Here is a 115,190-nt window from a genome sequence, read left to right as displayed (position 1 = left end):
GGTTTAACAGGCCTAAAGAATAATATCCTTTATCAAACATAGTCAGTGAATTATCTGGTGTACGTTCAATTAAACGCTCAGCTAATTTCATCTCGTTGGTTTTATAGTTATCAAACTCGCTACTGAGAAGTTGATGGCTGGTCAATTCCATATGACAGACCATGCGTATTTGAGGAAAGGCTGTATCACCGTATTGGTTGCTACCTGAAGAGAAGGCTTTACGATTATCAGGCGTGTCGGCTGTTCGCCACACAACACCGTCAACAGCTAATAGGTTCAAACCATTCCATGTTTCGAATGACTGTTGCTTATACATTGATTGAGCAGATTTATTGAAAACGTGTTTAACGGAATCATCACCTAACCTTTGTCTCGCCTGTACCATCGCACTTGGAGCAACGAGTTGGTTCTTGCCAGGTAACATGATATCTAGCTTATTAGCGATATTCCAAACTGATTCTTTTCGAAACAATGCCATGCCAATAACTGACCACAAAACGGCTTCAAGCGGTAATCTTCGCTTACGAACGGTTGCAATCCCTGCTTGTTGAAAACCTTGTTCAATGATTTCAGGGTCAAGAATTTCTGATAATTTTTCAAAGGTATGGTATCGGCTGCTTTCTTCAAGTGTTGCTTGCAGTGCTTGTTCTATATTCACAAAAAATCCGTAGTTAGTTTCCTAACTACGGATTTTGCATGATCGTTTGGATCGGTCAACCGGTCATTTTCTTAACTGATCGGCATTAGTCTAATTAGGCTCGTTTTTGTTTTACTGATAACTGACAGCTAAAAACTGATCACTCCTCTCTACTCCGGATCATACCCCAAATTAGGCGATAGCCATCTTTCAGCCTCTTCAAGCGTCATATTGGTTCGTTTAGCGTAATCTTCTACTTGATCCTTTTGCACAGCGGCTACAGCGTAGTACTTAGCTTCGGGGTGTGAAAAGTACCAACCCGAAACAGCAGCACCTGGCCACATGGCGTACGAGCTAGTTAGCTGCATACCAATGCGCTTTTCGGTATCGAGCAACTGCCAAATTTTCTTTTTCTCGGTGTGCTCTGGGCACGCTGGGTAACCTGGCGCAGGGCGAATACCTTGGTAGTTTTCGCGTATTAGCTCATCGTTTGCTAGGTTTTCGTCTGGTGCAAAACCCCAATACTCTTTACGTACTTTTTCGTGCAGGTATTCTGCAAACGCTTCGGCGAGCCTGTCGGCTACGGCTTTAACCATTATTTTGTTGTAATCGTCTTGCTGTGCGTCAAACGCATTTGCTAAGTCGTCTTCTTCTAGGCCGCCCGTTACTGCAAACGCGCCAAAGTAATCAGGCGTGCCTTTTGGTGCTATGTAGTCGGCTAGGCAATAGTTAGCAAAGTCGGTTTTTTCGGTTTGCTGGCGTAAATGGCACGAAGTAGTTAATACTTCTTTGCGTGTTTCATCGGTGTATATTTCTATGTCATCACCCACGCGGTTAGCCGGGAATAAACCAATTACACCAAGTGGTTGCAAACTGCCTGCTTTTTCAAGGTCGTCTAACATATCGTTAGCGTCTTTAAATAAGCTTTGCGCTTGCTCGCCTACTACTTCATCGTCCATTATGCGCGGGTATTTACCGGCAATTGACCACATCATAAAGTATGGCGTCCAATCTATGTATTTACGCAAAGTCGCGATTGATACATTTTTAAACTCGGTCACGCCCAGCTTTTCAGGCACTGGTGGTGTGTAGTTATCCCAATCAAGCTTTGCTGCGTTATCGCGTGCGCGCTGGATTGTAACAGGCTTAGAGCGTGGTTTTTTACGCGCTTGTTGCTCGCGTACTTTTACATATTCAGCTTTAGTTTTAGCTAGAAAGTCAGGTTTAATGTCTTTTGATAATAAGTTTGAAACCACACCAACTGCACGGCTTGCGTTATTTACATACACAACGCCTTTATCATATTGCGGCTCAATTTTTACTGCGGTGTGCGCTTTAGAGGTAGTTGCACCACCAATGAGAAGCGGCAGTTCAAAACCACGGCGTTTCATTTCTTTTGCTACGTGTACCATTTCGTCAAGCGATGGGGTAATTAAGCCCGATAAACCAATAATATCGGCTTTTTCGTCGATGGCGGTTTGCAATATTTTATCGGCAGGTACCATTACGCCTAAATCAATAACTTCGTAGTTATTACACTGTAGTACCACGCCTACAATATTTTTACCTATGTCGTGTACGTCGCCTTTTACGGTCGCCATCACTATTTTACCATTGGTTGAACCTTCTTCTTTTTCGGCTTCAATAAATGGGTCTAGGTAGGCTACGGCTCGTTTCATTACGCGCGCCGATTTAACCACTTGTGGTAAAAACATTTTACCTGCGCCAAATAAATCACCTACCACGTTCATGCCATCCATTAACGGCCCTTCAATTACGTGAATAGGTTTATCGGCAGCAGCGCGGCACTCTTCGGTATCTTCATCTATAAAGGTAGTAATGCCTTTTACAAGCGCGTGCTCAAGGCGTTTTTCTACAGGCCATGTGCGCCATTCTAAATCTTCTACTCGCTCGGCTTGTGCCATACCAGAGTATTTTGGTGCAAGCTCTACTAAACGCTCCCCTGCGCCTGGGTCTGTGTTAAGTATTACGTCTTCAACGGCTTTACGAAGCTCCTCTGGTATGTCGTCGTAAACGGCGAGTTGCCCTGCATTTACAATACCCATATCCATACCCGCTTTTATGGCGTGGTATAAAAATACCGAGTGAATAGCTTCACGTACTGGGTTATTACCTCTAAATGAAAACGATACATTAGACACCCCGCCCGACACTTTACAGTGCGGTAAATTTTGCTTAATGCGGCGTGTGCCTTCAATAAATTCTACTGCGTAGTTATCGTGCTCTTCTATACCGGTGGCTACGGCAAATATATTAGGATCGAATATAATATCTTCTGGTGGAAAACCAATATCTTCTACTAATATTTTGTAGCTGCGGGCACATATTTCATATTTACGGTCTGCTGTATCAGCTTGCCCGTCAGTATCAAACGCCATTACAACGGCAGCTGCACCAAAGCGTTTTATTATTTTAGCTTGGCGAATAAACGGCTCTTCGCCCTCTTTTAGCGATATAGAGTTAACAATGGCCTTACCTTGAATACACTTTAGGCCTGCTTCTATTACTTCCCATTTAGAGGAGTCGACCATAATGGGTACGCGTGAAATATCAGGCTCTGAGGCTATTAAGTTTAAAAACTTAACCATCGCGGCTTTTGAGTCCAACATGGCTTCGTCCATGTTTATATCAATAACCTGTGCGCCATTTTCTACTTGCTCGCGGGCCACTGTTAGCGCGGCTTCAAAGTCTTCTTCCATGATTAAACGTTTAAACATGGCAGAACCGGTTACATTGGTACGTTCGCCGACATTAGTAAATACTGCTATTTGTTGGGTCATGTTGGCTCCTTAATTTAAGTTACAGGCTTCAAGGCCTGATAAACGCATGCGTACTTCAAGCTCTGGTAGCTGGCGTGGTTTAACGCCCGCTAAACCTTTTGCAAAAGCACGAATATGCGCAGGCGTGGTGCCACAACATCCACCTACTATATTAATAAAGCCCGATTTACCCCAATCGATAATTTCGGTTGCCATTTCAGGCGCTTCTAAGTCGTATTCACCAAACTCATTAGGCAAGCCCGCATTAGGGTGTACCGATGTAAAGGTTTCGCACACGCGCGATAACTCTTCTACATATTGGCGCAGTAAATCAGGGCCAAGCGCGCAGTTTAAACCAATCGAAATAGGCTTAATATGGCGAATAGAATTATAAAAGGCTTCGGTTGTTTGCCCAGAAAGCGTACGTCCAGAGGCGTCGGTAATAGTGCCCGAGATCATAACTGGTAATGTGCGCCCTGCTTGCTCAAAGGCTTCTTCTACACCAAACGAGGCGGCTTTTGCATTAAGCGTGTCGAATATAGTTTCGATTAGTATTAAATCGGCGCCGCCTTCCATTAATGCAAGGGTAGACTCTACATACGCAGTAACTAGCTTATCAAAGGTGACATTTCGGTAACCCGGATCGTTTACGTCTGGCGAAATTGAACACGTTTTAGATGTCGGCCCTAAAACACCCGCTACATAGCGCGGTTTTTCTGGCGTTTTAGCCGTAAATTCATCGCAAATTGCGCGTGCTAATTTAGCCGACTCTAGGTTTATTTCACGGCTTAGGTTTGCCATGTCGTAATCTTCCATCGAAATAGTGGTCGAGTTAAACGTGTTGGTTTCGATAATATCGGCGCCCGCTGATAAAAAACCACGATGAATATCAGTGATTAAGTCGGGTTTGGTTAGGCTTAATAAATCGTTATTGCCTTTAATTAATACATGCCAGTCTTTAAAACGCTCTCCGCGATAGTCTTCTTCTTCTAGCTTATGATCTTGGATCATGGTGCCCATAGCGCCATCTAAAATTAAAATGCGTTCTTTTAATGCGGCACTTATTTCGGCTTGTTTATTATTTGTAGGCGCGTTATTCGGCATAGTTGTTAGTCCTCACGTCTTGGCTAACTAAATTAATATCATACGGTGTGGTTTGGTACACGTAGTAATTTAACCAGTTCGAAAAAAGTAAAAAAGCATGGCTTTGCCACGTTTTTGAAGGTTGTTTGGTTGCATCGTCATCCGGAAAGTAATTTTCGGGCTTTGGTGCATTAGGGCTTTTTTTACAATCGCGCTCGTATTCTGCTTTTAGCGAGTCGGCGTCGTACTCTGGGTGGCCGGTTATAAACACTTGGCTACCCGATTTGTTTTTAAGTAAGTAAGCCCCTACTCGCTCAGAACCTGCCAGTACAACGAGCTCTTCACAGGCGTTTATTTTATTTATATCAATATGGCCGTAGCGTGAGTGCGGTACTAAAAAGGTATCGTCGAATCCGCGAGTCAGTGCACCGTGATCAAAATAACACTGGTGAGTAAATACGCCACACAGTTTATCGTCTTTTAAATCGCGCTTTAAATTGTAACGGTGATATAACGCTGCATGCGCTGCCCAACACGAAAACAACGTAGAGGTAACGTGTTGCTCAGCCCAATCAATAATGACCTTTAGCTCATCCCAATACGCTACATCGTCGTATTCTAAATGTGCAAGTGGCGCACCAGTTACTATTAATGCATCGTAATTGTTGTCTTTAACCTCAGAAAAATAACGGTAAAAGGTATCAAGGTGCTCTTCTGAATTGCTGCTACTGCGGTGAGTGTCGAGGCGCAGTAGCTCTACGTTTACTTGCAAAGGCGAATTGGCAAGCAAACGAATAAACTGAACTTCGGTTTCTACTTTATTAGGCATTAAGTTTAAAATAGCCAAACGCATTGGGCGTATTTCTTGCGTTTTTGCACGACTTTTTGGCATTACAAATACGTTTTCTTGACGTAAACGTGCAATTGCCGGCAACTCGTCTTTTACTGTAATTGGCATACTTTACTCCTGCTCATAAAAACCGAAGCTTAATTATGAACTGAAAGTAAAAAATATCAACCTCTAGATGTATAGATGTCCAAATTAAATTTATTCATGATTTTATATTTTACTTACAAGCATGCTTTGGTGCTTTAAAACCCGCCATTCGTTGACTGTTTCACCCGTCAGCCACTACAATACAACATTGAAATTTTTATTATTATTTGAAGGCTTTCCTCCATGGTTTTACCTGATAAATTTATATTCTCGATGAGTCGAGTATCTAAGGTTGTGCCACCTAAGCGCACTATCTTAAAAGATATTTCGTTGCACTTTTTTCCTGGCGCTAAAATTGGTGTGCTTGGTTTAAACGGTTCTGGTAAATCTACGTTACTGCGTATTATGGCCGGTGTTGACCAAGATTTTGAAGGTGATGCACATCCTCAGCCTGGTACTAAAATTGGTTATTTACCGCAAGAACCTATTTTAGACGAAAGTAAAACAGTACGTGAAACTGTTGAAGAAGCTGTTGGCGAAGTTAAGCATGCACTTAAACGTCTTGACGAAGTGTATAACGAATACGCCATGGAAGACGCTGACTTTGACGCACTTGCAAAAGAGCAAGGCGAGCTTGAAGCTGTTATTCAAGCGCACGATGGTCATAACATCGACAACGTTTTAGAACGCGCAGCTGATGCACTTCGCCTGCCAGAGTGGGATGCTAAAATTGAGCACCTTTCAGGTGGTGAGCGTCGTCGTGTTGCTATATGTCGATTATTACTTGAAAAACCAGACATGCTTATTCTTGATGAGCCTACTAACCACTTAGATGCTGAGTCGGTTGCATGGTTAGAGCGCTTCTTACACGATTACGAAGGCACTGTTGTGGCAGTAACGCATGACCGTTACTTCCTTGATAATGTAGCTGGTTGGATATTGGAGCTTGACCGTGGTGAAGGTATTCCATGGGAAGGTAACTACTCTTCTTGGCTTGAACAAAAAGATGCGCGCTTACAGCAAGAACAAAAATCTGAAAAAGCTCGTCAAAAATCAATTGCGCAAGAACTTGAATGGGTTCGTTCAAACCCTAAAGGTCGTCAAGCTAAGTCAAAAGCACGTATGGCTCAGTTTACTGAAATGCAGCAGTCTGATTACCAAAAACGTAACGAAACTAACGAGATGTTTATTCCACCTGGCCCGCGTTTAGGTGACCAAGTACTTGAAGTAACTAATCTTCGTAAGAGTTTTGGCGATCGTGTTTTAATTGATGACTTAAGCTTTAGCATGCCAAAAGGTGCCATTGTGGGCATTATTGGTGCGAATGGCGCGGGTAAATCAACACTGTTTAAAATGATAAGCGGTGAGCAAACGCAAGACAGCGGTAGCATCAGCGTTGGCGAAACAGTACACCTTGCGACTGTTGATCAGTTCCGCGACGGTATGGACGAAAGCAAAACTGTTTTCCAAGAAATATCAGACGGACAAGACGTACTGAAAATTGGTAACTTTGAGTTCCCAAGCCGAGCATATGTAAGTCGCTTTAACTTTAAAGGTAACGATCAGCAAAAGTTTGTTAAAGACCTATCAGGTGGTGAGCGTAACCGTTTACACCTTGCTAAGTTATTAAAAGCTGGCGGCAATGTGTTACTACTCGATGAGCCAACCAATGACTTGGACGTTGAAACACTACGTGCACTGGAGAACGCTATTTTAGAGTTCCCAGGTTGTGTAATGTGTATCTCGCATGACCGTTGGTTCCTTGACCGTATTGCTACACATATTTTAGATTACCGCGATGAAGGTCAAATTAACTTCTTTGATGGTAACTACACTGAATATGAAGAGTGGCTTAAAAAGACCCTAGGCGCTGAGGCAACTCAACCTAAACGTATTAAATACAAAAAAATTGGCTAAAAATATTGGTTAATTTTATGTTTGTATAACTTAAGCCCTGCACTTTGCAGGGCTTTTTTATGCCACCAGCATTACAGGAGCACATCTTGCTAGCATGTAGAGAATTACCCGCTATGCTTAATTTATTATAAAAACAGTAAGGCTAAATTAGGTTATGCAAAATCGTCGACAGTTTTCTCGTGTGCTATTTTCAACTAACGCCCTGTTATGTTTTGATAGCCAACAGTATCCGTGTAAATTACTCGATCTATCGTTACATGGCGCGTTGGTCACTAATTGTGATGCATTTATTGGCAGCCACAATACGCAAGCAATACTGCGTTTTACATTGCCTCAAAGCGATATAGAAATAAAAATGGAAGTAGTGATTTGCCATATTGAAGCCGATCATATTGGTTTAAAATGCCATCACATTGATATAGACAGTATTACTTATTTAAAGCGTTTAATAGAGCTAAACTTAGCCGATGATGAGCTACTGCATCGCGAATTAGCGTCACTTATTAATGACTCACAATAGACTCATTCTCTTAAGTTGATTACCATAGCGCAAACTTTATAAAGCTTGTAAATATGCGCTTAAATCCTCATTTGCCTTTGGTATACCATCCTAACTACTCGTTTAGCTTTGATCCTAAGCATCGCTTTGTAATGAGTAAATTTGCACATTTATATCAACATGTTGCAGAGCTTGGTTTAATCGGCAGTAACCTAGTTGAGCCAATATTAGGCACGCCAGAGCCGCTTGAGCTTGTGCATTGCGATAATTATATCCAAGATTTATGGCACAACCGCTTAGATGAAAAAGCAATGCGTCGCATTGGCCTACCTTGGTCAAAACAGCTTATGGCACGTACATTTACAGCCCCTCAAGGAACGCTACAGACAGCCCGCTTAGCACTTAAACACGGTATAGCGTGTCATCTTGCTGGTGGTACACATCACGCACATAATGACTTTGGATCAGGTTTTTGTATGGTTAACGATTTGGCCTTTACCACGCAAACTTTAATTAAATCGGGTGAGGTAACTAACGTACTTATTTTTGATTTAGACGTGCACCAAGGTGATGGCACAGCCGCAATGTTACAGCATCAACCCTATGCGTATACTTGTTCTATCCATTGCGAAAAAAACTTCCCCTTTAGAAAGTCCGCTAGCGATTTAGACATTGGCCTGGCAAATAATATGAAGGACGACGAATACCTTGCCATAGTTGACGAAACCCTAAGTTATTTACTTAAAGAGCTAAACCCAAGCTTAGTACTTTACGATGCTGGCGTTGATATTTGGCAAGGTGATGGCTTGGGTAAGTTAGATATTAGCTGGGATGGCATAGCTAAACGTGACCATTTAGTATTAAAACGCTGCCTTGAACACAATACACCTGTAGCTACTGTGATAGGTGGAGGCTACGATAGAGATCACCTACGCCTCGCTAAACGCCACGCTATTGTTGTTGAACAAGCTGCTGGCTTTTAGTTTGAAATAAAAATGTTAAATTATCGTTCTTGTTTAATATGTAAAATAAAAAAGAGCATATTATGAAACAGCTATTTATTACCATCACGCTAATTTTATTAAGCTTTACAGCTTACGCACAAGATACAAGCTCAGAAGCAATATATCCCAAATTGCCTACATTAAATTTACAAATGGCTGATGGGTCGCCGCTCAACACTCAAGATTTATTAGGTCAACCTTACGTTTTACACTTTTGGGCAACGTGGTGCCCGTACTGTAAAAAGCTACAGCCAGCACTTCAAAAAATTGATGATATGGGCTTAAAAGTTATTGCCGTGAGCTTTAAAGAAGATAACGATGCTACTCCCGCTAAAGCACTTAGCGAAAGAGGTTATACTTTTAAAACAGCAGTAAAAGCCGATGCAATAGCACAGCAATTAGGTATACGAGGCACACCTACTACATTGTTTGTAAATAAAGAAGGCAATGTAATTTGGCTGACTAATACGTCAAATCCAGAAGATCCAAACCTTCATTTAAATGCACGAACATTGTTGCACTCAATACCTGAATAATAATATAGATCTAAATTTAGCTTAAAAATATAAGTAACATAAACTTTATACTACAATTTAAGCTCATAAATTAATTGAGATTATAATGCGCCTACTACTTACTTTATTACTAGTTACTTTAAGTGGCTTTGCCGCAGCTGAAGAAGAAAAAGCAGAACTTCCACCGGTAGACCCCGCTTACAATGCTGAGCATCCTATGGCTTTGGTTAATCAAGGCTCATCTATTATTGCAATGAATTTATCCACCTATAATTTACCCAATGATGTGCAAGTTGTTTATAAAATAGGAAACCCAGATGTCGCACTCTTAAATTTTGTTAGAAATGCTGAGCTAATCACGGTTAAGCCACAAGCGTTTAATATTCAACATTTAATGCGTGGTGAAGAAATTACGATTATTGCCGATATTTACGAGGGTGATTATCAACAAGGTGGTAGTTTAATTTACTCAAAAAAAGAGCTTGAACTGACTAAGCAACTGTATGCCAGAGAGCTAAAAGATTTAAGTGAATCATCGCAATGGCAAGATTACGACATGATTAATCTGGGCGGGACTGAGCGTATTTATATTCATAAAATTCAACAAGCGCCGAGCTATAACCATCTTATTTTTGTTGATTTAGTTAACGCATGTATGCAAAAGCTTCGTACCTCAAAACGTGTCCCAGCTGAAAATGAGCTTACCTATAAATTTATTAACTGCGGCACGCTTAAACCTCTTTATTACAATGCTGATGATTTTAAAAAATAGTTATTTATATTCAGTGATTAGTTTGAGCCCTTGCTTCATTGCCTCTGCTGATTGTCCTGCAAAGCCTAAACGGACATAACTATATTGCTTAGGCATTAAACTTCTCACTGAATCAGCAAAGTAAAACTCAGATTCTGCATGTAAATACACGCTTTTACTTTGCATTGCTTGTTTTATATTACTCGTATTTTTATTTAAGTTAACCCACATTGCCATACCGCCATCTGGCTTTTTATACTCTATTGGTAAACCCTGTGATTGCAGCAACGCTAACGTGTTGTCCATTGCTTCATAACGTTGTTTATAGTGTTTAGTCATGCGTTTTAAGTGGCGCTCAAATCCACCTTCTTGCATAAAGTGCGCAACGGCTAGCTGCATAACCACATCATTTTTATGATTCATTAACTGCTTCCATGCGGTTAACTGTGCTAATACTTCAGGAGCTGCACAAATGTAGCCAATTCTAGCGCCTGAGAACATGATTTTAGAAAATGTAGATAAGTAAATAATAATCCCAGCGGGATCGTCCCCAGCCATAGGTTGCAATGGCTGACAGCGATAATGAAACTCGTGATCGTAATCATCTTCAACAATCATTACGCCATACTCATAACATAATTGATAAATTTGCATGCGCCGTGTGGGCGAAAGCGTAACGGTAGTTGGGTATTGATGCAGCGGGGTTAAGTACAGCATTTTTATTGGATATCGTTTAAGTTGCGCTTTTAAATCATCAACACATAAACCATATTCATCTTGTTTTATATCTATTAATTGCGCGCCACAAGCAGCAAAGGCTTTGCGTGCTGGTGGGTAGCCTAAAGTCTCAACGGCTACGAAGTCATCTTTACTTATAAATGCCTTTGAAATTAAAAATAAAGCTTCTTGTGAGCCATTACATACAAGTAAGTCTGATGCTTTTAAATTTCTAGTTTTATGTAAGTAATCACTTATCTGAGCTTTTAACTCACTCACTCCACTTATATCACCATAATGAAGTTTACTGGTATCTAAATGATTAAATACATGGCTCATAGAGCGTTTAAATTCTTTATAGGGAAAGCTATTTAAATCAGGAAGTCCACCTGCAAAATTATATACGTAGTCTTTTAAATTCATTGCCGGAATAGGCACGGCTAACTCTGTAGCAAATTTATAAGGTTTTGGTGTTAAAACTGGCGTGTGCTCACAGTTAGCACTGCTTTGAATTGGTAGTGTTTGAGTGACGCTATACCCAGAGCGTTCATGGGATTCTAGCCATCCTTCGGCCACTAATAACTGCAATGCGTTCATTATTGTATGGCGATTTAACTGATACGTTTGCGCCATAACTCGAGCAGAACTGAGTTTTGTACCTGGTGCAATATCTCCCTTTACGATAGAACCACGCAAAGCATCTGCAACTTGTATGTACTTAGCTTTGTTTGAGTCATTAAATTCAATATTAAGCGGTTGCATGTTATCCCTCTATAACTGGTATAGCTAAAAAGCCAATTCTGGTTGTTTTTACCAAACCAAATTAGCGTACATTTGTTGCTCGTAAATAGCAAAGCATAGAGGCAACATGTTTACTCAACAGATACATAAAACAAATAAGGTAATTTTAGAGCCATTAAATTATGAGCATTTAAAAGGCTTATATAAAGCTGGGCAACATCCAAAAATATGGGAATGGGTATTAAGCAACTATACAAAAACACCCGAACAGTTAAAGAAATGGTTTACCACCAGTGCGCAATTTAATAAGAAAGAACAAATTGTATTTGCCATAGTAGACATAGCCAGCAAAGAGGTTGTAGGCACTACACGACTATTCAGATTAGATACGCATAACTTAAGTGCTGAAATTGGTCATACATTTATAAGCCATCACTGGCAGCAAACTTATATTAATACTCACACTAAATATTTACTGCTTAGCTATGCTTTTGACGCGTTGAATTTAGTGCGAATAACGTTTAATACCCACGAAAAAAATCAAAAATCTCGAAATGCAATTACTCGACTAGGCGCCCGATTTGAAGGTATAGCCCATAAAGATAGATTGCTAAGTGATGGAAGTTACAGAAGCACTGCAAAATTTAGCATTATTGACGAGCATTGGCAGAGCATTAAGTTGCAGTTAGAGGAGAAGCTTTAATGTACCCACCCACACATTTTCAAGAACATAATATTGAACGTTTGCAAGCATTGGTTGAGCAATTCCCTCTAGCGAGTATTTTAATGCCCTGCTCGCAAAGTGACTTAAATAATATATGCCAAGTGCCTGTATTATATGAGCCCTCACGTAATGTATTTATTGCACACGTAGCAAAACATAACCCGCTAGCGCAATGTGATAAACAGTCAGTAAAATTACTATTTAGTGGCGATAACTGTTATCTATCTCCCTCGTATAGTAATAATAAAACACTGCCGAGCTGGCTTTATTCATCAGTACAAGTAACTGCAAATGTGAATATTATTGAAAGCGATAATGAGAAAGACAAAATAATGCGGCAACTAACGAGCCATTTTGAGCAAGGCTTTACGCCAATGTGGAAGATTACTGACGTGCCCAAAAGCAATCGCCAAGCAATGTATCAACAATTAAGCTTTATAGAATTTACTCCCACTCATTGGAGTGGAAACTTTAAGTTAAGCCAAAATAAATCACCAGAGGTAAGAGCACGAATAAAACAAAGCCTAGAACTTGCCAATAAGCGCTCTATTGCAAAACTATTTTAGGTATAAAAAAAGGCCCTTTCGAGCCTTTGGATTAACTTTGGAATAGTTAAAAATTTTTAAATTAGGTAAGCGTTAATAGCTGTGGAGCAACGCTATGATAGTCAACAGCCATAGCAATACTTAACGCTGTAATATTAATAATTGAAAATGCGAACACTTTACGTGCCCAGCTACTCATATCAATATTACGACGATAACCGCGCAGCGCCATTAGCAACCACCAAAAGCTGGTAATACAAGCAACAGCCATAAAAGCAGCACCTGTGTAGCCAGTAATTGGCAGTAACATCACCACTAATGCGTATACAGCAATGTAAAGTACGATATGGCGTTTTGCTTTGTCGATACCTTGCGCTACTGGTAATACAGGAATACCTGCCGCTTGGTAATCTTTAAAGCGAAAAATAGCAATAGCGTAAGAGTGCGGCATTTGCCACAAGCTAAACATGACTAGCAGTATTAATGCGCCCATATCGAACTGCCCTGTTACGGCGCAGTAACCTACTACTGGCGGTACAGCGCCAGAAAGGCTGCCTACAAAAGTGCCATATACTGAGTTGCGTTTCATGTAGAGGCTATAAACCCCTACATAAATTACGTAGCCAAAGGCTGCAAAAAATACTGCGGCTTGAGTGGTGTAGGCGATAAGTAAACCAAAGCCCACAACACCCAATAAAATACCGTGACTAAGTGCAGCAAAGGCCGACATTTCGCCTGTTACTGTTACTCGCGTACGAGTACGCGCCATGGCCACATCTATGTCTCTATCTATAACATTGTTGATAGCACAACCTGATGCAACCACTAGCGACAAACCAATTAATGTGGCAATCATTAACCATGGGTCTATATCACCGCGCGAGGCAAGTAAAAACCCGCCCGCTACGCTGATCAAATTGCCCATAATAATACCCGGCTTTGTCACTGATAAATAACGACGAAACATCTTCAACTCCTAGTACATCATCATTGCGTTAGATTCATAAATGATCCAAACAGATAACCCAACAACCATTACGATGATCAGAGCACTGAATAGGAATGAGAAAGTACTTGCACGGCCATCTTCGGTGGTAAAGTTAAGGTGTAAAAAGTATTTTAAATGCACCCAAATTTGTACGATTGCTAAAGTAACAATGCTCCAAAGCGTTGTTGCTTTTGAGAAGTCACCTTCCATTACCATGTAAAACGGTATAGCAGTTAAAATTACCGATAGCACAAAGCCAATTAAGTAAGTTTTAACACTGCCATGAGATTCATCATGATGATCACTTTGCGTTTGCTTTAACGCATGCGTTTCGCTGTGGCTCATTACATTGCTCCCATTAAATAAACAACGGTAAATACACAAATCCAGACAATGTCTAAGAAGTGCCAAAATAGGCTTAAGCAGCTTAAACGCGTTACGGTTGCTTTACCTAAGCCGCGTTTAGCAACTTCAATCATCATTATGGTCATCCAAATTAGACCCGCAGTTACATGTAAACCATGTAAGCCAACTAATGAGAAAAACGATGTTAAAAAGGCACTTTGTTGTGGACCATTGCCATGCACAATTAGGTGATGAAATTCGTATACTTCCATACCAATAAACACAGCACCTAAACAAAACGTAACAAATAACCAAGTCAGTGTTAGTGCCTTTTTTTGCCCTTGAGCGGCAATCATGGCAAAACCAAAAGTAATACTACTAATCAGTAGTGCTGCAGTTTCTACTGCTACAAAGTCGAGTTCAAAAATATCTTTACCCGATACGCCACCAGCTGTGTTCATAAATAACACAGCGTAAGTGGCAAAAAACGAGGCAAACAGTAGGCAATCGGTCATTAGGTATAACCAAAAACCAAATACGGTATCACCCGAAGTATCGTGGTGATCATGCGCGTGGGCATGATCATCGTGTGATACAGAGTCTAAATTTGCAGAAAGTGTACTCACGCTTTTAACTCCTTAACGCCACTTGAATTATATGCAGCTTCGATGCGTGCAATTTCATCAGGTTGTATATAGTAATCTACATCGCTGGTGTAACAACGTTTGATAAATATGGCAATTCCGCCTACTAGTCCAACAACAGCTAACCACCAAATATGCCAAATCATTGCAAAGCAAAATACTGTTAAACTTGCTGCCATTAACACGCCAGCTGATGTGTTTTTAGGCATATGAATAGGGCTGTAGTTTGCTTTATCTTGATATGCTTGACCTTTTTCTTTCATATCGGTCCATGCATCAATATCATCGATATGTGGAATTGTTGCAAAGTTATAAATTTGCGGAGGTGAACTTGTAGCCCACTCAAGTGTGTGGCCGTTCCACGGATCGCCTGTTGTATCGTCAAGCGCTTCACGGTCTCTAAAGCTCACATATAATTGAATAACTTGGCTAATAATACCAAACATAATAATTACAGCACCGCCTGCGGCAATGTATAACCACATGTTCCAATCTGGGTTGTTAGTGTGGTTTAAACGACGTGTCATACCTAAGAAACCAAGTACGTACAGCGGCATAAATGCTACGAAGAAACCAATAATCCAACACCAAAATGATGCTTTGCCCCATTTTTCATTAAGTTTAAAGCCCATTGCTTTAGGGAACCAAAATACAAAACCGGCCAGGTAACCAAACACAGCACCACCAATAATTGTGTTATGGAAATGTGCAATTAAGAATAAGCTGTTATGCAGTACATAATCGGCGCCAGGAATGGCAAGTAATACACCGGTCATACCGCCTACGGTAAAGGTAACCATAAAGCCAAGAGTCCAAAGTACCGGTACACTTATACGTAAACGACCTCGGTAAATAGTAAATAACCAGTTAAACAACTTAACCCCAGTTGGTACGGCAATAACCATGGTCATTACCCCAAAGAACGCGTTAACGTTAGCACTTGAGCCCATAGTAAAGAAGTGATGTAACCAAACAATAAAGCCTAAAATTGAGATTGCACCGCTGGCGTAAACCATCGATTTGTAACCAAACAAACGTTTACCGGCAAAGGTCGAAATAATTTCAGAAAAAATACCAAACGCTGGTAATACTAATATGTATACCTCAGGATGACCCCATGCCCAAAACAGGTTGATGTACATCATGGCGTTACCGCCCAATTCATTGGTAAAGAAGTGGAAGTCGAGATAACGGTCAAGCGTTAGCATTGCAAGTACAGCAGTTAAAATTGGGAATGATGCTGCAATTAAGATGTTTGCCCATGTACATGCCCATGTGAAAATTGGCATTTTCATTAGGGTCATACCTGGTGCACGCATTTTAAACACGGTTGCTAAAAAGTTTACGGCTGTTAGAAGTGTACCGAGCCCGGATATTTGCAAGGCCCAAATATAATAATCGACCCCCACCCCAGGGCTAAAGGTCAGCTCCGAAAGCGGCGGATATGCCACCCAACCTGTTTTTGCAAACTCACCAAACACAAGTGATAAGTTAATTAAAATTGCACCACTGGCTGTAAACCAAAAACTTAAATTATTTAAAAATGGAAAAGCAACATCGCGAGCACCAATTTGAAGTGGTAATACGATGTTCATTAGACCAATCATAAATGGCATTGCCATAAATATGATCATGATTACGCCGTGGGCAGTAAATATTTGGTCGTAGTGTTCTGGTGGTAAATAACCTGGCGCACCACTGGTAGCAAGTGCCAACTGCGCACGCATCATTATTGCATCAGAAAAACCACGAAATAGCATTATTAGTGCTAAAAGAATATACATTACGCCTAAGCGTTTGTGATCAACAGACGTGATCCAGTCGCGCCAAAGCACGCCCCATTTTTTATACTTTGTAATAAGCCCGGCAATAATAAGCCCAGCTATCGCAATAACCGACATCGTGAACACAAGAATTGGCTCATGAAACGGAATTGCGTCGAGTGAAAGATTACCTAATAACGACATTATTATTCCTCGCCTTGGCTGTGAGATGAAGGCATTGAGTGCTCACTCATTTCATGATGCTTTTTACTCATTTGCCCATGTTCGCCCATTGCATGGTGTTTTTTGTTCATATCGCCATGCGCCTGCATATACTTCATAACAATGGTATGAAATAAGCCGTCATCAACTTTTCCGTAATATGCTACTGGGTTATTTTCACTTGCTTTTGCAAGCTCAACATAATTTGCATGAGTCAGGTTATTAGCGCTTGAATTCGCTTTCACATCACTCACCCACTTATCAAAGTCTGCTTGAGTAGGTGTAGCAATGGCATTAAATTTCATGCCAGTGAAACCTGCGCCGCTGTAATTTGCTGAAAAGCCTTTAAACGTACCTGGCTCATTTGCAATTAAGTGAAGCTTGGTTTCCATCCCAGCCATTGAGTATATTTGACTACCCAATTGCGGAATAAAAAATGAATTCATTGTGCTCTCTGAGGTGATTTTATATTCAACAGGTACATTTGCTGGGAACACTAATTCATTAACCGTAGCAATACCTTGCTCAGGATATATAAATAGCCATTTCCAGTTTAGTGAAACCACTTCAACAGTAAGATGTTCACCTTTACCTTCAATGGGTTTATAGGGGTCTAAGTCTTGGGTAGACTGCCAGGTAATAACACCTAAAATGATTACAATAACAATAGGAACAGCCCAAACAACGGCTTCAATTTTATTTGAATGAGCCCATTTTGGAGCATAAATTTCTTGGTTTTGAGTGTCTCTATATTTCCAAGCGAAATACAAAGTCATCACAATAACGGGAACGACTACAAGCAACATAAGCACGGTTGCGATGATGATTAAATTTTTCTCATCAATGCCTATTTGCCCTTTTGGATCGAGTATCCCGCCTTTACAGCCTGACAACGCCAGCACTGTACTAGCTAAAGCAATATTACAAAGGTTACGAATTAACAAGGGAGTATCCTACAAACCTAGAGTTTTAATTTGCTGCTTAAAATAAAAACCAAAGCAACGATTTTTCAATAAAAACCCAAGTTAACTAGAATTAAATTATAAAAATAAGGGGGCTATTCAAAAAAACCTAAAGCTCATGCCATTAATGACCTAGCAACAAACCCAGCTTTCTAAACGCATTTATATAACGTAATAAAAATTAACTTGGGTGAGTGGTGGTTGGCTGAAATGTGTTTAAAAAACACGGAGCTACTTTGTTTTAGCTAACCTTAATTATTTACAGCAAGAACAAATAATTAAAACCAGCAACAAGATGCAGCGTTACAGGCAACCTGTAAAGCTAGGTGGAGCACGACAACCATGTGAAGAGATCACAGGCTGAAGAACTTTAGCCTCGCTAAAAGCAAAGGCTGCTTTACGGAGGATTATGCCAGCACGACGCGCTGGACAAATATGGAACAATAACCAACAAAGGCCAATAAGTAACTGACTTGATATGATCGGATGAGCTAAAAATTGCGCAAGATTAAGTAACAGTGGCTCTACAATAAACCCATCACTTAATAGCGCTTCAAGCTTGAAGGCATCCTCTAATGCACCGCTTAGCAACATTACAGTATTAAACACTAATAAAGTTATAGCTACACACACGCCCTTGCCTGCTTTATTCAAGCGTTCACACGTCTGCGGCTCGCCAGAGGCAAGTTCCGTAGCTGTATGATGCAAAGAAAGTGTGTTCAAAGACATTAACCTACTAAAATGACTATAACAAAATTAGAGTAATACAGTTTGCAATGGAAAAATTTAAAAAACATTGCTGTTGTAAACCCTAAAACCAGGTGCTAAATACAATCAAATCCAGCTAGCACATATTTACCTAGCGAAAATTGATCCGTATCAACCAAACTTTCAAAACTTACTGAAAGTTCGAACGTGAGTATAACAAAGAGAATTTTCTGTTCAACTAAAAATCAATTAATTTGAGTTAAGCTTTCGAAGCTATTTTGTTAATAAAAAATAACACAATAAAAAACATATGGTTAGCTCAAATAAAAAACGATTTAAAGAGAAATATTTAATAGGATTATATGTTTTTAGGAGGGAGTAATAATTGTGTGGCACAAATAAAAACAGCCCAAATTCAGTCACCACCGAACTTGAGCCGCCTTTCACACTGACAACATCTTCACACACAATATAAAGATTCTTGGTTTACACTGCATGGCAATTGTAGGGAATAAAAACAACTCAAGCTAAGTCACCACCGAACTTGAGTTGCCTTTCACACTGACAACATCTTCACACACAATATAAAGATTCTTGGTTTACACTACGTGGCAATTGTAGGAAATAAAAACAACTCAAACTCGTTCTTTATGGAAATGAATCCACCGAACTTGAGTTGCCTTTCACACTGACAACATCTTCACACACAATATAAAGATTTTTGGTTTACATTACGTGGCAATTGTAAGGAATAAAAACAACTCAAACTCGTTCTTTATGGAAGTGAATCCACCGAACTTGAGTTGCCTTTCACACTGACAACATCTTCACACACAATATAAAGATTCTTGGTTTACACTGCGTGGCAATTGAAAGTAAATAAAAACAACCCAAATTCAGTCACCACCGAACTTGAGTTGCCTTTCACACTGACAACATCTTCACACACAATATAAAGATTCTTGGTTTACATTACGTGGCAATTGAAAGGAAATAAAAACAACCCAAATTCAGTCACCACCAAACTTGAGTTGCCTTTCACACTGACAACATCTTCACACACAATATAAAGATTCTTTTAAGCGAGGCTAACTTATGCCTCAAGCTTATGACGAGAGCCTTGCTCTTTGTCTATGGTTAAACTTTAGAGTGTTAGCTCCAATTTGACAAACGAGAAAAATAAACCCAATAGGTGAAAAAAACTAAACTATATACCTTTGTCTAATACATTTAGATTGGATTGCTTTGGAAGCTATGATGCGAAGGCGTTTTACAGGCACAAAAAAAGCGCTATAAAGCGCTTTTTAATATTTAAGACAGACTTAAATAATTTGGTTTTCTTTCCAGGCTTGCTCTTTTGCTAAACGGTTTTTGCGTTTATCACATGGATCATCGCAATCACAGGCTTTATCAATACCAACCGAACCTAAACCACCACAGCTGCTTGCCATAGATTTTTTTTGCACGATCATACCAACGGCCATAGCCGAAACTATCAAAATTAGTAAGCCAAAAGTAAGAAGAAAAAGTGACATTGCTTAGCCCCTATTGATCAGCAATAAATTAAACTCAAATATTTTTGAGCGACTGCTATTATATACCCAAATAACACGGAAATAAACAAGTCAGCACCATACTATAAATAAGGCTTAAATGCTGGGCTTGAGTAGGTAATTAAACCCTCTTTTGATTTACCTATTAAATAAACCGGTAAATCATGTTGTTCAGCATAAGCTTGCGCTTTTTGCATCCCCATTACAGTAAGTGCCGTCGCTAAACCATCTGCCGTCATAGCGCTTGGATGAAGCACAGTTACCGACACTAAGTCGTGCTTAATAGGCATACCTGTTGCTGGATCAATTAAGTGGGTATAGATCTCGCCATCCATTTTATAAAAAATACGGTAATCACCCGATGTCGCTATACCACTTGTACCTGGGGATAAAACACGGTGTACCTTACGCTCTCCAGGTTGCGCATCTGGTTGCTCAATCGCGATTTTCCAATCCTGATTATTTGGCTTTTCACCTGCTATACGCAGCTCACCACCAATCTCAACCATGTAATTAGTAATGTCGTGGTTTTCTAATAACTGGGCAACTTTATCAATACCATAGCCCTTAGCTGTTGCCGAAAAAGAAAGCTCCAGTCCATTAACTGTTTTAGCCAACCCTTGCTCATTTAAGGTAAGTTTATCAATGCCTATTTTTTCAACCATACTTGCAAGCTCTTCATCACTTGGGCGCTTAGTTGGTTTTTTATCAGGCCCAAAGCCCCATAAATCAATTAAAGGTCCCATTGTTACGTCGAGTGTTTTAGTCGATTCACCCAAGCGAATAGACTCGCTTATAACAGCCCTAAAATCTTCGCTAATTGGCATGACTTGATTTGCAGGTAATCTGTTAAATGTATTTATTTCAGAGTCTTCTATGTAAGTAGACATAGATTGGTTCACATCTTTTAAAACAGCGTCTATTTGCAGCTGTAGTTGTGAAGCCGATAGCTGGGCTTGCTCATCATAATATTTAATATGATAAGTGGTACCCATAGTCTTACCTTCTAAAAAGGTTTCTTTTAACTCTGGCTTTTCACCACACCCAGACAATAATAAAGTCAGTGTAATTAGTAAAAAGGCCATTATGCCCTGTGAAGTACTTACTCGATTCATAACAGCTCTACTTAATAGATTGATAAAATTAAAGAATAAAAAAAGCCTCGTAACACAAGTGCTACGAGGCTGGTATTTTAACCAAAACTAAACTGTTTTGGTATTAGTGTTAGCCACCGAAGTCATCTAGTAAGATATTTTCGTCTTCAACACCTAAATCTTTAAGCATAGTAATAACTGCCGCATTCATCATTGGAGGACCACACATGTAGTACTCACAATCTTCAGGCGCTTCGTGATCTTTAAGATAGTTCTCAAATAACACGTTATGGATAAAGCCAGTATAGCCTTCCCAGTTATCTTCAGGCTGTGGATCTGAAAGTGCTGTATGCCATACGAAGTTAGGATTTTCAGCGGCTAGGCCGTCAAAATCTTCTACGTAGAACATTTCACGCTCAGAACGTGCACCATACCAAAAGCTCATCTTACGTTTAGAGTTCAAACGTTTAAGTTGGTCAAAGATATGAGAACGCATTGGCGCCATACCAGCACCACCACCAACAAATACCATTTCTGCGTCAGTGTCTTTAGCAAAGAACTCACCAAATGGACCCGAAATAGTTACCTTGTCGCCTTCTTTAAGTGACCAAATGTACGAAGACATTTTACCACATGGCAAGCTAAGGTTTCTTGGAGGTGGAGCAGCAATACGCACGTTAAGCATAATGATGCCTTCTTCTTCTGGGTAGTTAGCCATTGAGTAAGCACGAATTGTTTCTTCGTCTACTTTTGACTCCAGATCGAAGAAACCAAAATGGTTCCAGTCGCCACGATACTCTTCAGGAACATCGAAATCTGCATATTTAACATGGTGAGGTGGAGCTTCGATTTGGATGTAACCACCCGCACGAAACGGCACTGACTCGCCATCTGGAATTTGCAGCTTAAGTTCTTTGATGAACGTTGCTTTGTTATCATTAGAGATAACTTCACAATCCCACTTCTTAACACCGAAAATTGACTCTTCAAGCTCAATTTCCATGTCATTTTTAACATTTACCTGACACGCTAAACGACAGCCTTCACGGGCTTCACCTTTAGATATGTGATCAAGCTCAGTTGGCAGAATATCACCACCACCTTCTTTAATGTGTACACGACACTGACCACAAGAGCCACCGCCACCACAAGCAGATGATACAAATATACCTGACTCAGATAGTGCGCCTAAAAGCTTACTACCTGCTGATGTTTTAATGGCTTTATCTGGGTCGCCATTAATGCCGATGATAATATCGCCACTTGCAACTAACTGAGATTTAGCACCAATGATGACTAAAACCAGTAGTACAACGATAGCGATAAAAACACCAACGCCTAAGAAAATCTGATAATCCATGATTTATCCTCGCTACCTTTACAGTGAAATACCAGAGAATGACATAAAGCCAAGTCCCATTAAACCAACAGTGATGAAGGTAATACCTAAACCACGTAAGCCGTCAGGTACGTCTGAGTATTTCAGTTTCTCACGGATACCTGCAAGTAATGTAATTGCAAGTGCCCAACCAACACCAGCGCCAATACCATAAACAACAGACTCGCCGAAGTTATAGTTACGCTCAACCATGAATGATACCGCACCAAATATTGCACAGTTAACTGTGATAAGTGGTAAGAAGATACCTAACGCGTTGTATAGTGCAGGGAAAAACTTATCTAATGCCATTTCAAGAATTTGCACAAGTGCTGCAATAACACCAATGAAAGTTAAGAAACGTAAAAAGCTAAGATCTGCATCTGGGTAACCTAACCAAGTTAGTGAACCAGGTGCAAGTACCGCATGATAAACCAAGTTGTTTACAGGTACAGAAATACCCAATACAACTATAACCGCTATGCCTAGGCCAATTGATGTAGTTACTTTTTTAGATACCGCTAAAAAAGTACACATGCCTAAGAAGAATGACAACGCTAAGTTCTCAATAAAAACGGCTTTTACAAATAAACTAATATAATGTTCCACTATTTGCCCCTTACGCTTTAGCTTCTACTTGGTCTTTCTTATAAGTACGCAGTACCCATATGAATAAACCAATGATGAAGAATGCACTCGGTGGTAAGATCAATAGACCCATAGGCTGATACCAACCGCCATCTTGTACTAATGGGATAATATCAACACCGAATAGTGAACCCTTACCAAATAGCTCACGAATGAAACCAACAGTAAGTAGTACTACAGAGTAACCTAAGCCGTTACCAATACCGTCAAGGAATGACATAAGTGGTGGCGACTTCATCGCGTATGCTTCAGCACGACCCATTACGATACAGTTAGTAATGATTAGACCAACGAATACAGAAAGCTCTTTTGCAGTAGCATAAGAAAATGCCTGTAATACTTGGTCAACAACGATTACCAATGATGCGATAATTGTCATTTGTACGATGATACGTACAGATGATGGGATCTGGTTACGAATAAGCGAGATAAAGAAGCTCGAAAACGCAGTTACAAGTGTCAATGCAATTGACATAATTAACGCATTTTTTAAGCTAGACGTTACCGCTAGCGCAGAACAAATACCAAGTACTTGCAGCGCGATTGGGTTGTTAGCTAAAACCGGACCAAATAGGACCGCCTTCATTTCTTTAGTATCAGCCATTATTTCAATGCTCCTTTACGTACTTTCGCAAGGAAAGGGCCAAAGCCATTTTCGCCAGTCCAAAAATCAACTGCATGATCAACACCGTTAGACGTTAATGTAGCACCTGAAAGACCATCGATCTTATGCTCATCATTGCCCGCAGTACCTTTAACAATTTGAATTGGAAGTTCTTTACCTTCCCATGTAGCAGTCCACTGTGGATTTTGGATTTCGCCACCAAGACCTGGGGTTTCATTATGCTTGTAAAAGATAATGCCCTTAACTGTTTCACCATCGCTTTCAAGCGAGATAAAACCGTACATTAAGCCCCATAAGCCGTAGCCTTGGATAGGAAGAATGATTGCATCAACTGAGCCATCTTCTTTTTTAGAGATATAAACCGGTGACTCTTTAGTCACACGTTGAATACCAGCAATATCTTTAACGCCTTTCTCTTGAAGAGAAACACTTAGCGCTGCATCATATTTGCTTTTTTCAAAGTCAAAGATTGTTGGGTCTGTATCTACAAACTCACCTGTAGTCATGTTTACAACGCGCGCTTCGATTTTTGCATCAAATGTTTCAAGAACATTTTCAACTTTGTCGATGCCCGCAGCAGCTAAGATATTGCTTTGAATATCTTTGTTTTTATTAGCTTGCTGTAAAGGACGAAGCTGTACAGAAGCAAACGATACAATGATTGCACACACTAAACATAGTGCTACAACAACTGATAACGTTTTGCCGATTGATTCGTTATTACTAGACATTACGTGCCAACCTCCGCTTAATATTAGCCTGCACTACAAAGTGATCGAACAGTGGAGCGAACAAGTTAGCAAATAAGATTGCTAGCATCATGCCTTCTGGGAAAGCAGGATTCACAACACGTATCATAACCACCATAAAGCCAATTAATAGACCATATGCTAATTTACCTTTGTCAGTAAATGCAGCTGATACAGGGTCAGTAGCCATAAAGAACATACCAAACGCAAAGCCACCAAGTACGAAATGCCAATACCAAGGCATTGCAAATACAGGGTTAGTTTCTGAGCCAACAGCATTTAATAAAAATGCAGTTGCTACCATACCTAGGAATACACCTAGTACGATGCGCCAAGAAGCGATACGAACGTAAATTAAGAACAAACCACCTACTAATAATGCAAGTGTAGATGTTTCACCTACAGAACCTTGAATGAAACCATAAAACGCATTCCACCATAATTCCATGTTTGCAAAGTCAAGTGTGCCAGCAAATGCTTGGCCTAGCATAGTTGCACCAGAGAAAGAATCTACTGCTGTCCATACTGTGTCACCTGAGATTTGAGCTGGGTATGCAAAGAATAAAAATGCACGACCGGCTAAAGCAGGGTTTAAGAAGTTACGGCCAGTACCACCAAAGATTTCTTTAGCGATTACTACACCAAACGTAATACCTAACGCAACTTGCCATAAAGGAATAGTTGCTGGCAAAATAAGTGCAAATAATACAGAAGTAACGAAGAAACCTTCGTTAATTTCATGCTTACGCACTGAAGCAAATATAACTTCCCAGAAACCACCTACTGCAAATGTTACAGCGTAGATAGGTAAGAAGAAACATGCTCCATAGAACATCTTAGCGCCCCAGCCTGCGTCAGCGGTTAACTCGCCACCGAATAACTGGAACAAACCAACTTGCCACGTGTTTGCTAGTTCAAAACCTTGTGCTAAAGCACCAGCGGCCTGATGACCGATATTGAACATACCAAAAAACATAGCTGGGAACGTCGCCATCCACACTAAAATCATCATACGTTTTAGGTCGATGTTATCGCGTACGTGTGTCGCGCCTTTATTTACGTAGCCTGGTGTATAAAAAATAGTTGCAGCTGCTTCATACAGTGCATAAAACTTTTCATATTTACCACCGGCTTCAAAATTCGGCTCGATATCTTCTAGATATTTTTTTAAACCCATCTCTCTAGCCTTCCTTCTCGATCGTAGTTAAGCAATCGCGTAGGATAGAACCATACTCGTATTTGCCTGGACAAACGAAGGTACATAACGCTAAATCTTCTTCATCAAGTTCAAGCGCGCCCAATGAAATTGCACTGTCTAAATCACGTGCAATTAAGTCACGTAATAATAAAGTAGGCAAAATATCTAACGGCATTACGCGCTCGTAGCTACCAATTGGTACCATGGCACGTTTTGAACCACCTGTTGACGTTGTCATTTTAAATAAACGACTTGGTGCAAGGTGAGAAAGGAATGTACGCGTTACAGAGAATTTATCACTACCTGGTGCAATCCAGCCAAACAATTCTTTTTCGCGACCTTCAAGTAAAACAGATACTTGAACGTGGTAACGACCTAAGAATGCATGAACACCGTTTGAAATAGAACCCGATAGAACAGAACCAGAAATAACGCGGTTATCTCCGTCTTCTAACTCACCAGCCACTAAATCATCCAATGAAGCACCTAATTGTGTTTTCACTAAACGTGGGTTTTTAACGCGAGGACCTGCAAGCGAAATAACACGATTTGTGTAAATTTCACCAGTAAGGAATAAGTGACCATACGCAATAACGTCTTGGTAACCAATATGCCAAACTTGTTTGCTAACAGAAACTGCATCAAGATGATGGATATGAGTGCCAACGAGGCCAGCCGGATGCACACCACCAAACTCATGTACTTCTACTTGAGCTATAGATGAGCTAGGAACTTGGCTGCCTGCTTTTTTACACATAAATACTTTGCCATCGGTCAAACGCGAAACAACTGCAAGACCCGCTTCAAATGCTTGCGCATTTTCTGCAATAATTACTGCAGGATCTGCAGCTAATGGGTTTGTGTCGATTGCGGTCACAAAAATAGAACTAGGATTTGCATCCACAGCCGCTACTTTGCTGAATGGGCGAACACGAAGTGCTGTCCACTGACCAGACTGGATAAGTACTTCTTTGGCTTTTTCGCGCTCTAAGCTCGGAAGCTCGTCTGCTTTGAAAGAGTCAAAGGTGATTTGCTCACTGCCTGCTACTTCAATAACAACAGATTGCAGCACACGTTTAGCACCACGATTTATTTCTTTTACTGTACCAGAAGCTGGAGCAGTAAATAGGACGCCTGGGTTCTTTTTATCTTCAAAAAGTACCTGGCCTTTTTTGACTTGGTCATCCACACGAACATGCATGGTTGGACGCATACCGATAAACTCTTCGCCAAGCACAGCTACACGTTTGACAGCAGAACCGTCATGTATAACTTGCTGTGGCGCGCCCTCTAAGGGTAAATCCAGACCTTTTTTTATGTTGATCATACGCACTTGCATTACATTAAAGGAAAGAAACTGAAAAATCGTATCAACCACGTCGCCATTTGAGTTATTCCAAGTTATATCAAGGTACAAAAGAGCAGCTTGCTAGAGATATCAAACAAGCAACGTAGTAAAACTCATCACATATTGTCGAGATTTTAACATCATTTTAGATGACTATGCGAGTGTATTTATGAAAATTATACGACAGAAACACTTATTTAGTTTTGTTAAGTGAATTAAATAAAAATCAAGCTAGACCAAAGTGGTAGCCTAAGCAATTATCATTCCTGATTTCATCGTAAATTCAACAAATCGCATAATACAAAAAAAGCCGCGATAGCGGCTTTTTATAACTAGGGCCTGTTGACCTTTCAGGATTAAAATTTGTTCAATCTAGGGGCTATTTAATCGCGGCGTGAGGTTTGTAACCTAGTGGGCTAAGTAAAAACCGAGCAAAGCTTCCGCGTCCTGCTCACGCCCCTTACCTACATCCATGTAGGCAACAAAGAGTAAATAGCCCCTAGGCAGAACCCTTTGGGCAGCGCATGTTTGGCATTTATTCCACGTTATCGCCCATTTATGGGGAATAACCACACTACATAGGCTCTGCCTTGCCTAAATACCAAACAGACTGCTGCAAATTTAACCTCGAAAGATAAACAGGCCCTAAGTTCTGTTAGTCAATCATATTGGCAATTGGCTTAACTGAATCTACATCTTGATCGTAGTCAACACTATCTATACCAAAACCAAATAAGCGTAAAAACTCATTATGGTAACCAACATAATCTGTTAGCTCATCAATGCTGCTTGTATCTACTTTATCCCAAACAGCTTGCACGCGAGCTTGCACGTCGTCTTCTAGCTCTTTGTAGTTTTGGAATAAATGTCCACCGTCGTCAAAGCGAGGTGATTCACCATACAAGTTTTCACTAAATAAAGCGTGAATTTGCTCAATAGTGCCTTCGTATGTGCCATCTGCTTTCATAACTTTAAATAAAGCAGAGATATATAGCGGCATAATAGGAATAGCAGAACTTGCTTGCGTTACCACAGCATTAAGTGATGAAACATATGCCTCACCATTTAAATCTTTTGTTGATTCTTTAATAGCAGCGGTTGCACGGTCTAGATCTTCTTTAGCCTTACCAATAGTAGCGTGTCCGTATATTGGCCATGTTAGCTCTTTACCAATATAAGTGTACGCAGTCGTTTTAAAGTTATCGGCTAATACATCCGCTTCTTTTAATGCGTCAATCCACATTTCCCAATCTTCACCGCCCATTACTTTAATGGTGTTGTCGATATCGTCTTGGTTTGCAGCTTCAACAGTAATTTCATCAATTTCACGCTTTGATGTATTTAAGTTTTTAGTAGTAACGGCATTTCCAATTGGCTTAAGCGTAGATGAGTACACTTCGCCCGTATTTGGGTCTGTACGACGAGGAGACGCTAAGCTGTAAATAATACAATCTACTTTGCCCAAATCTGCTTTAATAGTGTCGATTGCTTTTTGTTTAATTTCGTTAGAAAACGCATCGCCATTAATATTTTTAGACCAAAGGCCTGCTTCGTCTGCTGCATCTTGAAAAGCAGCGGTATTGTACCAACCAGCAGAACCTGTTTTGCGATCTGTACCTTCTTTTTCAAAGAAAATACCTAATGTTTTAGCACCACCACCAAACGCAGCTGCAATGCGCGAAGCCAAGCCGTAGCCTGTTGATGCGCCAATAACTAATACATTTTTTGGTGCATTTTTTAATGCGCCTTGTTGTTTTACATAGTTAATTTGTTCTTGAACATGCTCTGCACAACCAGCTGGATGTGCGTTTGTGCAGATAAATCCACGAATTTTAGGCTTAATGACCATTGATCATCCTATATCTTTTACAATAAAAATTAGCGCTAGTTTAAAGGCTAATACTAAAAACACTGATCTGATCAGTTAACCACAAGTGTAACAATCAAATCGCTATTAATTATTTAAGCTAATTTAGAGCCGCCCATACAATTAGGTGAATCAGGTGCCTCGCCGCCCTGCTCTGTATACTCATCGGGTGTATATGTATGAATTGCGAGTGCATGAATATGATTTGCTAATTCATCTTTTAGAATTTCATTAATTTCACGATGGCGCTGCAATAAACGTTTACCTGTAAAACCTTCGCTAACCACTATTACTTTAAAGTGTGATTCAGTGCCCGCACTGTGCATATGGCTTTCGTTAATTACGTTTAAATGTTTACACGCAATAGCGTTGCTTATTTTTTCTTGGATCTGTTGCTGCATTGACATAAAAGACCGTTTTAATTAGCTAATTTATACACTTACTATAACAATTTAACGCAGCGCTTGGCTAACTAAATTGCTTTTGTTTAATGTGCTTAATAAATCGGTAAGTTAAACTTATTCGGGGATGTGCAAGCGTTGTTTGCTTAGGTATTGCATGTTGATAATCTCGCTGGCTATGTCCATTCATTATTAAACAGCTGCCACTTTGTAATTTTAAGTCGGTTACTTTATTGCTCGCCTTGTGCTTTAACTTTAGAATCCGATCAGCTCCTAGAGAGACACACACAATTGTTGGTTTATCACCAAGCTCTATTTCATCATCACTGTGCCAGCCCATCGTATCATTACCATCTCGGTAGTAATTAACGAGTAATGAGTTTAGAGGCTGATTTAAGTGCGCCTCTAAACGCCTTCTCATATTAAGTAACAATTCATCCCATGGCTCTACTATTTGCTTACTACTTGAATAGCCGTATTCAATATTTAAATCGCTCATGAAGCATTGTAGCCGTGGAATAGGCCCCGTTTTACCATAAACAGTTACATCGGGTTGCTGCCAACGTAGGTTTTTTTGCAAATAATAAAATAGATCGAGGCTTTTTTGTGCACTAAGTGCCCTACTTTGATAAGAAAAGCCATTTGGTAACTGTTGGGGGTTGGCGTTTTGCCGTTGCATGTTAGAATTTACCTACATTAGATTACTGATCAACGAACCATTATGACGACGCAAGCCCAGCTAGGCGATAAAACCTTTACTCTTGAACGCTTTCCTTTGGATCAAAAAAACCGCAGCTTACAAGCGTGGGATTCGGCAGATGAGTACCTTATCAATTATGTTAACGAACATCACCCTGATTGTCGCTCATTGCTTATTTTAAACGATAGCTTTGGTGCACTTGCTTGTTATTTTAATAAGTTAACGGTTTGTTCAGTTAACGATTCTTATATTAGCCACCAAGCTGCGGCTTATAACTTACAAGAAAACAAACTGCCTACAGCAGATTTTACACAATTAGATAGTTTGTCTGCATTACCGCCGGATGTTGATTTAGTACTTATTAAAATCCCTCGTAATGTAGGTTTTTTACAGTTTCAGTTAAGTGAACTCAGTGAAGTCCTTGCACCTGGTACGCCAGTAATTGCCGCAGGTAAAACAAAAGAAATTCATAACTCAACAATAAAATCATTTGAGCAATTTATTGGTGAAACAAAAACTAGCCTAGCAGTTAAAAAATCCCGTCTTATATTAAGTACAGCTAAAGGCGGATATAAAGCAGCAGACTTCCCTGTAACGTGGGAGCTTGAAGGTACTGAGTTTAATATAACAAACCATGCAAATGTGTTTTCGCGTGATTCGTTAGATATTGGTGCACGCTTCTTTTTTAACTACTTACCAGAAACACCAAAAGCTAAAAGCATTATTGATTTAGGCTGTGGTAACGGAGTTGTTGGATTAATGACGCTTGCTCGTTGCCCTAATGCATCAGTTACCTTTGTTGATGAGTCTTACATGGCAGTAGAGTCGGCTCGGTTAAATGTAGAAATTAACCTAGGCGATAAATTTGATAACTGCGAGTTCATCGAAAACGACTGTTTAACAGGCTTTGAAAGAGACAGTGTAGATATGGTGCTTTGTAACCCTCCATTTCACCAAGCTCAGGCCGTTACCGACCATATTGCTTGGCAAATGTTTAAACAAGCAAAAGATACTTTAAAAGAAGGCGGTGAGCTGCGTATTATTGGTAATCGTCATTTAGATTATCATGATAAATTAAACCGTATGTTCGGCAACTGTAAGTTGTTAGGTTCAAACAAAAAGTTTGTCGTTTTAAGTGCAACAAAAAATAGTGGAATGCTATAAATGAAAATAACAAACATTATAATTGGGTGTTGTGTATTACTGATACTTGGTGGCTGCGCGAATCAGCCTAGCCAAGTAATACTTAACCCTGTTTATAAAAATGGTCAAATAAGCACTATAAATAGTAGCTTAAGTACTAGTGTAATTGATTTACGTGGCGATACATCAACACTTAAACTTATTGAGTCAGACAAAACTAAAACCTTTGCAAGCCAAGGTATTACCAGCTCTATTAAAAGTGTGTTAGACAGCGCCCTTAGCCGTAATGGAGCCAGTATTTCTAACTTAGCAACGGTTCGCTTTGAAGTAGATATTCATGCATTGCAAGCTGTTGTAACCGAAAAGCTAGTGAGCCATACCAGCGAAGCCCACATAGAACTTGGCGTGCGTGTTATTCGCGCCTCAAGTAACTTTAGTAAAGTGTATAGAGGTAGTGCTAATTTAGAAGGCCCATTTAGTCATGAGCGAGCAAAAATAGAAGGTCAGCTCAATAAGTTGACTGAGCAAGTTATTACCCGCATTGTATCTGACCCTGAATTAATAGAATTTTTAGAAGGTTAACTATGAAACGACTTTTTTTAATCTGCTTAGGCCTATTCTTTAGTGTAAGTAGCTTAGCAGCCCAAGAAGGCCGCTTTGTGCAAAAGGACAACATTTTTCCACGCGTAGAAATTGTAACCTCAATGGGTAGCATCGTGGTTGAACTAGATCGTTCTAAAGCGCCCATCACAGTCAATAATTTTTTAACTTACGTGTCAGATAAAAGTTATCAAGGTAGCGTTTTTCACCGTATTGAGCGCGATGTAGAAAATGATCGCGACTTTGTTATTCAAGGTGGCGGTTACGATAAAGACTATGATGGCCTACATGAAAATGACCCTATTTTTAATGAAAGCGGTAACGGTTTAAAAAACGATATGTATAGCATTGCTATGGCCTATCAAGATAGACAACCGCACTCAGGAACTCGCCAATTCTTTTTTAATATGGATAATAACGATCACCTAAATCCAGGGAAAGATTGGGGCTTTGCAGTATTTGGTAGCGTAATGGATGGTTACGACACGCTTGATAAAATTATGACTGTTGAAACCGGTTTTAATGAAAAAATTGGCTACGATTTCGTACCTAAAAAACCTGTTGTCATCTTAAACATTAAAGTGCTTGAACAAGTCCCACTATAATTTTTTAAGAGCAGCTTAGCTGCTCTGCATCAAAGCCAATGAAGGCCCTATGAGCAAATCTCTCTCTATTAGCGAATATTTTTCTTACTTTAAAGACAAACGCTTAATCCACATTTTCATATTTGGTATGAGTAGCGGTTTTCCGTGGGTTTTAATTGGCTCTGTTATGTCTGCTTGGCTAAAAGATGAAGGGCTAAGTCGCAGTATGATAGGCCTATTTGGCATTGTATTTGGCGCTTACAGCATAAACTTTTTGTGGTCGCCACTCATTGACCGTACAAAACTTCCTATTTTATATAAATGGCTAGGCCAACGTCGCAGTTGGATACTATTTTGCCAAAGTTTTATTTTTATTGGCACCTTGCTATTAGCAGGGCTTGATTTAAAAGCTAATTTGGCAATTGTTGCTGCGATTTGTTTATTAATCGCCATTGCTTCGGCTACTCAAGACATTGCTATTGATGCCTTTAGAATAGACACCCTAAGCGAAAGCGAATCACACAAAGCAACCGCTGCAGCCGCAATGGCAACTTCGGGTTGGTGGACAGGTTATGCACTTTTAGGCGCCATTCCATTTTACATGGCCGATATACCCTCGCTCGACTGGCCACAAATTTATTACTTTTTAGCTGCCGTAATGCTGCTGTTAATGAGTGGAGCACTGTTTGCAAAAGAGCCCGAAACCAACCGCGAAGCAGTACATGCTGAACTTGAGCGTGTGTACCTTGAAAAACTGTCCTCTACAAAACAAACTCCTTTAACAAAAACTGTTGCGTGGCTTGCGGTAACCGTTATTGATCCCTTTAGAGCTTTTTTTACTAAAAATGGCGTTAAAACAGCACTAGCATTACTTGCGTTTATTTTCTTATTTAAAATAGGCGAAGCGTTTTTAGGGCGCATGTCGATTGTGTTTTATAAAGAAATTGGTTTTAGCAATAGCGATATAGCTACATTTTCGAAGGTAGGTACAGCGGTACTTACAATCATATTTACCTTTGTTGGCAGTTTATTTAATCAAAAATATGGCATTGTTAAGGGTTTATTTGTAAGTGGTATTGCAATGGCTGCTTCAAACTTAGCCTTTTCGTGGATTGCTTTAGTTGGCCCTGACCTAAGGCTGTATGCCTTTGCTATTGTTATTGATGGCTTTACGCAAGCGTGGTCGTTGGTCGCTATGGTGGCCTTTATATCGATGTTATGCGATAGAGCATTTAGTGCAACGCACTATGCATTACTGGCGTCATTAGGGAATTTAGGACGAACATTGCTTTCAAGCTACAGTGGTGTAGTAATTGATGATTGGTTAATGGGAAATTGGTCGCTGTTCTTTATTTTAACAGCCTTAATGGTTTTACCTTCGTTGATATTTTTATATCTGATTAGGCATAAGTTGTATGAGCTTGAGAAAAATTACCACAAAAATATTTAATGCATCCCTGCATTAACATATTGCTTAGCACTATCAAGTGCCCCTTAAAGTGTACTAAGCAATTATTGAGTTAATCTACTTTTAGCAAGCTAAGTGCTTCATGTGGATCAACTTCTAGAGCTGTACAATAGCGAACAAACTCAATTACATCTAAGCGGCGTTCTTGATTTTCAATCTTGCCGATAAACGAATGAGGCGTTCCAAGCACTTGTGCTAGGCTTCGCATTGTATGACCCTTTTCATGGCGCTTAGTTTTAAGCCACTTTGTTAGCTTTGCATTTTCTTCAGAAGAAACTGTTTTGCCCATCATTTTACATCTCCTACTAGATGATTTGACGTACCCATTAAAGCAGTAGTTTCCATCAATAGCCGTAGGCAGGTAAGCAGTCATACTTTCAATAGCAAGCTATTGCTTAATAAAGCATGTGTTGCTACTCACTCCACCAACACAGCTAAAAACTACGCTAATAATATGGTAAAGATTTGTTTTTATTGAGAATGAAATTTTGCCCGTCTCATTCTTGGATACATTATATACTATTAACACTTTGGTTAAATAATTAATTACATACTCGGTACAAAATCAACCTGAACGAACATTTATAAACACTGAATATTTAACCTAAGTTATCAGAAAATATTAAAAAAATAATATTACCTTCATAAAACAGCTTAAAAATATTTATAACATATTTGTTCCTTTTTAATGTTACACGTTTATTATTAAGCAATAATTTGCACTAAAAAGGCCAAGTAATGTTCAGACTTCTTTTTTTATTACCTATCGTGTTGTGTTTAGGTTGGTACTTTTTTTTGCGCCACAACGGCGTACCAATTAAACAAGGTAAAAAAGGCTTTATGTATATTTTAGCGTTTTCAGCCTTTGTGCTCGGCTTTTTTGTATTGATAATGCAAATTACCGAATACGCACCAACTGATTTGTAGGCATTAAAAAAGCCGCAAAAGCGGCTTTATTCTATTTAGCGTTTGGCTGTTAAACGCTAAAGCTTGCACCACAACCACAAGTTGTTGTTGCATTTGGATTAGATACAAAAAAGCGTGCGCCTTCTAATCCTTCAGTGTAATCAACCTCACCATCAACCAAATATTGAATGCTCATTGGATCAATAACGAGTGTTACACCATTTTTTACAATTTCTAAATCGCCAGGATTCGCTTTTTCATCAAAAGTAAAACCATATTGAAAACCAGAACAACCACCGCCTGTTACATAAACACGCAGTTTTAAGTCTGGGTTTTCTTCTTCGTCGATTAACTGTTTAACACGAACAGCAGCTGCATCGCTGAACTTAATTGGTAATTCTTCAGACATTTTAAAACCCTCAATATCGCAATGGCGTGATTATCTAATACCCGAGTGTTTTAATCAAGTATAGTAAAACAACTCTTTCCTCTAAGTTATATCTATAAATTAATAAAAAAGTGGCCAAACATTAACTAGCTAAAATAATACTTAAGCAAACTAAAAGCGACCTTTATACGCTATAAACTCATTAAATATTTTAGTTATAGGCAATAGGTCTTAATCTTCATTGCAAATTGTTAATATAAGTTACGAAAATTTCAAAATCACAAGGACTTAGCTAAACTCTTTTGCTAAAATGCTGATGAAGAATACAGCGAGGAATTATGCATGTGGCTTGAGCAACTCAGGCGTCGGCTGGCAAAACCTAAAACATCTGTACAATTATGCTTATTAGGCGTAGTTGCCGGATTAATTGCTGCATTTTTTATTATTTTATTTCGCTTAACCATTTTGTTTTTCCAAAGCTTATTTTTAGAAACACCTGACGACTTTACTACCCTACCAACACTTGAACGTGTACTAATGCCTTTAGTTGCTGCATTACTAATAGCCACGTTTGCTGCCTTTACTGGGTTTAAACATTACCGCTTGGGTATCCCCTTCGTTATACACAGAATTAAACGTCACTACGGGCAAATGCCTTTATACAATACGGTTAATCAATTTGTTGGTGGCGCACTTGCTCTCATTAGCGGTTTTTCAGTTGGCCGAGAAGGGCCTTCCGTGCATATGGGCGCAACGGGGGCGAGTATTTTGGCAGATAAGCTACATTTACCGCATAATGCCATGCGTACTCTAAGTGGTTGTGGAGTAGCGGCAGGTATAGCCGCGTCGTTTAATACTCCACTTGCAGCCGTTATTTTTGTAATGGAAGTGGTACTTCGTGAATATAAAGTACACATATTTGTACCTATCATGCTTGCCGCTGTTACTGGCGCACTGGCCACACAGTTTGTTTTTGGTGAAGGTTCAGAGCTTGCACTCATTACCATAGCGCCATTGAGTGGTTGGCATTACCCTTATTTAATATTATGCGGCATGGCGCTGGGTGCTATTGCATTTAGCTTTAATCAAAACTTAATGCTAATTATTAAAACATTTAAACCTTTAAGTATGTTCCCTCGTTTATTAATTGCAGGATGCATTGCCAGCTTAATAGCTTACGCAGTACCTCATGCTATGGGCTCTGGTATGAGCGCAATAACTATCGCGGTTGAATCTCCTGATGACGTAAAGCTACTCACAACTATTTTAATCGCTAAACTACTTGCTACATTGTTTGCTATCGGTTTGGGTATTCCGGGCGGTTTAATTGGTCCAGTAATTGGACTTGGCGTATTAATTGGTACATTAATGGCTTTTTTTGCTCAGTTTATTAGTCCTGGCACTGATATAGCGGGTACTTATGGCGTGTTAGGTATGGCTGGATTAATGGCCGCCACATTGCATGCGCCACTAGCTGCTTTAACAACAGTCATGGAGCTTACATCGTCACCTGAAATAATTGTTCCTGCGATGATAGTTATAACCACGGCTTATGTAACAGCATTACAGTTTTTTGGAAATCGCTCCATATTTTTGCAGCAATTAGATTTTCAAGGATTACCGTACCATGTATCTCCCGCTACCGAAGCATTACAAAAAGTGGGGATAATGGATGATATGGATGAAGACTTTAAATTGCTTTATTCAGACGATAAAGTGCAAATAAAAAGCACATTAGATGCCATGGATAGCCAAACTCCGTTAATTGTTTTTGACGAAGAAAATGGCTATCGTCTCGCTGAATACGATTTAACGCTAATGTCTAATGAAACAATAAATATAAATTATATTAGCTTGCAGGGCATCAGTAGTCAGGCCACCCTAGCCGATGCTTTCGATATCCTAAAAGATAAAAGAAGTGGCGCGCTTTACGTTTATAACCTTTTAGATAATCAACAAATTATGGGGCTATTACGCTGGGATCAAATTCATCATATTTTAACCATTCGTAACAGCTTACTTTAAACAATAAGGACTATTATGAGCGCATTATTGATTTATAAAACATTCCACATATTTTTTATGATTGCGTGGTTTGCCGGTATTTTTTACTTGCCTCGATTATTTGTATATCACGCTATGAGCGAGGAAAGATCATGCAACTCTATGTTAAAAGTTATGGAGCGCAGACTACTTTATTTCGTTACCCCATTTGCTGTATTAACCGCTGTATTTGGTGTATTAACCATTGTTGAATATGGTCGTGATTGGTTTAGATACAGTATGTGGTTGCACTATAAACTAGTGCTGGTGATCATATTATATATATACCACGGCTACTGTTTTAAGTTATTAAATGACTTTAAACATGACCGCAACACTAAGACAGACCGCTTTTATCGTATTTTTAACGAGCTCCCAGTTATTGCGTTGCTCATCATAGTGGCGCTTGCGGTAATAAAACCTAATTTATAAGCGTTTCGGTGCATGTTAAACTGCGCTGCAATTTACAATACTTGCTATAACACGCGCGATTGCGTGCTCCATTTATGGATTATCGCGCCCATTTGATTGATTAGGAATAACCCTATGTTAAGTTTCCAAGGTGAGCATATACTGTCTGTAAATCAGCTAGACAGAGACTGCATTGAACGTATTTTTGCAGTAGCAAAAAAAATGGAGCCTTATGCTAAAAAGCAAAAGCAAACTACGGTGCTAGAAGGCGCTATTTTAGCTAATTTGTTTTTTGAACCAAGCACTCGTACACGAGTTAGCTTTGGCACCGCCTTTAATTTACTTGGCGGTGGCGTACGTGAAACTACAGGTATGCAAAGTTCAGCCCTTGCTAAGGGTGAGTCTCTTTACGATACCGCCCGCGTTATTTCAGCTTATGCTGACGCTGTTGCTATGCGCCATCCTGATGCAGGCTCAGTTAGTGAATTTGCTGACGGCTGTACTGTACCCGTTATTAATGGCGGCGACGGCCCAAATGAGCACCCTACTCAAGCATTGCTTGACTTATTAACCATTGAGCGCGAATTACATCGTTTTGGTCAAAATATTGATGGTATGCATATAGCGCTTGTGGGCGATTTAAAGTATGGCCGCACAGTGCATTCTTTATCTAAACTATTGTGCCATTATAAAAACGTAAAGTTTTCGATGGTCGCGCCTGACGGCTTACAAATGCCAACAAGCATTTTAGATGCAGTAGAAAATGCGGGCCATAAAATTGAGCTAGTAAATAAGATGGAAGGTAATTTAGCAGCCGATATTGTTTACCAAACACGTATTCAAGAAGAGCGTTTTCCTTCGCAAGAAGAAGCAAATAAATACCGTGGCGGCTTTAGGATTAGCCAATCTATCTACAGCGCTCACTGTAAGCCTAACTCTGTATTAATGCATCCTCTTCCACGTGATAGTCGCTTAGAAGCCAACGAGCTTGATAACGACTTAAACAGTAACGACAATTTAGCAATATTTCGCCAGGTACAAAATGGCGTATTAATTCGTATGGCACTGTTTGCTTTAACACTCGGCGTAGAAAACAAAGTCGATAAGTATGAAGTAGACGTACCTTGGTTTAGCCGCAAACGCGACAGCTAACCCCCTTTTAAGTGACAATTTATAGGATTTTTCATGACAATTAGCCAAGACTTATTTGAACGCGCCCAAGCTTCTATTCCTGGTGGCGTAAACTCACCAGTTCGTGCTTTTAATGGTGTAGGCGGTACGCCACTATTCATTACAAAAGCAGAAGGCGCGTTTACATTTGATGCCGACGGTAATCGTTACATTGATTATGTTGGCTCTTGGGGGCCTATGATCATGGGCCATAACCACCCTGCAATTAAACAAGCCGTACACGAAGCTGTAGAAAATGGCCTTAGCTATGGCGCACCAACTGAAGCCGAAATATTAATGGCTGAAAAAGTAAAAGAGCTAGTTCCATCAATCGAAAAAGTACGCATGGTTAGCTCAGGCACTGAAGCGACAATGAGTGCAATTCGTTTAGCACGTGGCTTTACCGGTCGCGATAAAATATTAAAATTTGAAGGTTGTTACCACGGTCACGCTGACTCGTTATTAGTTAAGGCAGGCTCTGGTGCACTAACAATGGGTGTACCTAATTCTCCAGGTATTCCTGAAGACTTTGCTAAGCATACACTTACAGTTTCGTTTAATAATCTAGATGAAGTAAAAGCTATTTTTGCAAAATACGCAGACGAAATTGCCTGTATTATTGTAGAGCCAGTAGCCGGTAATATGAACTGTATTCCACCAGTGCCTGGCTTTTTAGAAGGTTTGCGTGATGTATGTGACGAATATAAATCAGTACTTATTTTTGATGAAGTAATGACAGGCTTTCGTGTTGCACTTGGCGGTGCACAAGCTTATTACAACATTAAACCAGATCTTACGTGTTTAGGTAAAGTAATTGGCGGCGGCATGCCAGTTGGCGCGTTTGGTGGTAAAACTGAAATAATGGATTACATTGCGCCTGTAGGACCAGTTTACCAAGCAGGTACTCTTTCTGGTAACCCTATTGCAATGGCTGCAGGTTTAAAATCACTTGAGCTATTAAGTGAGCCTGGCCTTCACGATAAGTTAGAAGCTATTTCAAAAGCAATTTGTGAAGGCTTTGAAGCTGGTGCTAAAAAAGCCGGTGTTGCGCTAACAACTAACTATGCGGGCGGCATGTATGGATTCTTTTTTACTGATGCTGAAAAAGTAACAACATATAAGCAAGCAACTGAGTGTGACCTAGAGCGCTTCAAACGTTTTTTCCACCTTATGCTTGAAGAAGGCGTTTACCTTGCCCCATCAGCATTTGAGGCTGGTTTTGTATGTGCTGCACATACTGAGCAAGAAGTAAAAGACACAATAGCGGCGGCGGAACGCTCGTTTGCTAAACTTTAAGCTAAAAATTACTATTTATACATTTGTAACCACTTGTTTTTAAGTATGTAATTAAGACTAAAGATTGAAAAAAGCCCGAAAGGGCTTTTTTTATTTGTAATGTACTATAAATGAATGATAATTAAGCATAACAAGGTCTATTCACCTTTACCCTAATTACAAAAAATACAAGAGAGCCTTATGTCAGGATTACGCCAATTTTCTTTTCCCGCTATCCAGCTAATGGCAAACTTAAAATACAAAACTAAAATCAGCTTAATGTTTGGAATTTTACTCGTTCCTCTAGCACTTAGTTTGTTTTTTTTAGTCTCGTTATTAAGTGAAAGTATTACTGTTTCAAAAATGCAGCAGCAAGGCTTAAAAGGCTACAGATCTATACTTTCAAATCAAATGCAGGGAGATACGAATCAAAATATAAAAATAGCTCGTTCACTCGGCTTTAACATAAAAGACACTCAAGCAAATGAAGTACTTGAACTTGTTTCTATTCAATCAAATCTAGCCTTAGACAGTCAATTAGCAAGCGCTTATGTAAACCGCTCTTTAGTCACGCCAATTCCTGCACTTATAATGCAAATAAACTCAACAGCGCAAAGTGCTAATACTGTTTTGGCTAGTAACCGTTTTACGCCCGATACGTTTATAGCACTTTCAAATTTTAGTAAGTCACTTCCTTTATACGAAAAACAACTCGATAAAATACTCAATGTAGCCACCAATGCAGATAAATCAGTAAACAAAGCGCTTATGCCTTCGTTAAATAATTTACACAGTGCTGTGGATGCATTTAAAAAAGCGATAGATGAAAAACTACTTGAACCAGACGATATTCTATTAACTCAAGCAGAGTTCACTAAGCTAACAAACAACGTTCACAGTAGTATTAATCAACTTGTTAGTAAGAGCATTCCAACACTTGAGAGCCTTATAGAGGCAAAACTACAAACTCAACAGTGGACACGAAATCTTGTTTTAGCTGCTTCATTGATTAGTTTGCTATTTGCATTTTATTTGATGATTGGTTTTTATTTTGCAGTTGTTGATACCATTAATCGCTTTGCTGATGCCGCGAATAGAGCCGCGAATGGCGACTTAAATGCAACTATCGATTCGAGCACTAATGATGAAATGGGAATTATTGCATCGCGCTACAACGCACTACTTAACGCATTTTCACATTTATTATTTGATGTTAAAGCAAGTACAGAAGAGTTATGCGATGCAACTAAATCGCTATCACATGCGAGCAGCCAAACAAGCAATGATGTTTCAAAACAGCAAATTCGAGTCAATGCCATTTATAATGCACTAAGCGATATGGCTCAAAACGCACTTGCAGTTGAAGAGTCTGCGCATCAAGCTACGCTTACCGCGCAAGATGCTGCAGCTCATGTGAAACAAGGTTCAGACAATACAATGGAGCTTGCTAAATATATGCAAGACCTTCAAATTGAATTTGCAGAGAGCCAACAAGCGCTCGATAAGCTAGCACAAGATAGCCAAGAAATTAGCAAAGTAAGTAAAGGGATCAGTGAAATAGCCGATCAAACAAACTTGCTTGCACTTAATGCCGCTATTGAAGCCGCGCGAGCCGGCGAGCATGGCCGTGGATTTGCCGTTGTAGCTGATGAGGTAAGAACACTTGCTCAGCGTACACAAACACAAACCCAAGAAATACATCAAATTATTAGCTCTTTACAACAAGCATCTGACGACACCCAGCAAAAAATGCGCTCAAGTGTTGAAAAAATGGAGCAATCAGTAAAAGCAGCCAATCAAACCAATGAAGTATTGCAAAGTGCAGAGCAAAGTATGGGCGATATTAAACATCAAGGTGAAGTAATTGCAGAGCGTGTTAAACAGCAATCAAATGCAACAACACAAGCATTAAATGATTCGCAAGAAGTGAGTAATTTAGCAGATCAAACGCTAACATCGGCTCAATCAACGCTACAAGATGCACAGCAATTAAGTCGCTTATCTAATGATTTAACCAAATCAATGCAGTTTTTTAAATCTTAAGCGTTAACTACAACTTACAACAAAGCCGCTAAATAAGCGGCTTTGTTGTTTAAAGTAATCTTAAATTAACGTATGCATTGCGGTCTTGGCTCGAACTCACTCGCTCTAAGCGGTAGCTGAATCACCTTGCCACATCCTGGTGGTGCCTGCTTACCCGTTTGCTCATTTACAAATGCCCAGCGAATTGATGGTGGACGAGTATCTGCTATTGCTTGTGGGTTAAGCGGCTTTAAGTAACGAATATACGCTTCTAATGCGCCTACGCTGCCTGTTAAGCCAGTGCTTTTGTTGTCATCTCGACCAAGCCACGCAACAGTCACTGTATTTTGATCAAAGCCTGCAAACCAACTATCACGTAAATCGTTACTGGTCCCTGTTTTACCAGCGAGCTGGATTGACGGAAAGTGTAAATTTAAGCGTTTAGCAGTGCCATCTTTCGTTACGCGTTTCATCGCGTATTTGGTCATATACATTGCAGATTTATCAAAACGAGGCTCTGCATTTACTTTATGCTTATAAAGTACTTTACCAACCGAGTCAGTTAATGCCGAAATTGCAGTGAGCTTTTTATATTCGCCATCTGCAGCAATTGTTGTATAAAGCTGAGCCACTTCAAAACTCGACATTTCAACAGCTCCTAAAAGCAGCGATGGGTATTCGTCTATCGCCCCTGTTGCACCTAAACCTTTTAATGTATTTACTACTTTATCAACACCTACATCAAGGCCTAAATTAACCGCTGGGATATTTATACTGTTACTAAATGCTTTATAAAGAGGGATTGCACCACGGTATTGGTGGTCAAAATTTTCTGGTTGCCATACTTTACCTTGCTCATTTGTGACCTGTACTGGCGAGTCATCAAGCAAAGTAGCTAAATTATAATGTGGCAATTGCAGTGCGGTTAAATACACGGCAGGTTTTACAAGCGAGCCTATATTACGTTTTGTGTCTAAAACACGGTTAAATCCTGAATAGCGAACATCGCGACCAGCAATAAGTGCAGAAACACCGCCTTTTTCTACATTAACAGAGATCATGGCTGCTTCTAGTTTTTCAGTTCTAGGGCGATTTTCCAAGTACGGTAAACTCTTTTCAATAGACTCTTCCATTGCTGTTTGCTTTTGCAAATCAAAATAAGTAAATACTCTTACACCTGCATCAAGTGTTTGCTGATCTGGTAATAATTCATTTAATTCTCTGTTTACTAGCTCTAAATAGCCTGGGTATGATTTTTGTAAACTGGCTTTCATTGGCGCAATATCAATTGGGCGATTAAGCGATGCACGGTACTCTTTTGTGCTAAGTAACTTATTTTCGACCATTAGACGCAGCACTAAGTCCCTGCGCTCCATTGTGCGCTCTTTATAACGACGTGGGTTGTAATAAGATGGGCCTTTAACCATTGCCACCAGCAGAGCAATTTGGTCGTACTCAAGCTCGTCTACAGGCTTTGAAAAGTAAAAGTCAGAGGCAAGCCCCATACCATGGATGCCTTGGTTGTATGATTGCCCTAGGTATACCTCATTTAAGTAAGCTTCTAATATCTGATCTTTTGAATAGCGATAATCTAAAATAAGGGCAATAAAGGCCTCATTTATTTTTCGTACTAAAGAACGCTCACGCGTGAGGTAAATATTTTTAGCTAATTGCTGAGTAAGCGTACTGCCACCTTGAACGGTGCGTCCCGCTTTAATATTTGAATAAAGCGCACGTAAAATAGAAAACACCGACACACCATGGTGATCATAAAAATCACGGTCTTCAACCACCAGTAGCGTATCTTTAAGCATGGCTGGGAACTTATCTAGCGGTACAAATTCTCTATCTTGTTTAGAATCGTTGCCAATTCGCGCTATTTGCACAGGTTCTAGGCGAGCAGAGTTTAAACGCCTGCCGAACTTATCTTTAATGGTCGCAACTTTTTGCCCTGCAAAACGAAGTTCAATAATATGTGATTCTTCAAGGCCATCATAAAATTCAAAATCACGGCGATAAATCTTGATGCTATCTGCTGTTTTAACAAACTGCCCTGTTCTGCTTAATCTATTAACAGATGAATAATGTAGACGCTCTAACTCAAACACAACTTCTTGGCTTGATAAAAATTGCCCCGGATAAAACTCCATAGAACGAGCATACACTTGCGCTGGAAGTTGCCATTTATTACCTTCAAATATACGTGTTGTTTTTGAATCTAGATAAATGAAATACATTGCCATTGCAATAAAAACAGCCAAGCTGAATTTCCAAAACACTGACCATGTTTTTCTCATAAAAGAGCGTTTTACAGTGGGCTTAACTGTTTTTTTACTGCCCTTTGATGTGCTTTTTTTTGTCGTGCTTGACGATTTACTTGCACGTTTAGCTGCAGGTTTGCTGGTAGGTGTTTTTTTATTGTCGGCCATTTAAGTGTAATTTATTCCAAGGGTTATTCACGAGTGTGAGCTTAGCATATTGGGCATATCCTAACATCCGAAAAGTTAACCCCCCCTGAAACAAAAAAAGCCCTACTGAAGTAGGGCTTTGTGTAAACACACTATTATTTAAATAAACTATTAGCTATTTCGAACAGAAACAAACTCTGGGTAGGCTTCAATACCACAATCGTGTTGATCCATACCGTTTAGTTCTTCCTCTTCAGTTACTCGTATACCCATTGTTTTGTTAAGCACAGTCCAAACAATAAATGATGCTACAAATACAAAGGCAAGAATACACACTAAACCAATTAACTGATTAACAAAGCTTGCATCACCATTGGTTAGTGGTACTAACATAATACCTAATGCACCACACACACCGTGTACAGAGATAGCACCTACTGGATCGTCAATCTTAACTTTATCAAGTGCTATAATGCTAAACACAACTAATGAGCCACCAAGTAAACCTAGTAAACATGCCATTAATGGAGAAGGTGAAAGTGGGTCTGCAGTAATTACAACTAAACCTGCTAATGCACCGTTTAATACCATGGTTAAATCTGATTTGCCCCAAAGTATCTTACATACAAACAGTGCAGCAATAGCACCCATTGCAGCAGCTGCATTAGTATTAAGTAATATTTGACCTACCGCAGTTGCGTTTTCTTTATCCGAAAGTAGTAATTGAGAACCACCGTTAAAGCCAAACCAACCCATCCATAAAATAAATGTACCTAGTGTAGCAAGTGGTAAGTTTGAACCTGGAATTGGGTATATTTCACCGTTTTTACCATATTTGCCTTTACGAGCACCTAGGATTAATACACCAGCTAGTGCAGCAGCTGCACCTGCTCCATGTACAATTGCAGAACCTGCAAAATCTACAAAGCCCATTTCAGATAAGAAACCACCACCCCATGTCCAGTAACCTTCAATAGGGTAAATAAAACCAGTTAGTACTACAGCAAAGCCAAGGAAAGCCCATAGCTTCATACGCTCAGCAACTGCACCCGATACAATCGACATAGCCGTTGCAACAAATACTACTTGGAAGAAAAAGTCAGATTCTAAAGAATGGTCAGCATCAGCAGCCTGTGTGCCAATTAAAGCGCCTATTGAAGGAATAAAACCACCTTCGGCATTGTCTACATACATAATGTTGTAGCCAACTAATAAAAACATCGTACATGCAATTGAATACAGCGCGACATTTTTAGTTAAAATTTCAGCTGTGTTTTTAGAGCGAACTAAGCCCGCTTCTAACATGGCAAAACCTGCTGCCATCCACATTACTAATATACCTGATATTAAAAAATAGAAGGTATCGAGTGAAAACTTTAGTTCTATTATTGTATTTTCCATGAGACCCCCTTAAATTGCTTCTTCGTCAAGTTCGCCAGTACGGATACGAACAATTTGATCTAAGTCGTACACGAAAATTTTCCCGTCACCGATTTTACCTGTTGATGCAATTTTAGTAATTGCTTCAACAACGCGTTGACAATTTTCAGTACGAGTTGCAATTTCAAGTTTGATCTTAGGAATAAAATCTACTTGGTATTCTGCACCACGATATAACTCAGTATGACCTCGTTGACGTCCAAAACCTTTAACATCAACTACTGTCATCCCCTCAATTCCTAAATCAGCGAGTGCTTCACGCACGTCGTCTAATTTAAATGGTTTTATGATTGCACTAATCATTTTCATAGCGGCCCCCTCGGACTCTTTATTGTTATCCTGTTGGGTTAAACAATCCAACCTTTGTGCCACTATTTTTATATTTTTTAAAACAATAAGTTAGTGAAAAACAGAAACTAAATAACAAAAAAAACGCACCAATTAGGTGCGTTAATTTAACAAGTTATCTACATTGGTGCGTACAATATATTAATTGCATGCTTAGCTTTATACAACAGAGTTATACCACGCAGTTTCTACCTTGGTTTTTAGCTTCGTATAATGCTTTGTCAGCAACACGCATTGCCTGCGTTAAGCTAGTATCTTGAAAGTCTGCCAAACCTATACTTGTAGTAATTTTAATTGATTTATCGCTGATAGAAAAATCGTAACTAGCCAGCTTTTTTCTAAATGCTTCAAAGTATTCACGACCACGTTCAAGCTCTATCTCAGGTAATATTATGGCAAACTCTTCTCCACCAACCCGTGCAACTGTAAACTTTGAAAACGTAGTACGGATTAATGAACCAACCTGCTTTAAAGCCTGATCGCCACCCTCATGGCCTAATGTATCGTTAATATTTTTGAAAAAATCGATATCTAACAATGCGAGAGTATTTTTCTGGTTTTTACTTTTAAGGAGCTTTTCTGCATATTGATAAAAATAGCGTCGATTATGAAGCCCTGTTAAATGATCCCTATGCGCGCTTTCTTTAATATCTGAAATTAACGATAGTTGCTCCATTGTTTGAAGTACTCGACAATGAAACTCCTCATTCATAAATGGCTTTGTTAAAAAATCATTGGCGCCATATTTAATAAATCGCGCTGATAGCCCATGTTTCCCAGCGCCCGACAAGCCAATAATTGCTAAGTCGTCTCGGCCTCTAAAGTTACGTACCGCTTTTACAAGCTCAAAGCCATCCATAGAAGGCATAGCGTAGTCTGTCATAAGTAGCTTTATATCAGGATTAGCTTTTAATATTTCGAGTGCTTGTTGTCCATCGTGGGCATCTGTCACATCAAACAACTGCTTTTCAAGCATTTGCTTCATTAACGAGCGGCTCAGTAATGAATCATCTGCTACTAATGCTTTACAACCTTGGTTTCTTAGCAATTGCGCAACGAGTTTAACGGCGTAATGGTAAGAGTCGCGATTATCTTTAATAACATAATCAACTACACCTAATTCAAGCATCTGTTGGCGCTTGTACTCATCTATTTTTGAGGTTAAAACAACCGTAGGAATCTTTTTAGATAAAGTATATTTTGCGACTTCACCGTGAGGAGCATCTGGCAAGGTTAAATCAACTAACGCAAGCGTGTAGTCATATTTTTCTACGTAAGTGGCACATTCAGCTAAAGACCAAGCAAAATCGATTGCCACATCAAGGTATTGTGCAGTTAAGTGGCGAAGTACCTGCTGCACTACTTTACTGTCTTCAACCACTAATACTCTTTGCATAAAGCTTCTCTTTACCTTTAATTAGTTTTACCACAAAACGACAAATACAACGCTATTACTGCAATAGCATTAGTCATAAACATCCGGTGTAAAGTGCACTTATTGTGCTTGAAAGCGTAATCCGTTAGATTTTTTTGGTGATAGCCTGTATAAAAAACCAATACAAGTAGGCCGCAATATACCTGAATTTTGCAATTAACTAAATAAAGAAAGTAAATCCAAAATAACTATAAAAGCGATTAATACGCGTCTTTCAATGTATTAATACCTTACTTAACCAGTATTATCGGCCACTAGTCTCAATACTTTTGTTATTTAACTCATTTTTATCTTTAATGATGTATCAACAATAATAAGGACACCTAATGAAGCTTAGTCGTATTATCAGTTTACCGATAACCGTTATTGCATTAATAATTAGTACAAGCACGCTTGCCGATAACCAACGTCGTATTGATGTAGACAGCAAAGTAGTTACCCAACATAAGGCTAAAATTAATGGCCAGCGTTTTAGTTATACCGTAGCTACAGGCACACAACCTGTATGGGATGATAAAGGCGACGCGGTTGCTACACTACAATACACCTACTACACACGTGACAAAGTTGACGACAGAACAACTCGCCCATTACTTATTTCATTTAATGGCGGGCCAGGTTCGGCTTCTGTATGGATGCATCTTGCTTATACTGGCCCTCGCGTATTAAAAATTGATGACGAAGGCTATCCAATTCAACCTTACGGCGTAAAAGACAATCCATATTCCGTACTTGATATTGCCGATATTGTTTACGTAAACCCAGTAAATACAGGCTATTCTCGCGTACTTGAAAACGAAAAAGGCGAACTGCCTTCTAAAGCAAAACAAAAAGAGCTATTTTTTGGTGTTAATGCCGATATTAAATACCTTGCTGAGTGGTTAAATACTTTTGTAAATAGAGCCCAGCGCTGGCGCTCGCCTAAATTTTTAATTGGTGAAAGCTACGGTACAACACGTGTATCTGGACTCGCTCATGAGCTTCAAAACAGTCAGTGGATGTACATAAACGGTGTTGTTCTCGTATCACCTACCGATATTGGTATTAAGCGCGACGGTCCGATTAAAGCCGCTAACCGCCTACCTTACTTTGCAGCGACTGCTTGGTATCACAAAGCACTTAACACCGATTTACAAGCTAAAGATCTTGATGAGTTATTACCTGAAGTTGAAGAGTTTACTGTAAACGAGTTAATCCCTGCGCTTGCTAAAGGTGGTTTTATTAATGCTGATGAAAAGCGACGCATAATTACAAAAATGGCGCACTACGCAGGCTTATCAGAAAAATTTGTTGAGCAAAATAACTTAGATATTCCAACTCAGTTTTTCTGGAAAGAGCTACTACGTGAACGTGGTCAAACTGTGGGTCGCTTAGATTCTCGTTATTTAGGAATAGATAAACGCGACGCAGGTGAATCCCCAGACTACTGGGCTGAACTTACCTCTTGGTTACACTCTTTCACTCCTGCAATTAATCACTACTTACGTGAAGAGTTAAACTATAAAACTGATGTAAAATATAACTTATTTGGTAATGTCCATCCATGGGATAGAACCGGTAATAATACAGGCGAAAATCTACGTTTAGCAATGGCGCAAAACCCTTACTTAAACGTGATGATCCAATCAGGATACTTTGATGGCGCAACCAATTACTTTGACGCTAAATATACGTTATGGCAATTAGACCCAAGCGGTAAAATGAAAGACCGTTTGAGCTTTAAAGGCTACAGAAGCGGACACATGATGTACCTTCGCCACGCTGATTTAGAAAGCTCTAATAACGATTTACGTGACTTTATACAGCACGCTTTACCCAAAAAAGGGCAAGCGGCTAAATACTAAAATACCTAAAACAAAAAATGGCTCTTTAAGAGCCATTTTTTATGTGCGTTTTTCATATCGTAAACAATAGCTTTTAAGTTGTGTGACTACAGCGTTAAAGCGCTCTTCCAGCTGCTGTATATATTCATTTTTGACTGTTTCGTTTTCTGCCTGCGTTTCTATCTGCTGGCATATATTTGCCAACTCAATAGCCCCAACAGACTTTGAAGACGACTTTAATGCATGAGCCTGAAAAGCTAAATCAACATAGTTTTTACTCTTAGCATACGCGTTAGCTAATTTAATTTGCTCCCCTGCTGTTTGTAAAAACGCATTAAATACCATGCAATGTACGCTAGGATCATCACCAAGCATTGCTTTTAGTAGCGTGATATCTAATTGATCAAAACTATCTGAAGCTATATTTTCACCATCTGATTTTTCTGATCGCGTGTTGACCACTGTTTGAGAATGCTCCATCAATAACGACTTTAATTTAACAAGCTCAATAGGCTTTGTTAAAAAGCCATTCATTCCACAAGTATAACAATTATCTATGTTGTTTTTGGTAATGTTGGCCGTAATTGCAATTATAATCAGTTCATCAAAATGAGTGTTTTCGCGTATTTTTTTGGCTAACCCTAACCCATCGAGTAAGGGCATTTGAATGTCGGTTAGTAAAATATCAAAGCGTTTATTTTGTATGGCCTCCCAAGCTTGCTCACCGTTACTTACAAAAGTAGAGCACACTCCAAGCATAGTTAATTGCTGTTTTAACACTTGCTGATTTGTAACTTGATCTTCTGCCACTAAAACCTCAAGCGTAGGAAGCGTTACCGCATTTAAGCTTTGCTGTGTTATTTGAGGGGCTTGCACTTGTGCTGGCAAGTCAGTTTGATCAAAACTGTTAAAATTTAGCGTAAAACAAGAACCTTTGTGCTGCTCGCTCTGCGCGCTCAAAGACCCTTGCATACGCTCTACCAGCTGCTTAGTTATCACTAAACCAATACCGGTTCCATTTACTTTACTGGTTTCAGCTCCTAAGCGGTCAAAAGGTTTAAATAGGCGAGAAATGTCATCTGGAGAAAATCCACATCCAGTATCTATTACATCTATTTCGCATTGTTTATTACTTAACACCCGACAATTAATATTAATGCTGCCATTTGGTTTGTTGTATTTAATCGCATTTGAAAGCAAGTTAAGCATCACTTGTTTAAAGCGGCGCTGATCAATATAAATACTCAATCCTTCTAAGGACTCAAAACCGTGAGTTTGCAGTGTTATTGATTGCCCTTTAATAAGCTCAGTGACAAACTCTACTGACTCTTCTAATATGCTTTTAATAGGCACATAAGAAAAACTAAACTGCATATTACCCGACTCAATAGCCGTTAAATCAAGCACATCGTCTATGAGTAATAGTAAATGCTCCCCAGCTTGATAAATGCTTTTCGCGTTTTCTTTTTGTACTTTATTAGCACTCTCATCATATCCATACAGCTGGGCTAAGCCTAAAATTGCATTTAATGGAGTTCTTAATTCGTGGCTCATACTGGCCATAAAATCTGACTTTGCTTTACTTGCAGACTCAGCTTGAATTCGTAATGCATTTAATTTTTGATGGTTATTCGCAACCTCATCAACCATATTATTAAATGCATTTATTACACTGCCCACTTCATTTTGTTGTTGTTTATCTATATGGCAATCAAAGTCGCCTTTGGCTAAACGTGAAAACCCAAGTTTTAGCGTCCTCAAAGGCGATGTAACCCTGTAATCCACCAGCCAAGCCAAACCTATAAAAACGATAACTAAAATAATAAATTGTATATATATTAAGGTGTAATGAAGTTTTGAAGATTCGTTAATTTCATTAGTAAAATTAACAACCAAGCTAATATTAGCCAGCGGTTTGTCTAAAAATATCACCTGTTGAGATAACAGCATGTCGCCGTTTTCATTTGCTCCAACCCAATTCTCAAGCGGATACAATTGGTTTTTTGAATCAACATCAACAATTTTAATACTTTTCCAATTTGGGCGAGTTTGAAGTTGACTGTCTATCTCTTCATATAGCTCTGCATATTGCCTAGTTAACAACGGAGTCGTTATAGAAGTCGATAACTGCGCTAAAGAACGCTGAGCAGCCTTTGAAAGGCCATCGTTTACCCAGCGCGCTTGTTCCGGTAAGGCGTAAAACATAAAAAGACAGGCCATAAGCAAGCCACAAAGCAATACCACAATAAAGCTTTGTGCTCTTAGGCTACGAAACCCTCTAATTTTCAACATAAAAAGAACGTAAGCCCCACTGAGTTAACTGCTGATACTCAGCTAAAGTTGCAATATTAGGTTTAATAATTGGGATACCTGCAAGCAAATGTTTATGCTCTGGGCTTTGCCCTATATCTAAAATAGCTTGTTGCACTTTTAACTGTATTGCAGCATCAACCCTTGGATGGGCTACAATTGGGTGGCGACTAATTTCACGCGTTTTATAAAGAATTTTGAGTTTATTTTGTAAGCTTTCTGGTTGTTGTTTAAATGTGCCCATTACACCACCGCCCGCCATTGTTGAGTGCAGTGCTACATTTAAATATACCGATGGATGAGTTTGGACATATACAGGCTTTATTGTTAGCCCGTATAACAATGCTAAATCAGCTCTCATTAATAATGACGCACCTAATGCGTTAGGTGCAGGGAATGCTATTTCAGCGCCCTCTAGTTGGCTTAAATTATCAATATCACTGTCTTTGTTTACGAGCAAAATACCTTGCAGCTTTCGCCCTGCATCTTTTATTAGTGGTAAATATCCCTGTTTTTCGTATGCTACAACACTATGCCATGGGTTCATATATGCAAAGTCGTACTCGCCATTAGCAAAGGCTTTTTCAAATACAGGAATAGACTCAACTGTAATTAGCTTTATTGTTACCCCTGTTTGCTTACTTACCTGCTTTAACAAAGGTTGCCAAATAGTATTTAGCTTTTGCGGCTCGTATTGCGGCACTACACCAAAGGTATATTCTTGAGCTAATAAGAATGAGCTGTGTATCAAACATAATATAGCCACTAAATACTTCATCAATTCTCCAAATAATAGCGTGTCATTATTGCTTAAGCGTAGTTAAAGACTACTCAACACACCATTAAATTATTATATATTCGATATTTAGCATTGACCTGCTTTGATTACAGGTAGTTTTGGAGTGTATTTTTTATCTGTGAGCATATGATGCAAGTTCATAAATGTGGTGTAAGTACTTTTCAATCCGACCTTATTGCTTAGCCAAGTAGGTATTGCCCCATCAGGCAAAGCATATACTTGGTACTCAATATCAAGGCGGCCTTTGTTCTCACTCAGTAGCCAGCGTGCATTTAAAGTAGTAATTCTTATAACGCCATTATTTTGGGGCAGCTTATTAGGGCGAGCATTAATAAGCAATTGGCTTTTATTCGCAGTTAACTGTGAATAACAAGAATAAGTAATGCTATCTCTATCTCTAACAGGCCAAGGAGAATTAAAATAACTGTACACTAAATTTTCTGATGGGCTTATGTGCTTAATAACCTTTACCTGAGATATATTTTCGAGCCATTGGGGTGCGGCATCGGTATCACTGAGTAATTCTAAAAACTCATTGGTGGATACGCCTTTCACGCTCATCTGCGCTTTTACTTCAAAGGTATTATCACTGTGGCCTTGATAATACACACTTACGCCATTTTTGTTTTTATACAAATGCCATATGGGCTCAGCGTAAGTGTTAAAACTAACTAATAAAAAAATAACGAATAAACACTTTTGCAACTGAATTTTATTACAAAAGCGCTTCATTTATTTTTGCCAGTAAGGTTCTATGTCAAGTGAAGCAAGGCGACTTTGCTCCATGGCACTCACCAAATATTCAGACTTTTGTTCAAGCCATGACTGGATTTTAGCAAGCTGTTCGTCTTCTTGCCCTGCACATAATTGCTTTAAATACTCAAGCGTACTTAATTCATAAATACCATGAGAAATATCAAGCCAAGGCAATCTAAACTCTAGGCGTTCTTCTTTATCAAATAAAGATCCTAAACAGTTACCGCTCAGTAGGCTATTTTCAAGCTGAGTTCGCAGGTTTAAATACGAAGCGACATCGAGTGTTTGCTCCTTTGGAAGCAACTCGTGCAGGTTTTTCCAGTCTTTATTAAAAAGCCTATTGGCAATAGACGACACATTTTGCTCAGCCGCTTGAAGCTCTGCTTGCCCCCAGTCTTTACGCCATTGCTTATCGATTAACCAGGTAGTTAACGATAGTAATAAACGATTATAACGTGCGCTGTGAAACAGTGCATTTATATCGTCAATGCTTGGCTGTAACTCTTTTAAGTCGCCAATGACTTGAGCAAGTGCTGGCGCCGCATTAATTTTTTTATAAAAAGCATGGCGTTTAGACGTGTACGTTTTTAATTGAATCGCGTTTTCTACCCACGCTAACTCACTTAATAACCATTTAAGTTCGGTACGTAAGTGCTCTGTACTTTCTTTAGATACTATATCGTCGTATAGCCAAAAAGTATGGCGGATTAAACTGATGCCGTCAGTTACGCGTTTAAGTGTTTTTAAACTTGGCTTATCGAAATAGCATTGCTCGTGCTTTTGTACAAAGCGAATGCCAAAGTTCATGGCTTCAACTAAAGCACGCTCTTGAGTAGTCGACTTTGGTAATTGTACAAAACCAATAGATTTGCTTGGCATTAAAGGTTTTTCATCAGCAAGTCGATAACCACGCGCGGCCTTAGAATACAAACCTAAGCGTATGCAGTTTTGGCTAACTAGTATATCTGCAAATGCAAACAGCTCATTACGACTGCCCTCAACTAGCTCAATTTCTAGCTCGCTAATAATTTCAATTTTACCCGAAGCCGCAATTTCACCTTTATCGAGCACAACTTCAATTTTAGCGCCACTTTCGGTTTCAATTAACCAAGTACGACGAATAAAGTTAGTACTAAATATTGGATACAGGTTTTTTGAGATGGCGCTTATTTGCATGCCATGAGGCCAAATATCAGCATCAAACGCCATTAAATTAGGGCGGCTTGATTCAATTGGTAAATTGTACTCTGGACGTTGGTGTAAACCACCTACCACTTCACCTGCAAGCTTTATAGTTTGCTCGCATTCGCTGTCAGAACAACGCGTTCGAAAGCCTATATCAAGCGCTCTAAGCTCTCTGCTTGGCGTATCGTAGTATGCATTTTGTAAGCTGCGAGACGGTTTATTCTTCACCGTTTTTGCAAATTGAGTAATTAACGAGGGGATCAGTGGAATAACGGCATCTGATACCAAAAATTTCAGTTCTATCTCAGTATCCATTCGGTTTGCGGATTACCTTTAAAATAAATAAGTGCTCAAAATAAACAAAGCGCCTTAACAATGCAAATTTTTTAACCTTATTTTAGGGCTTGATGACCTTTGCGGATTAAAATTCGTTCTATCTAGGAGCAATTTAATCACAGCGTGAGGCTTGTAACCTAGTGGACTCGATAACTACTCCTGCGTTACCGTACTGGGTTACAATATCAGTCTTGCTATTGATCTATTTAATCCATACTATCTAACTACTTATGTGAAATAAAAATCACGTTCATAACGGACGCAGTTAGATCAACAAGGTAGATAAATGCTAAAACATTGTTTATTAGGGCTACTTTTAACAGCCACCACATTCATGAGTTATGCACAAGAAGCACAACCTGCAAATTCAACGAATGCAAACACCGCTTATATTATCGATAATCTATACACTTTTATGCGCTCTGGGGCGAGTAAAAATTATCGACTACTCGGCTCTGTAGATGCTGGAACAAAGTTAACCTTGTTATCAAATGAAGAAAACGGCTTTATAAAAATTAAAGATGATAAAGACCGCGAAGGTTGGATAGAAACTAAGTTTATTACTAAAACAGCTGGCTTACACCAACAGTACAAAACACTAAGTAGCGAAATGAGCTTTATGCAAGAAAAGCTACGTCAAGCTCAAATAGAACTTCCACAGCTACAAGAACAAAACCAAACTTTAACAGATCAAAATCTGCAGTTATCTGCTCAAATTACTAAGCTTAAAACAACGCTAGAGCAAGAGCGCACTCAAAAAGAAGCTGCTAGCTCAAAAGAGAAACGCCAGCTACTTACTTACGGTGGTGCTATTGCGTTTTTAGGCCTGTTTTTAGGTATTATATTAACGATAGTGCTGTCACGTCGTAAGCGCTACGAAGGTTGGGCGTAAAGCTCCACCAACTAAATACAAAAAAGCCGCTTTATAGCGGCTTTTTATTCTCTGTATTTTCATGCAGTTCGAGTTTTGGTGCACTCATACCTTTGAGCAACCGACCAAATATATCAGCGCCGGTAATAATGCGTTTCACGTCGCTCCACACTAATACCACATCGTGATCAATGGCCCCATCAAACGATTTATCTAAAGAATGATTAGCCCGTATTTTTAAAATCACTTCACTCAAACGCATCGCTTCATCAGCAACAATTATAGGTCTGTGACAATAATGATAAGGGTCAAACGTATCTGGCTCAAATAACGCTGATCTTAAAAAGCCGTCAGCATCTACCACTAATAAAGGCCAACCGTCTTCATTGGTAATGATCACCCAGTTATAACCTGACTTATGTAGTTTGCGTAAAAACTCATTATCAGTTGTTAATGTAAGGTCTGGGAAAATAGGCAAATCAAGCTTAGTAGGCAAAGCAATAATAGAGTCTGGATCAATTACCTCACCCTCTTTGGTTACGCTTATTTCATCTAAGCTAAAAAAGTTAAGCGCGCCTATTCCCTCAACGTGTTGAACATCAGCTTCTTCAGCCTCTATGTGTTTGCGAATAATACCCCTGAGCTCACTTTCAGCAAAGTACGTAATCCCCTCTTTACCTAACCATGCATCGAGAATTAAAGCCGTTGGCTTAGCAACTATATAAAACAGAATCTGATAAAACTTAATTAACGGCGAAAGTAGGCTTGCCATTTTTAACGCATTACGCGAAAAATAAGCCTGCGGTGTTATTTCACCAATAATAGTAATTGCGATAGTTGAGAATAAAAACGAACTTGCGCCCATTAATACCGAATCAGAAAGTAGTGTAAGTAGTACGTTAATACCTACGTTGCCCCACAAAATAGTCGACAATAAAAAGTTAGAGTCGTTTCGAAGGGCCATGACTTTTATGGCCGCCTCGTTCCCTTTTGCACTTTCCATTTCAAGCTGAAGCCTACTTAGTGAAAAAAAAGCTAAGTTTAAGCCCGAAAATATTGCCGATTGTGAAATACACAAAGCAATTGCACACCAAATCATGACTTCAAAGGTCATTGTATTTTCCTGTTAGTAATACCAATTCACTTAATTAAGCGAATTGGTATAAGGCTTATAAAAGCAATAAACTGCCTAAACCTAAAAAGGTAACAAACCCAACAATATCGGTAACGGTAGTTAAAATTACCGAACCAGATAACGCAGGATCAATTTTCATTTTGTCTAAAATAGACGGAATAACAACACCTGCTAGTGACGCGGCCACTAAATTCAATAATATGGCTACCGTAATCGTAATACTAAGCATTAAGTCGTTAAACCATAAAAAGGTTAGTAGGCCTATTACAAACGCCCATACCAAGCCATTTACAGCGCCAACACGCAGCTCTTTTTTTAGCAACGCATTACGGTTTGAATCTGTAACCTGTCCAAGCGCTAAACCTCGCACAATAACGGTTAATGTTTGACTACCTGCAATTCCCCCCATAGAAGCGACCACTGGCATTAATACAGCTAGTGCTACAACTTGTTCTATCGTTGCGCCAAATAAACCGATAAACCACGACGCTAAAAAGGCAGTAGCTAAATTAATACCTAACCATATGCCACGGTTTTTAGCACTTTTTCGCACACTTGCGAACAGGTCTTCGTCTTCACGTAAACCACCGGCTTTAGCGGCTGCTTCATCAGCAATTTCTTGTCGTAATTCATAAGCAGAGGCAATGGTTAATCGCCCAAGTAATTTATTATCAGCATTAACCACTGGCAGTGCCATTTTTTCACTGTGGATCACCACCTCTGCCGCTTCATATAAATCATCATCAGCATGGAGTGATGAAAAGTCATGATTTGCCAATGTCATTAAGTTATCGGTGTCGCTGGCTTTTATTAAATCATTTACCGCAACCTCACCTATTAAACTACCCTTGCGGCTTACTAAATAAATAACTTCACTGTATTGCGGTAAACCTTTGTGTAGCAATTTTTTAGCACCACCGGCTGTTAGCTTCTCCGATACTTTTAAAAAGTCAAAACCTAACCAGTGACCTAATTGTTCTGGCGGGTATTGCTGCGCTAAATCATATTGTTTGGTTTGCGCTTCATCGAGTTGCTTTTTTGCATACTCAACAAATCGCTCTGGTATAACTTCTTCAAGTTCCAGTAGCTCTTCTACATTAACTTCATCAAGAAGTTTAAAAGCCTCAGCGTCTTCTAGCGTTTGCAGCAACCACAAACAACTATCTTCACTTAAATTAACAAAAATTTCGTGTTGCGTGTCTTCATCAAGCAACTGCCAAATTTCAAGTCGTTGTTCTTTTGGTATCGCCTCAAAAAGTAATGACAGGTGCTCTGTTGAAAGCGTTAACTGCGCATCTGCTAATAATTTATTTTTGCGTTCTGTTGTATCGCATTGCAATAAATCATTTATGAGCTGTGGAAGTTGGTCTACCGGATACTCAATCATCTTAAAACCTTAAAATTTAAAAGCGCACATTATTTATAGTCTACTTGAACAATAAAAAATTGCAGAAAAAACGTGAACTTATTAAGCATGCGCAAGCTATTTTTGCGCATTGTATGGGCAAACTAAATGCAGTACTAATATTTATTTTAAAAAATTAAAAAAACAGTAAAAGGAATTGTTTTTGAGGGATTAAACAACAAGTAAGCAAACCAAAGGGATTACTTATAATAAAAAAAATCCCATATTAGCTAGGCTAATATGGGCAAAATCACACAATGAATTAGGTGTTTTTAAATTACGGTTTATGCTTTAAATTAAAGTCTATCAGTAATATTTCGTACTAAGTCAGAATCTACAAATTGAGTAATAAGTGCAGCGCCCCACGCATAGCCTCGCTGTATTGGGTAACCTTTAAAAATCCAGCGTTTACGCACGTGATTAAAGCGCTCTAAATAGTCTTGTTTTTTTTGTGGCAGAGGTTGCTCACCCAATTTATTCCATGCTTTATATACGCCTGACATGTCAGATCCTCGCATAAAGCGTTGCAACCAACGTGGAAAACGAGAAAAGCTAATAGTGGACTGAAAATCAATAAAATAAGGTTTACCGTCTGCGCCGCATAAAATATTACCCATATTACGTAAGTCTAAATGCACGATGCCTTTGCGATGCATTTTTGCTACTTGACGCTCAAGTTCACTAAAAAAGTTAACAGGTAATGTTTTGTCTTCATGAATTAAAGCGCGCAGTGGCGTGCCTTCAATATAGTTATAAGCAACCGCTATCGGCGACAATCTACAAAAGCGGTTAGCGACTGCATCAAGCTCAGCTAAACGGCTTAACCCTTTATACTCTTGATTTACCGACATACGTGCAAATGTTTTGCGGATAAACCACGGGCTTTGGCTAAAATCTTTAACAATTAAATCAAATTCATTATCTTTATATCGATACACAATCGCGTTAGCAAAACGTCCCTTATGGACAACACTTAAGTGATGTTGCATAAAAGTATGTTCTGGATATTGCTGCTGTAATTGTACTAACAAATTATTTTCAATCATAACAAACCTAACAAGATGATAACTTTAATTGCCTAGGCAACTATATTATCAAAGTTAGATTCTACGCACAATCAGATCAACTAATTAGCACGCTAACTTTCTGTTGAAACAGTATCGCTATTTTATTGATAATCTACTTTTGGGGGGAGTTTGGCAGTGAATCAAGATTATTTATAGCTTTGAATAGTAAGTCGATTATTTGGTTTTTTTCTGGCTCTGAAAAACCATTTAATGCTTGCGCATAGACTTCGTTCACTACAGGCATAATTTCAGGACAAAGAGCTTTACCTTTTTCACTTAAACACAAAATAGTTGAGCGCTTATCAAGCTCACATTGCGTTTTAATAATGAGTCCTTTTTCTTCAAGTCGGTTTAATAAGCGGCTCATAGCGCCACGATCATAGACCATATATTCGCAAAGTCCTGCAAGCGTATTAACCGACTCTCTCGCAAGTAGTACAACCACAATATATTGCGCAGAAGTTAAGTCCATAGGAAGTAACTTGGCATCAACATGAATGGCTAATCTCGAACGTAAAAAAGAGACTAAACGCCCCAAATCTTGCTCTGGCGCTAACTCTTCTCGAGTACAACGTTTAATTGATGGCATGTTTTGCATGGTTATTTCACTGTATAAGTATATTTGCATGCTGATAGACCTTAACGCATGCAAAAAATTCAATAATTTTTATAAAAAATCGCCCACAAAAATAAAGCCGCTATTAGCGGCTTTTAGTGTAGGGCTTTGAGGTTTGTTAAATCTTAAACTGGCCAACTAAGTGTCCTAAGCTTTCACCACGCCCAGCTAAATGCTGACCAACTGAAGAGGTGGTTTTACTTGAAATAGTTAGCTCATTAACTATTTCTTGAATAGCAAATACATTACGGTTTATTTCTTCTGTAACGCTACTTTGCTCCAGCGCCGCTGTCGCAATTTGCGTACTCATGTCGTTAATTGATCTAACTGAGCTTGTTACCGCGCCTAAACTTTCTGAAATAGCACGAGAGGATTCAACAGAGCGATTACAACTACTTTGGCTTGCTTGCATTGCTGCAACTGCATCTGATACTAAATTATGTAGCTCACTCAACATTTCACTAATCTCTAGTGTGCTAACTTGAGTACGACTTGCTAGGCTTCTTACTTCATCGGCTACAACTGCAAACCCTCGCCCTTGCTCACCTGCTCGCGCAGCTTCTATTGCAGCATTGAGTGCAAGTAAGTTTGTTTGCTCAGCAATTCCACCAATTACACTTAGTACGCTATTAATCTTTTTAGATTGATCACTTAGCGAATCCACTTGTTCAGCAGCTAGGTTAATTTCGCCCATTAAGTTTGAAACCTCACTGAGTGAAATATCAACACACTCTTGAGCTTTAGCAACTTCTTGCGTTGCCGCTTGAGTTGACTCTGCCACTTGGTTTGTATTTTGAGCCACCTCATGAGAAGTAGCCGACATTTCGGTAATAGCCGTCGCAACAAGATCTGTTTCATGATTGTGATTAAGTAGTTTGTCTTCAATTAATCGTGTTTGTGTATTTATATCACTAGAGGCTGTTTTTACATCGTGTGTTACATCAACCACATTAGCAATAATGCCATGTAGCTTACTTACAAACATATTAAATGCTTCGCCAAGTTGACCTATTTCATCGTTAGTATCAATGTCTAGACGCTTGGTTAAATCGCCCTCACCTTTTGCAATATCGTCAAGGCTTTGCGCCATGCGCTGTATTGGTTTTACCATTGTGTTTGCGGCAACTAACGCACATATAATTGTTAAAACAACCCAAAACAAAGCAATTAATAATAAGGTCATTACCTTATCATTCATGTGCTCTTGCATTGTTGTTTGGTATTTAAGTAGCTCTGCGTCTATATCATCCATATATGCGCCAGTACCAATCATCCAGTTTGTGCCTGGTATCATTGCTGCATAACCCATCTTTTCAACTAAGCCTGTGGTATTTGGTTTTTGAAAATGATAGCTAAAAGCGCCGCCGCCTTTTCTAGCTTGCTCTAATAAGCCCACTATTATTTTTTTACCGTTAGGGTCAGTCATCCCTATTTTGTTTTGCCCTTCAATAGCATCACCTAGTAATGCATGAAAAACACTAATGCCATTGGTGTCGTATATAAAAAAGTAACCACCTTGGCCAAATGTTATGTCTCTTAAAGCGTTTTTAGCATCTTGCTCAGAGCCATTTGCTAATTGATAACGAACAATTTTGCTAGCAATTTCAATTTCGGTACTTAGTAACGTTTGCTTGTCACTTATTAACTTAGTTTGAAATGCTTCAAAATTTTGCTGCTGATTTTTATTCTCTAAATAATAAGAACTCAGCATTAAGCTGATTAAAAGTAGCATTAGCGGTAAAATAGCTAGTAACAGCAATTTGTTTTTCAAGCTTAAATTACTCATTTTTTCTCCGGGGTGTATAAATGCATATATAGCGACAATTGCCAAAGTTAAATTACGACTGTTTACTATGTTTTATTGGGTTTAAAACATAGTAAATAAAAAATTTGGTGGGAGTATACTCATACCATGCTCTGCGTGCTGATATTATAGTCACAAGGGAGGTATTTGAACACTAAAAACACTGCGACCTTTGTATTAATCTATATATTATTTACCAACCTTCTTGTTATATTCAAAATTCTAACGGCTGTATTGATCTAAAATTAATTTGATAGCGTATTGAGCGGCCCAATTGCTTCGTATGTAATGAGTTAAGTCATTAGCCATGTTAGTATTGGTTTTAGGTTCATATAAATAATGAATATATAGATATCAAACTTCCATTAACATATAATAGTCCTATATTCCTAATACCAAACAACTAGATCAAAATTGGAACACATCACTTTGAGCCACAGTTATAATCTAATAAAAATGAATTATTAATGAAGTATATTTTATACCTTGCACTTTTAGTGTCGGCACACGCATTCGCAACGCCTGTAAATAATAGTATCGCTTTTTACTACTCAGCGCCGATGCCATTAGCCGAAATGACCTTTTATTCTCGCGTTGTAGTTCAGCCTGACCTTGTGACTGAGCACGAACTCAATTGGTTTAAACAGCGTGACATAGCTGTTTATGCTTATTTAAGTGTTGGTGAGTCGTTTGTTGAAAGTGAGTCTTCACTCGCAGTTAACCCTAACTGGAATAGTCACATTGCCGATTTAACATCTACGCATTGGCAACAACATGTGCAAAATAACGCAGCTACTTTAAAAGCACGAGGCTTCAGTGGCTTGTTTTTAGATACCCTAGACAGCTATCAGCTTTTAGACGACAAGCACAGTAAATCAGATCAACAAAATGGCTTAGTCGCAATTATAAAAAGTCTGTCTGGCACGTTTAATAAACACCTTATCCTCAACCGAGGCTTTGAGTTACTACCTAGACTTACCGGTTTAGCCAGTGATTTAGTGGCTGAAGGTTTATATAGCCATTACAACCCAATCAATAATAGCTACAAATTAACCACCGAGAACGATCAAGCTTGGCTAAGTGCACAATTAAAAACGGCACAAAAGCTTGGTTTTAAAGTACAAGTTATTGATTATGCACAGCCTGACAACCGTCTTGCTATGGCGCAAAAAATAAAACAGGCAGGTTTTATTCCCTGGGTAACTGATGGGCACTTACAAACATGGGGTACATCAACTATATCACCAGTACCAAGACGCATCCTCATTCCGTACAACAGTAACGTTAAGCCACTCATTTACACTACCGTACATTTAAAGCTTGCGACCATGATTGAGTATTTGGGGTATATACCTGATTACATAGATATGGCAAAGCGCGATTTACCTTTAGTTGATCCTAGCTTACATGCTGGTATTATTTCGTGGACCTCAAGCGACGCATTTTACACACCAACACTAAACAATTGGCTTGAAGCTAATTTAGGTGTGGTGCCAGAGCTTATTTTAGGCGAGTTACCACAATCAACTAAATTATTATTAAGCTTAGGTATTGAGTCGTTAAACACACTACCTGAAGGTCCATATAAACAAGATAGCTTTGCACCTTGGCTCAAAGGGGAGTCCACAACACCTCCCCCTATTGTTAAACCATACTTACTCAAATTATCAACTGATGCGACTCCTTTAATTACAATAAAATCATCGGATGACACAATAGTTGTACAAGCTGCTAAAACTAAATATGGTGCAGTAGTAGTTGCTCCTTGGCTAATTGATACATTTCCGATGGAAGGCAGCAAATGGGTTATTGATCCGCGTACATTGCTTACTCAAGCAATGGGGTTACCACCTATATTAGTGCCAGATACAACCACCGAAAGCGGCAGGCGAATGCTTACTTTGCATATCGATGGAGATGGATTTACAAGTGTTGCCCACTACGCAGGTAAGCCTTATTCAGCAGAAGTAATTCGAGATGAAATAATTAAACACTACAAACTACCGTTAACGTCATCAGTGATCCAAGCTGATATTGAAGAAGGCGGTATTCATTCTAAACAAAGTGCCAAACTCGAAGGCATTGCGCGTAGTATTTTTAACCTGCCTTACGTAGAAGTTGCTTCACACACTTATAGTCATCCCTATTTTTGGACAGCACTATCTGGGCGAAAAAAAATAGATGAAGACGACACTGATTACGGTTTTCATCTAGACGTGCCTGGCTACAACACAATTAGCCTTAAAAAAGAAATTACCGACTCGATAAAGTACATTGATGAAAAACTCACACCTAAAAATAAAAAAACAGTAATGATGCTATGGTCTGGTGATGCAACACCTGGCCCAAAAGCACTTGAACTTGCTCGTGACGCTGGCGTATTAAATGTCAATGGCGGTAATACTGATGTAAATGCTGATAACCCAAGCCTTTCTCACATCTCCCCTATCGGTCGCCCTGAAAGAGATTTGCTGTATCAAATTTACGCCCCCATATTAAATGAAAATGTTTACACAAACTTATGGCATGGCCCTTATTACGGCTTTAGACGCTTAACCGAAACATTCGAAATAACAGAAAAGCCATATAGGTTAAAACCTTACACTATTTATTATCACTTTTATTCAGGTGAAGTTCTTGCGGGCTTAGACGCTCTTAAACACAACATTGATTATGTTTTAGCAAGGCCAAATACACCGGTGCATTTAAGCCACTATGCAAAAGTAGCAAAAGACTTTTACTTTTCTGCACTTGCAAAAAACAGTAATAATGAATGGTTATTTAGCTCAAAGTACATTCGTACTCTGCGCATACCTAGCGATTTTGATGTGCCAAACATAGCTCAAAGTGAAGGTGTATCTGGTGTAACTGAAAAAGGTGACTACATACATATTATAAATAACATAGCTCGCCTTAGCTTTGATCATAGCCAAAATAGTGAAAAACCTTATTTAGCGTCTGCAAATGTTGTTATTAATAACTGGCAAGTTAACGGACCTGTTAGTTTTAAAGCGTGGGTGCCCGCTTCACTTGATTTAATTAATGCACGCTCTTGCGAATTTGTATCTAATTTGGGTGAGCGCTTCAAAGGTATTAATCGGGGTAAATTAACACATTTTAAAATACCTACAGGTGACTTTTATGGTTACCTTAACTGCAACGGATCTGCTCTATAATGAATACTAAAAAGCGCCCTCAGTTAATTTCTATAAAAACAATATTAGCGATACTAGCTGTAAGTTGTTTTGCACTTTATGCGTTATTTCCCCATACCTTATTTTTTGAAGATGATGCACTTTCACAAGATTATACCTTTGAGAAATCTTACCTTAATGCAGCGCTCAATACAGAGCCCGACAACGAAAAGCTTCGCGCTAAATTGGTTGAGCTACATATAGGGCTTAGTGAGTATTCACAAGCCACTAACGAGCTTGAAAAGCTACCTAGAGGCGAGCGCAAAGCAACACTTGAAATAAAGTTGCTTTACTCATTATGGCTAGCAAGTGGTGCTAAAGTTGACGACCGCTTTGAAGAGCTATCTTTAAAAATAGGAGCTCATAAAAATTGGAACGAACAAATACTGACAATTGCAAAAGCCGTTGGGTTAAACGCAAAAGTTGCTCAGTATTATCAAAAAAATAAACAGCCACTCCTTGCAGCCGATTACTGGTTAAGCGCAGGGGAACCTGACAAAGCATTCGCTATTTATAAAACAAATATAAATGCTGACATTGCAGCTAAAGCGATTGAAACTGCACTTGGCGCAAATAATCCGATTCAAGCTTATGCATGGTGGAACACCTACGGTGACAAAGCCGATGTTAAACGCACCCTTTATTTAGCAAACTTGGCTGGCAACACAGAAGATGCAGCTCAAGCTATTGAAAGCTTATTAAAGACCGATCCAAATAACAGCGATTACTTAACACAAGCAATGCACCTGCGTTTAGCAAATGGAAATGCAAAAGGAGCTGAGCAATTACTTGCAAAGCTATTACTACAAAGCCCAGATGACAAAGAGCTACATTTATTAAATTGGAAGATAAAGCGCTGGCAAAACAAGCCTAAAGAGGCACTTCGAGAGTTTAAATGGCTAATGTCTAACAAAGCCGTAACCCCTGCGATGCTTACCGATAGTATTAACGATGCCACCGCTTTATATTTATACCAAGATGCTAATGATATATACGAATATAAAGCCCAAAATAGAAATCTAAAAGGAAATGGCTTTGCTAATTGGATGCAAGCTAACGAATTTATTGGTAACACAAAGCAAGAGTTAAATAATATTGAACGCTTTGAGCAAATAAATGGTAAAAGTGCATTATCACAATATTGGAAAGCAAAAGTACTTCACGATACTGGTAATTTAAAAGCTTTAAGAGCTTTGTGGCCTACATACAAAGGGCCTAAAAATGAAGAAGATTTACTTTGGATTGCCCGTGCATTTTGGCTAGAAGATGACTTTTCTACAGCTCTGCAAGTACTAAAAAACAAACATGAAAGTTCTGACGATGAGTTTTGGAGTGCCAATGTAGACATGGCAATGCGAGTCCAAGACAAAGCTCATGAGCTATATGCATTAGAGCAGTTACAACAAATAAGCCCTTTAAGCGTAGGCGACATGCTGCACTACCAACAATTGCGCTTTGAAGGTCGGCCTCAGGAGCTTCTTGATTATTTATGGAAAAGTGAGTCGCAAACTGACCGTCAATTGATTCAAATTGCATTATTAAGCACACAAGTAAATGATGCTAAATCAGTTGCACGTATTCATGCTGAACTTGATAAACAACGATATAATAAAGCTCTCTATCCTGCTTGGTTAATTCTTTCTAATTGGTATCAAAACCAAAGTGATTTAAATTCAGCTTATACAACTTTAAACCGCGCTGCTAAATTAAGCGAATATGACTCTGATGTTGTGCTTGCACAAGGTTGGTTAGCGCTGCAAATGCATGACACTGTAATGATTGGCCGCATTTTAGCTCGCTATTCTCAAAGCGACACTTCCTATGCGTGGACGCAGCTTTTAGCTAGCCTATCTATTTATGAAAAATCATATAACAGTGCCTACTTTTATTTGCGTAAATTGGCCATTGCAGAGCCAAGTGACTTAACAACACTGGTTAACTTAGCCGATGTAATGAAGCAACTTGGTTATTATGCAAATGCTGCTGAACTTAATCACTATTTACTGCAACACTTACCTAAAGATAAATATGCATACAGAGGCCTAATGTTCCGCTGGGCGGGCGCGATGGCTGTTCCTCATTTAATGCAATTAAACACAATGGAAGAACTTGCCCCCGACACTATTGGTGAACCTCAAACAAACTGGTGGTTAGCGCGCAGGGCTGCACAAAAATTAGAGCCATGGCAAAAGCTACAACTTTATATGACCAACGGCGAGTTTAATAAAGCGAAACAGCTTATAGCTGAAGGTTCACTAAGCAAATTAGATGAGCTAAACGCCCTACTCTATTTAAAACAACCCTATGCCACCATGCAACGTTGGTACGAAGAACTCACTGAAGAACCAAGTCAATCGCAATTGAGTTTACTTAGAAATGCACGCGCATCCTATTTTAGAGCGCTTGAAATTAACCTATCGCCAGAGGCTGGTTTAAACAGTAGCCAGTACGATGTAAACGTTTATTTTCCTTATGCTAATGGGCAATGGAAATTAAGTTTAAGTAATCAGCAAAACCTTGATAACAACGGATTACTGTTTGCGATAGAAGATAAAATGACCTTTGGTCGTTGGTATTTTGATGCAAAAATAGATTCGCACCAAGGCAGCTTAGTTAGCCGCCAAGGTCTTAGCTTAGACTCTCGTTATCAATGGGATTCACGAACACAGGTAGGTTTAAAGCTTGAATATAATGTTGAAAACCGCCAATCAGAAGCACTACTTAGCTATGCTCAGCTAGATAAAGCCACGGCCTATGTTAACTACAATATTGATGGTAGACAAAACGTACAGCTATCAGCAGCAGCGATGTCTTTTTCTCGAAGAAGCGATGGCAGCTCACTAATAAACGGCCAAGAATATAATGCTCGTTACCAATACAGCATTTTAAAAGACCGCCCAATTTGGAACGCTTATTTTAGTGCGCAATGGCAAGACTTTGAACGTGTTAATGCATTAATAAATACAGATGCAAGCAGAAGACCGCTAAGAGTTGACCTTCAACCATTTAGACGTTTTGCACTAGGGACCTCATTTGCTTCAACTGGTTCATTAGAACCTCCTTATTTAGGCGCAAGCCCTTCGTGGTTATTTGATATAAGTACTGGCTATCAAACACTTAACGATACAGTAGATGTATCAGTTTCAAGTGGCGCTGGTTGGTCTGTACTGGGCGATGATTTATTTAAATTACAGCTAGGTTACCAAAGTAGTAATAAAGTGGGTAACTCAGATACACAATTACAATTAGGTTATTACGTACATTTTTAATGTTAGGAGAGAGTATGTTTCGTTTAATTATACCGTGTTTGGTATTACTATTATCAGCATGTACCACCAGCAGAGTTGCTGATGATATAGAGCTTAGCCCTTCAAAAACAGTGGCACTAATGCCGCTTGTTAATCATGCTCAAACACCGCTTGCCGGTGAGCGTGCTGAAGATATTTTAGCCAGCATTTGGCAACAAAATAAATTACCAACTCTTATACGTGCACCTCGCGTAAACAGCAAAGAGCTTCCACCGCTGGATGATCAATACCGTTTAGACAATGCTATGCAATGGTTAAGCACTCAACAAGCTGACTATGTACTAACAGGCAGCATTGAAGAGTGGCGCTATAAAGCAGGCCTTGATGGCGAACCTGTTGTTGCACTTACATTATCACTCACTGTAAATGGACAAACCACACCAGTTTGGACAGGTACTATTGCTAAAAGTGGCTGGGGCCGCGATAGCATTGCAGCAACAGCACAAGATGTGATTGCCGATTTAATTTCTTATATAGAGGTTAGTGAGTGAAAACACATTTCCTTAGACCAAGAGACGTTCCTGAGCTACAAATATGGGCTGAGGTATTTATATTTACCGCGCTTGCTTTAGGGCTGCCTGTATTATTTAACGCACAGGACCCATTTTGGACTGAGGGAGGGTTTTCGTGGCCTGTACTTGGCCCTCTTTTAGTTTCTTTACGCTATGGCTTTTCAAAAGGCTTTATTAGTATTTTATGTTTGCTTGTTGGCCAACTTTTTTTACTTCAAGCAAATATTTTATCACCGCAAAGCGACTTCAATATTAACGCTATGATTGGCTACATTATTGTAATTATGATCACAGGCGAATTTAGAGATGTGTGGGAGCGTACTAATCAACAGCAAAGTATTCAGCTTGAGTACGTAACAGATCGTCTTGAAACATTTACTCGTCAGTATCATTTAATTAATTCATCTCACGATAGAATTGAGCAAATGCTAGCTGGCCATACGTTAAGTTTACGTGAATCACTACAAGCAGTAAGAACCTCTATCGGGCTATTAAAAGAAAGAAGACTTGATAGCGCAGCGCAAAAAATAATCGACTTGTTTGTTGAGTACGGTTCGCTAGAAAGAGCGGGGTTATATAAAGTTGAAAACGACAGTGTTTTAGAACCACCACTTGCCTCTATAGGTAAGATGAGTCAAATAGCTAAAAACGATCCTCTTATATTAGCGATGATCGAAGAAAAAGAATTAGTATCGGTAAAAGACGAAAAAGCATCATCGGGTATAAGTAAATACCATATGGCAATCCCACTTATCGACGTAAACAATACTATTTACGGCGCTATTTTGGTTGAAAGAATACAATTTTTTGCGCTTAAAAATACAACTCTAACATTACTTGCTGTAATGGCTGGGCATATAGGCGATTTACTTCGTCACGAAATAACAAACCCAGTAATGACGTATGAAGAGTCTCCATACTTTATTCGCCAAGTTAAGCGCGCAAATAAAGAAGCAAAACGATACAACATTCCATCGCAGCTACTAAAAATAAAAGCCAACAATATTACTGATAAATCGACTCAACTTATGAGTTATTTAAGTGAAGCCCGTCGTGGTTTAGACATTTATTTATATGATGATAAAAATCAGATATTACTGCTATTAATGCCATTAGCTGATGAACTTGAAAAAGCAGGCTTTATTGCCCGAATGAACACTTGGTGTAAAGAGCGCACTGGTAGCACTTTAGCTGAGCTTGATATTGTTATTGAGCAACAACTTGCACTACCAATAAGCTCAGATGACATAAAGAGATTGGTTTCACTTTCATGATTATAATTATTGTAGCGGCTATTTTAGGGTGTATTTGTCAGTACTTTGCACTAATAGAAGTACTGGAAACACCTAATTGGTTTTTAGCTATACTATTGCATGCTATTGCTAGCATCCTTTTTGCTTTTGTTAGCTATTTCCTGATACCTAAAAAATACAAAACGACTCCCTATAGCTCTTTATTACTCATGTTTTTATTGTTGTTTACATTGCCTGTACTTGGAATTATAGGCGTTGTAGTAGCGCTTACGTTTGCTCTGTGTAAACCACTCAAAAACGATGACATAGAAATTGAAGAGCATAAAATACCTGAGCTTCCTTTTGAAGCCAGAGCAATATCAGCAAACCCGACCTATTCTATGGGCGGACTTAAAGCAATTTTGAAGCACGCGAGTGAACCAAATAAACGTCTAAGTGCCGTAATGGCGGCTCGTCACATGAGTGACTCACAAGCTATTCCTATTTTAAAGCTAGCACTTAAAGATTTAGAAGATGATATTCGCCTACTCGCCTACTCAACCCTTGATGGTAAAGAAACCAAACTCAACGAAAAAATCAGTTTGTACCAGCAAGAAATAGCCATTACGACTAAGCAGCCAAAGTTAAGTAATTTACAAAAACAACTAGCCGAACTTTATTGGGAACTTAGCTACTTAGGTTTAGCACAAGGTGCGCTTCGTAAATACGTTTTAGAAAAAGCCGAAGCACTTGCACAGCAAAGTATTGAGCACGTAAAAACACCTGCAACTTTTATATTTTTAGGGCGTATATCTTTAGCCTTAAACAAATACGAAATAGCCCATGAGTACCTACTCAAAGCAACTGAGTCGGGCATGGCAAGGCGTCATGTGCTCCCTTATAAAGCCGAAGTTGCCTTTTGTATGAACAAGTTTGACGACTGTAAACGCTACTTAAAAGAACTCCCAGAACAACCTAAGGGCAGTGAATTACGTCATTTACAGGAGTATTGGCATGAGTAACAAAAATGCAGACATTTTACTGCTTTTAGAAGGTACTTACCCTTATGTGCGTGGTGGCGTATCTAGCTGGGTTCATCAAATAATTGAAGGGTTACCTCATTATAACTTTGAGCTTGTTTTTATAGGTGGAGCGCCAGAGCATTATGGCGAGATTCAATATACCTTGCCTGAAAACGTTACCAAGCTGCATATTCATTATTTAGTACAAAATGATACCTCTGAAATAAAAGCTAAGCACGGGGTTAAATATAAAAAAGAACTCTTTGATTTTTGGCAGCAACTACAAAATTATTTTAGAGATTGTAACGAGCCAATCCCGACTGAATTACTAAAGTTTGCATTTGAAACTTTAGCTAAAAAAGACGGTATTAACGAAGCCGACTTTTTATATAGTGAATCGTCATGGCAAGTACTCACTAATTATTATTCAACTTTTTGTGATGAATCCTCTTTTATTGACTTTTTTTGGTCATATCGCAATTTATATAAGCCGCTATTTAAAATAGCCGAAATTGCACGAGGGCTTCCTAAAGTTAAACTTATTCACTCAATATCTACCGGGTATGCGGGTATTTTAGGATCCGGCGCCAGTGTAATAAGTAATACTCCCTTTTTGTTGACCGAGCATGGTATTTACACCAAAGAGAGAAAAATAGATCTTATTCAAGCCAGTTGGATCAAAGAGTCAGAACAAAGCCTAGGTAAAAACTTAAATACCGAGATGGGCTTTATTCGCCGAATGTGGATCAGCTTTTTTGAGCAAATTGGCCGAACAACATACCAAGAAGCAGATAAGATCATTTCGCTATACGATGGTAACAGGCAGCGCCAAATAAAAGATGGTGCAGCACCTGAAAAAGCATTTGTTGTGCCTAATGGCATTAAAACAGTGCGCTTTATTGAAGCGCTTGATCAGCGTCCAAAACAGATACCACCGGTTGTTGGGTTAATTGGACGTGTAGTGCCTATAAAAGATATTAAAACCTTTATACGTGCGATTAAAGAAGCGCAATCGATATTACCAGAGGTCGAAGGCTGGATCATCGGCCCTTATGAAGAAGATCCACAATACTACAAAGAGTGTGAGCTACTGGTAGGCAGCCTTGATTTACAAAGCAGTGTTAAGTTTTTAGGTATGCAAGATATTACTAAAATTTTGCCTCAGCTCGGAATTGTAGCTTTAACCTCGATTTCTGAAGCGCAGCCTTTAGTGCTTTTAGAGGCAATGGCGGCTGGTGTGCCTGTACTTGCTAGTGATGTTGGCTCGTGCCGCGAAATAATCGAAGGCGGAACCGATGAAGATAGAGCGTTAGGTAAAGCCGGTGAAGTTGTCCCAATTGCTTCTCCGAGCGAAACAGCAAAGCAAATATCAAACATGCTAACAAATGAGCAAGCTTGGCTTGAGTATCAAAAAAGTGGTTTAGACCGCGTACAAAAATTTTATGACGAGAGCCACATGTTTGCCCGTTACGATAAACTTTATAAGGATACAATAGCATGGCTGGAATAGGTTTTGAGATACGAAAAATTCTCAAAAAAAATACCCTGCTCTCAGTTTTTGAAGCATACGGCTACGCAGGTTTAATAGGCTCAGGGCCTTGGCTGCTCTCTATTGTAGCGTTAATGCTTATTGGTATTTTAAGTTTAGGAATTGTATTACCTAAAGTACTTATTATTCAATTTTTAACGCTTGTTACCTACATGATGGCAGCCTCACTTATTTTAACGGGTGGTTTGCAGTTATTACTAACTCGATTTATTGCCGATTTATTTTTTCAAAAAGAAGAGGCAAAGGTACTGCCTAATCTACTCGGTGCACAGCTTATAACAACAATAGCCGCGTTATTGGTAGGCTTGGCTGTATGGCCTATGCTCCCTATACCCGTTGTTACTAAGATTATAATTTTAGGTGCCTTTGTAAGCTTATGTAATCAGTGGCTTGGCGCTATTTTTCTATCAGGTATGAAAGAATACCGGTTAATTTTAATAACTATGCTAAGTGGTTACGCCTTTATGGTATTGCTTGCATATTTATTAAGAGACTGGCAGTTAGACGGCTTATTTTTTGCGTTTTTTGCAGGCGAAGCTCTGCTCTTTTTTAGCTTTTTGTTTATGATTATTCGCCGCTACCCAGGTGAAAAACTTATAAGCTTTGACTTTTTAAGCAATAAAAAAGTGTATTACAGCCTATTCTTTTGTGGTCTGTTTTATAACATTGGTGTGTGGGCTGATAAAATCATTTTTTGGTATTCACCAAGCACATCAATTCAGATTATTGGCACGTTACGAGCCAGCCCAATTTACGACTTACCTATATTTTTAGCCTATTTGTCTATTATTCCCGGTATGGCAGTATTTTTAGTAAAAATGGAAACCGACTTTGTAGAAGAATACGACCGTTTTTACACAGCTATTCGAGAGGGTTCATCGTTAGAAGAGATTTACTATTTAAAAGACAATATGATCCAAACTGCACGTGCCGGTTTATACGATATATTTAAAATTCAAGGTATTACCGTTGCCTGCTTATTATTATGGGGCGAGCAAATACTTACCTTTATTGGTATTGATCCAAACTATAAAACGCTTTTATTCATTGATGTAGTTGGTGTGGGTGTACAAGTTATATTTTTGTCTATTTTAAATATTTTGTTTTATTTAGATAAACGCTCAACCGTCCTATTTTTAGCGGGGCTATTTTTGGTAATAAACGTTGTTTTAACTTTGCTATCAATCGCTTTTGGGCCGCAATTTTATGGTTACGGCTTTGCTCTCTCAACTATTATTACCTCTGTTGTTGGCTTATTTTGGCTTTCTAAACAATTTGAAGATTTAGAATACGAAACGTTTATGCTGCAATAGCATAATATAAAGGCTGCTTATGCAGCCTTTATATTTAAAGCTTTTCGTACAAAATTAAAATAATTAATTATTGGAAAGCGGCTGATACACACCATGTTTATAGCTCATATAAGCGCCTCAGTTTAAAGCAAAAAAGACTAGCTCAGTAAAGATATAAAATGGGTATAAAACAAAGGGCTTACAAAAACCAAGCTCCCCTACCTTGGCTTAGCTAATCTCTTGTACAATTAGACTTAGCTAGTTTAGCTTTATGCTAAATGAGGTAGCCGTTGCAATTATTTACTCACCCAACGCGCTTTAAAACCACGCGTATCAACATGTATAAATGCGCCTCTGTGCGACTTAGGCCCATAAATACCTAAACCACCTAGTAAACCTTTAAATGATTCACGTCTAGCTAACGACTCCACTATATCGGCCATCACTATAGCGTCACCAATTGAATGCTTACCGTCATTATTTATATCATCCATACGGTAGTTGCCATCATTATCTATAAAAATATCGGCAGCATCACCAAATACATGTCGGCTAAGTTTTACATTGCCAATTGATTTGTTGTAGTACGGAGTTCTATAACCGCTCATAACCACCATATTACTAACCGGTATACCTTCTAAAATCAGTTCTTTGCGTATTTTTTCTAGTTTAAGTAGCAACTTATTTTGTAAAAATAAATACTTTGGGTACTTACTTCGCTGCTTACTAACAAATTCTTTTAGTGAAAAGTGAGGTGATATTTTTACGTTTTCATTTTCAGGCGTTACCTTAACAAAGCCATCGGGCACTATGTAGTGTGAAGCGTCTTTAATCTGTGAAGGTTTAGGATAGTGCCCAATGTGGTAATACTTGAGCTTTCCTCCTTCAACATTGTCTGCCGGTACTTTTACAAATACGTTGATTTTCATACGCTGTTTTTTATCGGGCGACTCAATAATTACCGTTGTTAAACCTGGCTCTTTGGGTGCTTGCCATTGCCAGCGGTTGGTGTCTGTAAGCTTAGATTTCCCTTGAGTGTTAATTAGCGTGTAAGCATTTTTTGATTGCGCAAAAAGCACTTCAAACTCAACTTGCTCTTTGGGCATTACAAATACTGAAAACACCGAATATGGCATAACTATGTCATTAATTTTTAGACTAAATTCTGCATCTTCAAAGTTGGCTTTGTTTTTTATATCAACTACCTGATGCGCAGGCTTTATAGGCGCGGCAGCAAATACACTATTGCTAAATATAATTGTGAATATGGCGATAGAAATATAATGAATAAATTGCATAAACCCTCTCATTATTTATTTTTTAATAAAGCGGCAATCACCGACTGTTCATCATTTTTTAATAGCGCTTTTTTATCGCGTTGATATATGTCATCTCTAAAGTTAACCAGCTTATTTTCGTCAACCCATGCAGTCCAATAAACTAAATGAATAGGAAGAGGCTCATCTAAATAAAACGTCTGAGTACTGTTTTGAGCAAGTGCGCTGTCCATATTATTGAGTGTTTGCGCTTCTCCTTCGTACTTAATAATTTCACGCGCTAACGAAAAAGGCTTTTCTATTCTTATACAGCCATGCGATAAGGCTCGGTTTGCTTGGCTAAAACGGTGCTTTGCTGGTGTATCGTGAACATAAATTGCTTCGGCATTGGGGAATAAATACTTAACTTCCCCTAGGGGGTTTTCTTCACCAGCACGTTTTACTAAAAAGTGATCAAATTGGTACGGCTTAATAGAATCCCAATCAATGTTGCTTGGATTAACAGTTTGTGAGTCTAGGTAGCTGTTTTTTCTAATTTCAATATTATTTTTTACAAGGTAGTCAGGATCCTCGGCTACCTTTGGAGCAATTTCTTTGGTGGCAATTGAGGTGGGTATACGCCATTCAGGATTAACTACAAACTTTTCTATTTCGTCGCTAAATGCAGGTGTTTCCCAACTTGGTTTACCTACAATTACGTTATTTTTTAATTTTACATCGCCAGCTTTTACAAATCGTAAGCTGTATTCAGGAATATTTACATACACATATTGCTCATCACTTGCGCCTGCAAAGTTAGTTATTCTATAAAAGTTAAGTTTTAATTTATCGAGTTTTTGCTGTGCGGGCACATTAAGCGATGCAAAAGTTCGCTTACCCACTCGGCCATCAACTTTTAAACCATGGCGGCTTTGAAATTGCTTAACAGCTTGCTCTATATCTTTATCAAACGTGCATATAGCTTCGTCGCACACATTAGTTTTTAAGTCACGTTCTTGATATAAACGCTGTGCAAGTAAGCTCACCTGCTTATTATTACTGCCTAGTTCAAGCAATTCATCGTTATATAAGTGTGTAAAACCACCTTGGTTAACTATTTCTTGATACCAATTAATGGCTTTTTCTGTACGTTCAATTAACTGCGCTGAATATTGGTCAAAGTAGTAGGTGTCATCAGCTTGCATGTACTTTTGTGAGTTATAAGTAGTTAGTGAAGAGTTAGCGAGTACCACACTTTCAAGCTCATTGGCAGCGAGTGTTGGTGCTGAGCATAAGCCGCTCATGCCAATAAACAATGCAGTTTTTAAAGTAAAATCCTTTGCTTTAGTAAGCGCTTGATTTGAAAATGACCCCTTCACTGTGTACCTCCTCGCTAAATATCGTTGATAAATGCTTTTGTACTTACCACTAAGTAGTACACTGGAGGTGCAACGGTAATGCCAAATTAAATTTTCAAAATAAACAATTGAAATTTAATGACTTTTTAAAAACCCTTATTCTAAACGTTAATAAATTAAACTAGAGAATATGTAATTAATATGCTCAAGTGTGTAAAGTTGCTATGGCAATTAATCTTTTAAAAAAGCTAAAAAACCACGTTCATAACGACTCAAGTACTTTGTTTTTCGTGGTAATGAAAGGGACTCTCTCCACGCAGTTTGAGTATCTTCATCTTCTTTACACAGCGTAATTAAATCGGGATGCACATAAGATTTGCGTGCTATAGCGGGAGTATTACCAAGTTGCTCAGATACGCTATCAAGCATGCTTTTTAAACTAAGCGCCCCTTTAGCTTTAGCTAATTGTTTGAATGCAATAACGCTTGCTCGCCAAGTTCTAAAGTGTTTTGCACTAAACTCCTCGCCCATTATTTGCTGAATGTATTGATTTATTTCACTTGATGTAACATTTGTGCGCTCACCTTCATTTATATACTGAAATAAATGCTGCCCGGGTAAATCTTGCAAGTCTTTTATAACATGGCTAAGCACCCTGTCGGTTATATTTACTTCACGTTCTTTACCTGATTTGGCACGATATTTTAGCTGAATATTTTTGCCCGTGAGTTTTGCATGGCGTGTTCGTAATGTTGTCGCACCAAAACTTTTATTTTGCTTTACGTTACGCTCGTTACCTACCCTCAATGCTCCTAAATCCATAAGTCTTACAACTGCCGCTAAAGTGCGCTCAATATTAAGCTCATCGCCTTGTAAGTCTGTTTCTAAACGCGCTCTTAACAAAGGGAGTTTATTACCAAATACTCCACATGCTTGGTATTTTTTTGCCTCTTGTTGCGCCCTAAATTCAGGATGGTAGCGGTATTGCTTTCGCCCCTTACTATCAAATCCTGTCGCTAAAATATGCCCGTTTTCTTCTGGGCAAAACCAGGCGTTTTTATAGGCAGGCGGAAATGCCAATCCATTCAAACGATCAATCACATTTTGCTCTTTTATTTGCTTACCAATTGGATCAAAGTAAAGCCAACTTTTATGTTTAAGTTTACGAGTGATCCCTGGTAAATTATCGTCTACATAAATTAGCTTCATTAACCCTCCAGTTATATTTAAGCATGCGTCGGAATATAAAATGTATCACTTTAAAATAACCTTAAACTGAACAAGATTATTGATATATAATAAAAAACCAACAACAATTATAAATACTTAATATATATTAATAATTCTATTTAGGTTTTCGCAAAAGTAGGTCTAACTTACGCGCCAGCAACAAGTCTATTACGATTAAACTCGATGCACTTAGCGCTAAAATAAAGCTACTTGAGATAGATTTATTATCCTAAGTTCAGATTAATTACACTTTGTCCCCCGCAATTGGGGTGCTGTTTAAATGGAGAATTCAATGGCTTTTGATTATGGATCGATTGATCTTGGACTAAAAAACCCCTTCAAACTGGAAGGTAAAGTAACAGCATTAAGAGGACTCATTGAGTCTATAGCAGGTATTAGTTTACTTGTTATTGCTGCGGGCTCTGTGAAAGAAGATACAACCGCAGGTTGGATTTTAATGGTGTTTGGCATGCTTATTTTAGCATTCGGCATTCGCTCACTATCGTCAGGTATTTATGCAACACTTAAATACTTTGTAGGTAGAAACCACCCAACTTCACTTGCTTATAACTACAGTAAATCGCAAGCATCAACCGCTCAAGAAGAACAAAAAGAAGTAGCCTACACAGCGCAATCACTTGAAGAAATGCTGGTTGGTCGTAAAAACAGTACATTTAAAGAGCCTAATGGTTTTTTATCACGCTTACTTCACAGCTTAATCCCTAAGTTATTGTTTCTACCATATCCAATTCGAAATGTTGCCCAGCGATTATTTGGCTCATGGGTAAGCACCTTTGTCGCCCTTATTGCTTATGGCCTTGTTGCATTTGTATCTTTGTCGGGCTTTACCGGTGAAGCTGGGGAATTAGCATTTCCGGTTTATAGTGCAATATTAATGTTTTACGTGCTTTTTTCTTGGCGCTCTACAGGTAAACCTATCTCTCGAAATGCAGAAAAGAATATTGAAGCACTTGGTACTGGTGCACTTGCTAAAATTATTTCGTTATCTTTTATTTTACCCATCGCTATTGGTCTTTCTATGTCATGGTTGATGAAAGAGCAGCACATTAGTAAACAAGAAATAGATAGCTGGCTTGAGCAACTGCCTAGTCTTCATGCTGGAATGTACTTAATTGCAATTATTATATTAGCAACTCTAAGCTGTGCGCTTGCTTTTATCATGATTAAAGCGCGTTTAAATTCAGTTACCCCTTCAGCTGAAGTATCTGAACTACGTGAAAACTGGCAAGAGTCTGTTCATCCAGACGAGATTTTCATAAACCTCGATAACCTAGTAATGGCTAATCGCCGTTATAAAGAAGTACCTAACAGGGTTTACAGAGAATTAGACCCTAAGCTTCAAGAACAAATAGAAGGTAAAGGCGGTTTTAAAGGTGAAATGATCCAAGAGATTCAGCCTAAACTGCACTCAATGGACTTAGGTAAAAACTTTACACTCGCGAGATTACTTGCTTTGGTGAGCGGTAACTTACTTTATATTGTAGCGTTAGCATTTACTGTACTTTTAGCGTATTCGTTTATTAATATTTACCATTACATTGATGCGGCAAATATTAATAGTTTTAAACAGGCATTTAATAACCAACATGTTATTCAATTTAGTGAGCTATTAATGACAAGCTTTCACTTATTGCTAATAGGCGTACTTATTAAAGCATTTGCGCAATTACTTGCAAACACAGCGCATCTATTTTTTGCAGAAATGCAATTTGAGTCACTGCTTGTGTACTTTAAATGTGAAGGCACTTTTACTGAGTCTAAAATATCAACAGGTACTGGTATTCACGATAGCACCCGTTCAGAAAATACTTTAGTACGCAGTAGCATAACGCCTTGGATTATTGTTTCTCGTGTTATTTCTACTACGTTTGCTGCAACAGGTATGAAAAACCTTGAACATCCTCGCCACATTATGGAAATGCATAAAGACGAAGGACAATTACAAGCAATCAAAAAAGACGTTATTGCATTCTTAAAAGACCGCGAATCTATCGCCTCAATCACCAGTGAGCGTGATTTAGGTAATGCGTCACAAATACATCAACTAAACCAACAAACGCGCGCTATACCTACTCAGCAAGCGATAGCGAAAGATGATGAAGAAGCTGCCGGGTATTTAAGACAAGAAGAAAACTTATCTCCCGAGCCCAAGGGTTAATTAACCTCAAACCTAGATAATTTTTATTAATGCCACCTTGTTAACTTAGGTGGCATTTTTTTAACCTCTATTCAATACTTTTTAACTTTATTACCTCTTTTGCACTCAACAACATGATTAATATTGGATTAGTTCACAAAGCCCTTGCTTTATGTGCCAAAACACAAATAATGAAAGGATTAATTACAGGGTAAGAATGAGGACAATGAGCTATATACTAACCACCCAATGTGCTGATGATGTAGGCTTAATAGCTAAAATTACAGGGCTTTGCCATAAAAATAATTTAAACATTACGCGTAACAACGAATTTGTAGATAAAGACGCGCAGCGATTTTTTATGCGTACAGAGCTTACAGGCGAGCCACAAAGCGACTTTTTAGATCAACTACGCGCACTGTTGCCACAAGGCGCTAAACTTGCGCTACATTGCGGCGCAAAAACTAAAGTAGTTTTACTGGCAACTAAAGAAGCTCATTGTTTAGGTGGTATGCTGTTAAAGCAATTTGAACAAACTCTTAATATTGAAGTACTCGCTGTAATTGCTAACTATGCTGATTTAGAGCCGCTAGCTAAAGGGTTTGGGGTGCCATTTCATGTTGTATCGCACGAAGGATTAACCCGTAGCGAGCATGATAAAAAGGTAGGCGATTTAATTGCCAGTTACAATCCTGACATTATTGGCCTTGCCAAATACATGCGTATTTTAAGTCCTGAATTTGTGGGTCGATTTGAAGGTAAAATAATTAATATTCATCACTCATTTTTGCCAGCATTTATAGGCGCTAAACCTTATCATCAAGCATTTGAGCGCGGCGTAAAAATTATTGGTGCTACCGCTCACTTTGTTAATAATGAGCTTGATGAAGGTCCTATTATTTTGCAAGATGTAACCAGCGTTACACATGCGAATACCGCCGAAATGATGGCAAAAATGGGCAAAGATGTTGAAAAGACTGTGTTTTGTAAAGCACTTCAACTTGCCTCAGAGCATAAGCTATTTATTAATGGTAATAAAACCGTGGTGTTTTCTTAGCATTATTCCAATTGCTTAATTATTCTACACATAAAAAATGCCAGCATTGTTGCTGGCATTTTTTTGCTCATAAATAAGCTAATAACTTTTTAAATGTAAATTATGCCTGCTCTATTGGTTCGAGCTTTAATTTAGCGGCAATTAAAACGGCTTGGGTACGATTGTACACACCGAGTTTTCTAAATATGGCTGTAATGTGTGCTTTTACTGTCGCTTCTGATATGTGTAGTTCATAAGCAATTTGCTTATTAAGTAAACCTTCGTGCAGATATTGCAGCACTCGGTATTGTTGAGGCGTTAATGAGGCAACTTGCGCTGCTATTTCTCTATCTTCACCTTCAATTTCAGCTACTTTGTTTTTTAGCTCTTTTGGTAGCCATGTATCGCCTTCAAGTATTTGGTTAATTGCACTGGCAATATCATCAGACGATGATGATTTAGGAATAAAACCCATAGCGCCGTAGCCCATCACTTTAGAAACGATATTCACGTCTTCACTACCCGAAACAACGGCAATAGGTAAGCTTGGGTATTCTTCTCTAATACGAATAAGACCATATAAATCACCATTACCTGGCATGTGAAGGTCTAGCAGTAATATATCAAGATCCTCTTGCTCGCTTAACACTTGCAGTGTGCTGTCAAAATCGGATGATTCAAAAACCTCTAAACCCTCAAATTTTGCGCTCAGTGCGCCCTTTAGTGCTTCACGAAATAACGGATGATCGTCCGCTATTAAAAACTGACTCATGGTTCACTCCTAATAAATTCGGCTGCCAGTTAGGTTTAAAACCTTTACTGACAGCCGATATACTACGTTTAGAATCAACTTGTAATCAAGTTTTTAACGCACATTTAACGATTTAATCTGTTCTCGATTAGTTCATCGACAACTGAAGGATCGGCAAGCGTTGACGTATCACCGAGTTGTTGGTGCTCATTTGCAGCGATTTTACGTAAAATACGACGCATAATCTTGCCTGAACGTGTTTTTGGCAAACCCGGTGACCATTGAATCATATCTGGAGATGCGATTGGGCTGAGCTCTTTACGAACCCAATTACGTACCTCTTTAGTTAATTCATCGCTTACTGTTATGCCTTCGTTAGGCGTAATGTAAACATAAATACCTTGGCCTTTAATATCATGCGGGTAACCTACAACAGCAGCTTCTGCTACCGCTTCATGCGCAACTAACGCACTTTCAATTTCGGCAGTACCAAGGCGGTGCCCAGACACATTAAGTACATCGTCCACACGGCCTGTGATCCAGTAATAACCGTCTTCATCACGACGACAACCATCGCCTGTAAAGTAAACTCCTGGGTAGGCGCTAAAATAAGTTTGTTCAAAACGTTCATGGTCGCCATAAACAGTTCGAGCTTGCGATGGCCAACTATCTAAAATAACTAAATTACCATCTACGGCACCTTCGAGTGTATTACCTTCAGCATCAAATAATGCAGGCGCAATACCAAAAAATGGATGTGTTGCAGAACCCGGTTTTGTATCAGTAGCACCCGGAAGTGGTGTGATCATAATGCCACCGGTTTCCGTTTGCCACCATGTATCAACAATCGGGCAATTAGATTTACCAATACTCTCGTAATACCATGTCCACGCTTCTGGATTTATTGGCTCACCTACCGAACCTAAAATACGTAAACTATCGCGATGTGACGAAGCTGTAGGCTCATCACCTTTAGCCATTAGTGCTCTAATTGCTGTAGGGGCAGTATATAAAATAGTAACACCGTGTTTATCAACTACTTCGCCCATGCGCCCTGCAGTTGGATAAGTGGGGACACCTTCAAATAAAACCTGAGTACAACCGTTTACCAATGGCCCGTACGCAATGTAACTGTGGCCTGTGATCCAACCGACATCGGCACTACACCAATACACATCATCTTCTTTCAAATCAAATACGTATTCATGTGTCATTGATGAGTAAACTAAGTAGCCACCTGTAGTATGTACAACACCTTTAGGCTGACCAGTAGAACCTGATGTATACAATATAAACAAAGGATCTTCAGCATTCATTGGCTCTGGCTCGCACTGTGCCGGTAAGTCAGCAACTAGCTCGTGCCACCATATATCGTGCTCATTCCAATCAACTTCACCGCCTGTTAATTGGTGCACAATAACGTGTTCAATTGTGGTTACAGTTTCTTGCGCTACCGCTTCATCTACATTTGCTTTTAATGGAACACAATTTCCTGCTCTGCGTCCCTCATCAGAAGTAATAACAACCTTAGCGCCAGAATCTCTAATACGATCAGCAATAGCCGATGGTGAAAAACCACCAAATACAACAGAATGAATAGCACCAATACGTGCACAAGCTTGCATTGCATACACCGCTTGTGGGGTCATTGGCATATAAATAGCTACGCGGTCACCTTTTTGTACACCCAGTTTTTTTAAACCATTGGCAAATTTAGCCACTTCATCATGAAGTTTTTGATAAGTAATGTTCTCACTTTGAGAAGGGTCATCACCTTCCCAAATAAGCGCAATTTTGTCTGCTTTCGTTTTTAAGTGGCGGTCAATACAGTTGTAAGACGCATTTAAATAGCCATCTTCATACCATTTAATACTGATGTGGCCTTTATCAAAAGAGGTGTTTTTAACTTTAGTGTAAGGAGTAGACCAATCGAGGCGTTTGCCATGCTCACGCCAAAAACTTTCAGGGTCATCAATAGATTGCTTATAAAGCGTATTATATTTATTTTTATCAATGAGAGTCGCATCTTTAATATGCGCAGGAACTGGATAGATACTTTGTGACATCTTCGTCTCCATTTAAATTACTTGCCTTAAGCTTTTATCAAGGATTACTCAGCAGTACTTTATTAAGTATTAGACCTTAGTTGTACTCTACTCCAATTTACTCATTTGTAGTTTATAATCCACCTGCTTTCAATTTTTTTACATAAATAATACAACGCGTTAAATGTAAGTAAATGCAAACTAATCGACTCTAAAACCTTAGTCTTATAGACCAATAGGTAATTGAGTAAATATTGCACATATTCAAAAGTGTTTGTGTACTTTAATAAAGATATTTGCGGTATTACTTGCCAAAGCTTTATTTAACGAATGAAAACAATATGTGTATTGAAAAGCCAAATTAACACCCTTTTTTATTCGTAAGTAATACTAGTAGCAAGTAATACAACCTTACATGAAAAAAAAAGCAACAAACAACAAGTAGCCTATAAAGGACACCACAATGAAATTTACCCCATTAAAAACATTAGCAGCAAGCGCTGTATTATGTGCACTATCAAGCACTGCTTATGCAGCGACTGCCGCAAAAATTGGTGATACGGAATTTACTTACGGTGGATACATTAAACTCGACTCTATGTGGAGTGATTATTCAGCGGGTGCGCCTGCAGGCTCAAACGTAGGTCGTGACTTTTACGTACCAAGTACGTTAACAGTTGGCGATGATAACAGCTCAGATGCTGTATTTGATATGCATGCTCGTGAGTCACGTTTTAACTTTGGCACAGCCACTGTTATGGATAACGGTAAAACCGTTAATACTAAAATTGAAATTGACTTTTTGGCCTCGGCTGCTGGCGGTAATGAGCGAGTTTCAAATTCTTACGCCCCGCGTATTCGCCATGCCTTTGTGACTTACGATGGTTGGTTATTTGGTCAAACATGGTCTAACTTCCAAAACGTGGGGGCGCTTGCTGAAACGCTTGATTTTGTAGGCCCTGCTGAGGGCACTGTGTTCGTGCGTCAATCGCAAATTAAATACACCACTGGCGCATGGTCGTTTTCATTAGAAAACCCAGAAAGTACAATTTCTACTACTAGCGGTATGGTAGTAACTGATGATGCATCATTGCCTGACTTTACAGCTCGTTACACACACAAAGCCGATTGGGGTAACATTGTGGTTGCAGCGCTTGCTCGCCAACTTACTTATAAAGTAGGCGGTGTTGATGCAGATGAAACTTCTTTTGGTATTAGTGCATCAGGTAAAATAAACCTTGGTGAAGACAACCTTAAGTTTATGCTTACTCAAGGTAAAGGCTTAGGCCGTTACGTAGGCTTAAACGTTGCTCACGGTGCAGTACTTAATGGCGATGAACTAGATGCAATTGATTCGACTTCTGGTTTTGTTGCTTACCAGCACAAGTGGACAAGCCAATGGCGTTCAACGTTCTTATATTCATTCTTCAGTGCTGATAACAACACTGATTTATTAGCTATTTCTGGTGATCCGACTGAATCAAGCCAAAGCTATAGCGCTAACATTCTATACTCACCGGTTAAACGTCTAACTTTTGGTGCTGAGCTAAAGCATGCTGAGCGTGAAACTGAAAGCGGCGTTGATGGCGATTTAGACCGCTTACAGTTTTCTGTTAAATACTCTTTTTAACAGCTAAAAAGCTAACTACTTTGAAAAGCGGCCTAGGCCGCTTTTTTTATGATTCAATTTAAGTTAAAAAAAACAACCATATTTTTATAAGCCATATCGTTTATCCTAATCATAATATTATTTACAGACTAAGTAATTTTCCCTAAAACCGCACAAACGCGCCTACAAATGATAATTGTTTTTATTTGAGTTTGTTAATTCTAAATAGTAGAATGTCCCAACTATTTAAATAAACTCAAATAATATTAAATATTAATTAAGGGAAAACATGAAACTCAATCGTACTTTTGCACTTTCTTCATTAGTTTTAGCCATGGGGTTTTCAGCTCAAGCACAAGAAACACAAACTAAGAATACAGTTGAAAATAATAATGAAAAAATGGAAGAAATATTAATAGTAGGTGTACGCCAAGATCGCGTTAGCAAAGGTGCTACCGGTTTAACTATGGAGCTTAACGAAACACCACAATCTATTAGTGTAATTGGCGCAGAACAACTTCAAAACTTTGCAGCAAATAGTATTAATGATGCATTGAAAATGGCTACGGGTATTACTGTAGAACAAGGTGAAACTAATCGTACAAGATATACATCTCGTGGTTTTGATATTAAAAGTACTCAAGTAGATGGTGTTGGTCTACCTAATAACTGGGGTCTTGTTACTGGTGCTATGGAAAGCTATGGTTATGAAAAAATAGAAGTTATTCGTGGTGCTAATGGGCAATTAACAGGTGTAGGTAATGCTGCGGGCACTATTAACTATGTTCGAAAGCGCCCAACAAATGAAAATGAAGGTGAAGTGGGTATATCTGTAGGTTCTTATGGCTTAAAACGATTGCAAGCAGATTATTCATTTTTATTAACAGACTCAGGCAGTTGGGCAGCTCGATTTGTTGCAGCCGCAGAGGATTCTGATTCCTACCTAGACGGCTTAGAAAACGATCGCACTTACCTCTCTGCAGTAATTGACGGACAACTTACTGGTAATTCAACACTTTCATTCGGTGCCTCATATCAAGATGCAAATACAGATGGGACAATGTGGGGAGGTTTGCCACTATCTTATGCCGATGGTACGCAAGCAGAGTGGGACGTAAGTGCGAGCCCAACTCAAGAATGGACTAAATGGGACACTCTTAATACCACTGCTTTTATTGAATATACTTATGTATTTGATAATAACTGGGAAATTAAAACAACTTATAATTACCAAGACTCAGAAGATCAAAGCAAATTACTTTATCTTTATGACCCTTATGGAATGTTTGATAGTGGAACTAATTTAGGTTTAGTCAGTATTCCTGGACGGTATGATACAGAGTTCTCAGCTGACTTATTTGATATAACGGCTAAAGGTGAATATAGCTTGTTTGGTCAAGAGCATGAGTTAATGCTTGGTGGAAGTATTTCACAAAGCACATCTTACTCTTTTACTAACTCTTACGATGCTGCAACGACAGAAGCTTATGGTTTAGCTCCTGCTTTTCCATATGCTTTAGATGCAATCGCTGAACCTATTTGGGGCGAGCAAACTAAATATGCTGATATTGATGTTACTTTGAAGCGTTTTTTTGGTTCAACTAAATTAAATCTAACAAGTGACCTATTTGTTATTGCAGGCTTTAACGCTATTGATTATGAGCGCTCAGGATTTAGCCAAGGCGTTGATATAGATAATAATGAGAGTGAAGTAAGCCCTTACCTAGCAACAACGTATGCAATTAATGATGATGTTAACTTGTATGTAAGCTACTCCGATATTTATCAACCACAAGAACAATACGACTACGATGGTAACTTTTTAGATCCAAGTAAAGGTGTTAATTACGAAGTAGGTGTTAAAACTCAATGGTTTGATGATCACCTACTTGCAACCTTTGCAGTATTTAGCGCAAAACAAGATAACATTGCAACATATGCTGGGCTAAATGCATCTGGGTTTACTTACTATAAAGGAGCCGATCAAGATACGCAGGGTTTTGAATTAGAATTAACAGGACAAATAACTGATGATCTAAACGCTGTATTTGCTTATACATACTTAGATATTAATGATGATGCTGGCGATAGCTCTCATGAGTGGGAGCCTGAAAACGTTGTTAATTTTTCATTAGATTATACGCTACCTCAGCTACCTGAGTTTCAATTTGGTTTAGCCGGGAAATGGCAATCTAAAACAGAAAATATAGCCAGTAATGTTAAACAGGATTCTTATTTACTTATGAACGCATTTGCTCGATGGGATGCTAGCGAAGACTTATCAATTCAAGCTAACATTGATAACATCACAGATGAAAAACATATTACTAGCTTAGCCAATGTTGGTTTTTATGGCTCTCCTATTAGCGGAAAAGTTAGCTTAACTTATCGCTTTTAAAGTTCTATTTTAATTAGGGCGCATTCTTAACTATTAGAGGATGCTTTTACCAGATTGAAACGTATAGCGTATGATCGTTCTGCTCTTCATTTAGTATAATAATTACTAATGTAGTGCCTGCTCATGCGCTATGTAATCGTAGATTTTTATTTTATCTACTTTAAGTTTTTAATAACAAAAAAGCGCTAATCATTACTGATTAGCGCTTTTCAAAGCTCGGGTCAAATCAAGCTTAAAAACTCATTTGGGTGCAGTTTAAAGGTCTGGATCGTCGCCTAACTTATCTTCACCGTCTTCAGGTTCAATAGTTGCTTTTAGTAAAAGCATTTCGCGTAACTTACCTTCAATCTCATCTGCAATTTCTGGGTTTTCTTTCAAAAACTTAATTGAGTTAGATTTACCTTGGCCAACCTTGTTGCCACTGTAACTGTACCAAGCACCTGCTTTTTCAACAATTTTATGCTTAACACCTAAATCAATTAACTCGCCTTGCTTAGAAATACCTTCGCCATACATGATGATGAATTCAGCTTGTTTAAATGGCGGCGCTACTTTGTTTTTAACAATTTTAACGCGGGTTTCGTTACCAACAACTTCATCACCTTCTTTCACAGAACCAATACGACGAATATCAATACGTACCGATGCGTAAAACTTAAGTGCATTACCACCCGTTGTTGTTTCTGGGTTACCAAACATAACACCAATTTTCATACGAATTTGGTTAATGAAAATACATAACGTGTTAGAGCGTTTAATATTACCAGTAAGCTTACGTAATGCTTGTGACATTAAACGTGCTTGTAAGCCCATGTGCGAGTCGCCCATGTCGCCTTCAATCTCAGCTTTTGGTGTAAGTGCAGCAACCGAGTCAATAATAACGACGTCTACCGCGCTTGAACGTACTAACATGTCACAAATTTCTAGTGCTTGCTCACCTGTATCAGGTTGAGATACAAAAAGGTCATCAATATTTACACCTAGTTTTTGTGCATATACAGGATCAAGAGCATGCTCAGCATCAATAAAGGCACATGTTTTACCTTCTTTTTGAGCTTCTGCGATAACTTGTAAAGTAAGCGTTGTTTTACCAGATGACTCAGGACCATACACTTCAACAATACGTCCCATAGGTAAGCCACCGATGCCTAAGGCAATATCAATACCTAGTGAACCTGTAGATACAGATTCAATGTTTAACGCTTTGTTGTCACCCAATTTCATAATTGAGCCTTTACCAAATTGACGTTCAATTTGTGATAGTGCTGCGTCTAACGCTTTTTGTTTGTTATCGTTCATTTTGTTCTCCAATCCAGCTAATGCGAACAAGTATACTGTATGAAATCACAGTATCAAGCTAATTTTTTCATTTTATCTCATCTATTACACTTTTTAATGCAAATACAATAGCTTGCAGTCTTACTTGAGCCCTATCACCAGTAAATATTTGTTTAAAGGTCAGTACTTTGTCATTAATTTGTATGCCAAACCATACAAGTCCAACAGGTTTACCTTCTGTTGCCCCGCCAGGCCCTGCAATGCCCGATACAGCTATAGATATATTAGCGTTTGTTGCTTTAATAGCACCTACTGCCATTTCATGGACTGTTTGCTCGCTCACAGCACCGTATTGATTTAATGTATTAGCACTAACATTGAGCAAATCTTGCTTTGCTTGGTTACTATAAGTGACAAATGCACGGTCGATATAAGCTGAACTTCCAGGTGTATCGGTAAGCGCATAACTCACTCCGCCACCAGTACATGACTCAGCAGTAGTGATCCATAAGCATTTATCCGTTAAAATAGCGCCTAATTGCGCAGCAAGTGTTTTAATCTCTTGATGTAATTCCATATTCAGCCTTTGGGTAAATACATGTCGTTTGATCTTTATGCACCACACACTATAAAACAACAAACCCCTATGATGCAGCAGTATCTAAAAATAAAATCAGAGCATCGCGATATTTTATTGTTTTATCGTATGGGCGATTTTTACGAACTTTTTTTTGATGACGCTAAACGCGCCGCTCAATTACTCGATATTTCGCAAACTCATCGTGGTAAAGCTGGCGGCGATCCTATCCCTATGGCGGGCGTACCTTACCATGCGGTAGAAAACTACTTAGCACGTCTAGTCCAAATGGGTGAATCAGTCGCTATCTGCGAACAAGTGGGAGACCCTGCAACCAGTAAAGGCCCTGTTGATCGAAAAGTAGTGCGTATAGTTACACCCGGTACAATTTCTGATGAAGCGCTTTTACAAGAGCGACAAGACAATCTCCTTACCAGCGTTTGGCAAAGTAAAAAAGGCTTATACGGGATTGCTTATTTAGACATTAACTCTGGTCGTTTTAATATTGTCGAAGTAAATACCGACGAAGCCTTTAGCTCAACTATTCAGCGCCTATCACCAGCCGAACTTCTGTATAGCGAAAGCTTTGAAAACGTTCATTTAATTGAACATATAAAAGGCGCTCGCCGTCGCCCAGAGTGGGAGTTCGACTTAGATACGGCTCAGCATTTATTATGCGATCAGTTTGGTACTAAAGATTTAGTTGGCTTTGGTGTTGATAAAGCCCATAGCGCGCTTGTTGCTGCAGGTTGCCTAATGCAATACGTAAAAGATACACAACGTATTGCACTGCCACATATTCGTGCAATTACGCTTGAGCACAACGAACACGCTGTTATTTTAGATGCCGCTACCCGTAAAAATTTAGAATTAACTGTTAATTTATCGGGCGGGTTTGAAAATACACTTGCTCAAGTACTTGATAAAACAGCAACGCCAATGGGTTCTCGCTTACTTAAGCGCCGTATTCATACACCAATTCGTAATAAAGACGAGCTAAATTCACGTTTAAATGCAATTAGCGCTATTTTAGATGCGCAGCTTTGCGGTGAATTACACGAATCATTAAAAGAGATTGGTGATGTAGAGCGTGTTATTGCACGCCTAGCTTTATGTACTGCACGCCCGCGTGATTTAACTCGCCTGCGCAGTGCGCTACAAGCACTTGCACCACTGCATACTTTGTTAGCTGACGCTAACGATCCTCGTATAGCAGGTATCATCAAGCACTCGCCTGAACTCCCTGATTTACAAGCGTTATTAGAACTAGCTGTGATAGAAAACCCACCGGTACTTATTCGTGACGGTGGTGTTATTGCTCCAGGTTATAATAGTGAGCTTGATGAGTGGCGTAACTTAAGTAAAGGTGCAACCGACGTACTTGAGCAATTAGAACTGCGTGAACGCGAACGTACGGGCATTAGTACGCTTAAAATCGGTTATAACCGCGTACATGGCTTTTTTATTGAAGTAAGTAGAGCTAATGCGCACTTGGTTCCAGCCGACTACATTCGTCGCCAAACGCTTAAAAATAACGAACGCTACATTATTCCAGAGCTTAAAGAGCACGAGGATAAAGTACTCGGTAGCCAATCAAAAGCTCTCGCGCTTGAAAAACAACTATACGAGGAGCTGTTTAGATTTATTGCTCCACATATTGAGCAGTTGCAAATGATGGCAGCAGCATTGGCCGATTTAGACGTTTTAAACAATTTAGCTGAGCGTGCATTCGCACTCAATTATGCAAAACCAGAATTGTGCGATAACGACAATATAAGCATTAAGCAAGGTCGTCACCCTGTTGTTGAACAAGTAATGAAAGAACCGTTTATTGCTAACCCTGTTGAATTAAACAGCCAACGTAAAATGCTAATTATTACCGGTCCAAACATGGGCGGTAAATCAACCTATATGCGCCAAACGGCACTTATTGTTTTAATGGCTCACATTGGCAGTTATGTACCCGCTGACAGCGCTAAAATTGGTAATATCGACCGCATATTTACACGTATTGGTGCAAGCGATGATTTAGCATCAGGGCGTTCAACCTTCATGGTAGAAATGACCGAAACAGCAACGATTTTAAATAATGCAACTGCGCAGTCTTTAGTATTAATGGATGAGATTGGTCGCGGTACAAGTACTTACGATGGACTCTCTCTTGCGTATGCAACAGCCGATCATTTAGCGTCAAAAATATCTGCTAAAACATTGTTTGCTACGCACTACTTTGAATTAACAGAACTTGCTGAGCAAACTACGGGCCTTGTAAACGTACACCTTGATGCAATAGAGCATAATGACACGATTGCGTTTATGCATACAGTTCTCGACGGTGCAGCAAGTAAAAGCTTTGGTTTACAAGTAGCCGCTCTTGCTGGAGTGCCAAAAGCTGTGATTGCACAAGCAAAGCAAAAACTTAAGTTGCTTGAAAATCATCAAAGCGTTACTGCACCAAATACAGAACAACAAGCCTTTACTTTTAATAACGAAATTACACAAAGTACACCTTCAGAAGTTGAAGAGCAGTTAAGCGCAATCGACCCTGATAATTTATCGCCACGCCAAGCGCACGATTTGTTATATAAACTAAAAGCATTGCTGTAATTTATATCATCTAATTTACAAGCATAAAAAAAGCCGAAGAATAAATTCTTCGGCTTTTTAACACACATAGTCTCTTATACTATTTAACTAGTTACGAAAACTGATTAAACAAGCTATCTGTACTTAAACCTTCTTGTTGCAAAATGTCTTTTAGACGACGTAATGCCTCTACCTGGATTTGTCTTACACGCTCACGTGTTAAGCCTATTTCACGACCTACATCTTCAAGTGTAGATGGCTCATAGCCAAGCAGTCCAAATCGACGTGCTAACACTTCACGTTGTTTAGGGTTTAATTCTCCTAACCAATCTACAATATGTTTATTAATATCATTATTTTGTACTTCGCCTTCAGGACCAGCACTTTTTTCATCAGGGATGATATCAAGTAGTACACTGTCGTTTTCGCCACCAATAGGCATGTCTACTGATGCAATTCTTTCGTTTAAACGTAGCATTTTAGTAACGTCTTCAACGGGTCTATCTAGGCAAGCTGCAATTTCGTCAGCTGTTGGCTCATGGTCAAGCTTTTGAGTTAACTCACGCGCTGTACGTAAATAAACATTAAGCTCTTTAACTACATGAATAGGTAAGCGAATGGTACGCGTTTGGTTCATAATGGCACGTTCAATTGTTTGACGTATCCACCATGTAGCGTAAGTAGAGAATCTAAATCCACGCTCAGGGTCAAATTTTTCAACTGCGCGAATTAAGCCTAAGTTACCCTCTTCAATTAAATCAAGTAGAGCAAGGCCACGATTATTGTAACGACGTGCTATTTTAACAACCAAACGTAAGTTACTTTCAATCATACGTTTACGTGAGGCTTCACACCCTCGAAGTGATTTTCGAGAAAAAAACACTTCTTCTTCAGCACTTAGCAAAGGAGAAAAACCAATTTCGCCTAAATAAAGTTGAGTTGCGTCAAGATTTTTAGTTACTTCTTCTTTAGCAAAGATTTCATCGTCGTCTACTTTATCTAGTAGAGCTGTGCTTTCATCAACATCGATGTCATCGAACTTTTCGTCAGTCGTAGTATGTTTATCAAGTTTTGCTGCGCTAGCCATAAGCCTTCTCCCGAGCAATTATCAATACCTAAAAATTAGGGTAGGTATTTAGCAGGATTGACAGCTTGCCCTCGGTAGCGGATTTCAAAGCGAAGCGCGGTGACCGGAGATTCTGAATTACCAATTTCTGCTATTTTTTGTCCTGCCTTAACTTTCTGCTTTTCTTTAACAAGTAATTTCGAGTTATGTGCATAAGCACTTAGGTAATCATCATTATGTTTCAATATGATTAAACTACCATAACCTCGAAGGGCGTTACCCGCGTATACCACTGTTCCTTGTGCCGCAGCTAAGACTGAAGCCCCTTTGCGATTAGTAATCTGTAAACCTTTATAACCGTTTTCCTTATTAGAAAAGCGTTTGGTAATTTTGCCCTGTGCAGGCCAAAACCACTTAACTTTACTGCTCGACAAACGTTTAGTATTACTAATTTTGTTACTGGCTTGTTTCTGAACATACTCTCGTTGTTTTGGGGGATCAAGCTCTTTCTTTAAAATTTTGTTATTTTTTTGTGAATTTTTTATAGACTTTTTACTCGGATTCGTATATTTTTCATCCCTTTTTGTTTTTTCGGGCTTGGGGATTAAGGAGATGTTTTGCCCTGGGAAAATTGTGTAAGGTGATGAAATTGAATTGTTTTTTGCCAACTCCCTAAAGTCTTGCCCAGCACTAAAGGCAATAGAGTAAAGTGTATCCCCTTTTTGCACTTTATAACTACTCCCATTAATGTTAATAGTATGGCCTAAATCATTAACATTATTATTTAGGCTGCTAACAGGTGCAGGAACATGGCGAGAAGAACAACCAAAGAGAAAAATACTAATAAATATAGCTATATACAGTAAGAACTGCTTACTCATTGTATTTTTCCTTTATATTAGACAATTAATATTTTTTACGCTTAACGCAATAAAAAGTAAGCTAGCGCAATTAATACCACTAATCCCCAACCAAGTATTTCAATATACTGACGTAATTTTCGCTCCATTTGAGCTCCGCCCCACTTCATTAAGGCTGAAACTAAAAAGAATCGCGCACCACGCCCAATGGCTGATGCTATTAAAAATGGCAAAAATGCCATTTGTAAAACACCTGCGCCAATCGTAAATACTTTATATGGTATTGGCGAAAAACCAGCTAAAAACACAACCCAAACACCGTAATCCTTAAACCAGTTTAGCGCTATATCAAACTTTTCTTGCCAGTGCATTTGTGCAATCAATGGCTCTACAACGGGTTCAAATAGCCAAAAACCAAGTAAGTAACCAACCACTCCACCAATAACCGATGCTATAGTGGCAAAGCTTGCAAATCGCCATGCTTTGTTTGGTTGCGCAAGCGACATAGGTGCAAGCATTACATCGGGTGGTATCGGGAAAAAAACTGATTCTGCAAAGCTCATAGCAGCTAAGTAACGTTCCGCATGACGGTGTTTTGCCCACACTAGGGCCATATCGTATAACTTGGTAAACAACTTCAAAATGAATTCCTATTCAATATCGCCAGGTACTAACGGCACAAATCTAACGGGAGCAATAACATGCTCTTTATAATTATCGCCTTTGCGGATAACCATTACTAATTTTTGATCGCTCTCACCAATTGGGGCTAATAACACGCCACCATCGGCCAACTGAGCAAGTAAGTCTTGCGGAACTTTAGAGGCCGCAGCAGTCACTATAATACCATCAAACGGTGCTTGTGATTGCCAGCCTTGCCAACCATCGCCATGCTTCATGGTTACATTATATAAATCGAGTTGCTGCAAACGTCTTTTTGCCTGCCACTGAAGTGTTTTAATACGCTCTACCGAGTAAACCTTTGTAAACGTTTTGGCCAATATTGCAGTTTGATACCCAGATCCTGTACCTATTTCTAACACTTTATTGCGCACACCAGCTAAACGAAGTAGCTCTGTCATGCGCGCTACTATGTAAGGCTGAGAAATTGTTTGCCCTTGCCCAATAGGGAGCGCTGTATTTTCATAGGCTTTGTGTTTTAGCACATCATCTATAAAAATATGGCGCGGAATATCAGCTATAGCACTAAGTACTTGCGTATCTTCAACACCTTCACGCTTTAGTAAGTCAGAAAGCGCTTTTGCACTGCGGGTATAATTAGCGAGCACGATTAATCTCCAAATCGGCTAACCATTCTCCTACTGCCTTTAAGCTATCTTTAGCTGTCATATCAACACTCAGTGGCGTAACTGAGGCATAGCCATTATTAATTGCGTAAAAGTCGGTGCCTTCACCAGCATCGCTTTCGGTGCCAAGCGATCCGTACCAATAAATATCACGGCCCCAAGGATCGGTTTGTTTCGTCATCGTTTCGGCTTTATGACGAGCACCTAAACGTGTTACTTGCACCCCTTTTAATTCACTTAATGGAATATCTGGCACATTAATATTTATTATTTGATCTTTTGGAAGCGGATGCGAAGCCAAGCCTTTAATAATATTTACGGTAACTGCAGCGGCTGTTTCAAAATGATCGCCATTATGTGAGCAAAGCGATACCGCAATTGCAGGCAAACCTAAATGGCGACCTTCAGTTGCAGCGGCAACAGTACCGGAATAAAGCGTATCGTCACCTAAATTAGCACCATGGTTAATACCTGCAACAACTAGATCTGGCTTTTCATCAGCTAACTGATTTACGCCTAAATGTACACAATCAGTAGGTGTGCCATTAACTGACATAAAACCATTTTCGAGTGTAGTCGCTCGTAGCGGGTTCATAAGTGTTAAAGAATTACTCGCGCCACTACAGTTGCGATCAGGTGCAACAAGGGTTACATCTGCAATTTGTATAAGCGCCTGATATAAAACCGCAATGCCTTTAGCATTTACGCCATCATCGTTACTTAACAGTATCTTCATTTATGCCATTATCCTTTTCTTTGCGCTCTCGAGGGCTAGCATCAGTGTAATCCACCAGCTCACGTAATAATGCGGTTGCAAAACACCCTTTTGGCAAACCAAAGCTTAGTTTTAGTGTGGTTTCATCAAGTGTTTCAACAGTTAAGTTTTGTGGAATTAAGCGCAGCATTCGGCGCTCATTTTTAAGGCCTAATTCACCTAAACCATCACACCATGTTTGGAAAGGTTCGAGCCATACTTTTTCTTGCTCGGTTAAGCCTTTTTCACTTTTACCCACCATAGGTGCCGACATCATAATATCGCCAGTGGCTAATCGCTCTATGTTTTCGTCATTAATTGCATCTTCAAAAAATGCATTGCTGCCGCTGAGCATAAATACTTCACGGTGCATTGTTTTAGCTAAACCATGCTCTTTTACACGCAGGCTCACTAACTGATTAAATACATGCGATCGTGCTGCTGAAATAATAATACCGCGCAACTTTTTATCGCGAATACGCTCACCGGCAAACATTTTTTCAGCCATAACTAAGTTATGACCGCCATGCCCAAAGCGCTGCTCGCCAAAGTAATTTGGCACACCTGCGCGCACGGCATTAATACGGCATAGAATATCAAGAGGCTTGGTTACATTACGAAGCGTAATAGTAAATTTATTACCTTTGTGGCAGCCCGTACGTAACTTACGGTCGTGGCGCTGTTGCGACACAATAAAAATACTCTCACTATTTAAATCACTAAAATCGATAGGCTTTTTAATTGGTACTTTTACACTAAACCACTGCGAACACACACCGTGGCGATCTTTCATGCCTGCATAGCTTACGTCTCGCGGTGAAACACCCGCACGCTGCGCAATTAGCTTTGCAACGTATTGCGTGTTTTCGCCTTTTTTAACCACCTGCAAACACACGTGTTCGCCACTGCCGGTAAATTCTATACCTAAGTCTTCATCAACCATAAAGTCTTCAGCTGTGGTTTTAAAATCAGCTTTAGAAAGCGGTGCACCGTATAAATAATTTAAATCGCTCATGCGTTTTTTGTACTCGCAAGCTCTTTACTCATAATAACTACTGCATGGCTAGAAATACCTTCTTTGCGCCCTTCAAAGCCTAGCTTTTCGGTAGTAGTGGCTTTAACGTTAATTTGGCTAAGGTCGCAATTTAAATCGCTGGCTAAATTAGTGCGCATAGCTTGAATATGTGGCAACATTTTTGGTGCCTGAGCAACAATAGTCACATCGCCATTACCAAGTACATAACCTTGTTCTTTAGCTAAGCCCACCACATGGCGAAGTAAAATACGACTATCGATATTTTCATACTCGCTAGCTGTATCGGGAAAGTGCTTACCAATATCACCCATTGCAAGTGAGCCTAAAATAGCATCGCATAATGCATGAATAGCAACATCACCATCTGAGTGCGCTAAAAAGCCCTGTGGGTAATCAATTTTTTCACCACAAATAGTTAACGGGCCTTCGCCGCCAAATTTATGTACGTCAAAACCATGGCCAATTCGTATCATAATCCACTCTCGTTTTGTTGTTTATGTAATAAAAACCCAGCCAGGTCTAAATCCTCTGGCGTGGTTATTTTAATATTATCGCTACGACCTGCTACAAGCTTAACCGGTTTACCCGCCCACTCAATTGCACTGGCTTCATCGGTAATAGTAGCCCCACTTGCTAATGCGTTTTGCAGTGCATTTTTAAGCTCGTCATATTTAAAAAACTGCGGGGTAAGTGCTTGCCATAAATCGTCTCGCGGCACAGTTTGTAGGGCATGAGTGTGGCCGCGTTTTATAGTGTCTTTTACTTTGCTAGCTAAAATACCGCCTTCATCAGCGTTAATGCATTCATCAATCAAACGTTCTATATCACTGATATTAACTAATGGACGAGCAGCATCATGCACCAATACCCATATTGGTGGGTTAGGCGCTAAAAAAAGCAAGCTGTTAAGCACCGAGTCGGCTCGCTCTTTTCCGCCACTGGCTCGCACAATGCGATTATCAAGCAGTGGGAGTTCGTCAAAATAGGGGTCGCTGTCGCTAAGGGCAACAACAATAGTGCGTAATTGAGGTAATTGAGAAAGTTTAGCTAAGGTGTGTTCTAAAATGGTTTTACCGGCTAATTGTATATATTGCTTAGGCGCATTGTGCTGCATTCTACTGCCAACACCCGCTGCAGGTACAATTGCTGCAATAGTCTGTTTATTTGTCATATTGTTTGCCCGGTAAAACACGAATAAATGTTTCGTCCGGTTTAATCATTCCCAATTCGTTGCGTGCACGCTCTTCAATGCCTTCTTGGCCAAGCTTTAAGTCTTCAATATCTGCTTTAAGTACTTTATTACGTTTAATGAGTTTTTCGTTGGTTTGATGATGCGACGTTACTGCACCTTTTAGTCGTGTGTAGTCTTGTAAACCATTATGACCAAACCATAACCTGTATTGTACAAACAGTGCTAAGCACAGTAAGCCAACTTGAAAAATACGCATTTAACACTCCTTATTTTAAATTCCAAATACCTTAACTTTAATACGCTAAGGGGCGCTTTAAATTGCGCCAATTAATACTACCCGCTAAAAGCATTTCGCGTAGTGATAAAACCCGTGGCATACAACGCTTCGAAAATTGCCACTGATGCCCGCAACATGCAGCGGTTAAACTCACTTTACTTGGCTTTATTAGCTGAGCATTTTGCTGCTCTAGCCCATTTCCTAAAAAATCAAACCAACCAAGCTCGTTACAATGCAGCTTATTTTCGCCTAACTGATCGATACTGTCTATTCTAAGACGCACCTGATCGTAGCCATGCAATATAACGGGCACTATAAGCCCCACTTTGGCATACGTTTGATAAAAAAGTTCATTAGCTTGAACATTCACATCGGGTGGGGTCGGTTTTTGCTTTTCGAGCCACGTACCATTTTGTGCATCAAGCGTAAAAGGCGTGTCACCATTGGCAACTAACGTTGCCGCTCGCTCAATATAATAAGGTAGGCTTTTTAACTGGCGGCGCAGTTTATCGGCATTAGGCTCTGCAACTAATCGCTGAACCTCACGCTGATAAAACGCATTGCACAATTGTGCATACAACACTTTTTGTGCATCAGTTTGCCAAATTTCAACTTGCTGTTGAGCACCAAGTGACTGATTTTTAGCGACCAAAAGCTGTACTCAAAAATATTCAGGTAAATGTTTTATAACACAGTATTGAATGTTTTTTAAGCGCAGCGCACTATTTTAAGCGCTTGGCTTTTCACCTAATTTTGCTTTACCTGATTCTAAAAATTGCACAACCGTATTACGCTTTTTACCAATCAATAAACTGCCATCAGCTAAAAACATAAAGTTTTGCCAATTGCGTTTAAATACATCAAACGTCGTTTCGATAATATTATCGCGTGCCATACAAAAATAAACCGTGGTGTTAGCTTCCCAATCTAAAAACGTTAAGATTGCTTCTGGTGGTAACGCATCGCCATTTTCCCACGCATCTTGCCAATCTACTTCTTGGCTAAAGCTTTTTTCTTGACCACACCAATCGGTGTCTTCAAAAAAATCAGGGTGATCAAACTCACGGCTCACCATGGTTGTCCAAAGTACGGCTGCGCGCTCGTCGCTCATAGGCTTTATTTTTGCTGCGTCTTCATCAGATACAGGTAAATCTTTGTGGCGAAAAACCCACGCCTTTTTGTAATCATCTAAAGAAATATAGTTCATAGTATTGGCAAATTAGTTAACATTAAAAGTGCAAAGCCAAATTATACAAGAGATCAAAACATGACTACAGCAATAAAACCACTTTCCCTAAAACCAGGCATATACCAACACTACAAAGGCCCGCAATATAAAGTTATTCATGTTGCCACCCATAGCGAAACCGAGGAACAGCTTGTGATTTACCAAGCACTTTATGGTGAATTTGGTATATGGGCGCGCCCACTTAGTATGTTTTTAGAAACTGTTGAAAAAGAAGGTGAGGTCATACAGCGTTTTGCTTATATTGGACCTGCTGCTTAACTATGGCATTATAACAAAATAACTTACTGCTCAGACCAGACAAGGGTACACCGTGCAATTTAATTCAACTGACAATTACATAGCGAGTAGCGCGCTTAAACAAGCTGTAAATGCTGCCATTATGCTCGAAAAACCACTTTTAATTAAAGGCGAACCTGGCACAGGTAAAACCATGCTGGCTGAGGAGTTGGCTAAAAGCTTAGATACTACGCTTATTCAGTGGCATATAAAATCGACTACTAAAGCGCAGCAAGGCTTATACGAGTACGACGCGGTTTCGCGCCTGCGCGACAGCCAACTAGGTGACGAGCGCGTACACAACATTAGTAACTACATCGTTAAAGGTAAGCTTTGGCAGGCATTTACATATGCAGAGCTCAACGGTAAACGCCCAGTGCTTTTGATTGATGAAATAGACAAAGCCGACATAGAGTTCCCAAACGACTTACTACTTGAGCTTGATAAAATGGAGTTTCATGTTTATGAGACTAACGAGCGCATTGTCGCAAAAGAGCGCCCTATTGTGATCATCACATCAAATAACGAAAAAGAATTGCCGGACGCATTTTTACGCCGCTGCTTTTTTCATTATATTGATTTTCCTAGCAGCGATGAAATGCAGCAGATTATTGACGTGCACTACCCTAACGTTAAACAGGATTTAGTACGCCAAGCACTTGAGGTGTTTTTTAACTTACGTGAAGCCAATGGCCTTAAAAAGAAGCCCTCCACCAGCGAATTACTCGATTGGTTAAAGCTTTTAATGGCTGAAGACATAGACGCTAAAACACTGCACGACAAAGCTAAAAAAGGCGGATTAATGCCAATGTTTGGCGCATTACTTAAAAATGAGCAAGACATAAGCCTAATCGAAAAGCTCGCGTTTATGAGCCGCTAGGGCCTGTTGACCTTTCAGGATTAAAATTTGTTCTAACTAGGGACGATTTAATCGTGGCGCGAGGTTTGTAAGCTAGTGGGCTAAGTAAAAGCCGAGCAACAAAGAGTTAATCGTCCCTAGGACGAACCTTCAGGCAGCGCGTGTTTGGTATTTATGCTGTGTTATAGCCTATTTATGGGGAATAACCACACTACATAGGCTCTGCCTTACCTAAATACCAAACACACTGCTGCAAATTTAACCTCGAAAGATAAACAGGCCCTTATATGTTGATTGCATTTTTCTTCAAATTACGTGAATACCGTTTACCGGTGAGCCTTCGAGAACTACTCGATTTAATTAACGCCTTAAAAAAAGGCGTTATATTTGCCGACGTAGACGCCTTTTACCATCTAGCACGCACCATCATGGTAAAAGATGAAACGCACTTTGATCGATTCGACAAAGCCTTTAGCGACTACTTTAGCGGTATTGCCGACCTTGATTTGCTCGAGAGCTTAAAGCAACAGCACAACTTACCTGAAGATTGGCTACGCAAAGAGTTTGAAAAAACCTAAGCGATGAAGAAAAAGCCCAACTTAAAGCTATGGGCGGGCTCGATGAGCTTATGAAAACCCTAAAAGAGCGTTTAGAAGAGCAACAAAAACGCCACGCTGGCGGTAATAAATGGGTAGGTACTGGCGGCACATCACCTTTTGGTGCATACGGCTATAACCCAGAAGGTGTGCGTATAGGGCAAGACGGCAATCGTAACCGCCAAGCAGTAAAAGTGTGGGATAAACGAGAATACAAAAACCTCGACACCGACAGAGAAATTAGTTCGCGCACAGTTAAACTCGCCCTTAAAAAGTTACGTAAGTTTGCCCGCACTGGCGCAAGCGACACGCTTGATTTAAACGAGACTATTCGCGCTACTGCAAAACAAGGCGGCATGCTTGATGTAAAAATGGCACCCGAACGCCACAATGCAGTAAAAGTATTGATGCTATTTGATATTGGCGGCTCAATGGATGACTACATCCACACCTGCGAAGAATTATTTAGCGCAGCCCACAGCGAATTTAAACACCTAGAGTTTTACTACTTTCATAACTGTTTATACGAGCACGTTTGGCAAGACAACGCACGCCGCCATTCAAACGTGATTGACACCATGACGCTCATAAACAAGTTCACCAGCGACTATAAAGTGATATTTGTTGGCGATGCCACTATGAGCCCTTATGAAATAGCCTACCCTGGCGGCTCGGTAGAACATTACAACGAAGAGCCCGGCAGTGCATGGTTGCAACGTATAACAAACCACTTTGATAAAGTCGCCTGGCTCAACCCACAACCCGTTGAACACTGGCCGTACTATCAATCAATTGGCTTTATAAAAGAGTTAATGAACAACCGCATGTATGCGCTGAGTTTAGATGGAATAAGCAGAGCGATAAAAGAGCTGAGTTAAAGGAATAACATGAAAAAAAGTATTTATTCAAATGAATGGCTTGTTTGTACTCTTCTCATATTAATTGGATTTATCGTGGGTATTTCTACGAATTCAATTATGGATATATTACTGAGCAAATTTAAACAGGATAGCCTTGCTAACTGGATAACTTCTATCAGTACCTTTGTAATAATGGTAGCAACTATCGCTTTAGCCTGTATAGCTTGGAAAGTAAGAAACACTTGGGTTAATGAAAAAAAATACAACTTAAGCGCTATTTTGCTAAATGATATATCTTCTTTTTACTGTATCTCTTTTGAGCTTAGAGAATCTCAAGTTCAAATTTTCGATCTATATGAACATTTGAGACTTTCAGAATATGATGATGCTGAATCTTTTAAAATTGCTGATGAAAGAAGTTTACCTGATGCATCTTTGCAAGCTGAGCTTTCTAGAATAAAAACAGCTAGGGAGGCGAGTATTCGGGATTATGAAGAGAAATATCGCGCTCATGGCACCTTAAAAAAAGAGCAAATAAAATATAAAAACGCAGCATTAGTCAACTCATCTTTAGTTAGCTGGGGCAACGAAGCTTTAGGGCTTATAAAAAGCATAGAGATAAATACCGCAGAGTTTTACGAAACTATTTCACCAAGGTATAAGCTTCTATCAAAAACAGTGGCTGAAAATGATCTAGATATTTTGGACTTACCTAAACTAAAAGAATCGAAACTTTTTAAAAAATACGAAGGAAAATATAAATTCAGCGATGTTTATTGTGACGACTAACTTTTTCGTATTCGAAATTCATTTTTCGCTCACTACATAAAATTAACTTCTTGCATGACCAGTTCATTTTTCAATAAATAATAAATATACGAGCAAGCATCCAGTCCGCACTACCTTATTAAAACCCTACAACTCAGCTATATGGTTCAATGTTTCAGGATGTCGCTGCACAAGCTTTAACAAGGTAATTGCTTGCCCATTTGGTGCGCTTCGCCCTTGTTCCCAGTTTTCAAGCGTTCTTGCTGAAGTATGAAGAATGTTAGCAAACACACCACGCGACATATTAAATGTTTCTCGAATATTTACTATTTCATCAGGTGAGATAGCAAGATCGTTGATATCCTTTACTGCATGAGAACGTAACGTAAGCTTACCTTGTGAATGCGCTTTAGCGTCCACAAGTGCTGTAGTTAATTCTGAAAATAAATCACGTTTGCTCATTGCGCCACACCTCTAAGAATTCTTTTAATTGCTTTTTCTGATCTGCTGTTAAATCGGTGACTTCGTTTTTACTGTAAATAGTGAGCAAATAAAAACGTCTTTTATCGTCCAAGTAATAATATATAACTCTTGAACCACCACGCTTACCCTTTCCTTTGCTCGCAACTCGTATTTTACGTAAGCCGCCTGTTCCTTGAATAACATCGCCCTGTTTTGGGTTAACCATTAGATCTGCTTGAAATAAACGATACTCGTCATCACTCAAGTACAACTCTCGGTACTTTTCGAATATGTTTGATTCAACAAATAGGCTTTTCATACATTAAAGTATACGCAGATAGCGTATAAATTCAATTAAAGATTTTAAACGATTGGCGCAGGTATCTCTTGCTTTAGCTAAAGCGCTTTACTCATAAACAAGCTGTAAGGATCTAACTCATAATCACCAAAGGGTTCGCATTTTTTAAAACCAAATTGAGTGTAAAGCTTTTGTGCGGGCAAAAATGCCTTTGCCGTGCCGGTCTCTAAGCTTAACTTTTTGTAACCTCGCAAAGTTGCTTGCTCAATAATATGCGTGAGCAATTTAGCAGCGATGCCTTGGCGTAAATAGTTGCTTGATGTGCGCATTGATTTAATTTCGCCATGCGTTGTATTTAGTGCTTTTAAAGCGCCAACACCCGCTAAATTATTATCAATCCATAAGCTATAAAAAGTTATGTCGGGCTGAGTGAGTTTACTCACATCAAGTGCATGCACGCTCTCAACGGGTGAGTGTTTTAGCATATCGTTATGATGCGCTTGTAGTAACTTTATAACGTGTGGGTTTGAAAGCTCACCTATTCTAATATCCATTTATACCTCGTTTAATCCTAGAATTTAATGCTTTAGGGCTTTAATTAAAACCCTAAAGTAAGTGGCTCTATTTAGGCTGCTAGTTTCCATACTACAAACGCAACTGCAAACCCAACTAAATACACTAGCCCTAACCACGTTAAACTACGTAATAGCACGCTGTGCTTTATAGCAGGCTCTGAGCGCACAAGGCTAAAGTTAAGCCATGCAAATACAGGCGTTGTAACAAATGAAAGCGTCATGGCAAACGTAAGCATGGGGCCAAGGGCTGATTTAAAAAATAAAATAACGGCCATACCGGCAAGTGCTTGTAGTATTAACCAAATATTTAAGCTGTGTTTTGATTGCCCAAAGCCAAGTAGTTTATGGGATTCGTTAAGCGTACGGGCGTAGCCATCAAGCACGGTAAGTGTAGTACCAAACATACATAAAAAGGCGATTGCTGATACAAGCGGCCTTGCCCACTCGCCTATTGTTAATGCGTACATATCAATAAGCTGCTTGGCAAACGCGACGCCACCGAGCTCTATACTACTGGTTTGCCCGTACTGCACTAATACACCTAAGCTAAAAAATACCAAGGCTAAGCCAGCTGTAAGCCAGTAACCTACGTTAAAATCGAACAAGCCTTGGCTTTTAGAAACTGTTTGTTGCGCTTGTTTTTCTTTTAGCCATAAAGAACTTAATGCAGATATTTCGATAGGGGCTGGCATCCAGCCCATTAAAGCCACCATAAAGCTAAGCATGGCAAGTTCATACGGTGAAGGGCCCACATAATCAGCAGGTGCCATTGGGCCGTTACTAAATGCAATGGCAAGGGCAATCAAAGTAGCGAGCGTAAGCAGCCCCATAATGCCTTTGGCAACGTTATCTAGCGCTTTAAAGTGTCCAAGTAGCAATATAACTAAACATACCCCCAGCAGGATCCAACAAAGCAAGGTTACTTCAATAACCACGGGTAAGGCGTAATGCAGTAAGCTTGCGGTAAGCAGTAATACGCCGGCGGTATTAACAACAGCGGCAACAATGTTTAAGCCAATAAAACTGTAAAAATAAAACGGGCCTTTGCTTTTGTAGCCCTCCACTAGGCTATTTTTAGTGGCGAGTGTGTATTCCATACCAAAGCGAAAAAATGGATATTTTAAAACATTAACAACGAGGATTAGCCAAAATAGTTGCCAGCCAAATATTGCTCCAGCTTGCGTAGAGGCAACTAGGTGAGATCCGCCAATAGCGGCTGTTGCCATGAGTATTCCAGGCCCAAGCGCACCTAGTCGAGACTTCCATACTGCTTTTGTTGTGTGCATTAATTTCTCAAAATATGTGTGTTGTGTGTTCTTTTTATTAATTTTTTTAATTAATAAACTGCAAGAACGCATAACTTACCTAAATTACAGGCAATAAAAAAGAGCCATACGGCTCTTTTTTACAATACTTTGGAACTAAATTTTATTTAAGATCCATCTCTTGGATGATCTCGTGTGCGATTTCAGGTGTAGTGCTAACAGGCTTTTCGTGTAAGTTTGCTTTTATCTGCCCTTTTCGATGTTTTAGTGCCGCATCGAGTTTTTTAGCTGCGCTTGCAATGGCTGGGTACATAACTTCGTTTTCCCCTTTTACCGATATGCGCGTGCCTTCGTAATTAGTGCTAATTTCAGCTTGGATTTTATGATGCTCTTTAGACAAAATAATATCGAGTGCAATAAGCGATGGAAAGTGGCTCTCGATTTTTGAAAATTTTTCGTTGATGTGCTCTCTAATAGAGTCAGTAACTTCAACATGGTGACCAGAAAGATTAATTTTCATAGGGTATCCTTTTATTTGTTACCTCATAAATAGTATTGGGGGCTATTTAGATTAACACAAGGAAAAAAGAGAGATATTTGAGGTTTATTTGCGGTTTTTGGTGATTTAAATCATGCGTTGTGCAAAGTTTATGCAAAGCCCATAGTGCATGGGCTTTCAGACGTCTAGCTGTATTGATTAATCTGTGTACGAACAACAGTAGTCAGCAAAATCAGATACTTTTACTTTAAAGCTTACATTTGCATCAACATTAAACGATTCACCCGCGTTAAATGTTTTCCACTCACTTGCCCCTGGTAATAAAATATCCCATTGGCCAGCTAAAAGCTCCATGCATTCTTTTTGGTTTGTATCAAAAACAAACTCACCTGGTTGCATAAAGCCTAACGTTTTCGCTTCGCCATCACCTAAAATAACGGTACGGCTCGACACTTTTCCGTCAAAATATACATTGGCTTTTTTTACTACACTCACGTTATCGAACTTTGGCATTTTTAGCTCCTGCTATTAATTTAAGATTTTTATTTATAAATTTTATCGCACTACCTTGCCTGATAGCTTACTTTCTTGCAAGGAAAGCAGCATTGTTCAAGGTGAAGTTGCTTCATGTTAGGGCATAAAAAAACCCGCAACATGTGCGGGTTTTTCAATTACTTACTTTATTTGATCAAAGCGATTAAAAAAGCTCGTTTGCTTTGCTTACAATGTTTGCCACTGTAAAGCCAAAGTGCTCAAACAGCTCACCAGCAGGTGCTGACTCACCAAAAGTAGTCATACCTACTACTGCGCCATTTAGACCTACGTACTTGTACCAGTAGTCAGCAATACCTGCTTCTACTGCTACGCGGCGTGTAACAGATGCCGGTAATACGCTTTCTTTGTACTCTGCGCTTTGATCTTCAAAGGCATCAGTACATGGCATAGATACAACACGTACCTTTTTACCTTGGCTGCGTAGCTCAGTTGCTGAATCTTGTGCTAGTTGCACTTCAGAACCCGTTGCAATGAAAATAATCTCTGGATTGCCGTCACAGCTAAGGATGTAACCACCCTTTTTAACATCGATTAATTGCTGTGCGTCACGCGCTTGTTGCTCAAGACCTTGGCGAGTAAAGATTAACGATGTAGGACCGTCTTTACGCTCAATAGCTTGTTGCCATGCAATTGCCGACTCAACTTGATCACATGGGCGCCAGTTGTATAAGTTAGGCGTTAAACGCATGCTTGCAATTTGCTCTACTGGTTGGTGAGTTGGACCATCTTCACCTAAACCGATTGAATCGTGCGTGTATACAAAAATGCTTGGTTGCTTCATTAATGCAGCCATACGTACGGCATTTTTTGCATATTCAACAAACATTAAGAACGTAGCACCGTAAGGAATAAAGCCTTTATGAAGGGCAATACCATTCATAATTGCCGACATACCAAACTCACGTACACCGTAGTAAATGTAGTTACCGCTTGCATCGTCGTGTGTTAAGCCTTTAGAACCATCCCAAATTGTTAAGTTTGAGCCTGCTAAATCGGCTGAACCACCCATAAATTCTGGTAATAACGGACCAAATGCGTTTAATGCATTTTGCGATGCTTTACGAGACGCTGGGTTTGCAGGGTTTGCTTGTAATTGCTCAATGTACGCTTGAGATTTTTCAGCCCAATCGCCAGGCAGTTCGTTATTAATACGACGCTTGTATTCAGCCGCAAGCTCTGGGTATGCTTTTGCGTATGCTGCAAATTTTTCGTCCCAGCTTGATTCAAGCTGCTGACCTTTTTCTTTGCTATCCCATTGTGCGTAAATATCATCAGGAATTTCGAACGCATCGCCAGTCCAACCTAAGAATTCGCGAGACGCTTTAATTTCGTCATCACCTAGTGGTGCACCGTGACAATCGTGGCTACCAGATTTATTAGGTGAGCCGTAACCAATAATTGTCTTACAACAAATTAGTGATGGTTTATCGGTAACACTTTTAGCTTCTGCAATTGCAGCACTTATAGCATCGCTGTCGTGGCCATCAACACCACTGATTACATGCCAACCGTATGCTTTAAAGCGAGCTGGCGTGTCATCTGTAAACCAACCTTCTACTTCACCATCGATTGAAATGCCGTTGTCATCCCAAAATGCAACAAGTTTACCCAGACCTAATGTGCCTGCAAGTGAACCTGCTTCATGAGAAATACCTTCCATAAGGCAGCCATCGCCCATAAATGCATAGGTAAAGTGATCAACAATATCGTGACCTTCACGGTTAAACTGTGCAGCTAGCGCCTTTTCAGCAATTGCCATACCTACGGCATTTGTGATCCCTTGACCTAATGGACCCGTAGTAGTTTCGATTCCTGGTGCATAGCCATATTCAGGGTGACCTGGTGTTTTAGAATGCATTTGACGGAAGTTTTTAATTTCGTCCAGTGGTAAGTCGTAACCACTTAGATGCAATAGAGAATAGATAAGCATTGAACCGTGGCCGTTTGAAAGAATAAATCTGTCACGGTCAGCCCACTCTGGATTTGTTGGGTTGTGTTTTAGATAATCGCGCCATAATACTTCTGCGATATCAGCCATGCCCATAGGGGCTCCAGGGTGACCAGATTTGGCCTTTTGTACTGCGTCCATTGACAAGACGCGAATAGCATTTGCAAGTTCTTTGCGAGATGGCATGAATTCTCCTACCTTTATGTGTATTTGCGCGGGTATTTATGTGTTTGTTTATGCACCCAAGTAACTTGGGTTTGTTTATATCGACCATTCTTACTTATTGTGGGGGCTGTGTGCAATTAAAAACCCTATAAAAGTGAGGCATTATGAATATTTTTTAAGACCAAAAAGTTATTAGTAATTTTATTTAGACGTCTAGGCGTAAAAACACTATGCAAGGTGTTTTGTTTTCGATAAAATACGCCCCTTAATTTTTTAGCGCTAATACCGACGTTTGTGAAGCGCAATATTTGTGAGCAGAAATACAATGGCAAAACATTTATTTACTTCTGAATCAGTTTCTGAAGGTCATCCGGATAAAATCGCCGATCAAATCTCTGATGCGGTACTTGATGCTATCCTAGAGCAAGACTCTCATGCCCGTGTTGCGTGCGAAACTTACGTAAAAACAGGTATGGTTATGGTTGGTGGTGAAATCACTACTAGCGCATGGGTTGATATTGAAGAAATTACACGTAAAACAGTACGTGAAATTGGCTACACGCATTCAGACATGGGTTTCGATGCAGATTCATGTGCAATTTTAAACACTATTGGTAAACAGTCTCCTGACATTAACCAAGGTGTTGACCGTACTAGCCCAGAAGAACAAGGTGCTGGCGACCAAGGTCTTATGTTTGGTTACGCATGTAACGAAACAGAAGTGCTAATGCCTGCGCCAATTACTTACTCACACCGTTTAGTACAGCGCCAAGCGCAAGTACGTAAAAGCGGCGAGCTTAACTGGTTACGTCCAGATGCAAAATCTCAAGTTACTTTTGCATACGAAAATGGTAAGCCAGTAGGTATTGATGCAGTAGTACTATCTACTCAGCACAGCGAAGACATTTCGCAAAAAGATTTAGTAGAAGCGGTGATGGAAACTATCATCAAGCCGGTACTTCCTGCAGAGCTTATTACAAGCGCGACTAAATTTTTCATTAACCCAACGGGTCGCTTTGTAATTGGCGGACCAATGGGCGATTGTGGTCTAACAGGTCGTAAAATCATCGTTGATACATACGGTGGTATGGCTCGTCACGGTGGTGGTGCTTTCTCTGGTAAAGATCCATCAAAAGTTGACCGCTCAGCTGCATACGCTGCACGTTACGTTGCTAAAAACGTAGTTGCGGCTGGTCTTGCTGATAAATGTGAATTACAAGTTTCTTACGCAATCGGTGTTGCAGAGCCTACATCTATCAGCGTTGAAACGTTTGGTACAAGCAAGTTAGAAGAAAGCCGTTTAATCGAGCTTATTCGTGAACACTTTGACCTGCGCCCTTACGGCTTAATTCAAATGCTTGATTTAGAGCGCCCTATCTACCTTCCTACAGCGGCTTACGGCCACTTTGGTCGTGACGAATTCCCTTGGGAACGTACAGATAAAGCTGATGCACTTCGTGCAGCTGCTGGCCTTTAAGCTAAAAGTGTTGAAGTAAATTAAAAACGGCCCTTAATAGGGCCGTTTTTGTATCTAAAACTTATCAGTTACATTGTTTGTAGTACGTCTACAAAATAACTATAAAATCAACCTCGAATTCTTTTGTACTTTAGGTATATACTCATTTCATTATAAAAGCTTTAGGGATAGTTAAATGGCCGATAACTTTCGCGTTATATTTGCAGGACTTGCCGATAACGTTGACATAAAAACAGCGTGCGCAAACTTAGCTGCAAAATTAAAAACGTCAGATGAAAAAGTAGCTCTTTTTTTTAAAGGTAAGCCGCTGTTTGCGCCAAGCGATAAAGACAAAGCGTTAAAACAGACTAAGTTATTAGCAAGCCTAGGTATTAAAAGTAAGCTGCAAGCTGTTTCAAATGCGATTCAAAATAGCTCCCCCGCAGCTGCAAATAACAACCAACGTGATGAACGTATTTTTGATGCACTTGATTACATCACTAGCAGCTTAATACGCCTTGAAGAAAAGCTAGATGAGCTAGAGCAACGCCTTCCTGAAGCTCAATTAAATACACCAGACGAAAGTGTAGACGAATGGCAAAATGACGACCTAATGCTAGATGAGGATTTAGCGACTCCTAAAAAACGCAGTAACTTACTTTTATATTCATTGATTGCAACTGCTACCATTTTGCTAGTCGTACTGGCTGTTTTTTTAATTTTTCCCGATTTATTCTCTTTTTAAAAATGGCTAATTAGTTTAATGAGCAATAAACGCGCACAAATAAGAGCTGAAATTCGTAACACCCGTAAAAACTTGTCAAATAATCAGCAAATAATTGCTGCGCAATCGCTAAAAATGAATTTTATTCAACACTTAAAAAGCGAAAACACAACGAATTCAAAGCATATTGCCATTTATTTAAGTAACGACGGAGAACTAGACACTTCATTGTTAATTAAAGAATTATGGAACTTAAACCACGTTGTTTATCTACCTATAATACACCCATTCAATGGCGCTAATTTACTATTTCAGCGCTATGAGAAAAACTCACCCATGAGGGCAAATCGCTATGGTATCTTGGAGCCTAAGCTGAACTGCTCTCAAATATGCCCATTACCAGCGCTTGATTACCTCCTTATGCCATTAGTTGCATTTGATAAACAAGGTAATCGCCTAGGAATGGGAGGTGGGTTTTACGACCGGACATTGGCGCGTTTACATGAACAAAATTGGCAAAAACCGCAACTAATTGGCCTTGCACATGAATGCCAAAAAGTTGATGCTCTACCAATCGAGTCGTGGGACGTACCACTTGAAACTATTATCACACCAGATAAAACATACTGTTGGTAACATTTAATTTTGGTTACTAGCCGCATATTTCTGACATACATGAGCACAAAGCAATGACACAAGACGAATTAAAAAAAGCAGCTGCTTGGGCAGCACTCGAGTTTGTAAAAGAAAACACCATTGTAGGTGTCGGTACAGGCTCTACTGTTAATCACTTTATTGATGCCCTTGGCTCAGTAAAGGACACTATTGTAGGCGCTGTATCAAGCTCAGAAGCGTCAACTGCACGTTTGGAAGCGTTAGGTATTGAAGTGTTTGAACTTAATAACGTTGATGCTTTAGATGTATACGTTGACGGCGCTGACGAAATAAACGCTCAAAACGAAATGATTAAAGGCGGCGGCGCTGCGCTAACACGTGAAAAAATAGTAGCAGCAGTTGCAAAACAGTTTGTGTGTATTGTTGATGACACAAAGCTGGTAGATACATTGGGCGACTTCCCGCTTCCGGTAGAAGTTATTCCAATGGCGCGCAGCTACGTTGCACGAGAATTATTAAAACTTGGTGGTGACCCTGTTTATCGCCAAGGCGTAGTTACCGATAATGGTAACGTTATATTAGATGTATTTAACTTAAAAATTACCAATGCCAAACAACTTGAAACACAAATAAATTCAATTGTTGGCGTAGTTACCAACGGCCTATTTGCGATGAGAGGTGCTGATAAAGTGATTATCGGTACCAAAAATGGGCCACAAATTAAATAGGATGAGGTTATGAGTAAGGTATCGTTAGCAAAAGACAAAATTAAAATTCTCTTGCTTGAAGGTGTTCACCAAAGCGCTGTTGAAACGCTAAAACGTAACGGTTACAGCAATATCGACTACGTTAAAACATCCTTACCTGAGGACGAGCTTAAAGAGCGCATTAAAGATGTTCACTTTGTAGGACTTCGTTCTCGTACTCATATTAACCAAGCCGTATTAGACTCAGCTGAAAAGCTAGTTGCTATTGGTTGTTTTTGTATTGGTACAAACCAAGTTGATTTAGATGCAGCACGCGAACGTGGTATTGCTGTATTTAACGCTCCATTTTCTAATACTCGTTCAGTTGCTGAACTTGTACTTGGCGAAATACTACTTTTATTACGTGGTATTCCAGAGCGTAATGCAGCGGCTCATCGTGGTGGCTGGTTAAAAACAGCAAATGGTTCGTTTGAAGCACGTGGTAAAACATTAGGTATTATTGGCTACGGTCACATTGGTACTCAGCTAGGTATTATGGCTGAAAATATCGGTATGAACGTGGAGTTTTACGATATTGAAGATAAGTTATCACTGGGTAATGCAACACAAGTTCATAACCTTACTCAGCTGTTACAACGCTCTGATATTATTAGCTTACATGTACCAGAAACACCGCAAACTAAAAACCTTATTGGTACAGCAGAACTTGCAGTTATGAAGCAGGGGTCTATTTTGATCAATGCCTCACGCGGAACTGTTGTTGATATTGATGCTCTTGCAGAAGCGCTTACAGAGAAAAAACTAAGTGGTGCAGCAATCGATGTGTTCCCTACTGAGCCAAAATCTAACGATGAAGAATTTGTATCGCCACTGCGCCAATTCGACAATGTTATTTTGACGCCACACATTGGTGGTTCTACACAAGAAGCGCAAGAAAACATTGGTATTGAAGTAGCGGGTAAATTGGCTAAATATTCAGATAATGGCTCAACTATTACTGCGGTTAACTTCCCTGAAGTATCGCTACCTGAGCTTGCTAATCGTAGCCGTTTATTACACGTACACCACAACCGCCCTGGTGTACTAACGCAAATTAACCAAGCGTTTGCACAGCACGGTATTAATATTGCTGCGCAATACCTACAAACAGACGCATCTATTGGTTATGTAGTTATTGATGTTGATACAGATCAATCTGAAGTAGCACTTAAAGAACTAAGCGCTGTTGAGGGTACAATTAGAGCACGTATTTTACATTAATCATTCTTTGATATTAAAAAAGGGTCCTTATGGACTAATGCCAGTCAGTTAAGCTGACTGGCATCTTTCTTTTTATGGGGATACTTAGATGGTTTTGGCTTAACCCATCGGGGATATCTTCTATCCTCTCGTCTAGCTGGAAGCTTAAATAAGACCAGTGTATCGAGTAAGTGCTGCCAGTGTATTGGAATGTTCCCTGGACTCATTATAGATACTGACGAGAAATACTGAATGACAGCCATCGAACTGCTAGAGAAACTAAGCTGGTTAGGCCATATCCCTGTGACTGTCGCCGCCATCGTCATTATTCTTCGTATTAAATTATAGGCGAGTAACACGGCCCATAGCTCCTGACGCACCATGTCTGGACGCTTACTTCTTAAATGGTATGCACTATCAAGCATGGTTTGTTTGATTTCTCTAAACCCAAGTTCTATCTCCCAACGATGACAATATAATTCAACAATTTCATTACCTGGATAACGCAATCTATCCGTCATCGAGGTTAATATACGGTAGCTTTTGCCCTTTATTGTTTTGCTGATTAATCTCGCTTTAATCGTTTCAGGAACATCGGGAAAGTTTTTTTGTGCATGCTTTGTGGTTTTCAATTCAATGATATGGTCATTTTTACCCGCGCTGGAGATGATTTCATACTGTAAGTCGGGCCTTGCTGGTATCAGCCAGTGCCTCATCTCCCCAGTTTGGTGCCAATGGTTTAACAGGCCTAAAGAATAATATCCTTTATCAAACATAGTCAGTGAATTATCTGGTGTACGTTCAATTAAACGCTCAGCTAATTTCATCTCGTTGGTTTTATAGTTATCAAACTCGCTACTGAGAAGTTGATGGCTGGTCAATTCCATATGACAGACCATGCGTATTTGAGGAAAGGCTGTATCACCGTATTGGTTGCTACCTGAAGAGAAGGCTTTACGATTATCAGGCGTGTCGGCTGTTCGCCACACAACACCGTCAACAGCTAATAGGTTCAAACCATTCCATGTTTCGAATGACTGTTGCTTATACATTGATTGAGCAGATTTATTGAAAACGTGTTTAACGGAATCATCACCTAACCTTTGTCTCGCCTGTACCATCGCACTTGGAGCAACGAGTTGGTTCTTGCCAGGTAACATGATATCTAGCTTATTAGCGATATTCCAAACTGATTCTTTTCGAAACAATGCCATGCCAATAACTGACCACAAAACGGCTTCAAGCGGTAATCTTCGCTTACGAACGGTTGCAATCCCTGCTTGTTGAAAACCTTGTTCAATGATTTCAGGGTCAAGAATTTCTGATAATTTTTCAAAGGTATGGTATCGGCTGCTTTCTTCAAGTGTTGCTTGCAGTGCTTGTTCTATATTCACAAAAAA

The 115,190-nt window shown here is 39.3% G+C and carries 102 protein-coding genes and 1 pseudogene; 40 read left to right on the top strand and 63 right to left on the bottom strand.

Annotation, left to right across the window (positions count from 1 at the left end; translation table 11 throughout):
* The 4 genes from QT16_RS05305 to metA all read right to left on the bottom strand — a co-directional run.
* Positions 1-652, bottom strand: a 652-nt coding sequence (locus tag QT16_RS05305) for an IS4 family transposase (RefSeq protein WP_238719420.1), incomplete at its 3' end; no start/stop codon positions are given.
* A 155-nt stretch (positions 653-807) separates the two neighbouring features.
* Positions 808-3,438 (bottom strand): methionine synthase, encoded by a 2,631-nt coding sequence (metH, locus tag QT16_RS05300; RefSeq protein ID WP_039486823.1) that lies wholly within the window; start codon positions 3,436-3,438, stop codon positions 808-810.
* 9 nt (positions 3,439-3,447) lie between these two features.
* Entirely contained in the window at positions 3,448-4,521 is a 1,074-nt protein-coding gene (locus QT16_RS05295; RefSeq protein ID WP_039486821.1) for a homocysteine S-methyltransferase family protein, read from the bottom strand.
* The gene (gene metA / locus QT16_RS05290; RefSeq protein ID WP_002958117.1) at positions 4,511-5,458 is read right to left on the bottom strand and encodes a homoserine O-acetyltransferase MetA; all 948 of its coding nucleotides are present in this window, start codon (positions 5,456-5,458) and stop codon (positions 4,511-4,513) included. The genes QT16_RS05295 and metA overlap by 11 nt, the downstream gene beginning before the upstream one ends.
* Before the next feature lie 222 nt (positions 5,459-5,680).
* On the opposite strand from metA, the gene ettA reads away from it, so the two are divergent.
* From ettA to QT16_RS05265, 5 genes are all read left to right on the top strand, one after another.
* Entirely contained in the window at positions 5,681-7,354 is a 1,674-nt protein-coding gene (gene ettA, locus QT16_RS05285) for an energy-dependent translational throttle protein EttA (RefSeq protein WP_039486820.1), read from the top strand.
* A gap of 154 nt (positions 7,355-7,508) precedes the next feature.
* Positions 7,509-7,874, top strand: coding sequence for a PilZ domain-containing protein (locus QT16_RS05280; protein WP_002958114.1), 366 nt, complete (start codon positions 7,509-7,511; stop codon positions 7,872-7,874).
* Positions 7,875-7,927: 53 nt separating this feature from the next.
* A complete protein-coding gene (locus tag QT16_RS05275; protein WP_039486818.1) occupies positions 7,928-8,836 on the top strand; it encodes a histone deacetylase family protein in 909 nt (302 codons plus the stop codon).
* A gap of 62 nt (positions 8,837-8,898) precedes the next feature.
* Positions 8,899-9,393: a TlpA family protein disulfide reductase gene (locus tag QT16_RS05270; protein WP_039486816.1), complete on the top strand. Its 495-nt coding sequence runs from the start codon at positions 8,899-8,901 to the stop codon at positions 9,391-9,393.
* A gap of 85 nt (positions 9,394-9,478) precedes the next feature.
* On the top strand, positions 9,479-10,144 hold the full coding sequence (locus QT16_RS05265) for a hypothetical protein (protein WP_039486813.1): 666 nt from the start codon (positions 9,479-9,481) through the stop codon (positions 10,142-10,144).
* On the opposite strand, the gene pdxR is transcribed toward QT16_RS05265, so the two are convergent.
* Positions 10,145-11,602 carry a MocR-like pyridoxine biosynthesis transcription factor PdxR gene (gene pdxR, locus QT16_RS05260; protein ID WP_002958105.1) on the bottom strand — a complete coding sequence of 486 codons (1,458 nt, stop codon included), beginning with the start codon at positions 11,600-11,602 and terminating at the stop codon, positions 10,145-10,147.
* A 106-nt stretch (positions 11,603-11,708) separates the two neighbouring features.
* Here pdxR and QT16_RS05255 point away from each other — a divergent pair, with 106 nt between their 5' ends.
* Complete coding sequence (locus tag QT16_RS05255; RefSeq protein WP_039486812.1) at positions 11,709-12,284, top strand: GNAT family N-acetyltransferase; 576 nt, start codon at positions 11,709-11,711, stop codon at positions 12,282-12,284.
* Positions 12,284-12,871: an FMN-binding negative transcriptional regulator gene (locus QT16_RS05250; RefSeq protein WP_039486809.1), complete on the top strand. Its 588-nt coding sequence runs from the start codon at positions 12,284-12,286 to the stop codon at positions 12,869-12,871. The genes QT16_RS05255 and QT16_RS05250 overlap by 1 nt, the downstream gene beginning before the upstream one ends.
* A 61-nt stretch (positions 12,872-12,932) precedes the next feature.
* Here QT16_RS05250 and cyoE read toward each other — a convergent pair whose 3' ends face one another.
* The 17 genes from cyoE to QT16_RS05165 all read right to left on the bottom strand — a co-directional run bounded on the left by cyoE (position 12,933) and on the right by QT16_RS05165 (position 30,022).
* Positions 12,933-13,817, bottom strand: coding sequence for a heme o synthase (gene cyoE / locus QT16_RS05245; protein WP_002958102.1), 885 nt, complete (start codon positions 13,815-13,817; stop codon positions 12,933-12,935).
* A gap of 9 nt (positions 13,818-13,826) precedes the next feature.
* Entirely contained in the window at positions 13,827-14,183 is a 357-nt protein-coding gene (gene cyoD / locus QT16_RS05240; protein WP_002958101.1) for a cytochrome o ubiquinol oxidase subunit IV, read from the bottom strand.
* A complete protein-coding gene (gene cyoC / locus QT16_RS05235) occupies positions 14,183-14,809 on the bottom strand; it encodes a cytochrome o ubiquinol oxidase subunit III (protein WP_002958100.1) in 627 nt (208 codons plus the stop codon). Before cyoC ends, cyoD begins: the two co-directional genes overlap by 1 nt.
* Complete coding sequence (gene cyoB, locus QT16_RS05230) at positions 14,806-16,794, bottom strand: cytochrome o ubiquinol oxidase subunit I (RefSeq protein WP_024596558.1); 1,989 nt, start codon at positions 16,792-16,794, stop codon at positions 14,806-14,808. The genes cyoC and cyoB overlap by 4 nt, the downstream gene beginning before the upstream one ends.
* 2 nt (positions 16,795-16,796) lie before the next feature.
* A complete protein-coding gene (gene cyoA, locus QT16_RS05225) occupies positions 16,797-17,756 on the bottom strand; it encodes a ubiquinol oxidase subunit II (RefSeq protein ID WP_039486806.1) in 960 nt (319 codons plus the stop codon).
* A gap of 321 nt (positions 17,757-18,077) precedes the next feature.
* Positions 18,078-18,497 (bottom strand): hypothetical protein, encoded by a 420-nt coding sequence (locus tag QT16_RS05220; protein WP_002958097.1) that lies wholly within the window; start codon positions 18,495-18,497, stop codon positions 18,078-18,080.
* Positions 18,498-19,804: 1,307 nt separating this feature from the next.
* Positions 19,805-20,017, bottom strand: coding sequence for a (Na+)-NQR maturation NqrM (gene nqrM / locus QT16_RS05215; protein ID WP_007376137.1), 213 nt, complete (start codon positions 20,015-20,017; stop codon positions 19,805-19,807).
* 101 nt (positions 20,018-20,118) lie between these two features.
* Positions 20,119-21,150: an FAD:protein FMN transferase gene (locus tag QT16_RS05210; protein ID WP_039486804.1), complete on the bottom strand. Its 1,032-nt coding sequence runs from the start codon at positions 21,148-21,150 to the stop codon at positions 20,119-20,121.
* 109 nt (positions 21,151-21,259) lie between these two features.
* Complete coding sequence (gene nqrF, locus QT16_RS05205; protein WP_002958895.1) at positions 21,260-22,489, bottom strand: NADH:ubiquinone reductase (Na(+)-transporting) subunit F; 1,230 nt, start codon at positions 22,487-22,489, stop codon at positions 21,260-21,262.
* Positions 22,490-22,507: 18 nt separating this feature from the next.
* Complete coding sequence (gene nqrE / locus QT16_RS05200) at positions 22,508-23,116, bottom strand: NADH:ubiquinone reductase (Na(+)-transporting) subunit E (protein ID WP_002958896.1); 609 nt, start codon at positions 23,114-23,116, stop codon at positions 22,508-22,510.
* Positions 23,117-23,126: 10 nt separating this feature from the next.
* Positions 23,127-23,759, bottom strand: a complete 633-nt coding sequence (locus tag QT16_RS05195) for an NADH:ubiquinone reductase (Na(+)-transporting) subunit D (protein WP_002958897.1) — start codon at positions 23,757-23,759, stop codon at positions 23,127-23,129.
* Entirely contained in the window at positions 23,759-24,511 is a 753-nt protein-coding gene (locus tag QT16_RS05190) for a Na(+)-translocating NADH-quinone reductase subunit C (RefSeq protein WP_002958898.1), read from the bottom strand. The genes QT16_RS05195 and QT16_RS05190 overlap by 1 nt, the downstream gene beginning before the upstream one ends.
* The gene (locus QT16_RS05185; RefSeq protein ID WP_002958899.1) at positions 24,504-25,706 is read right to left on the bottom strand and encodes an NADH:ubiquinone reductase (Na(+)-transporting) subunit B; all 1,203 of its coding nucleotides are present in this window, start codon (positions 25,704-25,706) and stop codon (positions 24,504-24,506) included. Before QT16_RS05185 ends, QT16_RS05190 begins: the two co-directional genes overlap by 8 nt.
* A 4-nt stretch (positions 25,707-25,710) precedes the next feature.
* Positions 25,711-27,054 (bottom strand): Na(+)-translocating NADH-quinone reductase subunit A, encoded by a 1,344-nt coding sequence (locus QT16_RS05180; RefSeq protein WP_039486830.1) that lies wholly within the window; start codon positions 27,052-27,054, stop codon positions 25,711-25,713.
* A 676-nt stretch (positions 27,055-27,730) separates the two neighbouring features.
* Entirely contained in the window at positions 27,731-28,924 is a 1,194-nt protein-coding gene (fabV, locus tag QT16_RS05175; protein ID WP_039486801.1) for an enoyl-ACP reductase FabV, read from the bottom strand.
* A 113-nt stretch (positions 28,925-29,037) separates the two neighbouring features.
* Entirely contained in the window at positions 29,038-29,349 is a 312-nt protein-coding gene (locus QT16_RS05170; RefSeq protein ID WP_024596564.1) for a BolA family protein, read from the bottom strand.
* A gap of 61 nt (positions 29,350-29,410) precedes the next feature.
* A complete protein-coding gene (locus QT16_RS05165) occupies positions 29,411-30,022 on the bottom strand; it encodes an alpha-ketoglutarate-dependent dioxygenase AlkB family protein (RefSeq protein ID WP_039486798.1) in 612 nt (203 codons plus the stop codon).
* A gap of 42 nt (positions 30,023-30,064) precedes the next feature.
* Here QT16_RS05165 and QT16_RS05160 point away from each other — a divergent pair, with 42 nt between their 5' ends.
* The 4 genes from QT16_RS05160 to QT16_RS05145 are packed head-to-tail and all read left to right on the top strand — an operon-like array spanning position 30,065 to position 33,820.
* Positions 30,065-31,207, top strand: a complete 1,143-nt coding sequence (locus tag QT16_RS05160; protein WP_039486796.1) for a methyltransferase — start codon at positions 30,065-30,067, stop codon at positions 31,205-31,207.
* Positions 31,208-31,768: a YajG family lipoprotein gene (locus QT16_RS05155; RefSeq protein ID WP_002958905.1), complete on the top strand. Its 561-nt coding sequence runs from the start codon at positions 31,208-31,210 to the stop codon at positions 31,766-31,768.
* A gap of 2 nt (positions 31,769-31,770) precedes the next feature.
* Positions 31,771-32,391: a peptidylprolyl isomerase gene (locus QT16_RS05150; protein WP_002958906.1), complete on the top strand. Its 621-nt coding sequence runs from the start codon at positions 31,771-31,773 to the stop codon at positions 32,389-32,391.
* Between the two features lie 49 nt (positions 32,392-32,440).
* A complete protein-coding gene (locus QT16_RS05145) occupies positions 32,441-33,820 on the top strand; it encodes an AmpG family muropeptide MFS transporter (protein WP_002958907.1) in 1,380 nt (459 codons plus the stop codon).
* 70 nt (positions 33,821-33,890) lie between these two features.
* Here QT16_RS05145 and QT16_RS05140 read toward each other — a convergent pair whose 3' ends face one another.
* A complete protein-coding gene (locus QT16_RS05140) occupies positions 33,891-34,130 on the bottom strand; it encodes a helix-turn-helix domain-containing protein (RefSeq protein WP_002958908.1) in 240 nt (79 codons plus the stop codon).
* Between the two features lie 446 nt (positions 34,131-34,576).
* On the opposite strand from QT16_RS05140, the gene QT16_RS05135 reads away from it, so the two are divergent.
* Positions 34,577-34,765 (top strand): hypothetical protein, encoded by a 189-nt coding sequence (locus tag QT16_RS05135; RefSeq protein ID WP_024596569.1) that lies wholly within the window; start codon positions 34,577-34,579, stop codon positions 34,763-34,765.
* A gap of 49 nt (positions 34,766-34,814) precedes the next feature.
* Here the strand turns inward: QT16_RS05135 and erpA are convergent, their stop codons facing one another.
* On the bottom strand, positions 34,815-35,153 hold the full coding sequence (gene erpA / locus QT16_RS05130; protein ID WP_002958911.1) for an iron-sulfur cluster insertion protein ErpA: 339 nt from the start codon (positions 35,151-35,153) through the stop codon (positions 34,815-34,817).
* A gap of 321 nt (positions 35,154-35,474) precedes the next feature.
* Here erpA and QT16_RS05125 point away from each other — a divergent pair, with 321 nt between their 5' ends.
* The 5 genes from QT16_RS05125 (at position 35,475) to QT16_RS05105 (ending at position 42,074) form a co-directional block, all read left to right on the top strand.
* Positions 35,475-37,157 (top strand): chloride channel protein, encoded by a 1,683-nt coding sequence (locus tag QT16_RS05125; RefSeq protein ID WP_039486790.1) that lies wholly within the window; start codon positions 35,475-35,477, stop codon positions 37,155-37,157.
* A gap of 15 nt (positions 37,158-37,172) precedes the next feature.
* On the top strand, positions 37,173-37,607 hold the full coding sequence (locus tag QT16_RS05120; protein ID WP_039486788.1) for a CopD family protein: 435 nt from the start codon (positions 37,173-37,175) through the stop codon (positions 37,605-37,607).
* A 114-nt stretch (positions 37,608-37,721) separates the two neighbouring features.
* Positions 37,722-38,738, top strand: a complete 1,017-nt coding sequence (locus QT16_RS05115) for an aspartate carbamoyltransferase (protein ID WP_002958914.1) — start codon at positions 37,722-37,724, stop codon at positions 38,736-38,738.
* Between the two features lie 33 nt (positions 38,739-38,771).
* Positions 38,772-40,052 (top strand): glutamate-1-semialdehyde 2,1-aminomutase, encoded by a 1,281-nt coding sequence (hemL, locus tag QT16_RS05110; protein ID WP_024596268.1) that lies wholly within the window; start codon positions 38,772-38,774, stop codon positions 40,050-40,052.
* A gap of 180 nt (positions 40,053-40,232) precedes the next feature.
* A complete protein-coding gene (locus QT16_RS05105; protein ID WP_039486784.1) occupies positions 40,233-42,074 on the top strand; it encodes a methyl-accepting chemotaxis protein in 1,842 nt (613 codons plus the stop codon).
* Between the two features lie 65 nt (positions 42,075-42,139).
* Here the strand turns inward: QT16_RS05105 and mrcB are convergent, their stop codons facing one another.
* The 4 genes from mrcB to QT16_RS05085 form a co-directional block, all read right to left on the bottom strand.
* On the bottom strand, positions 42,140-44,482 hold the full coding sequence (mrcB, locus tag QT16_RS05100) for a penicillin-binding protein 1B (RefSeq protein ID WP_039486782.1): 2,343 nt from the start codon (positions 44,480-44,482) through the stop codon (positions 42,140-42,142).
* Between the two features lie 150 nt (positions 44,483-44,632).
* Positions 44,633-45,862 carry an ammonium transporter AmtB gene (locus QT16_RS05095; protein ID WP_024596272.1) on the bottom strand — a complete coding sequence of 410 codons (1,230 nt, stop codon included), beginning with the start codon at positions 45,860-45,862 and terminating at the stop codon, positions 44,633-44,635.
* A 9-nt stretch (positions 45,863-45,871) separates the two neighbouring features.
* Positions 45,872-46,210, bottom strand: a complete 339-nt coding sequence (locus QT16_RS05090) for a P-II family nitrogen regulator (protein ID WP_004587162.1) — start codon at positions 46,208-46,210, stop codon at positions 45,872-45,874.
* Positions 46,211-46,421: 211 nt separating this feature from the next.
* Positions 46,422-47,645, bottom strand: a complete 1,224-nt coding sequence (locus QT16_RS05085) for a diguanylate cyclase domain-containing protein (RefSeq protein ID WP_002958922.1) — start codon at positions 47,643-47,645, stop codon at positions 46,422-46,424.
* A gap of 365 nt (positions 47,646-48,010) precedes the next feature.
* Between QT16_RS05085 and QT16_RS05080 the strand changes: the two genes are divergently transcribed.
* The gene (locus QT16_RS05080; RefSeq protein ID WP_039486776.1) at positions 48,011-49,528 is read left to right on the top strand and encodes a S10 family peptidase; all 1,518 of its coding nucleotides are present in this window, start codon (positions 48,011-48,013) and stop codon (positions 49,526-49,528) included.
* A gap of 39 nt (positions 49,529-49,567) precedes the next feature.
* On the opposite strand, the gene QT16_RS05075 is transcribed toward QT16_RS05080, so the two are convergent.
* From QT16_RS05075 to QT16_RS05060, 4 genes are all read right to left on the bottom strand, one after another.
* On the bottom strand, positions 49,568-51,799 hold the full coding sequence (locus tag QT16_RS05075) for an ATP-binding protein (protein WP_039486774.1): 2,232 nt from the start codon (positions 51,797-51,799) through the stop codon (positions 49,568-49,570).
* Positions 51,786-52,595: a phosphate/phosphite/phosphonate ABC transporter substrate-binding protein gene (locus QT16_RS05070; protein WP_024589294.1), complete on the bottom strand. Its 810-nt coding sequence runs from the start codon at positions 52,593-52,595 to the stop codon at positions 51,786-51,788. Before QT16_RS05070 ends, QT16_RS05075 begins: the two co-directional genes overlap by 14 nt.
* Positions 52,596-52,682: 87 nt before the next feature.
* A complete protein-coding gene (locus QT16_RS05065) occupies positions 52,683-53,348 on the bottom strand; it encodes an START domain-containing protein (RefSeq protein ID WP_039486770.1) in 666 nt (221 codons plus the stop codon).
* The gene (locus tag QT16_RS05060) at positions 53,349-54,872 is read right to left on the bottom strand and encodes a CYTH and CHAD domain-containing protein (protein ID WP_024596277.1); all 1,524 of its coding nucleotides are present in this window, start codon (positions 54,870-54,872) and stop codon (positions 53,349-53,351) included. It abuts the gene before it with no gap.
* A 307-nt stretch (positions 54,873-55,179) separates the two neighbouring features.
* Here QT16_RS05060 and QT16_RS05055 point away from each other — a divergent pair, with 307 nt between their 5' ends.
* Complete coding sequence (locus tag QT16_RS05055; protein WP_039486768.1) at positions 55,180-55,785, top strand: TIGR04211 family SH3 domain-containing protein; 606 nt, start codon at positions 55,180-55,182, stop codon at positions 55,783-55,785.
* A 31-nt stretch (positions 55,786-55,816) separates the two neighbouring features.
* Here the strand turns inward: QT16_RS05055 and QT16_RS05050 are convergent, their stop codons facing one another.
* The 5 genes from QT16_RS05050 to QT16_RS05030 all read right to left on the bottom strand — a co-directional run bounded on the left by QT16_RS05050 (position 55,817) and on the right by QT16_RS05030 (position 61,773).
* Positions 55,817-56,878: a DUF21 domain-containing protein gene (locus QT16_RS05050; protein WP_024598984.1), complete on the bottom strand. Its 1,062-nt coding sequence runs from the start codon at positions 56,876-56,878 to the stop codon at positions 55,817-55,819.
* A 55-nt stretch (positions 56,879-56,933) separates the two neighbouring features.
* Positions 56,934-58,286, bottom strand: coding sequence for a magnesium transporter (locus tag QT16_RS05045; protein WP_002958930.1), 1,353 nt, complete (start codon positions 58,284-58,286; stop codon positions 56,934-56,936).
* Between the two features lie 314 nt (positions 58,287-58,600).
* Positions 58,601-59,350, bottom strand: coding sequence for an RIO1 family regulatory kinase/ATPase domain-containing protein (locus QT16_RS05040; RefSeq protein ID WP_039486764.1), 750 nt, complete (start codon positions 59,348-59,350; stop codon positions 58,601-58,603).
* Positions 59,351-59,483: 133 nt separating this feature from the next.
* On the bottom strand, positions 59,484-59,999 hold the full coding sequence (locus QT16_RS05035) for a MarR family winged helix-turn-helix transcriptional regulator (RefSeq protein ID WP_238719423.1): 516 nt from the start codon (positions 59,997-59,999) through the stop codon (positions 59,484-59,486).
* A gap of 106 nt (positions 60,000-60,105) precedes the next feature.
* Complete coding sequence (locus tag QT16_RS05030) at positions 60,106-61,773, bottom strand: methyl-accepting chemotaxis protein (protein WP_039486762.1); 1,668 nt, start codon at positions 61,771-61,773, stop codon at positions 60,106-60,108.
* Positions 61,774-62,258: 485 nt separating this feature from the next.
* Here QT16_RS05030 and QT16_RS05025 point away from each other — a divergent pair, with 485 nt between their 5' ends.
* Genes QT16_RS05025 through pelG form a run of 7 tightly spaced genes read left to right on the top strand, consistent with a single transcriptional unit; the run spans position 62,259 to position 73,921 of the window.
* Positions 62,259-64,967 carry a bifunctional glycoside hydrolase/polysaccharide deacetylase family protein gene (locus QT16_RS05025; protein ID WP_039486761.1) on the top strand — a complete coding sequence of 903 codons (2,709 nt, stop codon included), beginning with the start codon at positions 62,259-62,261 and terminating at the stop codon, positions 64,965-64,967.
* A complete protein-coding gene (locus QT16_RS05020; RefSeq protein ID WP_039486760.1) occupies positions 64,967-68,254 on the top strand; it encodes a tetratricopeptide repeat protein in 3,288 nt (1,095 codons plus the stop codon). Before QT16_RS05025 ends, QT16_RS05020 begins: the two co-directional genes overlap by 1 nt.
* Positions 68,255-68,268: 14 nt before the next feature.
* On the top strand, positions 68,269-68,784 hold the full coding sequence (locus QT16_RS05015; protein ID WP_002958938.1) for a hypothetical protein: 516 nt from the start codon (positions 68,269-68,271) through the stop codon (positions 68,782-68,784).
* Positions 68,781-70,079 carry a PelD GGDEF domain-containing protein gene (locus QT16_RS05010; RefSeq protein ID WP_039486759.1) on the top strand — a complete coding sequence of 433 codons (1,299 nt, stop codon included), beginning with the start codon at positions 68,781-68,783 and terminating at the stop codon, positions 70,077-70,079. The genes QT16_RS05015 and QT16_RS05010 overlap by 4 nt, the downstream gene beginning before the upstream one ends.
* Positions 70,076-71,059 (top strand): HEAT repeat domain-containing protein, encoded by a 984-nt coding sequence (locus QT16_RS05005; protein ID WP_039486757.1) that lies wholly within the window; start codon positions 70,076-70,078, stop codon positions 71,057-71,059. Before QT16_RS05010 ends, QT16_RS05005 begins: the two co-directional genes overlap by 4 nt.
* Entirely contained in the window at positions 71,052-72,569 is a 1,518-nt protein-coding gene (gene pelF, locus QT16_RS05000) for a GT4 family glycosyltransferase PelF (RefSeq protein ID WP_039486754.1), read from the top strand. Before QT16_RS05005 ends, pelF begins: the two co-directional genes overlap by 8 nt.
* Positions 72,557-73,921, top strand: coding sequence for an exopolysaccharide Pel transporter PelG (gene pelG, locus QT16_RS04995; protein WP_010554451.1), 1,365 nt, complete (start codon positions 72,557-72,559; stop codon positions 73,919-73,921). Before pelF ends, pelG begins: the two co-directional genes overlap by 13 nt.
* A 275-nt stretch (positions 73,922-74,196) precedes the next feature.
* Here the strand turns inward: pelG and QT16_RS04990 are convergent, their stop codons facing one another.
* From QT16_RS04990 to QT16_RS04980, 3 genes are all read right to left on the bottom strand, one after another.
* Positions 74,197-75,198 carry a D-Ala-D-Ala carboxypeptidase family metallohydrolase gene (locus QT16_RS04990; protein ID WP_039486750.1) on the bottom strand — a complete coding sequence of 334 codons (1,002 nt, stop codon included), beginning with the start codon at positions 75,196-75,198 and terminating at the stop codon, positions 74,197-74,199.
* 11 nt (positions 75,199-75,209) lie between these two features.
* Positions 75,210-76,535: a L,D-transpeptidase family protein gene (locus QT16_RS04985; protein ID WP_039486749.1), complete on the bottom strand. Its 1,326-nt coding sequence runs from the start codon at positions 76,533-76,535 to the stop codon at positions 75,210-75,212.
* Between the two features lie 210 nt (positions 76,536-76,745).
* Positions 76,746-77,723 (bottom strand): DNA topoisomerase IB, encoded by a 978-nt coding sequence (locus QT16_RS04980; protein ID WP_002958945.1) that lies wholly within the window; start codon positions 77,721-77,723, stop codon positions 76,746-76,748.
* Between the two features lie 313 nt (positions 77,724-78,036).
* Here QT16_RS04980 and QT16_RS04975 point away from each other — a divergent pair, with 313 nt between their 5' ends.
* Together QT16_RS04975 and purU are read left to right on the top strand one after the other, a co-directional pair.
* Entirely contained in the window at positions 78,037-79,923 is a 1,887-nt protein-coding gene (locus tag QT16_RS04975; RefSeq protein ID WP_039486747.1) for a hypothetical protein, read from the top strand.
* Positions 79,924-80,128: 205 nt separating this feature from the next.
* Positions 80,129-80,959, top strand: coding sequence for a formyltetrahydrofolate deformylase (gene purU / locus QT16_RS04970; protein WP_024597310.1), 831 nt, complete (start codon positions 80,129-80,131; stop codon positions 80,957-80,959).
* Between the two features lie 100 nt (positions 80,960-81,059).
* Here purU and QT16_RS04965 read toward each other — a convergent pair whose 3' ends face one another.
* Both QT16_RS04965 and acs read right to left on the bottom strand, forming a co-directional pair.
* Entirely contained in the window at positions 81,060-81,710 is a 651-nt protein-coding gene (locus tag QT16_RS04965; protein WP_002958948.1) for a response regulator transcription factor, read from the bottom strand.
* 104 nt (positions 81,711-81,814) lie between these two features.
* On the bottom strand, positions 81,815-83,755 hold the full coding sequence (gene acs, locus QT16_RS04960; RefSeq protein ID WP_039486744.1) for an acetate--CoA ligase: 1,941 nt from the start codon (positions 83,753-83,755) through the stop codon (positions 81,815-81,817).
* 442 nt (positions 83,756-84,197) lie between these two features.
* Between acs and QT16_RS04955 the strand changes: the two genes are divergently transcribed.
* Together QT16_RS04955 and QT16_RS04950 are read left to right on the top strand one after the other, a co-directional pair.
* Complete coding sequence (locus QT16_RS04955) at positions 84,198-85,364, top strand: DcaP family trimeric outer membrane transporter (protein WP_039486741.1); 1,167 nt, start codon at positions 84,198-84,200, stop codon at positions 85,362-85,364.
* A gap of 268 nt (positions 85,365-85,632) precedes the next feature.
* The gene (locus tag QT16_RS04950; RefSeq protein WP_039486739.1) at positions 85,633-87,741 is read left to right on the top strand and encodes a TonB-dependent siderophore receptor; all 2,109 of its coding nucleotides are present in this window, start codon (positions 85,633-85,635) and stop codon (positions 87,739-87,741) included.
* Positions 87,742-87,996: 255 nt separating this feature from the next.
* Here QT16_RS04950 and recA read toward each other — a convergent pair whose 3' ends face one another.
* Both recA and QT16_RS04940 read right to left on the bottom strand, forming a co-directional pair.
* Entirely contained in the window at positions 87,997-89,040 is a 1,044-nt protein-coding gene (gene recA / locus QT16_RS04945) for a recombinase RecA (RefSeq protein WP_002958952.1), read from the bottom strand.
* A gap of 67 nt (positions 89,041-89,107) precedes the next feature.
* Positions 89,108-89,596 (bottom strand): CinA family protein, encoded by a 489-nt coding sequence (locus QT16_RS04940; protein WP_039486736.1) that lies wholly within the window; start codon positions 89,594-89,596, stop codon positions 89,108-89,110.
* Positions 89,597-89,617: 21 nt separating this feature from the next.
* Between QT16_RS04940 and mutS the strand changes: the two genes are divergently transcribed.
* On the top strand, positions 89,618-92,203 hold the full coding sequence (mutS, locus tag QT16_RS04935) for a DNA mismatch repair protein MutS (RefSeq protein ID WP_039486734.1): 2,586 nt from the start codon (positions 89,618-89,620) through the stop codon (positions 92,201-92,203).
* Between the two features lie 91 nt (positions 92,204-92,294).
* Here the strand turns inward: mutS and rpoS are convergent, their stop codons facing one another.
* The 11 genes from rpoS to QT16_RS04880 form a co-directional block, all read right to left on the bottom strand.
* Positions 92,295-93,269, bottom strand: coding sequence for an RNA polymerase sigma factor RpoS (gene rpoS / locus QT16_RS04930; protein ID WP_002958955.1), 975 nt, complete (start codon positions 93,267-93,269; stop codon positions 92,295-92,297).
* 35 nt (positions 93,270-93,304) lie between these two features.
* A complete protein-coding gene (locus tag QT16_RS04925) occupies positions 93,305-94,129 on the bottom strand; it encodes a peptidoglycan DD-metalloendopeptidase family protein (RefSeq protein ID WP_039486732.1) in 825 nt (274 codons plus the stop codon).
* Positions 94,130-94,170: 41 nt separating this feature from the next.
* Entirely contained in the window at positions 94,171-94,749 is a 579-nt protein-coding gene (locus QT16_RS04920) for a YqaA family protein (protein WP_002958957.1), read from the bottom strand.
* Positions 94,750-94,758: 9 nt separating this feature from the next.
* The gene (locus QT16_RS04915; RefSeq protein ID WP_002958958.1) at positions 94,759-95,397 is read right to left on the bottom strand and encodes a protein-L-isoaspartate(D-aspartate) O-methyltransferase; all 639 of its coding nucleotides are present in this window, start codon (positions 95,395-95,397) and stop codon (positions 94,759-94,761) included.
* Positions 95,387-96,151, bottom strand: a complete 765-nt coding sequence (gene surE, locus QT16_RS04910; RefSeq protein WP_024600608.1) for a 5'/3'-nucleotidase SurE — start codon at positions 96,149-96,151, stop codon at positions 95,387-95,389. The genes QT16_RS04915 and surE overlap by 11 nt, the downstream gene beginning before the upstream one ends.
* Positions 96,132-97,184: a tRNA pseudouridine(13) synthase TruD gene (gene truD, locus QT16_RS04905; RefSeq protein ID WP_039486727.1), complete on the bottom strand. Its 1,053-nt coding sequence runs from the start codon at positions 97,182-97,184 to the stop codon at positions 96,132-96,134. The genes surE and truD overlap by 20 nt, the downstream gene beginning before the upstream one ends.
* Entirely contained in the window at positions 97,181-97,678 is a 498-nt protein-coding gene (gene ispF / locus QT16_RS04900; RefSeq protein ID WP_002958961.1) for a 2-C-methyl-D-erythritol 2,4-cyclodiphosphate synthase, read from the bottom strand. Before ispF ends, truD begins: the two co-directional genes overlap by 4 nt.
* Positions 97,675-98,376, bottom strand: coding sequence for a 2-C-methyl-D-erythritol 4-phosphate cytidylyltransferase (gene ispD / locus QT16_RS04895; RefSeq protein ID WP_039486724.1), 702 nt, complete (start codon positions 98,374-98,376; stop codon positions 97,675-97,677). The genes ispF and ispD overlap by 4 nt, the downstream gene beginning before the upstream one ends.
* Complete coding sequence (gene ftsB, locus QT16_RS04890) at positions 98,366-98,653, bottom strand: cell division protein FtsB (protein WP_002958963.1); 288 nt, start codon at positions 98,651-98,653, stop codon at positions 98,366-98,368. Before ftsB ends, ispD begins: the two co-directional genes overlap by 11 nt.
* 37 nt (positions 98,654-98,690) lie before the next feature.
* Entirely contained in the window at positions 98,691-99,326 is a 636-nt protein-coding gene (locus tag QT16_RS04885) for a hypothetical protein (protein ID WP_002958964.1), read from the bottom strand.
* Between the two features lie 75 nt (positions 99,327-99,401).
* Complete coding sequence (locus QT16_RS04880) at positions 99,402-99,881, bottom strand: DUF2947 domain-containing protein (protein WP_002958965.1); 480 nt, start codon at positions 99,879-99,881, stop codon at positions 99,402-99,404.
* A 60-nt stretch (positions 99,882-99,941) separates the two neighbouring features.
* On the opposite strand from QT16_RS04880, the gene QT16_RS04875 reads away from it, so the two are divergent.
* The 4 genes and pseudogenes from QT16_RS04875 to QT16_RS04860 all read left to right on the top strand — a co-directional run bounded on the left by QT16_RS04875 (position 99,942) and on the right by QT16_RS04860 (position 103,303).
* Positions 99,942-100,181, top strand: coding sequence for a DUF1653 domain-containing protein (locus QT16_RS04875; RefSeq protein WP_039486721.1), 240 nt, complete (start codon positions 99,942-99,944; stop codon positions 100,179-100,181).
* Positions 100,182-100,233: 52 nt separating this feature from the next.
* The gene (locus QT16_RS04870) at positions 100,234-101,079 is read left to right on the top strand and encodes an AAA family ATPase (RefSeq protein ID WP_033028943.1); all 846 of its coding nucleotides are present in this window, start codon (positions 100,234-100,236) and stop codon (positions 101,077-101,079) included.
* A 266-nt stretch (positions 101,080-101,345) separates the two neighbouring features.
* Positions 101,346-102,532: pseudogene (locus QT16_RS04865) on the top strand (vWA domain-containing protein).
* A 9-nt stretch (positions 102,533-102,541) separates the two neighbouring features.
* The gene (locus QT16_RS04860) at positions 102,542-103,303 is read left to right on the top strand and encodes a hypothetical protein (RefSeq protein ID WP_039486717.1); all 762 of its coding nucleotides are present in this window, start codon (positions 102,542-102,544) and stop codon (positions 103,301-103,303) included.
* Positions 103,304-103,429: 126 nt separating this feature from the next.
* On the opposite strand, the gene QT16_RS04855 is transcribed toward QT16_RS04860, so the two are convergent.
* From QT16_RS04855 to tkt, 7 genes are all read right to left on the bottom strand, one after another.
* Entirely contained in the window at positions 103,430-103,744 is a 315-nt protein-coding gene (locus tag QT16_RS04855) for a helix-turn-helix domain-containing protein (RefSeq protein ID WP_039486714.1), read from the bottom strand.
* Complete coding sequence (locus tag QT16_RS04850) at positions 103,731-104,063, bottom strand: type II toxin-antitoxin system RelE/ParE family toxin (protein ID WP_039486712.1); 333 nt, start codon at positions 104,061-104,063, stop codon at positions 103,731-103,733. The genes QT16_RS04855 and QT16_RS04850 overlap by 14 nt, the downstream gene beginning before the upstream one ends.
* A 77-nt stretch (positions 104,064-104,140) precedes the next feature.
* Positions 104,141-104,596, bottom strand: a complete 456-nt coding sequence (locus QT16_RS04845) for a GNAT family N-acetyltransferase (RefSeq protein ID WP_039486711.1) — start codon at positions 104,594-104,596, stop codon at positions 104,141-104,143.
* Between the two features lie 71 nt (positions 104,597-104,667).
* Positions 104,668-105,843 (bottom strand): NRAMP family divalent metal transporter, encoded by a 1,176-nt coding sequence (locus QT16_RS04840; protein ID WP_152609337.1) that lies wholly within the window; start codon positions 105,841-105,843, stop codon positions 104,668-104,670.
* 202 nt (positions 105,844-106,045) lie between these two features.
* Positions 106,046-106,402 carry a ribosome hibernation-promoting factor, HPF/YfiA family gene (gene hpf / locus QT16_RS04835; RefSeq protein ID WP_007376058.1) on the bottom strand — a complete coding sequence of 119 codons (357 nt, stop codon included), beginning with the start codon at positions 106,400-106,402 and terminating at the stop codon, positions 106,046-106,048.
* Positions 106,403-106,579: 177 nt separating this feature from the next.
* The gene (gene ppnP, locus QT16_RS04830) at positions 106,580-106,894 is read right to left on the bottom strand and encodes a pyrimidine/purine nucleoside phosphorylase (RefSeq protein ID WP_002958974.1); all 315 of its coding nucleotides are present in this window, start codon (positions 106,892-106,894) and stop codon (positions 106,580-106,582) included.
* Positions 106,895-107,078: 184 nt separating this feature from the next.
* Positions 107,079-109,070, bottom strand: a complete 1,992-nt coding sequence (gene tkt, locus QT16_RS04825) for a transketolase (protein ID WP_039486703.1) — start codon at positions 109,068-109,070, stop codon at positions 107,079-107,081.
* Between the two features lie 304 nt (positions 109,071-109,374).
* On the opposite strand from tkt, the gene metK reads away from it, so the two are divergent.
* From metK to serA, 5 genes are all read left to right on the top strand, one after another.
* Positions 109,375-110,526 (top strand): methionine adenosyltransferase, encoded by a 1,152-nt coding sequence (gene metK, locus QT16_RS04820; protein ID WP_002958976.1) that lies wholly within the window; start codon positions 109,375-109,377, stop codon positions 110,524-110,526.
* A gap of 175 nt (positions 110,527-110,701) precedes the next feature.
* Positions 110,702-111,250: a hypothetical protein gene (locus QT16_RS04815; protein WP_024595234.1), complete on the top strand. Its 549-nt coding sequence runs from the start codon at positions 110,702-110,704 to the stop codon at positions 111,248-111,250.
* Between the two features lie 18 nt (positions 111,251-111,268).
* The gene (locus QT16_RS04810; RefSeq protein ID WP_039486700.1) at positions 111,269-111,865 is read left to right on the top strand and encodes a 5-formyltetrahydrofolate cyclo-ligase; all 597 of its coding nucleotides are present in this window, start codon (positions 111,269-111,271) and stop codon (positions 111,863-111,865) included.
* A 53-nt stretch (positions 111,866-111,918) separates the two neighbouring features.
* Positions 111,919-112,572, top strand: coding sequence for a ribose-5-phosphate isomerase RpiA (rpiA, locus tag QT16_RS04805; RefSeq protein WP_002958979.1), 654 nt, complete (start codon positions 111,919-111,921; stop codon positions 112,570-112,572).
* A 9-nt stretch (positions 112,573-112,581) separates the two neighbouring features.
* Complete coding sequence (gene serA / locus QT16_RS04800; RefSeq protein WP_024595232.1) at positions 112,582-113,811, top strand: phosphoglycerate dehydrogenase; 1,230 nt, start codon at positions 112,582-112,584, stop codon at positions 113,809-113,811.
* A 44-nt stretch (positions 113,812-113,855) separates the two neighbouring features.
* Here the strand turns inward: serA and QT16_RS04795 are convergent, their stop codons facing one another.
* On the bottom strand, positions 113,856-115,184 hold the full coding sequence (locus QT16_RS04795) for an IS4 family transposase (RefSeq protein ID WP_039486826.1): 1,329 nt from the start codon (positions 115,182-115,184) through the stop codon (positions 113,856-113,858).
* Positions 115,185-115,190 lie beyond the last annotated feature (6 nt).

The organism is Pseudoalteromonas distincta (genome assembly GCF_000814675.1).
In the GTDB taxonomy this organism is placed as follows: Bacteria; Pseudomonadota; Gammaproteobacteria; order Enterobacterales; family Alteromonadaceae; genus Pseudoalteromonas; species Pseudoalteromonas distincta.
Note: the sequence above shows the minus strand (reverse complement) of the source record. Positions and strands in the feature narration are given on the sequence as shown.

What these genes read in the sequence shown, in the direction of transcription:
- QT16_RS05040 (WP_039486764.1), bottom strand. Translation starts at nt 59,350, where the DNA reads ATGATTGAAAATAATTTGTTAGTACAATTACAGCAGCAATATCCAGAA.
- QT16_RS05210 (WP_039486804.1), bottom strand. Translation starts at nt 21,150, where the DNA reads ATGAATCGAGTAAGTACTTCACAGGGCATAATGGCCTTTTTACTAATT.
- cyoB (WP_024596558.1), bottom strand. Translation starts at nt 16,794, where the DNA reads ATGTCGTTATTAGGTAATCTTTCACTCGACGCAATTCCGTTTCATGAG.
- QT16_RS04845 (WP_039486711.1), bottom strand. Translation starts at nt 104,596, where the DNA reads ATGGATATTAGAATAGGTGAGCTTTCAAACCCACACGTTATAAAGTTA.
- QT16_RS05180 (WP_039486830.1), bottom strand. Translation starts at nt 27,054, where the DNA reads ATGATCAACATAAAAAAAGGTCTGGATTTACCCTTAGAGGGCGCGCCA.
- QT16_RS05155 (WP_002958905.1), top strand. Translation starts at nt 31,208, where the DNA reads ATGAAAATAACAAACATTATAATTGGGTGTTGTGTATTACTGATACTT.
- QT16_RS05295 (WP_039486821.1), bottom strand. Translation starts at nt 4,521, where the DNA reads ATGCCGAATAACGCGCCTACAAATAATAAACAAGCCGAAATAAGTGCC.
- QT16_RS05140 (WP_002958908.1), bottom strand. Translation starts at nt 34,130, where the DNA reads ATGATGGGCAAAACAGTTTCTTCTGAAGAAAATGCAAAGCTAACAAAG.
- QT16_RS04925 (WP_039486732.1), bottom strand. Translation starts at nt 94,129, where the DNA reads ATGAGTAAGCAGTTCTTACTGTATATAGCTATATTTATTAGTATTTTT.
- metH (WP_039486823.1), bottom strand. Translation starts at nt 3,438, where the DNA reads ATGACCCAACAAATAGCAGTATTTACTAATGTCGGCGAACGTACCAAT.
- purU (WP_024597310.1), top strand. Translation starts at nt 80,129, where the DNA reads ATGAGCTATATACTAACCACCCAATGTGCTGATGATGTAGGCTTAATA.
- serA (WP_024595232.1), top strand. Translation starts at nt 112,582, where the DNA reads ATGAGTAAGGTATCGTTAGCAAAAGACAAAATTAAAATTCTCTTGCTT.
- ppnP (WP_002958974.1), bottom strand. Translation starts at nt 106,894, where the DNA reads ATGCCAAAGTTCGATAACGTGAGTGTAGTAAAAAAAGCCAATGTATAT.
- truD (WP_039486727.1), bottom strand. Translation starts at nt 97,184, where the DNA reads ATGAGCGATTTAAATTATTTATACGGTGCACCGCTTTCTAAAGCTGAT.
- QT16_RS05090 (WP_004587162.1), bottom strand. Translation starts at nt 46,210, where the DNA reads ATGAAAATGATTAGTGCAATCATAAAACCATTTAAATTAGACGACGTG.
- QT16_RS04965 (WP_002958948.1), bottom strand. Translation starts at nt 81,710, where the DNA reads ATGAGTCAGTTTTTAATAGCGGACGATCATCCGTTATTTCGTGAAGCA.
- QT16_RS05115 (WP_002958914.1), top strand. Translation starts at nt 37,722, where the DNA reads ATGTTAAGTTTCCAAGGTGAGCATATACTGTCTGTAAATCAGCTAGAC.
- metK (WP_002958976.1), top strand. Translation starts at nt 109,375, where the DNA reads ATGGCAAAACATTTATTTACTTCTGAATCAGTTTCTGAAGGTCATCCG.
- cyoD (WP_002958101.1), bottom strand. Translation starts at nt 14,183, where the DNA reads ATGAGCCACAGCGAAACGCATGCGTTAAAGCAAACGCAAAGTGATCAT.
- QT16_RS05080 (WP_039486776.1), top strand. Translation starts at nt 48,011, where the DNA reads ATGAAGCTTAGTCGTATTATCAGTTTACCGATAACCGTTATTGCATTA.
- nqrF (WP_002958895.1), bottom strand. Translation starts at nt 22,489, where the DNA reads ATGGATTATCAGATTTTCTTAGGCGTTGGTGTTTTTATCGCTATCGTT.
- QT16_RS05170 (WP_024596564.1), bottom strand. Translation starts at nt 29,349, where the DNA reads ATGTCAATGCAGCAACAGATCCAAGAAAAAATAAGCAACGCTATTGCG.
- QT16_RS05085 (WP_002958922.1), bottom strand. Translation starts at nt 47,645, where the DNA reads ATGCAAAGAGTATTAGTGGTTGAAGACAGTAAAGTAGTGCAGCAGGTA.
- metA (WP_002958117.1), bottom strand. Translation starts at nt 5,458, where the DNA reads ATGCCAATTACAGTAAAAGACGAGTTGCCGGCAATTGCACGTTTACGT.
- QT16_RS05280 (WP_002958114.1), top strand. Translation starts at nt 7,509, where the DNA reads ATGCAAAATCGTCGACAGTTTTCTCGTGTGCTATTTTCAACTAACGCC.
- surE (WP_024600608.1), bottom strand. Translation starts at nt 96,151, where the DNA reads ATGAAGATACTGTTAAGTAACGATGATGGCGTAAATGCTAAAGGCATT.
- QT16_RS05275 (WP_039486818.1), top strand. Translation starts at nt 7,928, where the DNA reads ATGCGCTTAAATCCTCATTTGCCTTTGGTATACCATCCTAACTACTCG.
- QT16_RS05135 (WP_024596569.1), top strand. Translation starts at nt 34,577, where the DNA reads ATGTTCAGACTTCTTTTTTTATTACCTATCGTGTTGTGTTTAGGTTGG.
- pelF (WP_039486754.1), top strand. Translation starts at nt 71,052, where the DNA reads ATGAGTAACAAAAATGCAGACATTTTACTGCTTTTAGAAGGTACTTAC.
- QT16_RS05145 (WP_002958907.1), top strand. Translation starts at nt 32,441, where the DNA reads ATGAGCAAATCTCTCTCTATTAGCGAATATTTTTCTTACTTTAAAGAC.
- QT16_RS05070 (WP_024589294.1), bottom strand. Translation starts at nt 52,595, where the DNA reads ATGAAGTATTTAGTGGCTATATTATGTTTGATACACAGCTCATTCTTA.
- rpiA (WP_002958979.1), top strand. Translation starts at nt 111,919, where the DNA reads ATGACACAAGACGAATTAAAAAAAGCAGCTGCTTGGGCAGCACTCGAG.
- QT16_RS05020 (WP_039486760.1), top strand. Translation starts at nt 64,967, where the DNA reads ATGAATACTAAAAAGCGCCCTCAGTTAATTTCTATAAAAACAATATTA.
- QT16_RS05250 (WP_039486809.1), top strand. Translation starts at nt 12,284, where the DNA reads ATGTACCCACCCACACATTTTCAAGAACATAATATTGAACGTTTGCAA.
- QT16_RS04950 (WP_039486739.1), top strand. Translation starts at nt 85,633, where the DNA reads ATGAAACTCAATCGTACTTTTGCACTTTCTTCATTAGTTTTAGCCATG.
- hpf (WP_007376058.1), bottom strand. Translation starts at nt 106,402, where the DNA reads ATGAAAATTAATCTTTCTGGTCACCATGTTGAAGTTACTGACTCTATT.
- erpA (WP_002958911.1), bottom strand. Translation starts at nt 35,153, where the DNA reads ATGTCTGAAGAATTACCAATTAAGTTCAGCGATGCAGCTGCTGTTCGT.
- acs (WP_039486744.1), bottom strand. Translation starts at nt 83,755, where the DNA reads ATGTCACAAAGTATCTATCCAGTTCCTGCGCATATTAAAGATGCGACT.
- QT16_RS05120 (WP_039486788.1), top strand. Translation starts at nt 37,173, where the DNA reads ATGAGCGCATTATTGATTTATAAAACATTCCACATATTTTTTATGATT.
- QT16_RS04955 (WP_039486741.1), top strand. Translation starts at nt 84,198, where the DNA reads ATGAAATTTACCCCATTAAAAACATTAGCAGCAAGCGCTGTATTATGT.
- QT16_RS04860 (WP_039486717.1), top strand. Translation starts at nt 102,542, where the DNA reads ATGAAAAAAAGTATTTATTCAAATGAATGGCTTGTTTGTACTCTTCTC.
- QT16_RS04975 (WP_039486747.1), top strand. Translation starts at nt 78,037, where the DNA reads ATGGCTTTTGATTATGGATCGATTGATCTTGGACTAAAAAACCCCTTC.
- tkt (WP_039486703.1), bottom strand. Translation starts at nt 109,070, where the DNA reads ATGCCATCTCGCAAAGAACTTGCAAATGCTATTCGCGTCTTGTCAATG.
- QT16_RS05165 (WP_039486798.1), bottom strand. Translation starts at nt 30,022, where the DNA reads ATGCAACGGCAAAACGCCAACCCCCAACAGTTACCAAATGGCTTTTCT.
- QT16_RS05150 (WP_002958906.1), top strand. Translation starts at nt 31,771, where the DNA reads ATGAAACGACTTTTTTTAATCTGCTTAGGCCTATTCTTTAGTGTAAGT.
- recA (WP_002958952.1), bottom strand. Translation starts at nt 89,040, where the DNA reads ATGAACGATAACAAACAAAAAGCGTTAGACGCAGCACTATCACAAATT.
- QT16_RS05015 (WP_002958938.1), top strand. Translation starts at nt 68,269, where the DNA reads ATGTTTCGTTTAATTATACCGTGTTTGGTATTACTATTATCAGCATGT.
- QT16_RS05190 (WP_002958898.1), bottom strand. Translation starts at nt 24,511, where the DNA reads ATGTCTAGTAATAACGAATCAATCGGCAAAACGTTATCAGTTGTTGTA.
- QT16_RS04980 (WP_002958945.1), bottom strand. Translation starts at nt 77,723, where the DNA reads ATGAAGCTAATTTATGTAGACGATAATTTACCAGGGATCACTCGTAAA.
- QT16_RS05065 (WP_039486770.1), bottom strand. Translation starts at nt 53,348, where the DNA reads ATGAAGCGCTTTTGTAATAAAATTCAGTTGCAAAAGTGTTTATTCGTT.
- QT16_RS05005 (WP_039486757.1), top strand. Translation starts at nt 70,076, where the DNA reads ATGATTATAATTATTGTAGCGGCTATTTTAGGGTGTATTTGTCAGTAC.
- QT16_RS05195 (WP_002958897.1), bottom strand. Translation starts at nt 23,759, where the DNA reads ATGGCTGATACTAAAGAAATGAAGGCGGTCCTATTTGGTCCGGTTTTA.
- QT16_RS04855 (WP_039486714.1), bottom strand. Translation starts at nt 103,744, where the DNA reads ATGAGCAAACGTGATTTATTTTCAGAATTAACTACAGCACTTGTGGAC.
- mrcB (WP_039486782.1), bottom strand. Translation starts at nt 44,482, where the DNA reads ATGGCCGACAATAAAAAAACACCTACCAGCAAACCTGCAGCTAAACGT.
- QT16_RS05060 (WP_024596277.1), bottom strand. Translation starts at nt 54,872, where the DNA reads ATGGATACTGAGATAGAACTGAAATTTTTGGTATCAGATGCCGTTATT.
- QT16_RS05030 (WP_039486762.1), bottom strand. Translation starts at nt 61,773, where the DNA reads ATGAGTAATTTAAGCTTGAAAAACAAATTGCTGTTACTAGCTATTTTA.
- QT16_RS04940 (WP_039486736.1), bottom strand. Translation starts at nt 89,596, where the DNA reads ATGGAATTACATCAAGAGATTAAAACACTTGCTGCGCAATTAGGCGCT.
- fabV (WP_039486801.1), bottom strand. Translation starts at nt 28,924, where the DNA reads ATGGTCATTAAGCCTAAAATTCGTGGATTTATCTGCACAAACGCACAT.
- pelG (WP_010554451.1), top strand. Translation starts at nt 72,557, where the DNA reads ATGGCTGGAATAGGTTTTGAGATACGAAAAATTCTCAAAAAAAATACC.
- QT16_RS05270 (WP_039486816.1), top strand. Translation starts at nt 8,899, where the DNA reads ATGAAACAGCTATTTATTACCATCACGCTAATTTTATTAAGCTTTACA.
- QT16_RS05185 (WP_002958899.1), bottom strand. Translation starts at nt 25,706, where the DNA reads ATGGGTTTAAAAAAATATCTAGAAGATATCGAGCCGAATTTTGAAGCC.
- QT16_RS05105 (WP_039486784.1), top strand. Translation starts at nt 40,233, where the DNA reads ATGTCAGGATTACGCCAATTTTCTTTTCCCGCTATCCAGCTAATGGCA.
- QT16_RS05255 (WP_039486812.1), top strand. Translation starts at nt 11,709, where the DNA reads ATGTTTACTCAACAGATACATAAAACAAATAAGGTAATTTTAGAGCCA.
- QT16_RS05045 (WP_002958930.1), bottom strand. Translation starts at nt 58,286, where the DNA reads ATGATTGAGTATCCGGTAGACCAACTTCCACAGCTCATAAATGATTTA.
- nqrM (WP_007376137.1), bottom strand. Translation starts at nt 20,017, where the DNA reads ATGTCACTTTTTCTTCTTACTTTTGGCTTACTAATTTTGATAGTTTCG.
- ispD (WP_039486724.1), bottom strand. Translation starts at nt 98,376, where the DNA reads ATGACAAATAAACAGACTATTGCAGCAATTGTACCTGCAGCGGGTGTT.
- QT16_RS05095 (WP_024596272.1), bottom strand. Translation starts at nt 45,862, where the DNA reads ATGGAAAATACAATAATAGAACTAAAGTTTTCACTCGATACCTTCTAT.
- QT16_RS05035 (WP_238719423.1), bottom strand. Translation starts at nt 59,999, where the DNA reads ATGCAAATATACTTATACAGTGAAATAACCATGCAAAACATGCCATCA.
- QT16_RS04815 (WP_024595234.1), top strand. Translation starts at nt 110,702, where the DNA reads ATGGCCGATAACTTTCGCGTTATATTTGCAGGACTTGCCGATAACGTT.
- QT16_RS04810 (WP_039486700.1), top strand. Translation starts at nt 111,269, where the DNA reads ATGAGCAATAAACGCGCACAAATAAGAGCTGAAATTCGTAACACCCGT.
- ettA (WP_039486820.1), top strand. Translation starts at nt 5,681, where the DNA reads ATGGTTTTACCTGATAAATTTATATTCTCGATGAGTCGAGTATCTAAG.
- ispF (WP_002958961.1), bottom strand. Translation starts at nt 97,678, where the DNA reads ATGATACGAATTGGCCATGGTTTTGACGTACATAAATTTGGCGGCGAA.
- QT16_RS05055 (WP_039486768.1), top strand. Translation starts at nt 55,180, where the DNA reads ATGCTAAAACATTGTTTATTAGGGCTACTTTTAACAGCCACCACATTC.
- rpoS (WP_002958955.1), bottom strand. Translation starts at nt 93,269, where the DNA reads ATGGCTAGCGCAGCAAAACTTGATAAACATACTACGACTGACGAAAAG.
- QT16_RS05075 (WP_039486774.1), bottom strand. Translation starts at nt 51,799, where the DNA reads ATGTTGAAAATTAGAGGGTTTCGTAGCCTAAGAGCACAAAGCTTTATT.
- QT16_RS04875 (WP_039486721.1), top strand. Translation starts at nt 99,942, where the DNA reads ATGACTACAGCAATAAAACCACTTTCCCTAAAACCAGGCATATACCAA.
- pdxR (WP_002958105.1), bottom strand. Translation starts at nt 11,602, where the DNA reads ATGCAACCGCTTAATATTGAATTTAATGACTCAAACAAAGCTAAGTAC.
- QT16_RS05160 (WP_039486796.1), top strand. Translation starts at nt 30,065, where the DNA reads ATGACGACGCAAGCCCAGCTAGGCGATAAAACCTTTACTCTTGAACGC.
- mutS (WP_039486734.1), top strand. Translation starts at nt 89,618, where the DNA reads ATGTCGTTTGATCTTTATGCACCACACACTATAAAACAACAAACCCCT.
- cyoE (WP_002958102.1), bottom strand. Translation starts at nt 13,817, where the DNA reads ATGTTTCGTCGTTATTTATCAGTGACAAAGCCGGGTATTATTATGGGC.
- ftsB (WP_002958963.1), bottom strand. Translation starts at nt 98,653, where the DNA reads ATGCGTATTTTTCAAGTTGGCTTACTGTGCTTAGCACTGTTTGTACAA.
- hemL (WP_024596268.1), top strand. Translation starts at nt 38,772, where the DNA reads ATGACAATTAGCCAAGACTTATTTGAACGCGCCCAAGCTTCTATTCCT.
- QT16_RS04840 (WP_152609337.1), bottom strand. Translation starts at nt 105,843, where the DNA reads ATGGCAACAGCCGCTATTGGCGGATCTCACCTAGTTGCCTCTACGCAA.
- QT16_RS05125 (WP_039486790.1), top strand. Translation starts at nt 35,475, where the DNA reads ATGTGGCTTGAGCAACTCAGGCGTCGGCTGGCAAAACCTAAAACATCT.
- QT16_RS05025 (WP_039486761.1), top strand. Translation starts at nt 62,259, where the DNA reads ATGAAGTATATTTTATACCTTGCACTTTTAGTGTCGGCACACGCATTC.
- QT16_RS04850 (WP_039486712.1), bottom strand. Translation starts at nt 104,063, where the DNA reads ATGAAAAGCCTATTTGTTGAATCAAACATATTCGAAAAGTACCGAGAG.
- QT16_RS05265 (WP_039486813.1), top strand. Translation starts at nt 9,479, where the DNA reads ATGCGCCTACTACTTACTTTATTACTAGTTACTTTAAGTGGCTTTGCC.
- QT16_RS04990 (WP_039486750.1), bottom strand. Translation starts at nt 75,198, where the DNA reads ATGCAATTTATTCATTATATTTCTATCGCCATATTCACAATTATATTT.
- QT16_RS05050 (WP_024598984.1), bottom strand. Translation starts at nt 56,878, where the DNA reads ATGACCTTTGAAGTCATGATTTGGTGTGCAATTGCTTTGTGTATTTCA.
- QT16_RS04880 (WP_002958965.1), bottom strand. Translation starts at nt 99,881, where the DNA reads ATGAACTATATTTCTTTAGATGATTACAAAAAGGCGTGGGTTTTTCGC.